This window comes from Nostoc sp., assembly GCF_036917275.1.
Classification (GTDB): Bacteria; Cyanobacteriota; Cyanobacteriia; order Cyanobacteriales; family Nostocaceae; genus Nostoc.
Genome location: NZ_JBALDF010000009.1, coordinates 1 through 115,343 on the forward strand (window position 1 = coordinate 1; position 115,343 = coordinate 115,343).

The following is a 115,343-nucleotide window of genomic DNA, read 5'->3' on the forward strand; positions in this document are numbered from 1 at the left end:
CATTGGCATTGTAGAGGGACACATTAACATTGTATCGGGATGCATTGGCATTGTAGAGGGACACATTAACATTGTATCGGGATGCATTGGCATTGTAGAGGGACACATTAACATTGTATCGGGATGCATTGGCATTGCAAGGTATTGCCAAATTTAGTTCGCTACGAATTAATGAAATGCTGTACTAAATAAATGCAAGCATTTAGGCAAAACTGGGACGGCAGAACATATTAATGTAATCATGTCTGTTTTCAGACGTTTTATTTGGGATGAGATACAGAAAATAATTCATACCCTTGATGATTGCCTGTTAGACATTAGTTGTGAGTCTGAGCAAGAAGAGAAAGAACCACAAGATTGAATTCCTATATTATTCGCGATAAATAGTCGCGAATAACATGGATTCTTTTATTTTTGCCAAATAGGGATGTTCCCGCTACTGGCGTAATTGAGGGTGCAATTCGTTACTTAATTAAAGACAGAATGGACATTATTAGCGCTCGATGGAGTCTTGAAGGTGCTGAAGCTGTTTTACGTCTTCGTTCTCTCCATGTTAGTAGTGATTGGAATGAACATTGGCGCTTTCATTTACTGCAAGAACGTCCACGTCATCATCTGGCTTTACATCAAGGTAGCATTCCTTTGCTCAAAGATGTCACTCAAGCTCGTTGTTTTACTACTCCACTACCAATAGCGTTGCTTGACTACATCTTCTTAAAAGAGCCGCACCCCAAACTTAATATCACTACAACCGCACAGTTGAGCGCAGCAGAATCACCTTACGACTATCTACTATACTTGCAACAAAACCGCCATTGTTCAGCTTTTGCAATGTGTTGTATGCTTCAGTTTGGTTAGTGGTATAAACTGCCAACAAGTAAGGGCGTTGTCCATAAGAAACAAAACCTACGTTACCTTTTACTACTTGCTGCACACTATTTACTAATTCTGGACGGTTGTAATAATCTACCAGCACTGCATAACCCTCTCCTAAGGCTTGAGGATTATAGTTAACTGTCTGCTGAGGTGGCTGTTGCTGTGCCTGAACATTTGGCGTTGTTGGTCGAGTGGTAATTATGGCAGACAAGCCAACAATATTGCTGACATATCTCGCCCAACGATTGGCATCGTCAATTTTGTTAAAGCCCCCTACTCGCGTCACAGTTTCGTTGAGATATTTGCAAGTAATGGTTTTCAGTTGAGGTGGTAAGGCACTACGTAACTGCTTTTGATTATTTGCTGTGGGACTGACTACTAATAAAAGATACTCACCCGCATTTGGTGGTTGACAAAGGGGAATGGCTTGTTGGGCAAAGACAGAACTCATGCAACCAATCAACCCTACGTAAGCGAAGGTCGTCGTAGACATCGCTAATCCTAAAACACTTGGTAAAGTCTGAAATCTATGCACAAAAGTTAGATTATGTAAATCAAGGTGTCCTACAAGATTTTATAAGAAAAAACCTGAAAACCCAGTTACTTCAGTATGGGGATGAAAGGAGTGTAAAAAAATATATTTTGTTATGTGCAAATAAAATAGGAAGTGGGGGACGAGGGGGATAAAGGAGAATTTACTCCCCCTTCTCCCTTGTATCTTTTCCATACCCGATGCCCAATGACGCCAGTTAGCTTCTTTTGTTCAAAGACGCTTCTCTACCAGAGGCTGACGCTCGATGACTCGCTACCGCTTCGCTAATGCCAACGCTAACAGCGGATAGCGTCCCTTGCGCGTCTCTAAGAGTTGCGGTAGCGAGTCCTCTCCCAAAAGCAGACGATGCCGCGCAACAAGCGTCGGGAAACTTGCCGAAGAGCGCTGGACTCACCGCAACGCACTGGCTCCCCAATGCCCAGATTAGGAAACAGTAGCAAGCGATGCCAAGGCATCGGGTATTGTTTCAGAAGGAGCCTGAAATTCTCCAGTGATGACGTACTCTAAACGCAGTTTTAACCAAGTAATAAACTGGGGATTAGTGGAAATAATTGCTACTGCTGGTTGGGGACATTTCGCCTTTAGCTCTATAAACTGCGGTGTTTCCAAGAAAGCTGGTTGCTGAACCAACCAAAAATCTATTTGTTTTTCTTGTTCGTGGTAATGACGGGTGCGCTCTTTAATAACTTCGTGTATCGGTTCTTGTTGGAGAAGAAAGCGTTGACTGGCCAAAACGTAATAGTATGTTTGCATTTTCATCCTTTAGTTACTATGTAAATAATTTAAGGGTACAGAGTGGAATGGCACTAAGAAAAGCCTCTGCCTCTGGTCAAGAAAGAGGAGGCGGAGCCTCCCAAAATAGTTTCCTAGCCTGGAGGCTAGGAACGAGGCAAAACAAGACTTTGGACTTATCTTAATGGCATTCGGTACAGAGTGTAGCACTGTACCCTTACAAACTAACTTTTTTGGAATTTCTTGAACCAAGAACTGAACGGACAAGCACTTTGCTGGTTTTCAGCATTTGTCTTGCCACCAGATGTTAGCTTTTCCAAGAACAGACTATTGTCAAAGTAGTGTTCTAAGGAAACAATCTTCAAGTCATCGCTAACTTTTGCAATGCTCATGCCGATAATTTCTATTGTCTCTCCAGTCGGTGCATGGTCTTTATATTCTCCGTTAAAATGTCCCCAATGCCGCCATTTGAATGTCACATTTGGTGGCCCTGAGAAAACTTCTACCACTTCCCAAGGAAATCCTTGGGGAAATGTTGTGTGGAAGAGTTTTCCGGATGATTCAAAGGTTTCTTCTGAAGCCTTGTAATGTTCTGAATCAGCCATAAACAAATTGTAAGTACCTTGGGCTGATACATCTGCTGCTGTGTACTCTACTCCACCATTGGTACTCACACGAAACTTGTCATTCACAATAGACAACCACTCTTGCGGGTTAGCTTTGAAGGATACCTCCATCTCAAAGGTTCGTACCAAGTTTTGCACGATCGCTTCCAGTGTACCTTCAAGGTGATTGTAGTTACTTTCTTGGGCGAGATTCTCGTTTGAACGCGAATAATCAGGCGGTGTCTGATAGCGCCACTCGACATCAGTGCTTTCCGCTATCACCTTATCTCTATCCTGTACCCAAAGCGGCAGGTTGTTAGATTGTGTTGCGCTCATAGAAGTTTTTGTTGAAGATTTGATCCCAATTTCTAGATTTCGCAGTGACAACCCCTCTTTTAAGACAGATTATAGGGGAGCAGGCAGTGGGGAGTGAGGAGTGGGGAGCAGAGGGGAAATTGTAGTAAGTGTTTCCCCTCTGCCCAATGCCCTATTCCCCATCCCTTCGGATAGCTTGTTTCATCTCACGGACTGCCCTTTCTATACCTACTAATGCTGCCCGACTGATGATGGTATGACCGATGTTAAGTTCTTCCATACCTGGAAGCGCAGCCACTGGATAGACATTCCAGTAGGTGAGTCCATGTCCAGCGTTGACTCGCAATCCAGCTTGAATCGCTTGTTCACACCCTTTAGCTAATATGGCTAATTCTCGCTGGCGATTTGTTTCATCCTTAGCCTCAGCATATTGTCCGGTGTGCAATTCAATAAACCGCGCCTGTAGCTTGACAGATGCTTCAATTTGTGCTGATTCTGCATCGATAAATAAGCTAACTGGAATGTTAGCGCTTTGCAATTTATCAACTATCTCACCTATTTTAGCAAGTTGCCCGACGATATTTAGTCCGCCTTCAGTTGTAACTTCTTCTCGCTTTTCCGGGACTAAAGTCACGTAATCTGGTTTGATATCGAGAGCGATCGCTAGCATTTCATCTGTAGCGGCCATTTCTAAATTAAGATGCGATCGCACTGTTTGCCGCAACAGTAACACATCCCTGTCTTGGATATGCCGCCGATCTTCGCGCAGATGCACCGTAATTCCATCTGCACCCGCTAATTCTGCCAGCACCGCCGCCGCTACGGGGTCTGGTTCCACCGTCCGCCGTGCTTGCCGAATGGTGGCGATGTGGTCAATGTTAACGCCAAGTGTAGCCACCCCAAATTTCTCCCAAATCCACAGTCCTCAGAACTTGATTTTACCGGAAATAGTGGGAGTTATGCTTGAGAGCCAAAGATAAATTACACACGTTAGAGACTTCCAACTCAATAGTTTTGTTACCCAAGCGATCGCCCACAAATCCCAATACTTTCTTAAAATTGGCAAGACTCACCTCAGCCTGCAACACTCCCAGCAGAAAACCCCCAAATGCTTTTGATCCTGGAGGGGTTTGTGCAACTGCTACAAGTTCAGCACTTTCTACATCTAAATCTCTGATCTCTCGTAGCAGATTTCGTGTTTCCTGTTCTTGTTCTTCTGCATCTAAATCTGGATTAGAAAGAGCGATCGTCAGTTTGACGTTAGATTGAGAACTCATTTTGTACCCTTTTCGATTTTTTAGCAGTTGAGTGTCAACTATATTTGCGTGATTTCTCTATTGACATAATAACTGCTATGTAAATTTCCTGATACTTCTCAATATTTTTACAAAAATTCATAAAATTTAGCAGGACTTACGCAGTGAAAACCTGAAACCTGGTTCGCGTAGCGTGCGCTTCGCGCATTCCCCTTAAAATGCTGGAGAATTAAAAGCCCCCTTTTTAAGGGGGTTGGGGGATTTTTTGTGCGTAAGTTTTATTTAGCTCATTTAAAACAACTCCAAATCTGTCACAGCACCAATACTGCTAGAAGATACCAATTTGGCATATTTCGCCAACACGCCTTTAGTGTAACGCGGAGCGGGAGGTTGCCAGTTGGTACGACGACGAGCCAATTCTTCTTCAGATATGTTCAACTGCAATAAACGAGCCGGTGCATCAATAGTAATACTATCGCCTTCTTCTACAAGAGCGATCGCACCTCCAACTGCGGCTTCTGGTGCAACGTGACCAACCACCATGCCGTAAGTACCGCCAGAAAAGCGCCCATCGGTAATTAATGCCACCGCATCACCCAAACCAGCACCGATAATTGCTGAGGTAGGAGCCAACATTTCTCGCATCCCAGGGCCGCCCTTAGGTCCTTCGTAGCGAATGACTAAAATATCACCAGGTTGAATTTTACCCGCCAAAATTGCATTTAAAGAGGCTTCTTCCGATTCAAACACCCGTGCAAGACCTGTAATTACTGGCTTTTTAACTCCGGTAATTTTAGCAACAGCCCCTTCCGTTGCTAGATTACCTCTGAGGATAGCTAAGTGTCCTTGGGCATACATCGGGTTATTCCAAGGACGAATTACATCTTGATTGGCGGATGGTTCTTCTGGTATATCTGCTAATATCTCTGCAATCGTTTGACCACTGATGGTAAGGCTATCACTATGTAACAAGTCATGTACAAGTAGCATCTTCATTACTTGCGGAATGCCACCAGCTTTGTGCAAATCTGTAGCTACATATTTACCACTTGGTTTCAAATCACATAAAACGGGAACACGGGCGCGGATAGTTTCAAAGTCATCCAGTGTTAACTCTACATCAGCGGCGCGGGCGATCGCTAAAAAATGCAACACGGCGTTGGTCGAACCACCCACCGCCATAATTACAGAAATGGCATTCTCTATAGATTTGCGGGTGATAATTTGGCGGGGTAAGATTTGTTTCCGAATCGCTTCAACTAACACAAACGCTGATTTTTCCGTGCTGTCGGCTTTTTCGGCATCTTCCGCCGCCATTGTGGAAGAATAAGGCAAACTCATCCCCATCGCCTCGAAAGCTGAAGACATGGTGTTAGCTGTGAACATTCCCCCACATGAACCAGCACCAGGACAAGCACGGCTTTCAACTTCTAATAGTTCTTTGTCATCAATCTTCCCAGCACTATATTGACCAACAGCTTCAAAAGAACTAACAACTGTTAAATCGCGTCCGTTGTAGTGACCGGGTTTAATCGTGCCACCATAAACGAATATTGCGGGGATATTCATCCGGGCGATCGCCAACATTGCTCCGGGCATATTTTTATCACAACCACCAATGGCCAGTACACCATCCATACTTTGTCCAGTACAGGCGGTTTCAATGGAATCGGCAATGACTTCCCGCGACACTAGGGAATATTTCATCCCTTCAGTTCCCATCGAAATCCCATCGCTAATGGTAATCGTGCCGAACACTTGCGGCATAGCTCCGGCGGTTTTTATCCCAACCTCTGCTCTGAGCGCCAGTTGATTGATCCCCATATTACAGGGAGTGATCGTACTGTAGCCATTGGCAATGCCCACAATAGCTTTATTGAAATCTTCATCTTTAAAACCAACAGCACGCAGCATAGCTCGATTAGGCGATCGCTGCACCCCTTGCGTTACAACTTGGCTTCTCAAATTCTCTGACATCTTTTTTCCTTGCGTGCCTCGTCGCTTGTATTGCGATTGTATTACCTGATTTTCTCATGTATATGTGGCGCGATCAAACAACTATAAAAGGGAGAGGTAAGTTTAGCTTGCCTCTCCCCGCGACTATTAAATTATCAGAATTCTGCCTAGTGCATTTCTTGTTAAAGGATAATGTCGCTTGCCACTAATTCTGGTGTTCCTGCTAACCTAATTTCAAAGTCAGTCAACAGATTCTGAGCAGTATTGTTTAAAGAAAGCAAGCTCTCTTTAAATAAAAACATTAGATTTCTTTAGGACTTACGCACACTCTACGAATTCTCAGCGCTCTTGGCGTCTTGGCGGTTCGATAAATTAAGCTTTTTGGCAATTTTTGCGTAAGTCCTATTCTTGTATAAATTAAAAACAAGAACCCCACTCCTAAGAGCTTGCTCTTAGGAGTGGGGTGTTAAAGACTTTTGTAAGAGTCTATTAAATTAAAGGATAAAGTCCTGTGCCACTACTAGTGGTGCATTTATAAGGCGAACCTCAAAATCAGGCGACAGCTTCCCATCAATATTACCTTGGAGAATACCTGCTGAATAACGAACCTGACCAGGTGCGGAGAATGCGGCAGCCCCAATGAAAGTGAAGGCTTGATTGCCCAGTTTAGTGGAGTCGGCGTCGATAGCAGATAGATCGATTTGGTCACCTGGCAACTTACCGTTTCCTACAAAGTCAGCGATCAGATCCCGTCCAACAACAGCACTATCTGAAACTGAGCTGAACTTGAAAACATCGTTACCTGCTCCTCCAGTGAAAATATCAGTCCCAGTACCGCCAGCAAGTGTGTCGTTACCAGCACCGCCATTGAGGATATCGTTGCCACCACCACCACTAAGGATATCGTTACCATTTTCGCCAAAGAGGGTATCTTTGCCACTACCAGCGTTAAGGATATCGTTGCCATTACCACCTTTAACGGTATTGTTGCCATTGCCGGCGTTAATGATATCGTTGCCATTGCCGGCGTTAATGATATCGTTGCCATTGCCGGCGTTAATGATATCGTTGCCATTACCAGTGTTAATGTTTTGGTTACCACCAGTAGCGTTAATGATTTTGCTACCATTAGTGACGACCTGGATCTTGTCACCACCGCTTTTTAAGATTTCGTCGATGTCAAGACCGGTGATATTATTTAAATTGATACCGTCGATAATTGCCATGATGAGCTTCTCCTAAGTTTAGAGGGGATAAAAATTACCTCGTCACTTCCCCATGAGAAAACGGCGTTGCTGATTAAGAGGATGAATTTCTTTTCCTCTAAAGGCGCAAAGGAAACAGTTTCAAACATTAAATCTTTCAATTTGACACTTCTATTCAGCAACGCCGAGAAAACAAGGTGGACAAATAACGAGTGGGAAGATATAACTGAACTACACTTGATTGGAATAGGTCTTTGCTGTTAAGTCTGAAGACTTGAGAAGATTTCAGAAGGACTGGATGTATTGACAATATTGGCATTAAGATTGTGCCAAGAGTCATGTTATATCCTTGTGCCTTATGTATTCAATGGTTCCAGTAGTAAGCTGCTAGGGAACAAGCAGATTTTCTCCTACGGAATTGCATGTGTTTTCGGACGTTTTTACTGTACATCATGAATCACAAGACTATGATATAACCCTCAAGCGTACTTTTTTCTATCTATAAGAAAGAATAATTAACTTTAATATTTTACTCTCATCAGAGTAAAATGTGAAATCCTTAGATTCAGATCGGGTTTTTTAATTTATATCTGAATAACAAGGTTGTAATAGTAAGTAGGTTGGTGGGAAAAAGCTAAACAATTTAAAGGTATGTAAACGAGCAAATAAGCTTAATTAAAGCATACTTCAGAAAATTTACAAAAATTTACATAGTTACTTTTAATAGCACCAACCTATTTACTCTGGAAGGTAGTTTGTTTTATTTATAAAAAAAGTGGCATTCATTTGTAAAGACTGAATGCCACTTTGTATTTGATCAAAATTCCTGATGATAGAGATATTTTACCCAGGTAGAGTTATGCCAGTGACAGCGATCGCACTAGCTGCAAGAGAAGTCAATGCTGTCCCAAATAACCACCAAGCAGCACTTGCAACGGTTTTTTTGGTTTCTTCAGCTTGCTTTTGGATCGCTTTCAGGCGTTTTTGTGTTTCTTGCTGGATGCGTTCGGCTCGTTGCAATACGCCATCTCGGGCCGTTTCTATTTGGTCGATAATGCGATTAGCATCCGCCTCAGAAATATCCTCACGAGAACTGATGACAGCAACTAAGGTGTCACGATCAAATTCACTGAGGCGATCGCACAACGCTTCAAATCCAGCTTGCGGATCGTCAAATACTTTAGGAAAGTCTTGCTTAATCCCTTCATAGTTGAGTTCCGAACGATCCAGCGAGTTGAGATAGTTGCGAACTTTGGCAAAAATCCCATCCAGCACTGATTGCACTTTTTCCTGGATCTGCTGGAATTGTTCGACAATCGAACTGTGAACAGACTCAATTTGCTCCACAATTCGGTTAGCTTCCTCTTCTGAGATATCTTCTCGCCCAGATAGCAGTGCCACAATTGTCGAACGGTCAAATTTGGAGGCGCGATCGCTTAAATTACCAATTCCAGCCTGGGGAGAAGACAGCAGCAATTGCAAATCGCGTTTGATTGCTTCTGGGTTGAGTTCTTCTTTGTTGGTATAGCAACAGCCAAGGTGGTTAGGACATTAACACATGATAAAACTTAGACACAAAAAGGCTTTTCACCCAGTCCCCAGTCCCCAGTCCCTAGTCCCCAGTCCCTTGCTATATCTCGAACTGCTTCTAGCTGATCGAGAGTTTGGTTTACCTGTTCTTCGCTCAAATCTTGACACTGACTGAGCAATTGTACAAAAGTATCGCGGTCAAATTGCCCGAAGCGATCACTTAAATCTTCAAACCCAGCTTTTGGATCTTCTATCAACTTGTCGAAATCCCGTTTAATACTTTCAGGGTTGAGTTCTTCTTTCCCCGTGGAACGCAGATAATCTTCGATGCGGCTAATCCTACCAAAATTTTAGGATCAGAAAAAAGAACTGATGCTTCTTCTGGAGTTAATACTTCCTGAGCTAAAGTTATCGGCGTTAATCCAAAAGGCAGCGAGTTCCATCCCCAAATAGTTAAAACATCTTGAAACATAGTATTTTCTCACTTGCATTCAATCAAATACCCATTTAGAAAATGGCTTACTCATCACTTTAATTATCAGATTGAAAATGTTGAGAATGCGTGAGGGCAAAACTTTAAAATAAAGCAGATTTCTCCTTAAGCTGTCACAGATGCATAGCTGTGTTTGCCTACCACATATTGCATTTAATCAATAAGTTTGTAACATAAATGTAGTTAAATTTATAAATAAAGTTATTATCTAAAAAAATCAAAAATCTTTGATAAATAAAATCTTTTAATATTTTTTCTATCAAAAATATATTTTATCGAGGAAATTTTTACTTTTTAGTCTTTAGATAAAATCACCTATGTCTCATGATAGAGATAAAAATTCTTCCAAGCGATTGATGAAAAGGGAACATAAACATGTATTAATAGGGTTTGTTGCCCAATGGCATTAAAAAAGTGCAAATCCTTAAAAATGGCTGATTTTTGGCTATAAAGGTGTAAGGGAATAGGGGTTGCACGGTCAATAACTAGCACGTGAAATGTAATATCCGAGTTAGTGAGTGCGTCATAGCCTCTCGGTTACACCCAGCCCTAGCAGGGGTTTGACCTTTTCTTAGTGACATTCGGGTTATTACCAGCTATAAATTTGTTTGTAAGTAAATAATTGATTTTTCCTGAGGAGAAAAAATAATGGTTGTAGGTGTACATAAACGTGGTGTAGGTGTATTTTCTAATCGTCGAGATGTTGAACATGCCCTACATGATTTGAAAAACACTGGCTTTGACATGGATAGAGTCTCTGTTATTACGCAGGATGGAGACAAAGATGATATTGCTGGCGCTGAGGTGAGCGATCGCGTCGGTGACAAATCTGACGAAGGTGCTAAAGTTGGAGCAGTTACAGGTACTGCTTTGGGCGGATTGACTGGCTTATTAGTTGGTCTTGGTACTTTGGCTATTCCTGGAGTCGGGCCAATTATGTTAGCTGGAGCTGCTGCAACCACCTTAGCTACCACCCTGACTGGAGCTGGTATTGGTGCAATAGCTGGCAGTTTGCTCGGTGCATTGGTTGGGTTAGGAATTCCTGAAGAACGAGCTAAAGTTTACGACGAACGCGTCAGACGAGGACACTATTTAGTCATCATAGATGGCACAGATACAGAAATTCTTAGAGCAGAAGCAATTCTACGTCAACAGGGTGTGGAAGAGTTTGGCATTTACGAGAATCCAGATGCTAGAAATGCAAGCACTGGTTATGTAGCTCCAACTTCTACTGCCACTGATTATGTGACTCCAACTCCGACTGCGGCTCGTAGTGGTGTAGAGAGACGAGCAATTGGAGTATTTTCTCATCGCCGAGATGCAGAAGCAGCACTTACAGATTTGCGAGATGCTGGTTTCCCAATGAGTAGAGTCTCGATCATTGCTAAGGATGCAAACGGTCAGGGGATCGCAGGTGTAGATGTAGATAGAACCGCAGGTGCAGGCAATAAAGCAGACGACGGCGCAAAAACTGGAGCAGCTACAGGCGGAGTACTAGGCGGCTTGACTGGTTTATTAGTAGGTCTTGGGACTTTAGCAATTCCAGGAGTCGGGCCTGTAATTTTGGGTGGCGCAGCAGCGACAGCTTTGGCGACAACAGTAGCTGGCGGTGCTATAGGTGCAGCAGCTGGGGGTATTGTTGGCGCACTGGTTGGCTTGGGAATTCCTGAAGACAAGGCGCGAGTTTATGGCGATCGCTTCCAAAGAGGCGATTACTTAATAATTATCGATGCTAATGAAACTGAAATCCACCAAGCTGAAGCTATTCTCAAACGTCGAGGGATCGAAGAATTTGCGATCTATGATGGCACTGATCTCGGTGAACATCGCCCAAGTTTAGATCAAGCAACCGATTATAGCACACCAGTTGCTAATAGCGATCGCACCAATTACTCAACAACTCAAACTGCGGGTCCTAGTGGTGTAGAGAGACGAGCAATTGGAGTATATTCTCATCGCCGAGATGCAGAAGCAGCACTTACAGATTTGCGAGATGCTGGTTTCCCAATGAGTAGAGTCTCGATCATTGCTAAGGATGCAAACGGTCAGGGGATCGCAGGTGTAGATGTAGATAGAACCGCAGGTGCAGGCAATAAAGCAGACGACGGCGCAAAAACTGGAGCAGCTACAGGCGGAGTACTAGGCGGCTTGACTGGTTTATTAGTAGGTCTTGGGACTTTAGCAATTCCAGGAGTCGGGCCTGTAATTTTGGGTGGCGCAGCAGCGACAGCTTTGGCGACAACAGTAGCTGGCGGTGCTATAGGTGCAGCAGCTGGGGGTATTGTTGGCGCACTGGTTGGCTTGGGAATTCCTGAAGACAAGGCGCGAGTTTATGGCGATCGCTTCCAAAGAGGCGATTACTTAATAATTATCGATGCTAATGAAACTGAAATCCACCAAGCTGAAGCTATTCTCAAACGTCGAGGGATCGAAGAATTTGCGATCTATGATGGCACTGATCTCGGTGAACATCGCCCAAGTTCAGATCGAGCAACCGATTATAGCACACCAGTTGCTAATAGCGATCGCACCAATTACTCAACAGGGTCTTATACAGGCGATCCTGCCGTAGTCATTGTTGACCGCCGTGATGAAACACTCTAAGCTAAGGTAGTTATCACTCACACTAGTTTCCCCAAAATTGCCGGAGCAAGAAGTTGAAAATTTTGCTCCTCATTTAAGTAAACTTGCTTCTCACTTCTGCCGTGAATATCAATAAACTCCACAACTTTCACTTTGCGATTCCGAATTCAATATATGCAAAAGCTAACTCCTTTTTTAATTAGTGGCCTTTTAATTTTTGGTGTTGCGGCTTGTGATAACGCTTCTAAAACAAGTGAATCTGCACCCAATAGTACGAATGAAGCTCCCCAAACGCCGAGTGTACAAACAACACAAGCTTCTCAACAAGACGCACAAAGTGATGTCCGCAGAAGACAGCTAAATGAGGATATTCGCGCCCGCGAACAGCGCAGTAATATTACTGGTGGCGATACACAACGAGCAAAAGGTGACCTTAAAAGTGAAGTTCGCTCTAAGTTAGAGGCTAATATACCCAAGAGTCAACTAACAGTTGATGCCGCAGACAATGGAACTGTCACTGTCGCCGGAACTGTGAACAATCAGCAGGAGTTAGCTAAAATTGAACCTTTAGCTAAACAAATTAAAGGTGTCAAAAGTGTAGTTGTTAAAGCAACTGTTCTCGCACCAAAAAAATAAGGTAGGTAACAACAAATCTGCGTGAGTAGGTAGGCATAAATAAATTTAGATGCCCCTGCTCATTCTTGGTGGTCAGTCATACTCAATACTGACCATTAATAATTGACAACTGACGACCTTAATAATTATATTTATTGACGCTCAGTCAGTTATATAAACTCTTGTACTTCCCGAAAATAAAAACTATGGAAACTGAACAACAACGTGAATCCATTAATGCCTCCTTATCACAAGGTACCCTAGCGCTTGAAGGTGTAGATACAACAAACTTGCCAAAGTTACCACCAGCAGCTGAACCGGAATCTCAATTGCAGCAAATTAGCAGACAAGTTTCTGAATTTTTGGAGCAATTACCCGAATACTTAAGTAGCTTTTTTCAGGACTACAAGCAGCCTCTAATAACTGTGGCTTTAATTGTAGCAGCGATTGTTACAGCCAAGATAGTACTAGCAGTCCTGAATGCAATTAATGGGACTCCACTACTATCACTACTCTTTGAGTTAGTTGGAATTAGTTACGCCACATGGTTCATTTTTCGTTATTTCTTGAAGGCTTCAACTCGGCAAGAATTAGCGGATGAAATTCAATCATTGAAAAGCCAGTTTTTAGGCGGATAAATTTCCAAACCATTAAAGTAGTACACTATGGTGCAAATTTATCTATCTTTAACAAGGGGCTTAAGCCCCTTGTCTTGTTAATTGAAATGATAACTAAAGATTTACACGAGTTATACTAGCCTCAGCACAGTATTAAGTATGGTTCGCTAATTAAATATATCCAATCTAAAGGTTCACATTCCCGACTTCTCTAAAAAGTAGAGAATTTTGTAACTATCCTATTTTACATGCAAAAGACAGTAAAGGTAGAATAATGTTCATTAGTGTCAGTGTCAACTTCAGCTTAAACCCTTGTTCTACGTAATTAATGTAAATTATCAGTATTTAACCTGACTTAAATATTAGTTTTTTTGGATACATCCAAAGATAGAGTATATAACATTATTTTTAAATTTAAATCACTTCTAAAGATAGTAGATTTTAGATGAAAAACAGCCTAATCTGGTTTTTGAAGTTATTTAATACATTCTTTAAGAGGACATAATTTATGGCTAATGAAGGTATAGATTCATCTGATAGAGCCGAAGTAAATACATACGATCGCGGCATTATCCCAGCTGAAACAGCTGCTCGAATGGAAAGAGAAGGAGATGAGTACAAAACACTCCCCACAGAAGAAAAAGAGGCAGATGCATCTACCGACGATCAAACTGATTCAGAAAGTATACGCACCACTGACGGCTATACCATAGACAAAGAAGGTTTGTCTAACAACTATGCAATTGAACCGGAAATGTACTACGAAGAACCGGGTGATGCACGCCAACAAGCAGCAGAAGATAAGGCAGCACGTATTCAAGAACTTGCAGAAATTAGTCAAGACGACGAGGAAGGCAAATTGACCGAAAAGGGTGACAAACGTGGTAGAGGTCCAGGGGTAATTTAATTAACACTATCGTTTTTGCTGTGTGTAATTACACGTAATAAAACTAAATAGGCGGTAAGTAGAGACGCAATCATTGCGTCTCTACTTTTATGGGCTAATATTTTCAGAAGTATGTTACTCGATGATCAACGGCTCAAGTTCCCGATTATGCCATTGCCTCTGATGCCATTCGGCAACCAAGGGACGGACAATGAACTTGGGATGATGTTCGCCTTTAACGTCAATGCGTAAACCTGAGTAAGGTCGTCGCTTCTGAAAACCTTGACCGTTGCGACCAATGAAGAGATGCGATCGCGCCACTAATCTATTTTCGTTCCCAAAAGTCTCCATCAAATCTGCTCCCTCAATCCGCTGGCGTCGCAAACTAAACCCGCTACCACCACAAATAATCCAGTGAATATGAGAATCAGCGTGTCCCGTATCCATTGTTTCCAGGTGTTCAAAGCAGTGCGCGTGACCGGTTAATACCAAATCAACCAAAGGACGCCCCTGATTTAGGGAACCTATTTTTTTAGCTACTGCATCCAGCACATCACGGAGGCGATCGCGAATAATCAGAGTTTGTGCTTGTTGCCACTTTGTCGCCTCAGTTACATAGGGAGGATGATGGAAATAAATTACCCTTCCTCGAACTTCAGCAGTATTCCAAGATTCAATTAATCTTTGCTTGAGCCACTCCAGTTGTTCAATATCAGTTAGTGTTGTTTTATCAGCAGCTAATTGCTTATCGATATCAACAATAATCTCTTCAATTTGTGACAGCTTGGCGTGGAAGTCGTCTAATTGGTCGGCTTCGGTGGGGTTTTCTGGACGAAGCTTGGCTGAGGTTTCAACGATTTGCAGCTTTTCTTGCTCTAAATCTTCACGACGTTTTTCTAAGACTTTGCGATCAGCGTCACCTTTTTTTGTTTTAGGTAGCGGTGGTGGATCGTTAAATGTATTAGAATCTAAGGCAAAGAAATCTATACCGCCATAGCGAAAAGTATAGTAGCGATTGGGAAGGCGGGTGAAGTGCCCAGGTTCATAGCTAAGACAACGACCTGTATCTGTCTTGGCTGTGTAATACTGATCTAAATGATGATTTAACTCTCCTGGAAGTTGAAACGCCTTAAGATAGTCCAAAAATGCCCGTGCGTAAGCGTCACCCGTTCCTGAGCCATGCAAGCCCACATCTAAGTCTAACCGCGATCGCAACAGGCCACGAATGGGTAATGTTGTTAGAGATGCCAAGCTTAATAGAATCGGCAAGTTGTAGTAATCGTGATTTCCCGGTACAGGTAGAATGGGCAGCTTAAAAATCATCTGGTCATAGGCAATCCGTCTGGGATGCTCTCCGCCCAAGAGAAACTCTCGATAAGGCTGGATGAAGTTCTGCTGGTAGTATTCACTCGACCCCACTAAATAGATCACATCCCCCATGTGCAACATAAAACGGGATTCGTTGTGATGGGGCAGCATCAGTTCAGCCACTTGTCGCTGGGGATTGTGTCCCCGGTGCTGGCCAGAACCACTATCACCTACAACTAAAAATGAGAACTCTGGATTATCTGATTGACCATCTTCCAACACCAGCCGAGTTTGGTCGATGTTCCGTTCCACAATTAACGGATCTTGCCACCGTACCCGCTGATTCATTTTACTAATTTTGTTAGCGATCGCTGGATCAGATACAAGTTTCAATGCAACCTACTCCTGAATCTTCTATTAAAGGGGACAGGGGAGCAAGCTTGTAGCAAGTCTTTCCCCATGCCTTTATTCTCCTACTGTGTCTTTCATCTCAATAATCAGGTTGGGGAGTCCCTCTAGTTTTTCAGTAGGCTCAACTTCTTCTACTAATGGCACAAAAATTCTCAAGCCTGCTGGAACACACTTAATTTCTACTGGAGTTGTGCCCACTATTTCACCATCTAGAACAACCTTTTGTGGTGGATTAGTCGTAATTTTAAATTGTTTGGCTCGCAGGAAGCCAATATCATCGCGTTCTACGGCGTTACCTGTAGAAGCCGTTTGAAATAGATGAAATGTAGCAGCGATCGCTCCTGCCTTATTAACTGAAGCTACAATCGTTAAATCTAGTAGCCCATCATCATAAACCAGACCTGCTGGACCCTGAGCTAAGACAGAAGTCGCAGGTGCAGCATTTGCTACTGTTACTGCACAGGCGCTAGTTTTAATTATTTTGTCCTCAGTTTCAATTTCAACATCAAAGTTTTTTAAGTTTCTCAGTTGCTGAATTCCAGCCAAAACGTAGGCCATCATCCCAAAACGATTCTTGGCATCTCGGTCTGCCAATTCTACAGTTTCAGCTTCAAAGCCAATACCTGCCAAGAGTACCATTGGTTGCTCGTTGCAATAGGCTACGTCTACACTGCGGGTTCCTCCCTGCAAAATTGTGTGACACGCAGATGCTATCGTGTCAGGAATTCCTAAAGCTGTGGCAAAAGCGTTTGCTGTTCCTCTGGAAATAATCCCAAATGGGATCTCAGTACCTATTAAAGCCGCTGCCGCTGCTGAGAGTGTGCCATCTCCTCCCGAAGCAATGATTGCATCTACACCCCTCGCTACCGCTGCATGGGCCAGTTCGTCAGCGTCGATTTCTTCAGTTGTGAGATAAATATCTAGGTCAATCTCTGGCTCCAATATTGTCCGAATTTCTGCCAGTTCTAAATCTGGGTCACCCTGACCCGCAACTGGATTGAAAATGAGGCAGGCGGAACGATTCATAAAATATAAAAGCTAAACTTTAGATTACTAAAATACCAAATTATTTTTAGCATTGTTGTGAAATTTCGACTTCCATCTGACGGCTGGTTTACTTTTTGTGAAAAGTTCAGAAGTATTCTCCGTTGGAACACACCAATGCTAACGCGTATTTTGGTATCTTTTATTTATACTTAAACAGTAAAAAGTTTGCCATGCGTCAATTATTACTAGTTTTGGCAAGTATTCTAACTTTCAGTAGTTTAGATACCCCCACCATAACAATAGCAGGCACAACGCCTGATTTACCAATGCGCTTAGTTCAAAAGCTTAACTGCAATAATCCTCAAACTCAAGCAGCAATTAATGAATGCACTGGGTTATCTTATCAGAATGCAGATAAAAAGCTGAATCGAGTTTATCAACAATTGCTATCTACGTTAGAAAGCTCTAGGAAACAGAAATTGATTGCTGCACAAGTAGCATGGATCAAGTTTAGAGATACCAATTGTGAGTTTGAGAGAAGCAGATATGAGGGAGGAAGTATTGCCCCAACCATTTATTTTGGTTGTCTAGAAAATTCCACCAAATTGCGTACTCAACAATTACAGGAATATCTCAAAGCCGACCCTTAATTTGATAAAAGTTGTTAATCTTTTTGAAATTTTCCGATTTTATGCATCCATTACGATGTAAAGTAAAATGCGATAAAAAAGTGTCTCTATGACCGGAACTACCGCGAAGTGGACAATAGATGAATATCACCGCATGATCGTGGCAGGTATCCTAGATGATCGGCGTATGGAACTTATTTACAGAGAATTTTAACAAGGCTTGCTCACTCTGCTTTCATCTTTAACCAACCAAATACCTGTTCTACTGTCAGTTCTAAATCAATACCATCTAGAACAGCCAAGCTATCTGCTTTGTGGCAAAATTCTGGTTGTTGATGTGGTTTAAATACGAGAACTGAGCGGTCATCGGAATCAATCAACCATCCAAGCTGACAACCATATTTTAGGTAGTGCAAGATATTACTTGTAACCCGATTGGAACTCTGATCTGGAGAGAGAATTTCAATTGTCCAGTTTGGAGCAATTAGCACATCATCTACAGGTTCTCCGTTATCGTTAAACTCAATTTGTTGCCAACGATTAACCGCCACATCTGGAACAATTGACCGACCACCAAAAGTACAACGTAACTCTGGAAAAGCATAAGCGATTTGCCTCTCCTCTGTGACTTCATTAATCCCATTAATCAACTTAGCCTGAAGTCGGGAGTGGCGGGTTTTCGGCATTGGTTTCTGGCTAATTTCACCATCAATATAAATACTTGCAGGCTTCGTTTCTGGTAACTTCAGAAACTCCTCTAGGGTTAGGGATGCGGATTTTGTAACACTCATGACTTCTGCTATTCCGAAAGTCCTGCATCTAGTTTATCAACGTTCGCTACTAGCTGAATGCAACAAGGCGATCCCTTATACATAGCACTAACTCAAAAGTACTCCACCAATAACTTCAAAGTACTGCTTTTGCAACAACTCCACAATAACTTGATGTTCGAGTTTACGAACGGTGAAACCATCCTTACTCAAATCTTTCTTGCGATTAAGGTTACGTTTATCTAGGGATTCACATCTTTTATAGTCTAGGGTAAGAGGTTGTTTGAAAAGTGGTTAACTGTGATTTTAATTGCGTTGTTACCCCCCTTAGTCCCCCCTTATAAAGGGGGGAGACAAGAAAAATCCGCTTTATAAGGGGAGGGGTAAAAAATATTTTATACATCATTATGGACTTTTCAAACATCCTCTAAGGCTTTCTTGCACCCCGGTTTAGATAAGTAACTCAATATCCTCCTCTTCCCAATCCCAAGCATCTTTTATACTAAATACTTTTGTAAGGATTCAAATTCACTTTAGCAGCCTGATTGCGCGAACAGCCCAACTAGATAGCAAAACACCTACTTTTACCCCTGTATCTTTGGGACTTATTGATTGCTCATCAGTGCGATCGCACCCGTATATGGTAATTTGGGGAAGTTCAGTTGATGAAGCAACTTGCAACCCAGGTTGCGATCGCCATCCAACAATCAGAACTTTACAAATAGCTATAAACACTCAACGCTGAATTAGAACACTGCCTTCAACAGCAGATTCAAGAGTTCGTTTTTAATGTTAGCTGACGCATTGGCATTGTCAGCTGACGCATTGGCATTGTTAGCTGACGCATTGGCATTGTCAGCAGACGCATTGGCATTGTCAGCAGACACATTGGCATTGTCAGCAGACACATTGGCATTGTCAGCAGACACATTGGTATTGTCAGCAGACGCGTTGGCATTGTCAGCAGACGCGTTGGCATTGGAGAATATTACCAAATTTAATTCGCTACAAATTTAACGAAATGCTGTACCAAGTAGTAATGTTAGAGATTCCTCAAACCAGCCTTTGGTAAAGAATTGTAATCCAAAATCCAAAATTCAAAACCCAAAATTAGTATGTGTCCCTGACTACGGTAGTCTAGATGAAAGTGAATTAATCGCTTACTGATATATTGTTATATGATTTCAGTTGTTTCTAGTCCCCCACGCACTATTCGCATTGGTTCACGCAAAAGCCAACTTGCTCTGGTTCAAACCTACTGGGTACAAGAGCAACTAGAGAATTGCTTTCCTGATATCACTTTTGAAGTCCACACCATGTCTACCCAAGGCGATAAAATCTTGGATGTAGCATTAGCTAAGATTGGTGATAAAGGACTTTTTACTAAAGAACTTGAAGTCGGAATGCTCAATCAGGAGATTGACTTTGCCGTTCATTCCCTCAAGGATCTGCCAACTCACTTACCAGAAGGCTTAACACTGGCAGCAATTACTGAACGGGAAAACCCAGCAGATGCATTAGTGGTGCATGAAAAGCACAAAGATAAACAAATCGATACTTTACCAGAAGGTGCAGTAATCGGTACATCTTCTCTACGGCGGTTAGCACAGTTACGCCACCATTTCCCCCACTTCACATTTAAAGATGTGCGGGGAAACTTGATTACACGGTTGGCAAAACTGGATGCAGGCGAATACGATGGTTTGATTTTGGCAGCAGCAGGGTTAGAGAGATTGGGAATGGGCGATCGCGTTCATCAAATTCTCCCCGCAAATATCTCCCTCCACGCTGTTGGACAAGGAGCTTTGGGGATAGAATGCCGGGCTGATGATAGTGAAGTGCTATCTCTACTCAAAGCGATCGAACATCCCCAAACACGCGATCGCTGTCTTGCCGAACGCTCTTTTCTACGCTCTTTAGAGGGCGGATGTCAAGTACCTATTGGTGTAAATACAGAAATATCTGGTGAGAATTTGACTTTAACAGGGATAGTTGCCAGTGTAGATGGTCAAAAGTTCGTAAAAGATACCGTCACAGGTATTGCCAACAATCCCGAAGGGCTAGGCATAGAACTAGCAGAACTGTTGCGTCAACAGGGAGCGCAAGAAATTTTATCAGAAATTTTTGCGGTGATTCAGCGCGGTTCCTAAGCAATTGGGCAAGCCGATGTGATTAGATAAGAATTGATCGCCGTTGCACTCTCATATGTGCCAGACGCAACATATCGCGTTGGTCGGGATCATAGAGTTAATTTGATAATCTCAGGGAAGCAAAAATTACCATGCGGATTCTATTTGTTGCAGCAGAGGCAGCACCCATTGCGAAAGTAGGAGGAATGGGTGATGTTGTCGGGGCATTACCCAAAGTCCTAAGGGAAATGGGGCATGATGTGCGGATATTCTTGCCTTACTACGGCTTCCTGCCAGACAAAATGGAAATTCCCTATGAACCAATCTGGTGGGGAGATGCGATGTTCCAGCACTTTGCAGTATACGAAAGTGTTCTGCCTGGTACTGATGTTCCCTTGTATTTATTCGGACATCCCGCCTTCATGCCCCGCCGTATTTATTCTGGAGATGATGAAGATTGGCGGTTCACTTTGTTTGCTAATGGTGCAGCCGAGTTTGCCTGGAATTACTGGAAGCCAGAAATTATCCATTGCCACGATTGGCACACAGGGATGATTCCCGTGTGGATGCACCAAGATCCTGATATCAGCACAGTGTTTACCATTCATAATCTGGCTTATCAAGGGCCGTGGCGTTGGTATTTAGAGAGAATTACTTGGTGTCCCTGGTATATGCAAGGACACAATGTAATGGCAGCGGCGGTGCAATTTGCCGATAAGGTAAATACAGTTTCGCCTACCTATGCTGAACAAATTAAGACACCTACTTACGGTGAAACATTAGAAGGTTTGCTGTCCTTCATTAGTGGGAAGTTATCTGGGATTATCAACGGTATTGATACCGAAGTTTATAATCCAGAAAATGACAAATATATTACCCAAACCTTCACTGCTGATAGTTTAGATAAACGCAAGGCCAACAAAATTGCTTTGCAAGAAGAACTAGGGTTAGAAGTCAACTCCAAAGCCTTTTTTATTGGGATTGTGACCCGATTAGTGGAACAAAAAGGCATTGATTTGATATTACAAATCCTTGAGCGCTTCCTATCTTATACAGATGCACAGTTTGTGCTGTTAGGAACAGGCGATCGCTACTATGAAACTCAGATGTGGCAATTAGCATCCCGTTTTCCCGGACGCATGGCAACTTATCTACTGTATAACGATGCCCTGTCTCGCCGCATCTACGCTGGTACTGATGCCTTCTTAATGCCTAGTCGTTTTGAACCTTGTGGTATCAGCCAAATGATGTCTTTGCGCTATGGTTCTGTACCCATTGTCCGCCGCACAGGTGGATTAGTTGACACTGTAACGCATCACGACCCCGAAAATGCCGCAGGTACAGGTTATTGCTTTGACCGCTATGAACCGTTAGACCTTTTCACCTGTATGATCAGGGCTTGGGAAGGCTTCCGTTTCAAACCGCAATGGCAAGAACTACAGAAACGGGGCATGAGTGAAAACTTTAGTTGGTATCAATCTGCCAAAGAGTACGTGAAGTTGTACAGGTCTATTTACGGTTTGCCAGAAGAAGAGGAGACACCAGAACCTGAGTTAGTTTTAAACGAAGCAGTCACTAGTAGCAAGTCCTAAACTGCCAGGGGCGTACATCTGTATGCCTCTACTCCCATCACTGATAAGTTAACGTAACGTGACTTCGACAAACCTCTCCCTGCCTTGAACTAAAGTTCAAGTCTGTCCCTCTCCGAGTCGGAGAGGGACAGGTTTTGCGTACTAAAACCAGGCAGAAGTCTTTTGATTTTACTAATTAGGCGGACACCATCTAAGGAACGTGGATTAAATAAAATGCAAAAGTTCATCCTCTATCTTGCTTCCCTCTCCTTTATAAGGAGAGGGATTGAGGGTGAGGTAAGTCGGGGACATAAATTGTATGTTATTTAATTCTTATTCCTAACCCGTCGAACTCACGTTAATCCCCTAAGAGCTTGCAAAGCTACGGTGTACACACAAGTCTTTTGACCTGCAATGGCATTGTATTGATTAACAATGCCATTGTGTTGAATAACAATGCTATTGTATTGACTGACAATGCTATTGTATTGACTAACAATGCTATTGTGTTGACTAACAATGCTATTGTATTGACTGACAATGCCATTGTATTGACTAACAATGCTATTGTATTGACTAACAATGCTATTGTGTTGACTAACAATGCCAAGGTATCGACAATTATAGCAACAGCCAAGGTGGTTAGGACATTAACAGATGATAAAACTTAGACACAAAAAGGCTTTTCACCCAGTCCCCATTCCCTAGTCCCCAGTCCCCAGTCCCTTGCTATATCTAGACTTGATAGAACTCCTAACTTCTAACTCCTAACTATTGAGTAGTCGTCGCTTTCGCCTTAATTAACCAGTCAGCATCGTGAGCGCAAATTTCCCGATCAGACGAGTCTCCTAAGCGATCCAGCGCCAATAAACAAGCATATTTCAAGTCCCAAATCGGCGTATTGAGGCAAGTTTTGAGTTCAATAATTGCTCGTGAATCACCTAATTCACCAAGAGCGATCGCACAAGCAGCACGAGATTTCTGAAACTGGGGTTCGCGATTGTACAGGTTTTCTACTAACAAATCGTAGGCGGGAGCATATTTCAGCCAGCCGAAAAGTTTCATCACATGATAATGAGCGCCATAATCGTTATATGCCTTGTCCGAATAAGTTGCTAGAAGTGCTGCTGGTGCTTCTTGTGCATAGATATCCAGTAAGGTTTTTGTTGCTAAATAACACCGTCCAAAATCGGTTTCGTAGAGTTCATTAATGACAAAATCTAGTACAGGGGTAGCGTCATACTCATGTACTAAATCAAGATCGTTGGGATGATCGTAGAGTACTTGCTCTAGATAAGGTTGAATTTCTGTAAAGGTAATTTCACCACTGGGGACGCCTGCATCCAAAAGTATCCGCAATCCTCGCAACCGAAACACCAGAGATACAGGACAACGGGCAATTTCTGGGATTGCTTTGTAGTAGTGTGAATCAATCAGGTCTTGAATGCAACCGCGCCGGGCATTGATGCTAGAACTTTGCAGCAGCGCCATCACCTCAGTGATTCGGGAGTAATCACCTGTGAACCGACAAACTGTAGCGATCGCTGCACTACGGATAGGTTCATCCTCAGCTTGGGTAAATTTCCGAACACGTTCTAGGGATGCTTGATAGTTAGCGTTAGCTAGGGTGTGAATAATCACTCGATAGATTTGACCTGGTTTATCGAGCAGTTGCGCCATTTCTTCGAGAATTTCTGGATCTTTAGTCCCGATTTCCCCGATCGCCCACACGGTATTTTCAACAGTATAAATATCATCATCTTTAAGACACTGCCGAATTACAGGTAAAGCTGATTCTGCCTGCAATCGCCCCAGACTTTCTACAGCCTTGCGTCGGACAATCCGGTGGTCTAATTCCTTGGGGTTACTGGTTTCAATTGCCCGTACCAAAGCCGCGATCGATTGCTCAGTCGGGAAGTTAATTAAATGGGAAACAGCAATATACTTATCAGAAGCGTCTTCGAGTTGTTCTAATGGTGTATCGATAATTGCGATCGCTTGTTCTTCTGTTAGCCCAAACATTTTAAAAAAACGTTTATCCATTGATTTATAAATGGCTTTTGGATAATTGCTCAAAGGTCACGTTTACTATCGTACTAGGGACTGGGGACTGGAAAATAGTGGTAAATAATGTTTATAAATTGAAATATCAAAAAATGCAGTTGCTTTTCATTGGAGTTGAGACTAAATGCGAGAGATTGGAAGATAAAGCCTACAGACTTACGGAGCAAAAAAATACACTTTATAATGATAAATGAAAATGTCATTAAAAATTAAAAGTACTCAGTTTAACATAGCTGATAACTTTATAGTTTTATTGTTCTTGTAGCCGAAAAACTTCGGAAATCAACATGGCGAATGCTCCCGAATTATCATATTTAGCTGTCAGTCTTCTATACTCATTTTTTGTAACCAACTTACCACATACTATCTCAAACTCTTCTCCAACATTCACCTTTTCAGGTACATTCACAGCAATATCATCTGGCAGAGATATCGTCTTATTTTTTTGTTCTGTTGGCTCTAACACAAGCTCTTGATTTTCTGCTGAAGCCGATACTTGTAAATCACTATTCATATACTCTTTTTGTCCGCTCCACTTTCCAGAATACTTTTCTATTTCGGACTTGGCTGATCTATTGTAAAAGCTATTTAAATGCTCGTTAATTATCGTAATTCTCTCTAAATTGCCACTCTCAGCATAGATACTAGCTACACTAGTTCGCCAATCTTGATATCGGAAAAATAACTCTGTAGCAAATTTTTTTCCAGCTTCCAGTTTTTTTGATACCCAGGCACTCTTACCCTCACCAAAGGACACTGCCCTCATCGATAAAAATGTTGGGTATATGACTCCATCAGGTTGACTACAAGTTTGCTTTTCAATCTGCCAGGTTTTTTCTGATTCCGTTCCATCAGAGTAACTGTATTTATTAGTTTGAGTAATCAATGTTTTCTCTTCATTAGCTTGAATTTTTCTGACAGATTTAAATGAATTCAGAACTTCTTTATTTAGAGAATATATCGTCCATATTCCGTGCCAAGCACTACCTTCTGTCGTGATAGCTCCAAATAAATTTTCCCAGTTTTTATCTTGTGAATTCATCGTTTTTCTGATTGATAAGTTGAAAAAAGCTTTTTAGTATTCCTATTATACGATGGCTACAGGTGTTAGATATTCCTTCGCTCTCATTGGGGGTGTGGTGGACTGCGATCGCCCTTTAGTCAAAAAATCTAACCACTCCCGCTACTCTTCTAGACCACAACAGCAACCGGGGTAGATCAGTTCATCAGCAGTAGACCTGACTTGAAGACCTCCTGGCAAAATCAGTGTCTCGGACTCAATAACTTGATACAGAACTTCGTAGGCATCGCTCTCACTGTCTAAATCGTTGTACTTTACCAGTTGGGCAAATATTAAACCAACCTCAAAATCCGTCATCTCACCATATAACTGAATGCGCGAGAATGGTTTATGATCTGCAACGAACCACGGACATAATGGCTCACCCTCATACCACGAAGCTTCTATAACAGCTTGAAGACAAGGATTGGTAATCATCACGACTTTTCCTGTTGCACTGTGCTAGACCATGCAAGCGCGATGTCTACGACGGGCGTAGCTGCGGCACTTTCATTCAAAAAAGCCTAAAAGACTTATCCTAAGTTGGATCGAAGTTTATAATTTGGTTCAACTTTTGAAGATTTCCGTCAAAAAGCTTTACCAGTGGTAACGCGATCTGAGAAGATCGGAATATATGCATTTGTCAGCTATTAGTCAGTAGCCTCTTGCCAATTGCTCGATTGTATGTAACAGCTAAGTGCTGGTTTTTAGCGAGTAACCAAATACAAACGATAATCGAACACTGACTACACATCATTATATAAACACGCATTTAGGAAACAAAAGTTATGGATGAAGCCTCAGATTTAACAACAACTGATAACCAAACTGCTCAAGATGTAGCAGAAGTGATTGCAGAACTTGAGCAGTATCGGGAACGTCTAGTTCAAGAAACTACAGAAACAGCAAAACGGGCTAAGTTGATGAGAGTAAATGTTATGGCAAAACTAGAGCCTGAGCTTGCCAAGATTGATTCTGCCCTGCAAGAACTCCGTAATCAGCAAGCAGCCCTGAGCGTCAGCAACTAGTAATCCATCTTGATAATTTAAGCTATAAGCCATATGCTCAACTCCAAAACTCAATCCGGGGAAGATTCGTTAAATCTGTCTCAGGCAGAAACTGATGCTTTATTTGCAGTGGTGAGTGAGCAATTAGGCTTAAACACCTTCAATCCTGATGACCAAGACCTACTCAAGCAGATGATTGAGAGTATGGGAGACTCACGGGGGATGGTTAGGTTGAGTTTTGCAGAGGCATTGGGTAAAATCGGTAAACCAGCGGCCCCTTTATTGATGGAAGCTGTAGCAAATCACCCAAACCCAGTTGTACGCAGAGCTAGCACCAAAACCTTGACACTAATCGCTGACCCGATCGCAATTCCAACTTTGGTCAAGGCTCTGTTAAATGATGAAGATACAGTGGTCAAAGCCTCATCGGTGGGAGCGCTAGCCAAGATAGGTAAGGCCGCTGTGCCAGCATTACTAAAAATATTAGCGTCAAGCGAGTATCCAGAAAGTGCCAAAGGATATGCAGTATGGGCGTTAGGATTTATTGGAGCAGAGGCGAAGGAATATTTATATCAAGAGATTAACTCAGACTCGCCTGAAGTTCGCGCTGCGGTGGTGGGTGCGATCGCTAAAATAGCTGAAGAAGGTACTGAAGAAGGAGCATTTAATATTTTAGTTAATGCCCTTACCGATCAATCTGCAATTGTCCGGTGTGAAGCAGCTGCTGCTTTGGGCAGCCTGACCTATCGGCCAGCGATTCCTAACCTCATTGAGTTACTGGATCATGCCGATTGGGAAACTCGAAAAGCGGTAGCCCTGGCATTGATGAAGATTGGCGATGGGGCTGCCTTAGAACCCCTGCAAGCCGCATTGACCAAGGAAGGGGAAGCGGGGGTTCAGGCAGTGTTCAAGTTGGCGATTTCTCAAATTAAGAGACAGTTAGAGGAAGATGCTTGGGAATAGAGCGATGCACATTTACTATCACTTTTATCTAGAAATCAACCCAGTATTGCAATTAGTGGTAAGACAACTTATCATCAACTGCCCTGATCAAGGCACTACAAACCAAATTTATTTATAGAGCAAAGCAATTAAATTAATCACATTGCAACTAGCACCCATTTTGGCAGAACAAAGTAACTTGCAGCGATCGCGTTGCTTCCGTCAAAACGCAACCTGTAATGTTTAACTCAACCAAAGTTGATCAGAGCAATTATGGCTGGAGTAAATTGAAAATACTATCATTAATAGTTTGAGACTTTGAAGATAGCTTTCAATTAACTTAGTCCCTCAATTGACTGAAATCCCTGTATTTTAATTAAAAACTTATTAAGTAAGTTGCCACAATAAAATCAAGCTATGTGAAGAAAAGTAAACAAAGCTAAAACCCTTTTCCTCCTGCCTTATTCCAACGATAATTATTTATGCCGACCTACTTATCTATAAATTATCTTTGTTAAAAAAAGCTGACAATTATTTGCAATTGATTACTCATCCCTTGTAAGATTTATTCTCAAGTGGCTGATTATTAATTTCAGGAACTAACAGCTATTTGCTGCAATGTTTAGAGAAAGTGGTAAGTGGAGAGTAAGTGTAGGGGTGTATTTTTTGTCGATTCACGAGCAGGCGATCTGGACAACTCCTTTGAAGTGTCAAGCTATGCCCGTGTTAATGCGGCTACTACACTGCTGACAAATTTAGAGCCGCAATTGCCAGCATCTTTTATAAAAGAAATAACTGGCGGGCGGGAATTAACTTCAAAAATATTTTTAATGTGGACTACATTGAGAATAGCTACAGCAGAGACCAAGCCACTCCTGGCGCTCCTTTTGCTGTTCTGGGGACATTTTCAATTGAATTTTGATTTTCCTGACTACGATTGATTAAGGTAGTTGTATTTAAGAGCGATCGCTACCCTCTGTTATAATTAATTACCTGATCTAATCGTGGTAAGGCACTCACTGCTGACTCTCGGACATATGGATCGACAGATTCATCATTTGTCAATGCCCTTAACACTTCCACTCCCCGGATATCACCCATCGAACCGAGTGCATTGACGATAGCTACAGCCACCGCAACATTATCCGTTGTTTTTAGAGCCTCAGTTAAAATTTCAAAGGCAGGGGAACCAATCTCACCTAGAGCCATCACAGATGCAATATAAACAACGCCATTCGGGTCATTAAGCGCTGTTTTTAATCCCTGTAAGCCCTCAGTTGGGAAGGGTACGTCTGGATGGTTGGCGGCGACCTGTGCCAGGGACTTAGCACAACTGCCGCGAATGGTTGCATTATCGCTGTTCACTAATGACTCTACTAGTGATGGTACAGCATCTATACCAATCGCACCTAGCGCCTTTACCGCAGCTCGACGGTAGGTTACATCTTCTTCATCCAAAATACTCATCAGCCGAGGAATAGTATTTTCATCACGGACATCAGCCAGTTCCCACATGGCTCGTTCCCGCAGATTGGGGTTGGGGTGTTTCAATTGTTCAAATAGAGAATCTATTGTCATAGGAGAAAACTTCGTTGTTTAAATTTCCTAAGTTCAAGATAGAGATAAATGATAAATATTAATTACAACTGAGGGACTCCAAGTCGATTACTCAACCTAATTTAGGCAAAGGAACAGACTGAGAGTCCCTAGTTCTAGAGTATAACGATCGCTCGTCTGCGTCTAGTCAATCCTATTACTATGACAGGGAGTTGATTACGTAGTCGAGGAGATTGCGGAACTCAACCAATGCTTGAGGAGAAAAATCACGAGGAGCGCAAGCGCGATCGCGAGTGTAAGTCAGCGCGGTAACATAAGGAGCAGTGGGCAGATTCAAAGAGCGATACACTTCACGAGCACCTGCAATACCCCACTCATCCAAAGGCCCAGTACCACCCACAACTAAGCTGTAGTTGATTAGGCGCAGGTAATGCTTGATGTCGCGGAGGCACTTATCTTTTTTAACTTGGGTGTCGCCAGCTTCACCGTCTTGGTTCAAGAAAGGATATTTCTTAAAGGCTGCATCATAACCCTCTTTAGCTACAGCATCGATACCAGAAGCCAGCTTTTCAGCAGCTTCTAGACGAGCGTTAGCACGTTGAATGCTACCTTGGACAGATTCTAAATCAGAGGTGCTTGGGAAACGACCTGCTGCATCAGCAGATGTAATAACTGTGGTGATAACTGATTTCATTATTTTTTATACTCCAAATGGGATTTGATCGGGTTTGAATTTCAGTTCGTTTGGCTAATAGCCGTTAGCCATGAGCTATTAGCTCAGAGCAGAAATAATGCGATCAAAGTAGCTAGCAGCTTCAGCAGCTAGAGCAGAGCAGTCGCCTTGAATTACTTCTTGCTTGCGGAATCTTTTACCAGCGTTAGCTTCAGTGTTGGTGTTGGTGATGTGAGCGACGCTGATCGCCTTCAGAAGCTGTACAGCACGTACAGAAGATCCGGTAGGGACACCCAAAGCTGTGTAGGTTTCTTTCAGCCCATTCAGAGCACGATCATCCAAAACAGAAGAATCACCAGCCAATAGCGCATAGGTTACGTAGCGCAGCATGATTTCGGCATCACGTAGGCAAGCAGCATGGCGACGAGTTGGGTACAGGTTACCACCAGCTTGAATTAAACCTTGGTTTTCACAGGCAATCCCAGCAATGGCATCAGAAACAGCACAGCTAGAGTTGCTAGCGATCGCGTTTACAGCATCAAGGCGCTTGTTGCCATCAGCAATGAAAGACTTGAGGGCTGCTAAATCAGCACCACCGATAGGAGCAGTTTTGGCGTCTGCTGTAATTACAGCTTTAGAAAAAGCATCAAGAACCATGAGTTCTCCTTAATATTCACAAATGGCGGATATTATTTCTGGCCTGTTCTCGATCAGATTAACTGCGAGTAGCCAATGAAAAACATAGGGGATCAATAGTACCCTAGTCTTTACTATGAGAGACAAAGTAATAATCTGTAATATTTACCTGTAATTCGGCTAGTCTGACATAAAAAATCAAATTTAGCCTAAATGGGCATTGGGGAGCCAGCGTCGCGGTAGCGATAGCGAGTCATCTCCCTACAGTCCTTCCCTAACGGGACGCCTTGCGGCGAAGGGGCATCCTACAGCAGGCGTTAGCCTCTCACGAATAGGAGAAAGTGAGACGCCAAGACCGCAGTGGCTCCCCAGGAGGAACTGCCGTGTATGGTTTTCCGACTTGTTCCGCGCAGCGTCTCCCTTAGGAGAGGCGACTGGCGTCATTGGACAAAAAAATAAGACTTACGCATTTTAATGAAACTCTACCATTGCGTAAGTCTTAAGGAAAAAATCTTGTTTTTTACTTGATTAAGCTTGTTTTAGGAGATGTTTGACCAAATTATCTTTCACCATCATCTGCCGTAAAACTTCTAACAAAAATTCCTGAGCCTCTTCTTGATTCAAATTCTTTACCTGGTCTTTCAAATTTTGTAAGCGAAACTGTTGCTCTAAGGTTAATTCGACTGGGAAGTCCATGAGCCATTCCTCTGATTTACTGAATCGAAGGGTATTTGTTGTTACTGCTAGTGTGAACGCATAGGTCGTCGTAAACATCGCTTTCCACTATTTTAGCACTGAGATATTAAAATTTCCATATTGTCAAGTCATAACAAATCAAGCTCATAAAAATTTACAATTAGTTAACAACACGTTTGCCTCTCGTTTTGTAGGGAGTTTATTGAAGCTGACCACTAATCGCTATAAAGTTTAGAATGTTTATATACCAACAACTCTAAAAAGAAAAAACCTGTAAAACATCATCCGCAGGAGTAATAAGTAGGAGTCAGAAGATTGATAGACGCAATGGAATTTTTTCAGCTAAGTGCTGGTAATTGGCGATCGCAACGGGCAACTCATCACCTAGCTTTCAAGCGATCAGAGACGGGAGAATCGGATATACAGGTAGAAACTCTGGATGCCAATCATCCAGAAATCATTGAACTGTGCCAGTATCATCAGATTGACCCCAGCCTATCAGTAGGGGGATCACGGGTGCGTTGGCTAGGCACAATGGCTTGGGATAGAGAGGGTGAGGAGAACCATCAGGGGAAAACCATATTTGCGATCGTGCCTGATGGGGATAACCCAAGGATTGGCAAATTACTCCGCGAAAGAGGCTATGCCGAAATTATGCCTGTAGTCGGTCTTTTTCACATGGATGATGAAGATGGACTAGTGTTGACAACCGAATACGAAACAATGAGTTCCATTGAGAGATTCTGGTTCGCCAGCCCAAATACGCGGCTGCGAACTAGTACGGTAAAACGGTTTGGCGGCTTTAGCACTGCATCGTTTTGTACTGAAACCCGCATTGAAACTTCTGTTGAGGTTTCCAACACAGAACAGGTAATAGAAAGACTTGGGGAGGATATTCTGGAAAAAAGAGAGTTTTATTCAGTTTTGGGCTGGTGAATGATTTTTAAAGGAACTGATGCTTTTACTCGTGGGCGAGATTATCTGCATCGGATACAGGGACTTGCTCTAGAACCGGGTATGGTAGATGTCTTTGATAACCTGCGCGATCGCATCCCCATTTGCACTTGGATCGGTGAGAATATTAACACCGTTAACGCTCAGATCAACACCTACCTAGAAGTTTGTCATGAGTGCTTTCACCCCCAAGAGCGTCGCCATATCCAAATTTTTGCAGTCCCCATAGCTCAATCCTTCGGCATAGACGGGCTGTGCAACATTTTCACAAACCCAATCACTATTCTGGTAGATGTCGGTCGAGTTGCACCTATAGACTGGTTTGGTGTAGTCGTCCATGAGTACGCCCATGCTCATCTAGGAGACTTTGGTCATAATCAGCAGTTTGCTAGCATCCTATCTCATTTATGTTTAGGACTGGGATTGGAACCACCCTACTGGGATGTAGGGATGGAAGCAACTTTGCGTAGCTGGCCTTACTGTAAGTCAACTATAGATCCCTTAGAATTTTGGATAGGTCACCGAAGCAGATAGGGGATATAGATGAGGGAGAATAACTAATACGATGCTCCATACCCCATTAATTTCTTTTGCTAAATGTTAAAAATTATTGCTTCGGTTCAAAAAGGTGAAACTGAATCTTCTAATCTGAAATATGTGCGTAAAATTTTTTAGTCATTTAGATAGTCATTAAGCCGCAAGCCCCACTCCCTTTATTAATTAGCTATGGCTTGAATCCAGCAGGCTAATCGTTTTTCCTACGAATACTTAAATTACCCTTAGTTAAGTTTCGTGAAATTTTATCAGAATCTCAGGTTCTGATCCAACTACTCCCTTAATATATGATTTAAAGTTGTTAACTTTAATTAAGAACATGGAGGCCTAAGAGTGGCAATTCCTCTATTAACATATGACCCTTCAAGTCAAAATCAGCGTGTAGCTGCATATGAAGTACCGGGTGATGAACAGCCCAGGATTTTTACTACAGACAATATACTGTCCCCATCAGATTTAGGTGATCTGATCGAAGCAGCATATCGTCAACTTTTCTTTTATGCCTTTGCAGCCGATCGCGAAACATTCCTAGAATCCCAACTCCGTAATGGACAAATTACAGTGCGGGACTTTATTCGTGGATTGGTGCTTTCCAATACCTTTAAGAAAAGCTTCTACGACCTCAACAATAATTATCGCTTTGTTGAGCAAGTAATCCAGCGGGTTCTAGGACGCGATCCATACAACGAGCGCGAAAAAATCGCTTGGTCAATTGTAGTTGCTACCAAGGGTATTACAGGCTTTATTGATCAAGTTCTGAATACTGAAGAGTACCTGAGCAATTTTGGATACTCTACAGTGCCCTATCAGCGGCGTCGGATACTGCCATCCCAATCTGAGGGTGAGTTGCCATTCAACATCAAGTCTCCGCGATACGAAGACTACCACCGTGCTAAACTGGGCTTCCCCCAAATCATTTGGCAGGTCGAAGTACGCAGATTCCTCCCACAAGAGCAAAAGCCCAAGGCTGGCGATCCATCTTTGTTCTTAAATATGGCACAAAGTATCAATGCAACTGGCAATGCTCCACAACGGATCTCGCCATACAACATCGATATCGAAAAGTCTGTACCTTATCGGCAACTGTCAGGAATTAAATAACGATTTTTGGTCGGTGGCTGGCTAATACATCCATTTGATAATTTGCGTGCATAAGCCTTGGGTTACGTAGGAGTTTCATTTAGATATTACTAGTGAAACAGACTCTATCCCATGTCTGATGCACGCTAGTCGTTTTTTTAGATGCATGTCTTAAAGGTTGTTTGAAAAGTGGTTAACTGTGATTTTAATTGCGTTGTTACCACCCTTAGTCCCACCGATATATTGGGGGGAAACAAGAAAAATCCGGTTCCTTCCCCGTATGTATTGGGGGGCGATCGCCTTTGAATAAAAAAAGGTTAAGATGCAATTCGTCTTTTTAGCATCTCCAAAAGTTTTGTAAAGTGGGCGGGAGGGGTAGCTGTCACCTCAATCATCTCGCCAGATAGGGGATGCTGTAATTTTAGTCGCCAAGCGTGGAGTGCTTGACCGGGCAAATTTACGCCCACTGAATGACCAGAACTATAAACTGGGTCGCCGACAATGGGATGACCCATTTTGGCGCTATGGACACGAATTTGATGGGTGCGTCCGGTTTCTAATTGAAAGTGAATTAATGTATAGTTACCGAAGCGTTCTAGTACTTGCCAATGAGTGACGGCAGATCGTCCACCTTGTTCAACAGACATAATAGCCATTTTCTTGCGGTCTTGAGGATGGCGACCAATGGGTAAGTCAATTGTGCCACTTTCAGCTTTTGGCGCACCGTAAACTACGCCCAAGTATTCTCGCCGTGCTGTTTTTGCTTTGAGTTGGGCTTGTAAGTGATGATGGGCAATTTCTGTTTTAGCGATCGCGATCGCTCCCGTTGTATCCTTATCCAATCGATGGACAATTCCTGGACGTTGGACTCCGCCAATTCCTGGTAAATTGGGACAGTGTGCCAACAGGGCATTTACTAAGGTGCCATCTGGATGACCAGGCGCAGGATGGACAACTAAGCCTGCGGGTTTGTTGAGAATAAGTAACTGGTCGTCTTCGTAGAGGATATCTAAAGGGATATCTTCTGCAAGCAGTTCTAAGGGTTGGGCTTGTGGTATTTCGAGAGTGATGCGATCGCCTACCTTGACATTGATCTTCTTGGATGTACAAACTTTATCGTTAAGTTGGACGTTACCCTGTTCAATTAACTGTTGGATGCGAGAACGGGATAAGTCTGGTAATTCTTGGCAAAGGTAACGGTCAAGGCGATCGCCTTTGGTGTTGACACAGTGGATGGTATTTCTGGAGGGAAGTAAGCTAGGTACATCATTCTCCAGTGGAGTTGACAAGCGATCGCTATTTTCTTGGATTTGTAAATTAAATTCGGTCACAATTGCTCTAGATTAATTCCCGTTCTTTAAGTAAAGCGCGGAATGCTTATAGTTGGGCGATTAGAAACTGTATCTACACGAGGCTTTACTTACCTTCCCTACGGGACGCTGCGCGAACGTAGGTTTCAAAATTTTAATTTGCCCTTACTCCGCAAAGACGAACTTTGTTTGGTGTAGCTGCGAATTCTATTCGCCCTGGCTGCTGCAAATCCAACAATAAGGCCATTTTATCAATATACACACCCATATCAAACCCCTGACTTCTCATCTCGCTTCCTTTCTGTCCTCTGCGCCTCTGCGGTTCTTATTCTAAATTTATAACTTCTTGCGGCAACTCAAATAAACCATCTTCCCCAGCTTCAAAATCAATCACTTGATACACAGCATCAATATTTAATTCACCATAAACATGAGGAAATAATTCACCTATTTCAGCAGGTTCATAGCGAATTTCAGCTTGCACTTTTTCAGAATAAATAAAAAGTAGTACCAATTCTTGTTGATTATCAAAAAATCTCTTTGCAACTTTGAGTAATTGCGTTGATTTTGAACAGTGGATAAAGCCTTCACTCTCTAGCGAATCAGCGCGATAGCTACCGATATTTTTTGCTTGTTCCCATTGTTGGTATTTGGTAATGTGTAAAATGGTGTTCATGTTGCTTGTATCATTTTACGAATATCATCTAAAGGTGATTCGGGTTCATTAGGATTATCAGGATAAAATTCTAACATTTGCAGCATTGATACTTATATAGCAGTTCTAAATGATCCGTGAGAATGAATCAAGGCTGTAATGCTTATCAAATAAAGATTTTTATCTCAATAATTTCTCTTGAAGAAGAATTTAGAAGTCAGAATTCAGGAGTCAAAATCAATCAGTCAGGGATTCAGACCGCGCAGGAATTGAAGACCACCAAATTGAAAATTTGGTGGTCTTCAACCCGATTATTCATCCGCCAGTCATACAGAATTCAGAATGAATTCTGACTCCTGACTCCTGAATTCTGTTTGATAAATGATTTCGGATTACTTTTGTGCCTGTATACCTTCGCTCCAAGGCAAATTAGAGCGGGAGCATCCCAATTTTTAAAAAATTCACTTTAGATATATAAAGCTTGAGGCAGGGATGATTTAAGTAAGTGGGCATTTAGATTATGTAACATAGTTTGATTTATCCTTGCCCACTTACTTATTGTGCAGCTAAAGATTTTGATTTTGATTTGACAAAAAGTTGAATGACAGGCGATGCCTACGGTGATCACTGAGCCTATGGTACCCCTATGGGGAAGCAAGCTACGCTCAGTGTCTCGTAGAGGAGTGCGGTAAACTACGCTCTGACAATGAGCAAGGCGCAGCAGCAGCCAGACTTAAGTTTATGTGAACTGCTGAAGAGCTTTACACCTGGGATGTATGAAATCAGAACAGCTACGCCCGGATTTCTTATAAGAGAAATCCGGGTTAATTAGCTATATTTCCGTAATATTACTAGTTTCAATTAGGATGTTTGGCGTATAAATTGCTGTTGTATTACTGTAAATACTTTTATAGAAGGAATATTTTGGTGGATAAAATACAAAAAATTATCAGTGGTAGCAATACTTATCAAATTATTAGTATTAACTATACTTACTGGAACTTAGGGACAATCTTAATAACTTTTATTCTACTGTTGACAGCTATTTTTACTAGTTCGGCAGTTGCAGCAGATAATATTATTTCTGAAAATCAAGAGGCTAAATTGAGTGTGTCTCAAAATCTCAAAGCACCTCCCATAATATTGGAACCTAATTCACAGCAAAAAAAGATCAGAGCGCGGCAAAGGTTGTTGGCATTTAAAAAAAGTAATTCTGTGACTAAATTAGAGACTGTAAGAATTAGTGATAGTTTTATTAGTAACCTTAAGTCTGAAACATTCAGCAATTCTTTTTCTAGAAAAAATTTTTGGCTTACATCTCAAACAAAGATAAAAATTAATGATAGTTTAGCAAAACAGTTATTTGCTTCTCCAATTAGTAATACTGATTTGCATTTAAAACAGCAGACTAATGTATTGAACCAGAAACAACCTCAACTTGTCGTACAAATAGACTCTTCAGAGTTTTCGGGTGATACTTTTGGTGAGACTAATAAATTACGCCAAGAACTTTTAATTGATCCCATTGGGAGGCTAGGTAAATCGCCAAAAGCTGCTCCTAGTTCAACAGCTGGTACTCCTTCTGCCTATGGTGCAAGTTTTGGCCAAGCCTATATTGGCGGTGGTTTATTTTTCCCTTTAGATGAGGATAAAGATAGGGTAGATGGTTCTTTGTCTGTTGGTTTTGGTTTGGGAGATGCAGTTAAATCTGTAGGATTGGAAGTTAATGTCAATATTACTAGTGTAGGTGGTGGTGACAGTTTTGATTTTGGTGATAGTGGCGGTGTAGGTTTTAAGCTACACAAATATTTGGGTGATGGTACAGCTGTAGCTATTGGTTGGTCAAATCCTATTAAATGGGGAGATGTTAACAAAGCTAAAGATACCATTTATGGAGTAGTTAGTAAGTCATTTCCACTGCAATCAAATAACCCTAATAACAAATTACCTTTGACTGTTTCTGTAGGACTTGGCAGTGGTGCTTTTCGTTCTAAAGGTGCAATAGCAGCAGATGAAAATCCTGTGAATATTTTTGCTGGTTTAGGTTTGAGAGTTATACCTGAAATATCTTTAGTAAGTAGCTGGACTGGAAATCGTCTCAATATGGGTGCATCTTTTGCTCCTTTCAAGAAGACACCTATAGTTATTAATACTATTTTTACGGATGTTACTAGCAATCTTAATAATGGTCTAGGTTTTTCCCTGAGTGCAGGGTACAGTTTTCAGTTTTAACTACTGAGTTATCTTGGAATTTCATTAACAATAAAAACAATGAAGAAACAAAAATTTTCTCTCATTCTTACTCTAACGTTAATCTTATTCACTTATCTAGTGGGTGGGTCTACTAGAGTAAATGCTGGTACTGCTGGTATCACGGGAACTAGTGAAGATTCTACTTCCTCATCGGGGGATAATTTTAACCCAGGATCTTCAGAGCCATTTGTTGAACCTGCACCTGGGGTTCAAGTTGAATTTAGTAGTGATGGTAGTATTAACGTAGCAACAGAAGTTCAGAATAATTTGAATGAAACTGTCATTAATATACTCAATCAAAATCCGGATGCAAATAGCCCGGCTGCTATCATTTTAGTTATCTTACTGGGTGGAGTGAATGCAGAAGCAGCAGCTAATCAGCTACAGACTTATATAGTTAGTTTAGGAGTATCATCACCATCAGTAACATCACTGGTAAATGCTTTATTAGCTCTAGCCAGAAATAAATCAGCATCTGTATTAGGCGCTCCTGTAGGACAATTACAACCAGTGCAGCTAGTTGCCAGCACTAAAGGATTAATGGCAGATTTAGTAATAGCCCAGAAGGGAGAAATACCAAATGTAGATATAAAAAAGCTAAATGATGCTATTACTGCTTACAACAAGATTGTGATGGAAAGCAGTCCTAAAGTTATCCAAAAACTTGCAAAAGATCCACAATTTTTAGAAGTTGGTAAGCTGCTCAAGCAATTAAGGGCTGTCCTAAATAAAAGTTAAAACTTAGACGTAATGAGACTAAAGTTATTAGTGGTGCAATTGACAATCCTCTGGCTTAAACCAGAGGATTGTTGTTTACCCTTCTCTCAAGATGAACCTCGTTCTGTAGATTTCCTGTTTGACACACCCAAAGGGATCAAGGCAGATAATTTTATAATTGAGGATGAAAAATTTAAACCTATCCCTTTCAAACTTTAACTGACAGTAGCACTATTTAATTTATTCTCTTTAAGATATAACCTAAAGGCGCAATGAAAAGTTTGGGTCTTTGCGTGAGATAATCATTCTATAAATTAGGCGGAATACAAACATCTGGCGCACATAAACCAGGAAATTGCAACGTCGTCACCTCAAGAGTATTCAAATCTACACGGCGGATGGCATGATTATTGGTATCGGCAATATATAAAAAAGAAGCGATCGCACTCAATCCCGAAGGTTCAAAAAAGTGGCTATTTTTACCCTTGCCATCTTGTAAGCCATTAGTACCATCTCCTAAAACTGTTTGACAATTCCCACTAGGACTGACTAATTTAATTTTGTGATTGTAGGTATCTGCTACCCACAGGTAATTCTGGACGTATTCCACCCCTAGACAGTGTTGTAAACGGACATCTTCACCGTATCCATCAACATCGCCAAAACCAAATAAACTTCCGCTACCACAAACGGTTCGGACTTGGTACGGTTCTACAATTCCAATACTACGAATTGAACTAACTTCACTGTCAGCAATATATAATTCTTGTCCATCTGTGCTGATACCGCTAGGTTGAGCAAAGGCAGATTCAGCAAGTGAACCATCAATGCAAGCTTCTGCACCAGTACCAGCATAAGTTTTAATGATGCTAGTTTCTAAATCCATTTTCCAAATCTGATGGGGTCCAGCCATTGCAATAAACAAGGTATGTCCCACTTTCACTAAATCCCAAGGTGAATTCAGCGCAGTTTCTAAACCAGCACCGCCATGAGGACGGATATTGCGGCTTTGTTCACCAGTTCCGGCTATAGTTTCGACTACTTGGCGCTTCAAGTCAACTCGCCGCAAGGCATGATTGTCTGTATCAGTAACATAAAGAATCTGATTTTCTACATCAAATGCCATTCCCTGTGGTGCAAAAAACTGCGCTTCGCTGAACGAACCATCGGTTAAGCCAGATTTTCCAATACCAAGCAAATGCAAAATTTCCCCGTCAAAGCTACTCATAATCAGGCGGTGATGTCCAGAGTCAGCAATGAATAAACCCGCTTGGGTAGCTAGAACTTTACCAGGAAAGGCTAGGGGTGTGATTAATGGTTGGCGCTGTTTTTCTAAAGTCAAGCTGATTTCTTTGAAATTAATTGTGCCTTTATCTTGGTGTTGCTGAATTAACTTTTGAATCAACTCGTCTAAAGTGGCACGATTTCCTTCACCAGAAATCTGGCCAATCACATAACCTTCTGGATCAATAATTATTAACGTAGGCCAAGCACGCACAGCATACTCTTGCCAAATCTTAAAACCTCTGTCAACTACAACTGCATGTTCAATGTCGTAGCGCAAGATAGCTTGGCGAATATTTTCTGTTTCCTTTTCGTTATCAAATTTGGCGGAGTGAACGCCGATAATGGTAAGGCTATCTTTATATTTTTGTTCTAAATATTTTAGGTTTGGCAGAATATGCAGACAATTGATGCAACAATATGTCCAAAAGTCTAAAATTACGACTCTACCCTTGAGTTGCTTAATAGACAAAGGTTTGTCTGTGTTGAGCCAAGAGTAATTTTGCGGTAATTCTGGCGCTCTAACACGGGGAATCATAAAGTATACTTTGCTTTTAGAGGATGTTTATACTAATTTAGGACTTACGCACACTGTACGAATTCTCGGCGCTCTTGGCACGGCAGTTGCTTCAAGTCGGCAGAGCCGCCCAACGCACTGCCTCGTCTTGGCGGTTCGATAAATTAAGCGAAGTTGGCAATTTTTGCGTAAGTCCTATAATTTTCTGAAATAGGCCGCTGAAAAATAATCATATATTACCGTGTGTTGCTACTAACGGCTTAGACAAAACCAAATCTAAGTTTAATTGCAGGAGAGTTAGATACAGGACTTACGCAAAATACCTCTCCAACTCCTATTTTTACCTGCCCGGTTAAAGCTAAGATAATTGCTATTTAATAAATAAAATTTTAGAAAATTTACAATTTGAAAAGACTTGATAAACTAACTACTACGAAGTTATCAGCGTGGGTGCAATTAGCCAAAACCCAAGTTGAACGAGGACAAGTTGCCGATCGCATTCCGCAATTAGCTTTGGCTGATCCTGGTTGGTTTGCAGTTTACCTCTGTTGTAAATCGGGGCAAACTATCTGCTTTGGGGATACAGCTTGTGTGTTCCCGCTAATGAGCGTTATTAAGACATTTTCTCTACTTTATCTACTAGAACATTTTGGTGCAGAAACAGTTTTTGGGTGGGTTGGGGTGGAACCATCGGATGCACCCTTCAATTCTTTAGAACAACTCATTGCCGATCACGGCCGTCCCCGCAACCCGATGATTAATAGTGGGGCAATTACCCTCGCTGATAAATTACCCGGCAAGGATGCTAGCCAACGCACTCTTTTATTTTGTGAATGGCTCAACCAATTAGCAGGTTGTCAACTCAGGTTAGATGAGGTAATGCTAGCTTCGGTGCGATTAACCCGCTCAACAGCCAATGAAGCGATCGCTAATTATCTCGCCGAAACAGGTTATTTAGAAAATCTAGAAACAGCGCTTGACACCTACGAACAAATATGCTGTATATCTGGGCGAGTGGAAGATTTAGCCCTATTAGGAAAATTCCTAGCTTGTGAAAATAGCTATTTATTAGCACAAAACCGCCGAATTGTCAATGCTGTGATGTTAACTTGTGGACTGTACGAAGCTTCTGCCGAGTTTGCAGTCAGGATTGGTCTACCGATGAAATCAGGGATTGGTGGTGGACTTGTAGCAATAATACCAGGTGAGGGTGCGATCGCTTGCTATAGTCCTGGGTTGGATAATATCGGTAATCCTGTAGCAGCGATCGCATTTATTGAGGTTTTAGCGCAAGAGTTACAGTTGAGTGTCTTTGGTTAAGCTAATCATTATTTTTTTACTTCTCTTCTGGTGTAGTTTCTGGAACTGCTGGGGTAGGTATAGCTGGCAAAGTGGGGGATGTTGGTCTTACCTCTGGCAGTGATTCTGGTGTTGGCGTAATTGTTTCTGGTGCAGGAGACTCGATAATCTCTGGCAGTGTGGGTGGCAAACTAGGAGATGGTGCAACTGTTTCTTGTGGAGTAGGCGTCTTGCCCTTCCGACGGTTAAAAAATCCCCCAAATCTCGGTTTTGTTGGCTGAGGTATAGCTTTTTCGGGTAACGGCGTTGATTCCGGTGTTGGTGTTACCTCTGGCTGTGGTTCTGGTGTTGGCGTAATTATTTCTGGTGCAGGAGACTCGATAATCTCTGGCAGCGTGGGTGGCAAACTAGGAGATGGTGCAATTGTTACTTGTGGAGTGGGCGTCTTGCGCGTCTGACGGTTAAAAAATCCCCCAAATCTGGGTTTTGTTGGCTGAGGTATAGCTTTTTCGGGTAACGGCGTTGATTCCGGTGTTGGTATTACCTCTGGCTGTGGTTCTGGTGTTGGCGTAATTATTTCTGGTAGTGTTGGGGACAAGCTGGGAGATGGTGCAGCCGTTGGAACTTCTAATTTTGGTTGTTCTGGCTGTATTTTGGATTTTTTTGGAATTTCAGTTTCAGGAATGGGCTGTTTTTCTTCCTCAGGTTGTATTTGGGGTGTTTTTTCAACAGAAGGCGTGGGTATAGGTTTAGGTACAAGTTTATAATTCTGGTCTACAACGGGGCGCACCTCATCTGCTGTGAGTTCCCCTCTCACAATTCTCGACAGGGTATCTTTACCTTTTGGCTGGTAGTCAATCAGTCTGACTGTCGTATTAAAGGCATTTTTGACAGGATTTCCCTGGTTATCGAGAAATTCCAGTTTTACCCAGTTTTTTCCTGGACGGAAGCCTTTAAGATAAACTGCTTGCCAGCGATCGAAAATAAAGCTTTCACCATTAATTGTCGAGCGGATGCGCCAATCACTGAATTCATCATTCGCGTTTTCCTTGCCGACAAGGTGCAGAGGAGCGTTAGTTAGGTAAAAGTCCAGTAAGATTGGTTCTGCTCCGTAGCTGCTTTGAGGACGACTGTAAGTTAGCAGGGGTAATTTGGGATCTGGGTTGTTGTCGTCGGTTTTGGTGAAGACGTGAAATCTTGTTTGGGCATAAGCGCCTTCATTCTTAAAGCTTTCATGCCAAGGACGGGAGGCAAAGACGCGCAGGGTATGAGTCCCTGGAGACAAGTCTGGCAAAAGCAAGGGCTGATTCAGGTCGTAAATAGGTATATAAGGTTGGTTATCTAGAATTACGTGTAGATGGGGACCTAGTTGTAATTCTGGGTCTTTAAATATTGGTAGATCCTTAACCTGAAAACTGGCTGTAATTTTATTGTCTTGAAAAACTTCATCAGGTTTTGGAGTAACAATTGTCACTTGTGGCTGATAAACTTCCAAAATTGTCCGCAGTTCTTGGATAACAGCTGGTGGGGAAACTTCCGAAAATTGCTTTGAAATTTGAGAAATCTGTGCAGGGTTTTCTTTATAGCCAGTGGATACTTCCTGGCTTTTGACTTTCTCGCCACAACTGGTCAAGCTTAATACCAGCACTAAAGTCATTACCCACCTGAAAATCGGGAACCTCTTAGGGAGGAGCTTTTCTAACACCCTTTTTTGCCACGAGTTCATGCGTTGCACCCAGTGATAATCTTCGACGATTGACCATATCAATTTTAGATTTTAGATTTTAGATTATTTTGGTTTATACCCTGTCCAAGCGTGGACGGAACAAATCCACTCATTCGCTCGGATAGCGTAGCTTTAGCGTTCACGCAGCGTCTCGTAGAGAAGCGGTAGCGTTCGCGCAGCGTAAAGCCTGCGGCATGGCAACTCTTAGAGACGCTGTTCGCGAACGCTTAGAGCGGCGTAGGAGCGTATGACTAGCTAACGCTTACCAAAATTGGAAATCCAAAATCCTCAGAGCCAAGTACCTGTAGTTCGTCCCGCTACGTTGGCAAAGCGTCTCCTAGAGAAGACAGTGGTCGGGATCAATCCAAAATCCAAAATTGATTGACAGATTATTTTGGCTCAAACTGTCCATAGGGAACTATAGCCCAAAAGGTGAAATCTGCCTCAGATCCCATAAGTTTTCCTGCATATCTCAGGAAATTTTAAAACAAGTCATATTCTTTACAGCTTATTACTTATAACAATTGAAACATGACACAAATATTCACAACTAACAGCAGCAAAAGCTGGAACATCCTCTATATACAACCAAACCATAAATTTTACGAATTGTTATTCTTTGTAAATTAAATAGATAATCTATTGACTTTTGTCCAATTAGTTTGCGGTTAAAAGCTAGATTAGGCAGGAATTTCAGCAATATTTCCACAAGTTTGAATTATTGTTAAAATATCTCTAACAAAGTACAAGTGAAGACTCTATAATTCAACGAGAAACAACTCTCCACATCGGGTCTTCATCGCGGCTTCAGTAAAATTCTGGAGTATGTGGTAATGGTTCATTTTGTGGTATCCATAAATCCTCATTCCTTATCAAGAGAGGAGGTCGAATGACAATAAGTCCTCCAGAGCGAGAGGAGAAAAAGGCAAGAGTAATCGTCGATAACGATCCGGTTCCTACCTCATTCGAGAGATGGGCACAACCTGGACACTTTGACAGATCCTTAGCCAGAGGTCCCAAAACCACCACATGGATTTGGAACCTGCACGCACTCGCCCATGATTTTGATACACATACAAGCGATTTAGAAGACATATCCCGAAAGATATTCTCAGCCCACTTCGGCCACTTAGCCGTAGTGATGGTTTGGTTGAGTGGGATGATTTTCCACGGTGCGAAGTTTTCTAACTACGAAGCTTGGTTAACCGACCCGTTAAACGTTAAGCCAAGTGCCCAGGTCGTTTGGCCCATTGTGGGACAAGACATTTTAAACGGTGATGTTGGCGGTGGTTTCCACGGTATTCAAATCACCTCCGGTTTGTTCCAAGTATGGCGTGGCTGGGGGATTACAAACTCCTTCCAGCTTTACGTAACTGCGATCGGTGGCTTGGTATTAGCAGGCTTATTCCTATTTGCTGGCTGGTTCCACTACCACAAACGCGCTCCCAAACTGGAATGGTTCCAGAATGTGGAGTCGATGCTGAATCACCACTTGCAAGTATTGCTAGGTTGTGGTTCCTTAGGATGGGCAGGTCACTTAATCCACGTGTCCGCACCGACCAACAAGCTTTTGGATGCAGGCGTTGCTCTCAAAGACATACCCTTGCCCCACGAGTTCATCTTGAACAAAGACTTGTTGACCGAACTGTACCCTAGCTTTGCTGCTGGTTTAGCACCTTTCTTCACCTTGAACTGGGGTCAGTATGCTGACTTCCTGACCTTCAAGGGCGGTCTGAACCCAGTAACAGGCGGCTTGTGGATGACTGATATTTCTCATCACCACTTAGCGATCGCAGTTCTGTTTATCGTTGCTGGTCATCAATACCGTACCAACTGGGGTATTGGTCACAGCATTAAAGAGATCCTAGAAAACCACAAAGGCCCTTTCACCGGTGAAGGTCACAAAGGTCTCTACGAAAACCTGACCACATCCTGGCACGCTCAGTTGGCTACTAACCTGGCCTTCTTGGGTTCGCTGACCATCATCATCGCGCATCACATGTACGCGATGCCCCCCTATCCATATTTGGCAACTGACTACGCCACGCAGTTGTGCATATTCACTCACCATATTTGGATCGGTGGCTTCTTGATCGTTGGTGGAGCGGCTCACGCTGCGATCTTCATGGTGCGAGATTACGATCCAGTTGTGAACCAAAACAACTTGCTGGATCGGGTAATTCGTCACCGTGACGCGATTATTTCTCACCTGAACTGGGTGTCTATTTTCCTCGGCTTCCATAGCTTTGGACTTTACATCCACAACGACACAATGCGTGCATTGGGTCGTCCTCAAGACATGTTCTCTGATACAGGAATTCAGTTGCAGCCAGTATTTGCCCAGTGGATACAAAATATCCACGCCTTGGCTCCTGGTACAACTGCACCCAATGCCCTAGAACCAGTAAGCTATGTCTTTGGCGGCGGTGTCTTGGCTGTTGGCGGTAAAGTGGCAGCTGCGCCCATTATTTTGGGTACAGCGGACTTCCTAATTCACCACATTCACGCCTTCACCATTCACGTCACCGTCCTAATTCTGCTCAAAGGTGTACTATATGCCCGTAGCTCTCGTCTGATTCCAGACAAGGCAAACTTGGGCTTCCGCTTCCCTTGCGACGGCCCTGGTCGTGGCGGTACCTGTCAAGTCTCTGGTTGGGATCACGTATTCCTTGGACTTTTCTGGATGTACAACTCCCTGTCGATTGTAATTTTCCACTTCAGCTGGAAGATGCAATCAGATGTCTGGGGAACCGTAGATGCAGATGGTACTGTGACTCACATCACTGGTGGTAACTTTGCTCAAAGCGCCATTACCATCAACGGTTGGTTACGGGACTTCTTGTGGGCACAAGCTACACAAGTCATCAATTCCTATGGCAGTGCGCTGTCTGCCTATGGTCTACTCTTCTTAGGCGCTCACTTTGTCTGGGCATTCAGCTTGATGTTCCTGTTCAGTGGTCGCGGCTACTGGCAAGAACTAATTGAGTCCATAGTTTGGGCGCATAATAAACTGAAGGTAGCACCAGCAATTCAGCCTCGCGCTCTGAGTATTATTCAGGGTCGGGCTGTAGGGGTAGCTCACTACCTCTTGGGAGGGATTGCCACGACTTGGGCATTCTTCCATGCACACATCCTTTCAGTAGGGTAGCAATCAGCAAAATTTTGGGTTTTGGATTTTAGATTCAATCCAAAATCCAAAATCTAAAATCCGAAATTGAACTGATACTTGATGGCTAAAGGTCAGAGGATTTATTAAACCTATGGCGACAAAATTTCCCAAATTTAGCCAGGATCTCGCACAGGACCCGACGACTCGTCGGATATGGTATGCGATCGCTACAGGCAACGACTTTGAAACCCATGATGGCATGACGGAAGAAAATCTTTACCAAAAGATTTTCGCAACTCACTTCGGTCACTTGGCAATCATCTTCCTGTGGGCATCCAGCCTCCTGTTCCACGTAGCCTGGCAAGGTAACTTTGAACAGTGGATTAAAGATCCCCTTCATATCCGTCCAATCGCCCACGCGATTTGGGACCCCCACTTTGGTAAACCAGCGATCGAAGCTTTTACCCAAGCTGGTGCTAGCAATCCGGTAAACATTACCTACTCTGGTCTCTACCATTGGTGGTATACGATCGGAATGCGGACAAACAGCGAACTGTACAACGGTTCAGTGTTCTTGCTGTTATTCGCGGCTGTATTCTTGTTCGCTGGTTGGCTGCACTTGCAACCCAAGTATCGTCCTAGCTTGGCATGGTTTAAGAGCGCTGAACATCGCCTAAACCACCACTTAGCAGGTTTGTTTGGTGTTAGTTCTTTGGCTTGGGCTGGTCACTTAATTCACGTTGCTGTCCCCGAAGCTCGCGGTCAGCACGTAGGTTGGGATAACTTCCTATCCACCCCACCCCACCCAGCAGGTTTGACACCATTCTTTACAGGCAACTGGGGTGTTTACTCTCAAAACCCTGACACTCCTGGACATATCTTCGGGACATCGCAAGGTGCAGGAACTGCGATTCTGAGTTTCTTGGGTGGTTTTCATCCTCAGACAGAAGCTTTGTGGCTGACTGACATAGCTCATCACCACCTAGCGATCGCAGTTCTATTCATCGTTGCCGGTCATATGTATCGGACTAACTTCGGAATTGGTCACAGCATCAAAGAAATGCTGAACTCCAAATCCGGTTTAGTACCTGGTACCAACAGTGAAGGTCAGTTTAACCTGCCTCACCAAGGGTTGTACGACACCTATAACAATTCGCTGCACTTCCAGTTGGGTATTCACCTAGCTGCTCTGGGAACCGTCACCTCTCTGGTAGCGCAGCACATGTATGCCATGCCTTCCTACGCATTTATTGCGAAGGACTACACGACTCAGGCAGCGCTATACACGCACCATCAATACATTGCTGGTTTCCTGATCCTTGGTGCTTTTGCTCACGGAGCAATATTCTGGGTACGTGATTACGACCCAGAGCAAAATAAGGGCAACGTCCTTGAGCGCGTGTTGAAGCACAAAGAAGCGATTATTTCCCACCTTAGCTGGGTATCCCTTTTCTTGGGCTTCCACACTCTTGGTCTGTACGTACACAACGATGTAGTAGTTGCTTTTGGCACTCCTGAAAAGCAAATCTTGATTGAGCCAGTATTTGCTCAATTTGTCCAAGCTGCTAACGGTAAGGTACTGTACGGTTTAGACACCTTGCTATCTAACCCAGATAGTATTGCTTACACAGCATGGCCCAACTACGCTAACGTCTGGTTACCAGGCTGGCTAGATGCGATTAATGCTGGTACTAACTCCCTGTTCTTGACTATTGGCCCTGGCGACTTCTTGGTACACCATGCGATCGCCTTAGGTCTCCACACCACCACCTTGATCTTGGTCAAAGGTGCTTTGGATGCCCGTGGTTCTAAGCTGATGCCCGATAAAAAGGACTTCGGCTATGCCTTCCCTTGCGACGGCCCCGGTCGTGGCGGTACTTGCGACATCTCAGCTTGGGATTCCTTCTACCTGGCTACATTCTGGATGCTCAATACCCTTGGTTGGGTTACGTTCTACTGGCATTGGAAGCATCTAGGTATTTGGCAAGGCAACGTGGCTCAGTTCAATGAGAACTCTACATACCTCATGGGCTGGTTCCGCGATTACCTCTGGGCTAACTCCGCTCAGTTGATTAACGGTTACAACCCCTACGGCGTGAATAACCTGTCTGTCTGGGCTTGGATGTTCCTGTTTGGACACCTAGTTTGGGCTACTGGCTTCATGTTCTTAATCTCCTGGAGAGGTTACTGGCAAGAGTTGATTGAAACCCTTGTCTGGGCACACGAACGCACTCCTCTAGCTAACCTAGTTCGCTGGAAAGACAAGCCCGTGGCTCTGTCAATTGTTCAAGCTCGTGTAGTTGGTCTAGCTCACTTCACTGTTGGCTACATCGTGACTTACGCAGCATTCTTGATTGCTTCCACTGCTGGTAAGTTCGGTTAATTCGGCTGCTAGTTTTGTAGGTAAGTAATAAAAATCCCCTGCCGAAAGGTGGGGGATTTTTTGTGAAATTAATTAAGTTTAAAATTACAGTAATAGAAGTTGAAAGTGCCATAAAAATAAATGGAAAGAAAATGCAATTCCAACAAAAATCTATTATCAAAGAAAATTGGTGGCTGATGTCATGTAGTTTTCCTAACTTAAATTGGGCAAGGTTAAGAACTTACGATGATTTATCCGCTGAAATATTAGATTGTGATGGTTCTAAATACACATTTTCTAATGAAGAAGAAGCACATTACTTCTTAATGGAGGATGAATTCACGCAATTTGAATCACTTGATCGAGAAGATGAACAAGAAATCGGTATCTCGTTATCTCTCATACATATCCCAAAAGGAAAAAACGAAAGGGAGTTAATAGAAAAAATGTATGTAAAACAAACCGAAATACGAAATGAACACTAAACTTGTTGAATCACTGTTGCAAGTTATCTTATCTCTCTCTAATGAGGAGCGATCGCTATTGGAAGAAAAACTGTTTTTTAATTCATCAGAGCCTTCAACTCGTGATCTAATGCTACTTGCCCAGACTGAAGGAGCCTTTAACTTTCTTGAAAATGAACCAGATATATACTCACTTTACGACGGAGAACCTATCTAATATCTCTCCAAAAAGGTGATATCGTCTTGGTTCCATTTCCATTTACAGACTTGAGTGGAACAAAGCTACGCCCTGGTTTAGTTTTATGGATAGACACTATAGGTAATGATGTCACTTTATGTTTTATTTAATCTCAAAATATAAGTAGTTTAAGTCTAGAAGAGTTCATTTTAGAACCTTCAGATCCATATTTTACTAGTACTGGATTACGGGTTATTTCTAAAGTTAGGGTGACTCGAATAACTACTATAGAGCGTAGACTAATCACCAGAAGGATAGGTAAATTAGGAGCAAGTCAAGTTCAGCAGTTGAATACAGTAATGCTTCAAGCTTTGAAACTGACATAATTTAAAGTCTGTTATGAAGCTATTGAAAACCGCAATCGCCTAAAATTAAACTTAATTCTGGTATTTTATGATTACGATCGCAAAGTGTGCCGTAGGCATTGGCCTTCGCAATTCGCTTTTTCGCCCATTCGCAATTACGTTTTGTAACGGGATTTAAATTAGGCGTTCAATTCGTGCTGCGATTGTAGCAGGGGAATTAAACCCCAAAACTTTGCTAAAATCATTATGTCTGGTAAAAATTTATCAGACATAAAGTGGTAGTTTTTAAGTCAGTTATATAACCAAATATTTCAGAAGTATATTCTTACGTACAGGGATACAAAGTTAATATACTCCTTTATATTCCTCTGCGTTAAAAAAATAACTTTTAAAATTAAATACTTGGACAATACCAAAACAAGTTATAACTATAAAAAACGAGATAATCTTATAACTCTTGCAAAAAGAACCAATAACGCCAGCAAAAGAAATAATTTTTGATCCCTCTTATACCCAGCAGAATGGAGCAGCATATTTAGGTGATAGCCTTAAACTTATTAAATTTATTGATGATAATAGTATTAATTTAATTATCACATCACCCCCATTTGCTCTCACCCGCAAAAAAGAATACGGTAATGAGACTGCTGAAAAATATATTGAGTGGTTTCTACCTTTTGCCTATGAATTTAAAAGAGTACTGGCAGATAATGGCTCATTCGTACTAGATTTAGGCGGTGCTTACCTTCCTGGTAATCCTGTGCGAAGTATCTACCAATACGAACTTTTAGTTAGATTATGCAAAGAAGTAGGTTTCTTTCTTGCTCAAGAATTTTACCACTATAATCCGGCTCGACTGCCAACCCCTGCTGAGTGGGTAACAATCAGGCGGATTCGTGTGAAAGATTCTGTAAATACAGTTTGGTGGTTGTCTAAAACACCTAATCCTAAAGCAGATAACAGAAAAGTTTTAAAGCCCTATAGCCAAAGTATGAAACAATTACTCAAAAATGGCTATAAAGCCAAAATACGTCCTAGTGGACATAATATTTCTGATAAATTTCAAAAGGATAACCAAGGTGCAATTCCGCCAAATTTGCTAGAAATTGCTAATACTGAATCTAATAGCGCTTATTTACAACGCTGCAAAGCAGCAGAAATTAGACCCCATCCAGCACGTTTTCCTCAAGGGTTCGCCGAGTTCTTCATCAAATTCTTAACTGATGAAGGTGATATGGTTTTAGATCCATTCGCAGGTTCTAACACAACCGGATTTGTTGCTGAAACTCTGCAACGCCGATGGATATCTTTTGAAATTAATGAAGATTATGTAACAGGAAGTCGTTATCGATTTAGCCAATAAGCAAATTAAGTAAAGAGTCAAGACTGAGGAGTTAAAATATATAATTTACAACTCTTAACTCATAACTACTCACTCAAATTTCTCCATTCACCTGCATTTGATGAACTTGATCCGCAAGCTCTTGACGACCTTGATCATCTAGTTTGTCAATTGCTAACATTCCCATAAGAATAACTTCTTTCAGGGTCAAACGTGTTGAATGTGCCTGTTTTTGCACAATCTCTTTAATAATGGGACTGACACCAATCGCTGTACTAGCTCTAGCCACGGAAGAAAAGGAAAACACTAATGATTCAGCCTAAATCTTAGCACTTCCAATGAAGTTATTTTGTATAGTTAAAACTTAATTTAAATGTGTTTAAACTCATACTTCAATCAGCAAACATAAATTTTCAATTATGTATATATATAACTACAACAGAAATACAGGTAATTTTCTACTACTGGACAATCTGCATCAAATTCTTAATCATCGCATCAAAGGGAAGAGGCAACTTTTAGATGAAAATAAATTTAACTTTTTTTATCTCAGCGTAACGTGTATAGTGTTTAACAGCGCTGTAGATGACTCCAGAATTCTCCTAAACCAATTTGAGAGTTTAACCTTTTTTTGAGCAAGTTCTCGAACTCTCAGTAGGACTAACCTTTTACTTGCTCATTAAGGGCACATCATCGTATGATAAGCTAATCGTCATTGATTTTTCCAGGCTGATTCGCTTCTAGTAAGCGGCTCTAACCCTGGTTTTATGCAACTTAAATGCTCATTACCTTATGAACATCCTTAAAAGTTAAACTTTTGCCTATTCCTCTAGAATTTCCACTAGGTCTTCAATCGTCACATCAAAGATGTGAGCCAATCTGTGGATAGCAGTAAAGTCAACTGTTGTCATTCCTGAACAACGGGTATAACTTCTAACTATGCTGTTAATTACCCCGTAACGGTCAGAAACTTCTTTTAGTATCCATCCTTTCTCTTCTACTAATTCTCGAATATTTAATAATCTCATATTTGATAACTGATGCATTTGCACCGCTCAATTTCCTATGAGAAATTAAAAAGCGTAGACGAGAAGCGCTTTGTCATCAGACATCGCCTAGCAGTTTAGCAAACTATCTGCGATCGCCACAATTTCCAAAGATATGGAAACCTGAAATCAAATGGTTATTTCCTATGGTAGCAACATCAAAAGCAAAAAACTCTGTCCTGAGATAATCAAAAATTATCCAATAATGACCGAGTTTACATCGACTTGCAATATTTGTGACCACTGGTTATAAAAAATGGTCGGCTTGTGAAAATAGTGCTTTCAGGAGAAGTATCCTCAAAAATAAGATTTGTATACCACCGAAAAAACCGTACTTTAAAGAGATCGTGAATTGTCTAATATAATCTCGTTAATAGGCTTTACAGAACTATACAGTGTAAATAAGAATAATACTTAACCGAAGTAAAATTTTCCTGAATACAGGCAACTAATGCTGTCATAGGGAAAAGCAGTGAGTAGAGGAGAGACAAAGCGATGAGGGACCCTTATCTGTTGGCAATAGGCTTGTTAACAGGATTAGCAATACCAGCATCGGCTCTTCCACATTTGTCGATTGTCCTGCCAGAAAATTCTGGATTCCTGTGGGATTTGAAACAAGGCTCGCAGACAATAGTAAGTAGACAAATCATCCCCAGTGTTGATCTCCCCTTACCAGAACTCAGTGGCCAAACGTTCCAACCCCTAAAAAGTTCGCAGCCAACAGCAGGTGAGAAAAATATCAAGGGCTTTGATCTCTCCTTACCAGAACTGAGTAGTCAGGGATTACCAGTCCCAACAGAATCATTAGTCAACCCCAGCGCCCAAGCAACTGGTATTTCATTGACATCTGGTAATCAACTTTACTACCAAAGATTGGCGGCTCTGAAAACAGGTCAGATTTATACACGCGTAAATAGTGATAATTTGCAATCATTGTGGGAGTCGATTAAGAAGCGTCAACTAACTTATGATGACTGGAAAAGTTTACTAGCTTTAGAAGCTAGAGCGATCGCTCAAGGCCAAGGTGCAAATCATCTAAGTATCTTAGTGGGTGATTCTTTGAGCATGTGGTTTCCTAGAGAAAAACTACCTGCTGGGAAATTGTGGCTGAATCAAGGCATATCTGGAGATACTTCCAGTGGCGTTTTAAAAAGATTGGGGGCATTTTCCGCAACCCGGCCAGATGTGATTTACGTCATGGCTGGGATTAACGACTTACGAAAAGGCGCTAGTGATGACACAATTTTGCGTAATTATCGCCGGATTATCCGTCGTTTACGGCAGACTCACCCAAAAGCTCAAATCATTGTCCAATCAATTTTGCCTACTCGCCTAGCAAAACTTTCCAATAGCCGCATTCGTCACATTAATATACAACTAACCCAGATTGCCAAACAAGAAGGCGCTAATTATCTAAATATTTATAGCTGGTTTACGGATATGGAAGGCAATTTGCGCCCAGAGTTGACTACAGATGGGTTGCACCTGTCTCAAGAGGGTTATGATGTGTGGCGCTCGGCACTACAGCAGATAGAATACAAGCTCACTCAGCGCCAAAATTGAGCGATGTCTACGACGGGCTGCGCCTACGCAATTTTAGATTTTTTATGGAAGTTACCGACAACGACGCCATTACCATCCGTTCTCTAATTGAACACCAATTAGCAGCCTTTAAAAAGGATGATGCCCAAGGCGCTTTTGCCTTCGCCAGTCCGGCAATTCAAGCGCAATTTGGAACTCCAGAAAATTTTATGCAGATGGTGAAGATAAGCTACCCAGCAGTATACCGTCCTCGCTCTGTCTTTTTTGAGAAGATAACAACCATTCAGGGAAACATAACTCAACCAGTGCTGCTACTTGCTCCTGATGGAGTTCCCTTGAGGGCTTTATATTTAATGGAAAAACAGGCAGATAATATCTGGAAGATTAACGGTTGCTTTCTAGTTTCTCTAGAAAGTAAAGAAGTATAAATTCTATCTCTATAGAACTAAAATCTTATAATTTAACACTCAAGACTTCCCGATTCAAAACCTGATTCAACTTACCACTGCGATAACCTTCTAAATCCAGGGTTACGTAGATAAATCCAAAATCCTGAAATGCCGAAACTACTTTCTGTAAATCGTTAGTCAACACAAACTCTTTAATTTGTTCTGCTGGTAATTCAATCCGTGCTGTATCCCCTTCCGATCGCACGCGCAAATTCTGCCAACCTAGCTTTCGCAGGAAAATTTCTGCTCTACCAACTCGTTGTAACTTAGCTACAGTAATCTCTTCACCATAAGGAAAGCGAGAACTGAGGCACGGTTGAGCGGGTTTTTCCCACCAAGGTAAACCGAGTTGTTGCGAAAGTTGCCGAACTTCAACTTTGGTAACACCCACTTCTGCTAAAGGCGATCGCGCCCCTCTTTCTTTTGCCGCCTGAATTCCTGGGCGATAATCATGCAAATCATCGGCATTTACCCCATCCACTACATAGGGATAACCCAACTCTAAAGCTAAAGGTTTGAGAGTGTCGTGCAACTCACTTTTGCAAAAATAACAGCGGTTGACGGGGTTAGAAGTGTAATTGGGATTTTCCATCTCGTGAGTCTGGACAATTTTATGAGGAATCCCAATAGTTGCAGCTTGAATTTTGGCATCTTCCAACTCTTCTGGCAACAGTGAAGGAGAAACAGCCGTGACAGCCAAAGCGCGATCGCCCAGCGCATCATAAGCAATTTTGGCAACCAAAGTGCTATCAACGCCCCCTGAGTAAGCAATCAACGCCTGCTCCATTTCTATAAATAAGGCTCTTAATTGCTCAAATTTTTCTGTCAGCATCATTTCCCAATCCTGCCGAAACCCTATAGCACCCAACAAATTCCATTCTAGGCACAAATTCCGATGATGTGGAATTTTGCAGAGTAGCTAAACACAGATAATTATCGGACTTACCCATCATACATATGTACTATACATTTGGGTTATCTTATCCATAAGTTCAGGGAATAATATGTTTTTTACGAGACTAGAAGCGAACGACTACATAAATATAGCCGCGATTTTAATTGCTAAATATATTTATTAAGATGTTTTCTACTCTATTTGCCCATCAACCTCGGTTGATGCTTTGCTGTACTTAGCCACCAGACTGGCTAAAAGTGGTAAATCAATCGGTTTAGAAATATAGTCATTTACTCCAGCTGCTAGACAAGTTTCGCGATCGCCTTTCATCGCCATTGCTGTTTGAACAATTATCGGAATCGTCCGATATTGGAGATTTTCTCGCAGTTGCTGTACCAAGTTAAGACCATTTGCATCTGCTAGACAAACATCCATTAAAATCACCGCTGGGTCTAAGTGTGTTAGAGCTTCCCACATCTGGGCAGCATTCTTAACCCAAGTCACCTGATATCCCAATTGATCTAGATAAATTTGGATCAAATCAGCGTTGGGTAAGTCATCTTCTACCAGCAAAATGTCTACTGAGGAACTAGGGGTGAAAAACAAAGGAGATGAGGAGTATTTTGCTGCCCCTGCTCCCTCTACTCCCTCATCTCCTCCCACTCCCGCCTCTTGCTCAAGGGGAAGTATCAGGGTAAAACGGGAGCCGCGATCTACTTCAGATTCCACTTTTACGGAACCACCATGAATTTCGGCGAGTTTACGAGTCACTGCTAAACCCAAACCTGTACCTTCAACACCATCGACAGCCTTGGCAATTTGGAAATAGGGTTCAAACAGTTGAGCCTGGTCTTGTTGGGAAATGCCAGTGCCAGTATCCCAAATTGTAAAATGCACAAATACACCTTTGGGAGCAACTTGTAAGCCAACACTTCCTTTACTAGTAAACTTTAAGGCGTTAAAGAGTAAATTCAACAGCATTTGCTTGAGCCGTAAGGAGTCAGCTACTAAGGTTGTAATATCAGGTTCAAGTTCTAGGCACAGTCTCAAACCCTTATTAGCGGCTTTCTCTTTCACCATTGCCAAAACATTGATACACAGCAGTGGTACATCTACTGTTTCCCACTGCACCTCCATCTGATTTGCTTCAATTTTAGACAGATCCAAAATATCATTAATCAGAGCTAGCAAGTGCTTGCCGCTAGACTGAATGATATTTAAATACTCTTGCTGACGTTCTATGGTTGGTTGATACCCTTGGGCTAAAAGCAGGTGGGTAAACCCAATAATAGAACCAAGCGGTGTGCGAATTTCGTGGCTGGTGTTTGCCAGAAACTGATTTTTGAGTTGATTGGTGCGCTCCAATTCTTGATTAAAGTTACTGAACTGTTGATACCGTTGCTGCCAAGATAGAATGTGTCTAAGTTGTACCAAGGCTGTAGTACAATGCTTGGCAGACCTTGCCATCAATTGTGATCTGAGTTTAGCTTGTAATTCTATGAGCGACTCACGATCAGAGCTTAGGGGCACTGCGGCGATAATTAGCCAGCCTATAAGGTTGTCAGAATCATCAGCTAACCGCCAAGCGCTCGGTGGTTGTTGATTCTCAAGCTGCTGCAAATCTTCGAGTTCTATAACCTCTTGCAACCTCAACGGCAGCTTTTTTTCTGCTGTTAGCACTTCTGGAAATGGAGGTTGCGAGTTTGGGGATGGAGAACAAGAAATATAGCAAACTGTGGCAACAGTTTCTTGTCCTTGAAATAGAGCAATGCCTACGGCACAATGCGTAAAAGCCACATTACTGCTGTCCAGAGCAATGTTAATCTCTTGAACCACAGTTTGAAAAATTTCTGCTTCTGCGGCTCCTGCCGATCGGACAGTGTTACAAGCAGAAAGCAGGCAATCATTAAGGCAACTTTGCAACTGGTTCAAGCTGCTCTCCAGCCACAACTTGGCGCAAAGTTGCTGAATTATTGTCAAAGGTTTTGGCCTTGCATCTATCTGTGAGTTCTGGTCTGGTAAGCTTGAATACTGCTGCATGGTCAACTAGACCGCTGAACAAATTTAGCTTCACATAAAAATCCGAACAGGATTTTCTGTATATTAGCGGACAATTCTTTATTTATTTATAAACCGTAACTTATGTTGTTATCAACCATAACTTATGATGTCGAACGATGTCGAATTTAGCAGCTAGATCAAAAAAATTATTATATGAATCACTCACTTAAAATTTTTTAAAGCAATTTAAAGCTTATGGATACACAATTCGCCCAACTAATCGTTAATGGTATTGCAGTAGGGAGCATTATTGCTCTAGCCGCAGTTGGACTCACTCTTACCTACGGAATTTTACGGTTATCTAACTTTGCTCATGGTGACTTTCTCACTTTGGGAGCCTATTTAACTTGGTTGATAAACACTATTGGAGTCAATATTTGGCTGTCGATGATCCTGGCGGCGGCGGGAACTGTAGCAGCAATGCTGTTATCGGAAAAGTTACTCTGGTCAAAGATGCGCTCTATCCGTGCTACTTCCACTACGCTGATTATTATTTCTATCGGGCTTGCCTTATTTCTTCGCAATGGCATTATTTTTATTTGGGGTGGCAAGAACCAAAATTATGATTTACCTGTTACTCCAGCTTTAGATATTTTGGGTTTAAAGATACCGCAAAATCAATTATTGGTATTGGGGTTGGCGGTGATAGCAATTTTGGCGCTGCATTACCTGCTGCAAAATACCAAAATTGGTAAGGCGATGCGAGCAGTTGCCGACGATCTGGACTTAGCCAGGGTTTCAGGTATCAATGTTGACCGAGTAATTTTCTGGACTTGGCTAATTGCCGGCACTCTAACCTCATTAGGTGGCAGTATGTATGGGTTAATTACAGCCGTACGCCCGAATATGGGATGGTTTTTAATTTTACCGTTATTTGCCTCAGTGATTCTTGGTGGGATTGGCAACCCTTACGGTGCGATCGCAGCAGCTTTTATCATTGGTATCGTCCAAGAAGTTAGCACCCCTTGGCTGGGTTCACAGTACAAACAAGGTGTAGCCCTGTTGATCATGATTTTGGTGCTGCTCATTCGTCCCAAAGGTTTATTCAAAGGAACGATTTGAGCAGCACCACTCCACTTCTAACTATTGAATAATGTGGAAATAGTAGGCTGCTACCAAGAAATTGATAGCTAACAATAATAGTGCCCAGCCTGTGCGAAAGGCGTAGGGAGGTTTAGCTCCACTGTCGGCAACTGGGGAATTCTTAGCTTTAGCAGTCATAATGCGGTTCTCCTAATATCAGGACTTTTTAAGAAATACCAAACTGGTGTACCAAATATCCAAATTCTTTAAGAATATTTGTGTGAAGTTGGGAATTGGGCATGGGAAGACGCAGAGGGGTAGGGCGCAGGGGCCAAGGGGGAGAATTAAAATTACCTCCTTTTCCCTCTGCTCACTGCTCCCCGCCTCTCTCCTCCTACTCCCCACTCCCTACTCCCTCCTCTCCAGCATGATAGGAACTGCGAACCAGAGGCCCAGAACGAACGTGGTTGAATCCCATTTCCCATGCTAATCTGCCGAGTTGATCAAATTCCTCTGGAGTCCAATATTTTTGGACTGGCAGATGTTCAAGAGTTGGACGCATATACTGCCCAATAGTCAAGCGATCGCACCCCACAGCCCTTAGATCAGCCATTGCTTCGACGACTTCATCGGTAGTTTCTCCGTGTCCCAGCATCAAACCTGATTTGGTGGGAATTGTCGGATCAATTTCTTTGACCACAGCCAGTACCAAAAGCGAGCGATCGTACTTGGCTCCCCGGCGCACTGGCCCAGTTAACCGTCGCACTGTCTCGATATTGTGATTGAAACAAGCTGGTTTGGCTTTTACAATCATGGCTATCCGCTGGCGTTGACCTGACTCTCCAACACCAGCACCACCCCAAAAATCTGGGGTCAGCACTTCAATTTGAGTCTCTCGATTCAACTCGCGGATAGTGGTGATCGTCTTCACAAAGTGGACTGCGCCCTGATCGGGCAAGTCATCACGCGCTACAGAAGTCAGCACCACATAACGCAATCCCAAAAGCTGCACCGCCTGTGCTACCTTTTGGGGTTCCTCTAAATCAACAGGCATTGGTGCATGACCTTTATCCACTTGACAGAAAGCACAAGAGCGTGTGCAAGTAGGCCCCATTAGTAAGAAAGTTGCAGTTTTTTGGGCATAGCACTCTCCCCGGTTGGGACAGCGTCCTTCTTCACAAATCGTGTGAATTTGGCGCTGCTTGATAATGCGTTGTACGGTAGAGATTTCACTGGCTTTGCCAATCGGACGACGTAACCAGCTAGGCATTGCCGTAATTTCAGACTTTAGTTCGGCTTGTTGTGACGAAATCATAGACATCCAAGCAAGATGCGGATATACAGTAGTGGTCTGTCAATTAACAAATTGATAGATAAGAATAGACGCAAGGAGCAGGAGACGCGAGAATGCTCTTAACGAAGTCACCGTGTCTCCATGTCCTCATGTCCCTTATGCCCTAGATCAAAGCTAAAGCCTTAAATATCACCATGACACAAATTGAAAAGAGCGCAAGCAAAAGTTTTGCAAAACACTTCTAGCAATGTCATTTATACCGAAATATACTATCCCCCAATTCATAGAAATTTTGTATATAGTGGGAGAATTCTCAAGGACAATCGGCAAGGCCGCTATTTACACTTAAAGTTTCTGTTAGAGCAAACAGTCGTGGCAAGCAACAAGATTTTAGTTATCGATGACACTACAGTTGTCAGGGTAAAAGTACGAGAAATGTTGCCTCCGGGCAATTTTGAGGTACTGGAAGCAAAAGACGGTTTGGAAGGACTAAATTTCATCCTTCAGGAAAAACTCAGCCTGATTATGCTGGATTTCCTGTTGCCTAAAATGAGTGGCTGGGAGGTTTTCCAGAAAGTTCAAGCCGATCCGGAGTTAAGGAAAATTCCTTTGGTAATCATGTCTGGTCGCAAGGAAGAGGTGACCGAGAAAATCACAGAACCTTTTGAATATTTTGAATTTCTAGGCAAGCCTTTTGATCAGAAGCAACTAATTAGTGCGATTAAGTTAGCTATGACCAAGGCGAAACAGCCACGCCCAGAACTAGTCGCAGTAGCAGCAGAAGTAGCTGTAAAAAATGGCACAAAAATAACTTCTGGTGTCACCAATGGTACGGTAGCAGCCCCTAGCGTCGTAAATACTGCGATGCCTACGGCGGCAAGCAACGCAACTCCTAGCACTGGAGGAGTCTCTGACACAGAAATTAATGCGTTGAACGAGAAAATTATCAAAATGCAAGCAGAAATTGATGGTTTGAAGAAACAGCTAACTCAGGTTGTGACTTTTATTAAACAAAAAATCAAGTAGCATTTGTGCTCATTATTATTATCACAGCTAAAATACTCCGTCTCTAATAACGGTGTCCCATTAAAAGCGGATAAAAATGGTTAGTTCAAAAACACTTATCTTGATAAATCATGGTTGACAACAGAATTCAAAAACAGAGAAAAATAACTAGTACACTGTGGCAGAAGTTTGACTACCTTTAACAAGGGATTTTGCCCCATGTTAAGCTCCAAGTATTATTAATTGAGATAGTAGGTGGATTTTTGCCATGTTGTACTAGCAATTATCTGCGCCTCTATAAATTTTGAATTTTGAATTCCCCGTTTATGCAGCGTCTTCGCAGGAGAAGAGGTTGACAGTTTAGCGAAGCAGTTATAAATCCACTAAACCTGCCGCAGTTTGCTCTTAAGCTAACGAGAACGGCAGGCTTTTTTGTTGTTTAGTCTTTCGCATCCAAAATTTGGATCAAAACTTGATAACTAGTCCACAGATTGAAAGCAGCAAGAGCAAATCTTTACCAGATAAATTTAGTAGTTAATAGTTCATTTCACTCCCGCCTTGGTCGCATAGGGCAACTTAGTGTGAGAATGTTGCTCTTATCAGAGTTTTTGGGAACTATAGGATTGTCAGACTAGAAATTTATCAATCAGTATGCTAATAAAATAGAGGTAACTTAGCTGCGATCGCAGGGTGAATAGTGAACAAGTAACAAGGAGTTAAATTAATTTCAATACATGAATTATAAGAGAGTTATAAACATGCCGAATGTACCAGAAGATAGTTTAATTTTAGTCGTAGATGATACTACTACTAATTTAAAAATGGTCTTTGAGATATTGACTAATGTAGGCTTTGAAGTTGCTACAGAGATGGATGGTAAAAGAGCACTTAAACAGGCTGAATCTATCCTACCTGATTTGATTTTATTAGATGTGATGATGCCGGGAATAGATGGATTTGAAACCTGTAAAAAGTTGAAACAAAATTCAGCAACTTGTGATATTCCAGTAATTTTTATGACAGCCAATTCTGATACAGATAGTAAGGTAACGGGTCTAAGTATCGGGGCAGTTGATTACATTACAAAACCCTTTCATGAAGAAGAGTTATTAGCTAGAATTAAAACCCATCTTCAATTACGAAATCTCACAAAAACTTTAGAAAAACGAGTTGCAGAAAGGACAGCAGCGTTGTCTAGGGCATTAAAAGACTTACAAGAGTCTCAACTTCAGCTTGTACAGACGGAAAAAATGTCTGCCCTTGGTCAATTAGTAGCAGGAGTTGCTCATGAAATTAATAATCCCGTTGGTTTCATTCATGGCAATCTCAGACACGCTTCAGTATATTTCCAAGACATGATTAACCTCATTGATCTCTATCAGCTGCACTATCCAAATCCGGTTCCAGAAATTCAAGAGGAAATTGCAACGATAGATTTGAAGTACATGCTTTCTGATCTACCTAATTTAATTTCCTCAATGAAAGAGGGTGTTCAGCGTATTCGCAACATTAGTACTAGTCTGAGAACCTTTTCTCGAGCAGATAGCGATCGCAAAGTTTCTTGCAACATTCATGATGGCATAGACAGCACAATCATGATTCTCAAATACCGCTTAAAAGCATCTGAGAATCGACCCGATATTCAAGTAATTAGAGATTACAATAATTTGCCAGAATTAAAATGCTTTCTCGGACAACTAAATCAGGTATTTATGAATTTATTAGCTAATGCTATTGATGCTTTAGAGGAGTCTAATGTAGGACGCACCTATATTGAAATTGAAGCAAATCCCAACCAAGTTTTGATTCAGACTACCCTCAATGAAAACAAAAATCATATTTTGATTCGCATTAAAGATAATGGCATGGGAATGTCTGCTGATGTCCAGCAAAAAATCTTTGACCATTTATTCACCACCAAGCCTGTGGGTCAAGGTACAGGATTAGGATTATCAATTGCCCGTCAAATTGTTGTCGAAAAACATGGAGGAACTCTAGAGGTAAATTCAACAATAGGACAAGGTTCAGAGTTTATTATCAAGCTTCCCATTTAAGAATCATAGCAAATCACGTTCATTAATATAATAGGTAAATTTATGTTCAAAGCAGTAGTAGGTCACAGTAACGATCCAGATTCTCTATCAGCAGTTGAAGAAGTTCTTCAGCAATGTACCAATTCTCTTGCAGGAGATATACCAAAAGCTGGGATTATTTTTGCTGCAATTGACTTTGAACATTCCCTCATTTTGCAGCAAATTCATCAGGCTTTTCCGGGGATTGAGTTGATTGGTAGAACAACAGATAAAGAAATTTATTCCGTCTTAGAGTTTTAGCAGGACTCAATCACTTTAATGTTATTTTGCTCAGACGAAGTTGAAATTCATGCAGAAGTTGGCCGCAAAGTTTCAGGTGATCAAGTTACTGTAACTAAACAAGCTGTGGAGCAAGCTAAAGCAAATTAAATGCTCATTACCTTATGAGGTCATAGTGACTGAATAGTTAGTAATTCGTAATTAATTACGGTTTCAGATTTGCTAAGTTTATTTAGGTAAAACAGGGATGTTTTATCCTTATTGCTCCCAGCGGATTTATCCATCAGGATAAACGCACGTGATTTCTGAAATGCTTACCGGAGAAAAATTTTGATTAAAAAATAGTCTTTGATGCTCAAGATTGGAACTCTTGCAGAAAAATGATTTTTCTACTTTAGATGCATTTGCCCTAGATTGTTTGGTTAGTTTCGTTTACCGTTACTAATTTTCCGGTGCTTTTTTTCTGGTTGAAGATATTCAATATTCATTAGTTTCGTTATTTTAAAATCTTAGCAAATTTGCTATTTTATAAGCAGGGTCAAGCATTGAAACTTCATCCCTTTTTTAGCTTTTTTACCAACTTTTCCCAAATAATATGAATTCCACCTAAAACATGAATACTCATCAAAATAACAAATAAAATATAAAAGGAAGTCGCAATAATCAGAGTTAATAAAAAGTCTAAATTAATATATTTTAAAATTAAAAATACAACTAGCATTAAAGTGCCGATTATAACTGGACGGCGAATAATTCGCCAAAAATTTAATGGAAATAAGAGAGTATAGGTAAAGTAAACATACTGGCTAAAGCCAAGAACAGTCATTACCAATGTCATTATAGCTGCACCTAGTAAATGATATTGCGGAACTAATGCCACACCTACCAAGCTTGCTAATATAGTTGTAATAAACACTTCACGCAGGTTCACTATCTCAAAATGGTTGGCTACAAGTAGATTGCACAGTGTGCGTATGAAGGGTAATAAAAGCAGTGATATAGCAGTTATATTCAGAGCTAAACTTCCTTGAGCAAAACTAGGGGTATAGATAAAAACCAGTAAATCTTTACCAAAAAATAACAATCCAAGGAATAAGGGTAATCCCATAGCTAGTATAATTTCAATAAAGCTTTCAGTGATCTGCTGCTGCTTTTCCTGTCCTTGATCTGCTGCTTTTGAGAGTGTCGGGAACATGCCTACACTGATACTGTTGGCAACAATCCAAAAGGGTTGTAGGACTTGTCCTATTCCACCAAAAAGACCAACTAAAAATTCATTTCCTAATAATGAAAGAATCAAGATTTGCATTCTGCTACTGACTACAGCCATTGCTTCAATAGCAACAAATGTCCGTACATTTTTAATTGTATCCCATACAAAAATTTTATCAATCTGCCATTGGATTTTGACTGACTGTGTGATAAAAATCCATTCAATTACCAAAATTAGTGTTTCTGAAAAAAATAGAATTGCCCCCACAGATTCAATTCCATATTTCAGTTGCATCGCCCAAATCATTATGATTACGCGTCCAATGTACACTGGCACTGTAGCGATGGCAATCAGATGCATCTTTTCTTGAGCTTGAAAAATTGCCTCAGTGATATTAGAAAGTGCAAAAGGAATGATCGTTAAGCCCATGATGTAGCAAATAGTCGAGGTTTTAGAACTATAGGGAAGTAAAAACACTACAATCACTAAAGCCCCATAACTGAAAAAACTAAATATTAATTGCAACCAGCTACCGCTTATTAAACAAACAGATGTTTTTTCTGGTTCACGGGCTATTTCTCTGGTAAACAATACTTTTAGTCCTTGTGAAGCAATGCCCATAAACATATAGTAGAAGCTATACGCTAGTAGATACTGCCCTAAAGCCTCAACTCCTAAAGTCTTAGCAATAGCAGCGGTTAATACAAAGGCTGTAATGCTTTGTGCTAACCGATTGACCATCATTGAGAGGGAATTACTTATAGCAGTAAACATTTGGATCAGATACGAACGTGTGTTCTATGAAGTTAATTTGCTGAAATTAAGAGTTATATATAATACTCGTTTACTGGCTCGAAATATTCCGTAAGGCACTGTTCTGTTGCCCCCAGAATAGCTGTCGAAACAATAATACCTCGCAATGCGTAGTTTACCGCCGTAGGCATCGCACTTATATAACGGTATGCAGTTGAGTGAGATACAAAAACTTTGCTGAAATGATTTGACAGCAAGGGTTTTGGTGTTATTATCCAATCGATAACCGCTACAAGACTCACATTCTTACCTCGTTGTTGAGGACGTGTTCCATAAGCTCTTTGTCCTAATAATACCCGTCCAAATTGACGAGTCATTCCTAAATTGACTACAGCTTCATCACAAATACCAAATTCTCTACTTGTAGGGTGGTTATTTGTTTCCTGTAATCTCTTCGTAAGTTTTGAACTCGCTCTGTCTGCCTTTGAGTGGCATGGAATATTTTTTTCGGGTTAATCCCAAAGGTTTTAGTACACGACTAATAGTGGAGCTACTCACCTCAGCCAGGGTCTGTTTTCTTGAATACTATTTCTCCCAAAACTATCAAGCATAAAAGTATTCTGTTTTTTAGAGTATCCCAAGGGATAAAAACTCCTGTTACAGCTAATTGATTAAGTTGATTCAAGGTATGCTGACGTTGATATCTGTCTAATAAATTAGCATTCGCCGTTCCAGATACAATATAATGCTTTTCTTTTTTTATAAAGCTAGCAATCTGCTCATGATCTTAAGGCTCACAAATAATGAATACAAAAGAAGGAACTATTTTTTTCTACTTACGCAGATATTCAAGAGTAATATTTACAGCATATCTACCAGTATAAATAATATACTTAGCACCTAAGATAATAATATTAATCTGGGACGTGTAATATAAACAACTGGTTTATACAATAAACAAGCAAGAAGTATTAATCCATGAGCAAAAGTAGTGATTTGATAATATTGAAATAGTCATAGCGTTTTTGACCTTCTCGATAAATACCTTGGACAGCTAGTGATTCCTATTTGAATCCCAACTTCAGCATGTTTAGCTAGACTAATTTAGTCTTGCTTAGAAGTTGTTTGTTTATTTACGCATAATTACTGATTAACAAAACTTGCACATATATAGTATAAAAAAATGCATCAAAAGTTTAATTATCGTTACAAAAATTTACATATAGTGTTTCCCGATCCAGTGAGGTACAGATAGAGAATAGCTTAATCGTATTTCCTTCAGTAGAAATAAAAGCATACTCACTTGACCTACGCCAGAAAATTGTTGAGACATACGCTGAAGGGAAGATTTCTCAAAGGCTGCTAGCCAAGCAATTTTGAGTCGCCTTAAGTTTTATTGAAAAATTACTCAAACAACATCGACAGACGGGAAGTATCGTAACTAGCGCTCTTTTATGTCTCTGGCAAGAGAAAAAAGATGCTGACCTTGAATCTTGTTCAAAGCCTTGTTTTATCAACCAAAAAAAATCTTTGCTCGTAACCAAGCATGGAAAAAATAAGGCTTATAATATTCTCTAACAAGAGTAATAAAACAGCGCTAAAGCGTGTCATCAATTACTTAAACGGAAATCAGAACTGCTAAAGAAGAATAGACAACAAAAAAGCGATGACGCGCCGATACGCGTTTGCGTGATGACCAGTGGGAGAGAATCAAAGACCTGCTACCTGGGTGAGAGGGCGATGTTGGGAGTTACCGCTAGAGACAATCGATTGTTTATCGAAGCAGTGTTATATCGTTACCGAGCAGGTATCCCCTGGCATGACTTGCTCTTTCCCGATTCGGGTATTTTCGGGTGTGAATCACCCATTTCAGTCAATTAATATTTAATTTATTAAGATGTTAGTGAATGTCTGACAATGTGCTAAGTTTATTTTATAAGTAAAAAAGACGACCATATAAGAGGATGTTTGAAAAGTCCTCTTGTTGGTATCAAAAGTTCTAGTTCTCTCTAAATCTCCCTTAAAAAGGGGAACTTTGATTCCGGTTCCCCCCTTTTTAAGGGGGGGGTTATAGGGGATCTTAAAGTGCCTAAAGTTACAGCAAAACACTTTTCAAACAACCTCTAACAATCTGAATCACATCAGGATTTGGACTGTGGAAGTACTAAACAAGTAATGATGTATTGTAGTAATGAATGAAATACTAAATGGCACCAATGTGATTCTCTAATGACGTAAGAATTGGACAGGGTTATTCGGACTAATCGGGACACAGATTGTCTCAATGTTGTATTATTAAATGGCCCAATGTAGCTCTTTTTTCTCACTGTTCGATGCCGCTTGCTCAGTAACACTGCCGCATACACAGGACAAAAATCGATGTAAGATCGCACGCTGGCGATAGACCGTATTGTAAGGTATTCCATAACTGATGGGCAGAGGCTTGGTCTCGCGCCAAAATACCAATAATTTCGCGCGTGTCTGCATTAAGCGCTAACTAAACCCATTGCTTGTTACTCAAATTGTCCACAAATGACCGCAATTCATCGTATTAAATCATTAAACCCCCCTTTTTTTTTGGATGCCACTTGTACGCTTCGGGGCATTAACGCATATTTCTCATTCACGTAGTTTTCTGCCCTGGCTCAGAAACCTGCGTGGCACGAGCGATTCTTGCAAGTGAGATGCGTGAGAGCAGCAGTTGGTCAATCAATTCTCGTGTCCCCAAGTCAATCACTTTCTTTGGCGAATGCTCAACGAATTGCCGTCCGCATTCACGACACTTGAATCGTTGTTTCCGGTTGTGGATGCGACCATTTTTAAGCGTTTTACAAGAAGCACAGTTTGGGCAGACAGGCATGGGTAAAGAGTAATAGCAATCACCTCTACTCTATCTATCATTACATCTTAATCACTACCCAAAAAATTAGCAATGGTAAATGAAACTAACCAAATAATAGTCAGCGTTGTGATTCCTACACGCAATAGACCACAAATTGTTGCAAAGAGTGTCATGACTGCATTAACTCAAACGCTGGAATCAATTGAAGTGATTGTGATCATAGATGGTCCCGATCAGGAAACAGTCAATGGACTATCTCAGATAGCTGATCCAAGATTGAGAGTAATAGAACTACCAAAAAATGTTGGACCATCAGGGGCTAGAAATACTGGTGTGAGAGAGGCTAAAGGCACTTGGATAGCCTTTTTAGATGACGATGATGAATGGCTTCCAGAAAAATTGGAGCGTCAACTTGAAGTAGCAAATAATTCCCATTATGATTTTCCAGTTGTCGCCAGTCGTTTCATTTCTCATACTCATAAAGGTAAGTTTATTTGTCCGAGAAGGCTACCTAACCTCTCAGAACATTTAAGTGAATATCTTTTTGCGCGTAACTCATTTTTTAAAGGAGAGGGCTGCATACAAACCTCAACTCTTTTCGTGAAAAAAGAGTTAATGCAAAAAATGCCTCTAGAAGAAAAATTTTACAGACATGAGGATTGGGAGTGGTTGCTTCGGGTTAGTGCTATCGAAGGTGTAGGAATAGAGTTTGTACCTGAGCCTATGTCAATCTGGCATTCAGAAATGGGAATCAAGCGCTTAAGCAACATCAAGGACTGGCAATATTCCTTGGATTGGATTCGTTACAACCGCAATTTAGTAACACCAAAGGCTTATTCAGGCTTCATTGCAACAATTATCGCTCCCTCTGCCTCCTTTGTAGGTGATTGGAAAGCCTTTTTTCCTTTGTTGGGGGAAGCTATACGATGGGGCAAGCTCCGACCGATTGACATATACTTGTACTTAACTATGTGGCTATTCCCTCAGCAGTTACGGCAGCAAGTTCGCTCTATTTTAGCCAAGAAAACAACTTAGGTGTTTTTCTACTCCAGGAATATGAATTAACGAAAATTGCTCGTTTCAAGCTTTTCTCAATATTAAGTTAAAAGATATAACAAACGCCTGTCTGCTAATTAGCAAACAGGCGTGTCCTGTAGTACAAAGTTCTATTGAGTGAGACTCGGTTAAATCTTAGTAGTAGAATCAACTGAGGGTTGAGACTGACTAACCGAATCTAACTTTGGTAAAAGCAGTAGATTTTGTGCTTTCAGATTACTGTTGATTGTTGCTTGCAATATTGGGGTATGGGAGATGGAATTGTTAGCCAATGTAAACAGTGGATTGGACAAAATTCCTGCTATGGTAGTGGCAATTAAAGTTACCACCAACCCGACTTGCAAAGGTCTTAGCCCAGGCAAATCCCAACGCACTTGTGGATAATTCTTCACCGCGTCGGACATTTCATGGGGTTCTTTGACTACCATCATCTTAACTACGCGAATGTAGTAGTAGATGGAGACGACGCTGGTAACTAAGCCTAGTAAGACTAACCAATAAAGTCCTGCTTGCCAACCAGCCCAGAATAAGTAAATCTTGCCGAAAAACCCAGCCAATGGTGGAATACCACCCAAGGAAAGCAGGGCGATACTCAACCCCAATGTTAGGAGTGGGTCTTTTTGGTATAAACCAGAGTATTCGGCAATCTGGTCGGTTCCTGTCCGTAGTGAGAACAGAATGATGCAGGTAAAGCCGCATAGGTTCATGAACAGGTAAACCAGTAGGTAAAATATCATACTGGCATACCCTGCTTGTGTACTAGCAATCAAGCCAATCATCACAAACCCAGCTTGGGCAATGGATGAATAAGCTAGCATCCGTTTCATGCTTGTTTGAGCTAGGGCAACTACGTTACCCAAGATCATGCTGAGAACGGCCAGAGCAGTGAAGACAAACCTCCACTCGTCAGCAACAAGGGGGAAGGCTGTTGTCAATAAGCGGATAGCTAAGGCAAACCCAGCTGCTTTGGAACCAACTGATAAAAAGGCGATTACTGGAGTGGGAGCGCCTTCGTAAACGTCTGGTGTCCACTGGTGGAAGGGTGCAGCAGAGATTTTGAAGCCAATACCTGCGATCGCAAAAACCAGGGCAATCACTAAAGCTAAAGATTGACCGGCTTTAGCTGTGGCAATACCATTAGCGATCGCACTCAGTTCCGTTTGTCCTCCAGATAATCCATACAGCAGTGATACGCCATACAAAAATATTGCCGTACTGGAAGCTCCTATTAACAAGTATTTCAGCGCCGCTTCATTGGAGCGAGGGTCACGCTTAGTATAACCTGTCAATAAATAAGAGGAGATACTCAGGGTTTCTAGGGAGATGAAAATCATCACCAACTCACTAGCCCCGGATAAAAACATCCCTCCTAGAGTAGCGCTCAACAAAATAGCGATGAATTCTGCTAAAGCAGCGCCACTCTGTTCAATGTAACTGATTGACATCAGTATAGTGGTAGCGGCAGACAAAGCAATGATGCCGCGAAAGACGATACTGAGGTCATCACCAATGAAAGCACCAGTAAAGGAGATGGGATTTGGCGCATCCCATTGGAAGTATAGGGCGATGATCGAAGTCAGCAAACCTGCGATCGCTAGATATCCAATCCAGCGTGCGGATGTACGCCCCAAAATCAAATCAACAATCAAAACCCCCAAGAGGGTGAGAATAACAATCCCCTCTGGTAAAATCGTTCCAGCGTTTAGCTGGGATGCAATATTAGCAAAATCCATGAGATGTATAGGTTTTGGGGATTAGACATTAAGGCTAACTCTGTTCACTCTAGCAAGTTTTCTAATCCCCGGACTAGCTCTTTTAACAAGAGCTTAACAGCTTGGATGCAGATGGCGATTGCCTACGCCACGCATAAAAAGCTGATTAAAATTAATCAGGGCACAGCATTGCTGTGCCCCTACAGTATTCAGAACTCCTAACTCTATTAAAAATCGACAGATGGCAGTTTGCCTTGTAGCGACTGAAATTTAGCTTGAACACAGTTTGCACAATTGCAACCAAGTTGATCAATAATCGGATTGGATGTTTGAGTCAGCTTTGGTGGCGCTAAATCAGGAATTTGTAGTGTAGATGCTACCGTAATAATTTGTGTAGCATATACAGATTTCAGGCTGGATGCGTATGCTGGATTGACTACCAGCAGCATGAATGCCATAAGGGCAGGACAGGCAAGTAAAATCAGTTTGACTATTTTCATAATTCTCACAAAGATACTTTTGCTGATACAGGATAACTAATAAATTACCGGGGTTCAACTTGAAGTAGTGAGTATTGCTTAACTACGCCCAAATCCTTTACCCCGCAAAACCTTTGACCAAACAACTAATTCGCCCTTCTCACCACCTGCGGCCAGTAACTTGCCTTGGGGATGCCAAGCCAGGCTAGAAAAGCCTCCTGAGACACCTGTAATAATTTGGGATACTTCCTTGGCTTGGTTCCACAAACACAACCAGCCGTCAGCAGCAGCAGAAGCGAGAAGGAAGCTTTTGGGTGCAAAGGCGATCGCATTGATCACATCCACATGATTTGTTAAGACTCGCGCTTCCCAACCTAAATTATCATCCTCTTGCTTTTCCCACACCACAATACCTTCAACGCTAGAAGATGCCAATATCGGCGCACCCACTTTGGTTGTAGCTTCTGACCATGCCAATTGGCGAATTTTACCAGGGAAGCCACGCATCACCCAAGGGTCAGGGTTGTTCCATTCCAAAACGGTGACACTACGATCCATGTTGCCAGAAGCCAGGAATTTGCCATCGGGCGACCAAGCCATCGCTAGACTAACACTAGTCGTATCCAGGCTGTATGGTTCTTCATCCCAGTTTTGACTATACCAAATCTTGACTCCCTTATAACCACTAATGGCTAAGTATTGTCCGTCAATGCGCCAATCTATACCCAATACTGAAGAGTTGTCGAAATTCAGCGTCACGACAATTTCATCAGTATCTGCATCCCAGACTTGAACGTAACGCCCTAAACTAAAAGCCAGTTGGTTACTGGTGTAATTCCAAGCTAGCTTGTCAACCCATGCAGGAGCATTTTCCAAGGTGGCGATTAATTCAGTGTCGCGCCAAATTTTAACCTGTCCATCTTGTCCACTAACAGCTAAAAATTTTCCATCTGGCGAAAAGGCAAGACAGTCTACCGATTTACCGTTACCAGTTTGTAAACTTGTGAGTTCGCCATCATTCCACAGAACTACTTCCCCAGCGGCGGAAGTTGCTGCTAAAGTTTTACCTTGTGGCGACCAAGCGATCGCAGTTACATAATCTGAAAGTGTCCCCGAATAGTGTTGTTCAAATTCCTTAGATTTGGTTGTGGAGTTCATATTTATTGGGTACTGGGTACTGGTGACTAGGGACTGGGGAGTAATGGCTAGGGACTAGAGACTGACTGGATTCTTCCCAATCCCCAGTACCCAATCCCCAATCCCTATTTAAACTAGACAGGCGAGAAAATCTTGCTTAAGTTGGGCTGCATCAAGGTTGCGGCCGATGAAGACTAGTTCGTTTTTAGGGGTTTCGCTTGGTTTCCAGGGGCGATCGGGTTTTCCATCAAATATCATATGCACTCCTTGAAATACAAATCGATTATCTTCTCCAGCAATATTTAAAATGCCTTTCATCCGAAAGATATCTGGGCCTTGGGTACGCAGTAACTCGGAAATCCAAGCGTTTAATTTTTCTCCATCAACTGCGCCTGCTTCTACTAAAGCCACAGAAAAAACAGTTTCATCGTGTACATGAGCATCTTCACCTAAGAAATCTGGATCAATTTCTAGTGCTCGGTCTAAATCAAAGGCTTTTACACCTAATAAAGCATCCATTCCTAGTTCAGAATTTTGGGTACGGTAGATTTTTGCGATCGCATTCATCGCCCGAATCCGTTTTTCTAATTCGTCCAACTCTTCTGGCGCTACCAAATCTGTTTTATTAAGTAAAATTACATCGGCAAAAGCAATCTGTTCTTGTGCTTCGTCTGCATCCCAGTGCTGCGAGATATGCTTGGCATCTACGACTGTTACCACTGCATCTAAAGACAGTTGGGTTTGCAAATCTTCATCCACAAAAAATGTCTGAATCACTGGTGCTGGATCGGCTAATCCAGTTGTTTCAATTACTAAATGGTCAAATTTATCGCGGCGCTTCATCAAATTGCCAATGATCCGAATTAAATCGCCGCGCACTGTACAACAGATACAACCATTGTTCATTTCAAATATTTCTTCATCTGCATCGATAATCAATTGATTATCAATACCCACTTCCCCAAATTCATTGACAATCACAGCAACTTTTTTGCCATGTTCATAGGTGAGGATGTGATTGAGTAGAGTCGTTTTACCTGCTCCCAAATAGCCTGTAAGAACAGTAACGGGAACTGAATTGTTGATTACGTCAGCCACCATACTCGAAATTCCCCTTGTCTCACCTTGTGGATAATCATTATCACATATCATAAATCTTTTTAGATTTTTGTGCTAACTTGCTGTTATTTTGGGTGTCAGCAAAATCATCACATAATTTAATCTAAAAACATTTTATTTTTATGCATCTCTAATAAGTAATAAATATTCACAAGTTGGCGTAGCTTGGTAGAAATATTGAATATAAGCCGCTGAGACCTGAACTGTTCTTGGCTTTGATATAGTCTATCTATTAGCGATTTTCATTGTTTTATTCGGGTTACTTTTCTGCAATAACAAGCATTTCGTAATCTTCAGGGGTTAGTTTATTATTACGGCTGAAAGCCCCTAAATGGCAGCCAAAAATTTCTGTTTTGGTAAAACCAATCGATTTAAGCAGCCACTTAATTTCCGGGGGAGTATAATATCTTTCATTACATTTCAAAACTCTTTTACTACCCGAATCATCAATTGTTTCATAAACGGAATGATCGCGGAAAGTCATCAAATCAAAAGAGCTTTCTAGGCTTTTGGTTTCACCAGGATTGGAGTTAAGAAAATTCTTAACAGAATGAAACAGAGGAAATAAACCATTATAGGTAGTCAATATCAGTTTACCTGGAGATTTTAAGGACGCATAAATATTTTTTAAAATACCAAAATTCATTTCATCTGTTTCCATTAAAGGAAAAGCTCCCTCACAAAGCATAATTGAAAGATAAAATTGTGTTTCAAAATAAAAATTTCGGGCATCTTTTTTGATAAAATCAATTTTTAGTTTTTCTTCAGCAGCAGTTTTTATAGCTTTTTTGAGCATAGATTCTGATAAATCGATCCCTGTAACACTGTAACCACGCCTGGCCAACTCTAGTGAATGTCTTCCGGTTCCACAGCCAACATCAAGGATTAACTTATTTTTATCATAATCAAGTTCTTTTTCAATAAAATCAACTTCACCCAAGGTTCCAGAGGTATACCCTTCCTGATCATAATTATCTGCATAATTATCAAATAATTCTTCATACCACTGTTTCATTATCTTCTTACCGGATTTAATTAATACTCTTTTTATAGCAGGTTTAGCATTTTTTTTTGCTTGCAAAAACTTACTTGCAGTAGCTTGAACTAATCTTAAATCTTAATCTCGCACCAAGGTGCAAAATGATTCTTTGCGTCTTGGTGTGAAGATTTAATTTTCTGGGGATAACAAAAAATCTTGAACTGCTTCTAAAACAACTGTTGGGTATTCTTCATGTAGTCCCAGAGAACCAGGAATGACAACGCTTCTTACTTTTGGTAAGGCTGCCAAAGCGTTCATTTCTTCTCGTGATTTAGGGGGACTGGATTCTCCAATTACTACCATGAGAGGTACGGTTAAAGACTGTACAAGTTCCAAAAAATCAGATTGTTCGTGTACAGCATCAAGATTACCAGTTACAAAGGCAGCAGATGCAAATCGCGCTCCTGGTTGTTGAGTCGTGTGCCATTTCTTCTCAATGAAACTGGGTGTAATTTTCGCCGCGTCAGTAAACACATGACGGCGGTACATAAAACTTAAGAAAGATTGAGTAGTGTTGAGTTTGTAGAGAGCTTGACCAAGTATAGGCGATCGCACCAATCCTCTCACCATACCAGCTATTTGCTGACTTGCCCCCATTGTCGGCAAAGGCCCACGCCAGGTAGGAGCTAACAATAAAATTTTTGAGAAAGTAGCAGGCTGTTTCACAGCTAATTGTAAAACGTAACTAGCAGCATGACCAGCCGCCACCACAGTAATGGGATTATTAAAAACAGCTTTGACAAAATCTTCTAGAAATTGCTGATATATTTCCGGTCGGTAATTCAAACTAGGGCGAGAAGATTGTCCAAATCCAGGCCAGTCTACGGCTACAACTTGAAAATTGGGAGCTAGTAACCTGGCTAGTTCGCCCATTTCCAAGCGCGTCGAAACAGTGCTGAAAGATGGTAGTAGCAAGAGCGGTGAACCTTTACCGAGGGTTTCATAAACAACGCGCAATTGCTGATTTTCCCAATTCCAGAGATATTCTTGAACTACTCCACCAAAGCCAATAGCAGCAGAGGTAGATAATAAATTTGTTGACATTAGACTAAATTTTGGTAGTTGTACCTTATTTGTCATTAGTCATTTGTCCTTTGCTAATGACCAATGACTAATGACTTGACCTCTTGCAAAAATCCTTGAATCACCCCTCCCCGTATGTGTTGGGGAGGGGGCAATATTTCAAGTTTCCCTCCAATATATCGGGCGGATTAAGGGGGGTCTATTGGACTTATGCAAGAGGTCTACTAATGATTAATGACCAATTTTAGATTCCAATGCTTTTTTTTGCATGGTTTTAAAAATGTTGTAAAACCCATTAGCACGGGAAGGTGTCAGGCTAACATTTAAACCTGTTTCTTGAATAAAATCTGGAGTAAGTTGGACAATCTCACTTGGCGTTAGTCCATCCAATCCTTCAACCAGAAGCCCTACTAATCCTTTGGTTAACTGGGAATCGGAATCGCCCTGAAACACAACTTTCCCATCATTCAAAGCTGCTATGATATAAACTTGAGACACGCAACCAGGAACTTTATTTTCGGGTAATTTTTCAGCTTCTGGAAACTCATTGAGCTTCTGAGCATACCAGATTAACTGTTCATAGCGTCGCTTCGGTTCGGAAGCGCGTTGAAAGCGCTGGACAATTTTAGCGAGCGCAGGTGGCAAAGAATCTAGAGTTGAGGACATAACAGAAGCTGCAAATGATCGGTATCACTTTGAGTGTAAATTATCTTTCGAGCGATGCCTACGACGGGCTGCGCCTACGCGCTGACCGTTCACTTGGCAGTGTGAAGCTAGCTATTACTGACTATAACTCGTAAAATCCAGATAATTACTGCGATCGCATTCACTTCGGTCAGGTTTTTGAATGCACTTAATCACAAAAACTTAATTTTTTTATAAGCAGGTTTTGACAGTAACTCTATAGAAGTTACTGTTGTATCAGTATAGACTTATTGCTATTACGTAAGTATGAGAAATAAGTGAAATTTATGTGTCGTTTGATTTTACTATGCGATGCCTACGGCGGTAAACTACATGCTTACAAAATTAGCTGCAAGTAGCTTTTAACTAAGCAGCTAGGTAATAATCAATAATTAAAAATTAAAAATCAAAAAAAATTCTGATTTTTAATTTTTAATTTCTCTCCCTTAGGGATTAATTTGTAGTTTGTGCAGCTAGCATCTGCTTCAGCTTTTCTAATTCTGAAGCCCAACGAGGATCTGGACGAATAGCGTCTGAATCTGTAGTTGTGGTGGTACTTTCACGAGAAGCTCCGCCACCGCCGCCACGACGAGGCTTCTTAGAACCTTTCTCACGACGGCTACCTTCTCTACCTTCTCTATTAACGCTAGGAATGGGGGTACTCGTAGTAGGAAGAGTAACTGCTTTAGGAGCTTGCTCCTCGCCCTCCTCACCCTTTGTCCGAGGTAATGCCTTCTCTAACTTAATGGGAGTGTCTTTGAACATCTGACCATTATACTTTTCGATGATTTCGTCAGCTTGCTCGTCGTTGTTGACGGTAAGAAAACCGAAACCACGGCATTTGCCAGTTTTGCGGTCTTTAATTAATTTAGTAGTTACAGCATCACCTTCTGCTGCAAAAACTGCTTGCAGATCTTGACGATCTATTTCTTCTTTAGGCAAATTACCTATATATAGGCGAACGGGCATGAACTATACCTCCAGAGTTAAATGAACATGGCAAGGCGAGAAAACAATCACTTGGCTTTGGCTTTTAAATAGATGCTATTGACAAAGACTGCCATCAACCAATTTTTTTGCTCGAAACTGTCAACCTATACAATACAGTTTTTCGTCGGGATCAAGCTTGTTTAATCCAAAGGCTCAAACTATTGTGAGCTAATAACACCTTAATTCTAAGAATTGTAAATTTAATAGCCTAGTGCCTGCTAAAGTACACGCTTTCTTCCATGCCTTTTTTGCAGAATCAAATACCATCCCTTACATTACCACGGTATTTTCTACGTAGCTAGTTTAGCGCATACTTTTGCGACGTTAGTATTATTGCATCGTAACATAACATAAAACCCATTTTTTTATTCAAGGGAGAATATTTTGAAACAAAAACCAGCCAGTGGCTGGTTAATTTCCTGCTGTGTTGGGAGGATAAAAAGGTATAGAGTGGGGAAAAAGCAACCGACATAACTAAGCTGTAATGCTGAGTTATGTCGGTTGCTATTGTTTGTGTAAATAAATGTAACACTTTTTCGGAAAACCTGCAATTTTTGTTTACATTTCGGTTTGTCCTTCGTCAGTTGTTTATTTTCTTCTGACCATTGACTAACCACTGAGAAATCTGACCATTGACTAACCACTGAGAAAAACGTATGCGCCCCAAGCCTGTGCTGCAACAGCCAAAAAAATAGACCAAATGGGATGAGGGCTATGAATGGTCTTACCACTTTGAGTTTCCAGGGTTTGGATATCGATCCAAGGTGTTGCTCCTCGTCGGAACCAACCTGTGACGATAATTTGCCGACCGATCAGATCCTGGTGATTGACTGACTGTCCTAGCCAAGAAACGTGGTGTAACTTCACTAAACCTGCACTGGATTGGAGGATTAAATCTTGCGCTAGGGAGTTGCTGGTGCCTTGACGACCTAATAGTTTACCCACAATCCGCACGCTGATACTGTCAATCGGTAGGGCACAAGGGTCAGCTAAGAGGTTAGGTAGGCAGTCAGTTTGCACAGTGGCAGGTTTAATATCGGGGAAAAAAGAATTAATCCGCATCACCGTACCGATGCTAAAGCCAATTAGAAGGCAGCCTGTAATGAAAGACCAATCTTCATATATCCACTTTAGATTTAAAAACTTGAGTGCGAATGCTAGTTGCCACGTTAGCCAGACCAAAGCTGCAAACACAACCCCTAGAGGAATTCCTAACCAGGGAGCGATTTGTAATAAGAAAGACTGACGCTTAACCTTTGATGGTTCACTAGGAAAATGTAGTTCGGTGTCTAGATGCCAGTGACGGGCTATTTTGCAGAGGCGTTCGATGCGATCGCCCATCAGCGGATGGCTATTGTTAATTGTAAACCATTGGCGATAGGGATTGGCAGTATCCCACTTCAAAAAGGATTCAAAAGATAGATTGCTGGCAATAGTGCCTAAAGACAGGCTTTGTTGGTGACTTACTGGTGTCAAGAGATTTAAGCTTTCTAGTTGCCAACTGGTGTGTTCTTGTTTTTCAATATCAGCTGCAATTCCAATGGCAATTTTGAGTAAAGCGCGAATCAGGGCATTGGGATTACCAGTAATTTCAGCGGCGACGCGATCGCTATAATAGAGCCGCAACCGCGACAACCACAATGCAGTTCCAGTCAGCAAACACCAAACTCCATAAATCAGACTAGCCAGAATTGTCATCGGCCAGCGCCAAATCCCTGATATTTTGTCTCCCCACTGCGACATTTGCTGATATAGCTTATGAGTTGGTAGTGTCACCAGCAGCAACAAAGACATCACAGCAAAATCCCAGTGAGCAATATGCCCTAGCTGCGTGGCGTAGATAGTGGCAATTTCATCATCTGCCAGTTGCTCTAATAGCCCTTGACTCACAACAATCCTGGCATTACGTGGTAAACTACCGTATGTGAGGATAATTGGTGCAGCCATTGGTAAAATCCGCAGTTTGGGTAAGGGCCAGTGCCGCTGTTGGCAACAACGTTGTAGCACCCGAACGGCTTCGCGGCTATGGGCATTCAATACATCCTTGGAAAATTCTCGTTGACCATACAAGTTCGCCAGTAGCAGATCCAGCAACCAAGGTGATACTGCGATCAAAATCACCAATACTACTAGCAACAATTGGGTAGGGTCACGGTATAAAAGTTGTACAGGCTCCACATAGGGCAGTTTGACTAAAGTCAGGTTGATGAATCCCAGTGCTAACTTGAGGATTTCTCGCATCACCCAAAATAGGGCGATGAATGTTCCTGCTGCTAGCAACCGCAAGGGAATTAATTTCGGTTTACGTAGAGGTTGCCATGCTCTGGCGCGTTGAGCTTGCCGCCAATAAATAACGCCGAATAATTTGGCTTGGGTGCGGGTAACGGAACCCATGAAACCGTTTAGGGGTGCAGTTGGTGGAGGTAGTGGTGTCGCTACTGTAGCTTTGAGTCTACCTAGTGGCACCATCGGGGGGGTATCGTCGCTCTTGGCTTCGATTACTTGATCTTCTGGCTTTTCCTCTAATGTAAAAGTTACCGGGGGAGTAACTGGAGGAGAATCTGGGGTTGAATTCTCAAAGGCAACAAATCCAGTTTCGACATTTTTTGATTCTTGATCAGGTTTTTTACGTTTTGTCAGGTGTTCGAGAGCGCGTGTTGCCCACTCTTGAACTTGCGGATTGTTACTCTCAATGAGATTCTGGGAAATAGCGATCGCTTTGGAAACTTCGCCACAGCGAGCATAAGCCATCACTAAACCAACCTGGGCTTGTAAGCTAGCAGTAGCATGATTTTGGCTGCTAGCAATAGGTTCTAGTTGAGCGATCGCTGTTTGGTAATTTCCTTGCTTGAGGGCAACTAAACCAGCCTCCAAAGACGATTTGGCATGTGAAGGCATACAAATTCTGGCACTCCAATCTCTTCTAGGTGATCCACGTTTGTGCAAAAGCGCGAACCTCGGATGCCGTGGAACTCAACCGCGCCCAAGTTTTGCTTGTCAACCAATTTTGGATTTTGGATTTTGGATTTTGGATTAACCCCGACCACAAGGTTACAAGGCTTGAGGATTTTAAATTGAGGATTTTGGATTTGTTCCGCCCACTAGGGGGAGCCACTGCGGTGGACGGGTTCCCCGGCATAAAGCAAGTGGCATCGAGATATGAACCAAAAAATCTAAAATCTAAAATCTAAAATTCGTAGTCAAGTGAATGATCAAGATTGAATAAAGGCATCAGTCATGAGAATTCAGTTGGGTCTTCTGTAATAGGACTTACGCAAAAATTACCAAAAAGCTTAATTTATCGAACCGCCAAGACGCCAAGAGCGCCGAGAATTCGTAGAGTGTGCGTAAGTCCTATGTAAGACTAATTCTGAATTCTGGATTCTGAATTCTGTATTCTTCTTCATTCCTCCACTGGTTGTTGACTAGAAAATACTGGGGCAATCGCGCTTAATTTTAACTCTGGATGGTCGCCCAATAACTGTTGGCAATTCCATTCATTGCGGAATAGCAACACTGGGCGTCCCATACTGTCTTTAACTGTAGTGGTATTGAATATCCGTCCCACTTTTTCTAATGCTTCCCAACCACCCTCAACCCAACGGGCGACACTGTAGGGCAATACCTCTAGTAAGGTTTCTACACCATACTCGTTTTGTAAGCGAAACTGTACCACCTCGAATTGCAACTGACCCACCGCCGCCAAAATTGGATCGCGCTTGGCTTCATCAGTTGAATACATAATCTGCACAGCACCTTCTTCTCGCAATTCCGCAACGCCTTTTTGGAATTGTTTAGACTTCGAGGGGTTGGGATTCCTGAGAGTCGCAAACAGTTCCGGCGAGAAATACGGAATCCCCTCATATTCGAGCTTTTGTCCCGTGTAAATTGTATCCCCGATCGCAAAAACACCGGGATTGTTCAAACCGATCACATCGCCAGGATAAGCCACATCAATCGATTCCCGCTCTTGGGCAAAAAGTTTTTGCGGGCGAGACAGACGGATGAGTTTACCAATGCGGGCGTGATTCACCATCATATCTTTTTCAAACTTACCAGTGCATACCCGGATAAATGCGACGCGATCGCGGTGCTTCGGGTCCATATTCGCTTGTAGTTTGAAGACAAATCCCGAAAACTCCGGGTATGTAGGGAGAACTTCGCCAACACTGCTGTAGTGAGAACCGGGTTTGAGGGCATAGTCGAGGAAGTACTTGAGGAATAATTCTACCCCGAAGTTAGTCATGGCGCTACCAAAGAACACTGGCGTCATTTTGCCTTGGTGTACCAACTGCAAATCTAGCTCTGGGCCAACACCTTCTAACAGTTCTAAATCATTTTTCAGTTGGTAGTAGAGGTCTTGTTCTAGCTGCTCTTCTATTCTCGGATCACCTAATTCCACTATTGTATCAAGGGCTTCTCGGCTGCCGTGGGCGCTGCGTTCAAACAGGTGAATTTGTTGCATGTGTCGGTCAAAAACACCTTTAAAGCGATCGCCCATACCAATTGGCCAGTTTACCGCATAGGTTTGCAATCCCAGTTCTTGCTCAATTTCATCCAACAGTTCTAGAGGTTCCCTTCCTGGGCGATCGAGCTTGTTGACAAATGTAAAGATCGGGATACCCCGCAACTTACAAACTTCAAACAATTTGCGGGTTTGGGGTTCCAAACCTTTTGCTGCATCAATCAGCATCACTGCATTATCGGCAGCGGCGAGGGTGCGATAAGTATCTTCACTGAAGTCTTGGTGTCCAGGGGTGTCTAATAAATTTATTTGACAATTCTGGTATTCAAATTGCAACACTGTGGAGGTAATGGAAATACCCCGTTGTTGTTCCATCGCCATCCAGTCAGAGGTCGCCTTACGCTGTGCCCGTCGCGCTTTGACCGCGCCAGCTTCGTGAATTGCACCTCCGTACAGGAGTAGCTTTTCTGTTAGTGTAGTTTTACCTGCATCCGGGTGAGATATAATCGCAAAGTTGCGGCGAAGTTCAACCGCTTGAAGAAGTTCAGACTGAAGTTCAATTGACATAATTGTATTTGTTTGTAACTTAACTTAATTTTTTTCGACTCTGGCAAGTCTTTTAATCTTAAGACAACGATGCTCGTGATAGGGTCGTAATATAATCAACAAGCTAACTAAATAGGAGAAAGGAATGTACGACACAGACAAGCGAAAGCTTCTATCTGCCTTGTCTCATGGAGCGATTTTTTTCAGCACAACGGTGATATCTGTAGGTATACCTATTGCCATACTGCTCGTATCTGATGATCCTGTTGTTAAAGAAAACGCCAAAGAATCCATCAATTTCCATTTTAATGTCTGGCTTTATGGAGGAATTCTGGGAGCGCTGTTTTTTCTATTCGGTTGGTTAGTGTTACCTCTATTATTGCTGGGGCCACTAGCCGGTCTGGGATATCTATTGCATTGGGGATTAACAATTTGGGCGCTCGTCGGAGTTTTCAGCAATCCTGATATACCCTTCCGTTATCCCTACATTTTCCGATTTATTTAGCAGAAATTAATATTGGGCATTGGTAATTGTGAGTTATTTTCCATTAAGCTGTTGTGGCTTGAGTTTGCACAAACGCGATCGCCAAGATTTTTACCAACAGAGGGTATTACCATTTTGAATGCGTGAATGCGTGAATTGCTTACTATGTTGTTTTTTTTCTAGTCCGTCGGATAAATGCAAGCAAGCTGTAAAATACAAAATTGCCCTACAGTTTGATTAAGAGTAGGGCAAAGGACAGTTAAGCACTGTTTGTAGTCTGTCTGACGGCAGGAAAGTTTTAGCCTGCTTTTGTGACGCTTTATTTTGTGTCCATTTGCGTTGTTTTTCATCATAAAATTTTATGTTTCCTATACATCGCCCCCGTCGTCTGCGTACCCATCCCCAACTGCGCCGGATGGTTCGTGAAACTGTTTTGACAACAAGCGATTTAATTTACCCACTATTTGCTGTACCAGGTGAGGGAATCGCTAATGAGGTGAAATCGATGCCCGGAGTCTACCAACTTTCGGTAGATAAAATTGTCGAAGAAGCAAAAGAAGTTTACGACTTAGGAATTCCTTCGATTATTCTATTTGGTATTCCAGCTGATAAAGATGTGGATGCCACTGGCGCTTGGCATGATTGTGGTATTGTCCAAAAAGCAGCGACGGCAGTAAAAGCAGCAGTGCCAGATTTGATTGTAATTGCTGATACTTGTTTGTGTGAGTACACCAGTCACGGTCATTGTGGTTATTTACAAACTGGTGATTTAACAGGACGAGTTTTAAATGATCCAACTCTGGAATTGTTGAAAAAAACAGCAGTCTCTCAAGCGAAAGCTGGTGCCGATATCATTGCGCCTTCTGGAATGATGGATGGCTTTGTGCAGGCAATTCGTCAGGGTTTGGATGAAGCCGGATTTCAAGATACGCCGATTTTGTCTTATGCTGCTAAGTATGCTTCGGGTTATTATGGCCCGTTTCGGGATGCAGCAGACTCGACACCGCAATTTGGGGACAGAAGAACTTATCAAATGGACCCAGGTAACGCGCGTGAAGCAATTAAAGAGATTGAATTGGATATCGCTGAAGGTGCTGATATGCTCATGGTTAAGCCAGCTTTGGCATACATGGACATTATCTGGCGGGTGAAGGAAGCGAGTAACTTACCAGTTGCGGCTTACAATGTTTCTGGTGAGTATGCGATGGTGAAAGCTGCGGCTCTCAATGGTTGGATTGATGAAGAGCGGGTGGTTATGGAAACTTTAACTGGATTTAAACGGGCTGGTGCAGATTTGATTTTGACTTATCATGCCAAAGATGCGGCGCGATGGTTAAAGTAGGCTAGGCATATTGAATACTAATTTAGAGGGAAATCTCACACAGAGGCGTAAAGATGCAAAGTTGTGTTTTGGTGTCTGGGTGTGAGATTTTTTGTTTATGGCTATTGCGATGCTTGCGGTTTTTGCTAGCCTACGCAACTTTGGAGAGTATATCGTCAAAAAGCTTTCGAGTGGGTGTTATGGGGACAGCGATCGCAAGCGTTGTTTTCAATTGTTCTACAGCAGGCATATTTAAATTATTGCTACAACAAATTTTTGTCTCTGGTGTAACTTCAGTTAAGTTGGTATCTTTCAAATGAAATTTTATTAATACATTTTATAGATTTTTTTACGTGTTATTACATAAAAAAATCAGCCGCATTTCCCAGAGGATAAGGCGATCGCTCATAAAACCTCTAAAATCTAAATTAAATAGCTTTGATATAGTTATGGCAATTACTCGCTCTATGCTTGGGGCAGCTCGTTTAAAAAACCAATCTCTAACTAGTGCGATCGCTCACCGTATTTGCGACAGCAGCACGATAAAATTCTAAAACCATAATCATGCTAAAAGGTCTAAATGGCAGAAACACTATTCTTCAACGCCTTACGGGAAGCCATTGATGAAGAAATGGCGCGTGACTCCAGCGTATTTGTTCTCGGTGAAGATGTCGGACACTACGGCGGTTCCTATAAAGTTACCAAAGACCTGTACCAAAAATATGGCGAACTCCGCATTCTAGACACGCCTATTGCTGAAAACAGCTTTACTGGTATGGCAGTGGGAGCAGCGATGACTGGGTTGCGTCCCATAATCGAAGGTATGAATATGGGCTTTTTACTACTCGCCTTCAACCAAATATCCAATAATGCTGGGATGCTGCGCTATACTTCTGGCGGTAACTTTAAAATTCCGATGGTAATTCGTGGCCCTGGAGGTGTGGGAAGACAGCTAGGAGCAGAACATTCCCAGCGATTAGAAACTTACTTCCAAGCTGTGCCAGGGTTGAAGATTGTTGCCTGCTCCACACCGAGAAACGCCAAAGGACTACTAAAATCTGCTATCCGCGATGATAACCCTGTGTTGTTCTTTGAACACGTTCTGCTTTACAACCTGAAAGAAGATTTACCAGAAGAAGAATACCTACTCCCCTTAGATAAAGCAGAAATTGTGCGTCAAGGGAAAGACGTAACAATTATTACTTACTCGCGGATGCGCCATCATGTGCTGCAAGCCGTAAAAACTCTTGAGAAACAAGGATACGATCCAGAAGTTATCGATTTAATATCCCTCAAACCATTAGATTTTGATACCATTGGTGCATCAATACGTAAAACCCATAAAGTCATTGTTGTGGAAGAATCGATGCGAACTGCGGGTATTGGAGCAGAAGTCATCGCTTCAATAAACGATCGCTTATTTGATGAATTGGATGCGCCAGTACTACGACTTTCTTCCCAAGATATCCCCACACCTTACAACGGCAATCTGGAACGACTAACAATCATCCAACCAGAGCAAATAGTAGAAGCTGTGGAAAAAATGGTGGCGTTGCGAGTTTAGGGACTGGGGACTGGGGACTGGGGACTGGGGACTGGGGAAAAGTTTTCCAATACCCAATGCCCAATCCCCGATCCCCAATGCCCAATGCCCAATGCCCTAACTCTACAAAAGAACGCTATTATAGCGTTTGTCAGATGCGAGTTATGGTATGCAAAGACAGCGATCGCTATTAATTTTAATTTTAGTCCTGATAATCGCCGCGATTACGGTGATTGCCACAATTCCGATACCCCTTGGACTGGACTTGCGCGGAGGCTCACAGCTAACAATTCAGGTGAAACCATCACCGGAAATTCCCAAAATCACCGAACGAGAATTGGAAGGTGTGAAGAAAGTTGTCGAAGGTCGGATTAATGGTCTGGGTGTTTCTGAGCCAGTCATCCAAACAGTCAGTTCAGATAAAATATTGGTACAATTGCCAGGGGTCAACGATCCAGAGCAAGCCGAACGGGTGCTAGGGGGGACGGCGCAGTTAGAATTTCGTAGCCAAAAGCCGAATACAGAAACCCAACTGTTTGCTTTCCAAGCATCTAGATCCGAATTGAAAGTCAAGCAAGAAGAATTAAGAAAGAGTACTGACAAAGCAGCAATTGCTAAGAATCAAGAAGATTTACAAAAAAATAATCAAGCGATCGCCCAATTGTTTGAAAGCACTAATCCACCGCTAATTGGCAAATACCTCAAGGATGCCTATGGTGAACCTACTCAAGGTAACAACTGGCATGTTGGCATTCGCTTCGACCAAAAGGGTGGTGAACTGTTTGCCAATTTGACGAAAAATCTTGCCGGTACTGGGCGTAGTATTGGTGTTTTTCTAGACAATGAACTGATCAGCGCTCCTACCGTGGGTATAGAATTTGCCGCCGCAGGTATTAGTGGTGGCTCTGCTGTAATTACAGGACGTTTTACCGCACAACAAGCCAATGATTTAGGCGTGCAACTACGCGGTGGGGCATTACCCGTACCAGTAGAAATAGTTGAAAACCGTACCGTCGGAGCAACATTAGGTAAAGATAGTATTCAACGCAGTATTTACGCTGGTATTGGCGGATTGCTGTTAGTATTGATTTTCATGTTAGTTTACTACCGACTACCAGGGTTAATTGCCGACTTTTCTTTGATTATCTATGCGCTATTGACCTATACCACCTTCGCTTTGCTAGGCATTACATTAACTCTCCCCGGTATTGCTGGGTTTATCCTCAGTATCGGCATGGCAGTTGATGCTAACGTATTGATTTTTGAGCGCACTCGTGAAGAACTACGTGCTGGTAAAACTTTATATCGTTCTGTAGAGTCAGGATTCTACCGAGCTTGGTCTAGCATTTTAGATAGTCATGTCACATCATTAATTTCTTGTGCAGCCCTGTTTTGGTTAGGAGCAGGTTTAGTAAAAGGCTTTGCTTTGACATTGGCGCTAGGGTTAGGGGTGAATTTGTTTACTGCCATTACTTGTAGTCGCACACTGCTGTTCTTAACATTGGGATTTCCCAAGTTGCGTAAGCCAGAGTTATTTTGTCCCAATCTCTCAACGTCAATTAAGTCTGGTGCGGAGGTAGGTTCATGAAATTTAGTGTCGTAAAACAGCGGAGACTTTGGTGGGCAATTTCTGCCATCCTGATGATCATTAGCATCGTGGCGATGCTGATTTCTTGGCAACAACTAGGGGCACCGCTACGTCCCAGTTTAGATTTTGTTGGTGGTACGCGACTACAATTTGAACGCGATTGTACACAACCAGACAAATGTACTCAACCGATTAATATCTCTGATGTCAGAGAAGTAGTTGACGCCGAGAAGCTGAATAATAGTAGCATCCAAGTTGTTGGTAAAAATCAACAGGGAATATCCATTCGCACAAAGACATTAGATGTCGAGCAACGCACCCAGTTGCAAACAGCTTTGAGTGAAAAAATTGGAGCCTTTAACCCCAAAGCCACTCAAATTGATACTGTTGGCCCAACACTTGGCCGTCAGTTATTTACCCAAGGGTTATTAGCTCTGGTTGTCTCCTTTGCTGGGATCGTTATTTATTTGAGTGTGCGGTTCCAGGTGGACTATGCCGTAATCGCAATTATTGCCTTGTTCCATGATGTTTTGATTACGCTGGGTGCTTTCTCCATCTTGGGATTAGTAGCAGGTATTGAAGTTGATAGCCTTTTCGTCGTTGCTATTTTGACTATTACTGGTTTCTCGGTGACAGATACCGTGGTCATCTACGATCGCATCCGGGAAATACTAAATCTACATCCTAACGATCACATTGACAAAGTTGTTGATGATGCAATCAATCAAACTTTAACGCGATCAATTAATACCACGTTCACCGTTTTGCTAACATTGTTTTCCCTATTCCTATTTGGCGGCGAAACCCTGAGAAACTTCGCCCTTGCCTTAATTATTGGATTCACAATGGGTGCATATTCAAGTATTTTCATTGCCGGTTCTCTCCTCGCTTGGTGGCGAGAGCGCAGGAGTCAATACCAGCTGGTGGAGAACGCAGAGCCAATTGATACATCTGCCAGTTCTCAGGATAGTTAAACTTGTGTGCATTTCACAATTGGATTAAAGCATTTTGAATTGCTCATCTATGCTTTGCAATTTTATTCACCTATGGATCAACCTGAAGAACCATTAAATACTGACCCAGAATTTGAGAATGACGCATCCTTTATTCAACAAGTACAAAGGCTACACAAACTCACAGTATATGGAAGATGGCTGTTTGTCGGTTGTTTGTGGCTTACCATTGCGCCTGTTAGCTTGTGGAATCTACGTGCAGAAATTTCTCTGTGGGAACAATATTTTACCTGGGTAGCGGTGCGATATGGACTTTTCTACCATCCACTGTCTACCTTCGGTTTAGCCTTTTGTATTGGGATGACTGCTGCTGTTTTAGTTTGGCAAAGTCGAAATATCTTACTCGGACTACCACAGCAGGAAAAACAACGTTTAGAAAAACAAGTTTATCGGATACGTCAGCAGGGGCCTACTCATCCTCTGTGGAAGTGGGTTTGTAATTAATTTTTCTTTCTCGTTGGATATACATATACACGTACAGCAATTTCTCACAAAATATGACTTAACTATACAAAGATACTGCCAAAAGTGGATGCCATATGAACGAGTCTCAGATTCAATTTAGCGATCGCAAGTCTGAAATTGACCTTCACCAACTGCAAGAACTGTTAAACGTTTCAGCTTTCTGGGCAAAGGGCCGCAGTATTGAAGATTTAGGTATAGCTATTGCTAATAGTGAGCCAGTGATTTCCGTCTGCGTTGGCGATCGACTAATTGGCTTTGCTAGAGCAACATCTGATGGCATATATCGTGCCACGATTTGGGATGTTGTGATTCATCCAGAGTATCAAAGTAATGGGTTGGGAAGCAATTTAGTAAAAACAGTTTTGAGTCATCCCCGCATCAGGTGGGTTGAGCGTGTTTATGTGATGACTACTCAGCAGCAAGGGTTTTACGAAAAGATTGGTTTCCAGCCCAACACAACCACTACGATGGTGCTATACAACCTAGCTAACCTTGCTTTCCTTCCTGCTACAGAAGATCAGCTTCAGGAATCACTAGGGGGATAGAGATTTGTAGTCTGGTAACCTGCCCAGATGGTTCCTTAACAATGGTCGAGGGCAGGATTTCTAACTTTCCTCCCATAACTTCCACTAAAGTCTGATTGATTAATAGCCTCATTCCAGGGGAAAGAGCAGCGTTATTTTGGTTAATCTGGGTTGGCTGCTCTTCAGATTTGATCAAATCAATCGGCTCGCTCCAGGGTATGGCATGGGTTGGTATATCCAGCCAAATGTTAACAAAATTACTTGTAGGCAGAGTGCTGCTGGAAATACAAATGCTGCCTTCCTGCATCTGAGTAATCGCAATGTCTATTAAACTTATCAATATTTGGCGGAGCCAGAGGTAATCTGCCAAAACATAAATTTCTGGGTTGGCGGGTAACAATTGCAAGGGAAAATTGCGATTTGCCGCCAGCATATAAGTTAAGTTATGAACCTCTTCCAAAATTTGGGCTAATGGTCTGGGGTGAATATCTAATTTATTGCTACCATGTTCAGTTCTAGCAACGTTGAGGATTTCATCCATCAGCTTGAGTAGCTTCAGCGTTCGCTCGTGAGCTTGGGCGATAAATTCTCGCTCTTCAGCGGCGTCTTCACACAAATCCGACAAAATTAACTGATGCAAGCCAATCAGACCATTAAGGGGCGATCGCAATTCATGGGTAGTCCGCGCCAAAAAACCAGCTTTAAACTGGCCCATTTCCCTTGCCATTTGGTATGCCAGCTGCGTTTGCTGTAGCTGTTGCGATACTGGTGGCATATCCTCTTGCTCTAATGGTGCTGGTGGGGATGAGCTAAATGAAACCTTTGACGATGCCTGCTTTAGGCGTAGCCATCGCGCAAATAACCTATTAAAACTTATACCTAGTGCTAGTCCTGCTCCTAGATATATCCAGTTGCTCCAATTCATAATTTAGCAATTATTAAGTTATTAATTAACCACAACAGGGCAAACTAAAGTTCCAGATATAGCAACAGCCAAGGTGGTTAGGACATTAACAGATGATAAAACTTTGACACAAAAACGCTTTTCACCCAGTCCCTAGTCCCCAGTCCCCAGTCCCTTGCTATATCTCTGTTGTTCAAATCAAGAAAACAATATTATAGCTACCTATATCTGGTTATCAGTTGAAATCTCTAACTTTATCGCACCTTGCCGCAAAATTTGCCAATTGATCCCTGTCCATTTAGCAACGGTGGAAGGTACACCCACTCCTAGTATTTCACCCTGGTATTCTGTCGTTGCTATCAGAACCTGGGGAAACTGAACCTCAATTTCTGCCATCGTTTGCAAAGGTGGCTGACCGGAAAAATTAGCGCTAGTGGTGGCAAGAGGGCCTGTTTGCGCCAAAATAGTTTGGGCGATCGCACTGTTTGGGACTCGGATGCCAATTGTTGTCGGGTCGATGGGGTTCATAACTTTTGGCAGGTGATCACTTGCTGGTAAGACTAATGTCAGCCCTCCTGGCCAATATCTGCCTGCTATTTCTTGCCAAACTTTATACTCGTTTTCATTACCTTTAACATACAGCCACAAATCTTCAGCACTAGCAGCCATCAAAATCAAAGGTTTGTCTTGACTGCGTTGCTTCGCCACAAAAATTAATCCTGCTTTTTCTGGTATCGCTGCAAGTGCAGGAACAGTATCCGTAGGAAAGCTCACCAAAAGACCAGCGCGTGCGCCAGCTATTAAGTTTGTTAGAGAAACTTGTGTCATGTTTACAAAGTTAGCAGTGAGGAATTTTATAACTTATAACTCATTACTCCTAACTTTTATAAGCAAGGGCAAAGCGTTCAATTCCAGCTAAATCAGCGTGAATTTGAATTTTATAATAGCTACCTTGATTTTGCAAAAGTTCTCGGACTGCATCCGCCTGTCCTGCCATCATTTCAATTAACCACACGCCACCAGGTTGCAAATAGCTGGGAGAAATTTCTATCAAATGGCGAATGCAATCTAAGCCATCAGTACCACCATCCAAAGCTAGATGTGGTTCATGGTTAACTACTTCTGGTTGCAAAGTCGGTAAGGTACTGGTGGGTATGTAAGGGGGATTAGATACCATACCACTGAACTGACCTTTGAGAAATGCCAGTGGTTCCCACCAGGAACCTTGATAAAATTTAATCCGGTCAGCAAAACCCAAATTATAGGCGTTGGCTTGAGCGATCGCCAGAGCTTCTAAACTGTAATCAACAGCATGAATTGTTGCTTTTGGCAAGACATCTGCTAATCCTACGGCGATCGCTCCACTCCCAGTCCCCAAATCCGCCCAATGTCCTGACACACCGCTAGCAGCTGCTACTAAATCAATTAAGCACTCTGTTTCTGGTCTGGGAATTAATACCGCACTCGACACCGCGATTTGAAAGTGACGCCAAGGTGTAACTCCAGCAATATACTGCACTGGTAAGCGGTCATTTAATCGCTTTTGCCATAACTGGTCTAGCTCTTCTAAAGGCAACTGCATCTGAATTTGCGGCCAGTTTTTAAAAGACTCCAAACGCAGCGCCAAGCGGTCTAACCCAGCTACCTCCTGTAGCAGCCAATCTACTTCCATTGGTGGCACATCAGTGGCTCGTGCTGCTTGTTGAGCAGTATTGCGCCACTGCCAAAGTTGTAAACCAGATATCAGATGTTTCTCCCCCATGCCTCAACCTTGGAGTGCATATCCGTTATTTTTTTGGAGCGGGCGCAGCAGTTCTGGCAGCTGGTGATTGATTCGGGGCAAGCGATCGAATAAAATTGATCGACTCTCTTGATGGATACAGAAGAATTTTATTTATACCAGGATCGTTGCTGCTATTGAGAGCCTCCATAACACCGTACAAATCCACCACCTGAATCTCAGTGTTGTTTGCTTCCTTTGGCACGGCTTTTTTGAATTGGTCTAACAGAGCCACTGCTTGCTCTTTCTCAAAAAAGAATGGGATTAATCGCTCATTGCCTTTGGGGACGGGAATGGTCAAATAGCTATTATCTTTCTTAAATTTGGGTACAAATAAGGGAATACCATTGAATTGCTGCCCTTTTTTCCCATTTTGATTCAGCATACTAGTTGCTGATGCTATTTGTTCTTGCGTCGGTACTAAAGTATAAATTGTAGAGTCTGATTTCTTTTTGCTTTCTTGGAGTATTTTATAGTAGTCTGCCAAGGACAAAGGTCTCACCTGTAGCGTGCTTGCCAACTGGGGGTTTTCTTTTTTGAGCCGATTGTCAAGGAATTTTTGAGCATCTTGCTTGCTAATAAAAAATCCCACTTGAGAGACAGGCTTGGATGCGTTGTTTCTCGAAAGAACTACGAATTCGCCTTTAGGATTGGTGAGCGTGAATATTGGTACTTCTTGGAGCGTTTTCACTACCTGATCTTGTGGCAACGCCGTCGCCTCTAGATTGCCTATTCCTGGTAGATTGCCTATTCCTGAAAGTCCCGCTAAAAATACACTGCCAGCTATACCCAATGTTGCGCCCAAGCGAATAAATGATTTCATGACTGCTCCTCGCATCAATAATCCAATTAAATGAAACAAATGGTTGGATTTGCACAGCACCAACTAGCTTTAGTTATATAGCAATCTATTTCAGTTGTGAAAGATTCATTGTGCGTGTTGAGGTTAAGTATTAACCATCAACTGTCTAAATCCAATATTCCACAACTATTTAGGGTTGCTATAGTATAGTATTGTTTTCCCAAATTGACTCTGCTAAAGTTGTGTTTTTCTCGATTTCGCTTTGCTATTGCTCACGAAATGCTGTAGATGCATATTATATGTATGTCTTTTCAAATAGTGAAAAGTCTCTCTGTCTCTCGACCTTGGAGATGATAAATGCCACTTTATCGGCTTTTTCTAATATCGGGTGACGCTATTAGTTAATCAATCGTTCCATCTGCGCTTGCTTTAATATTTTCTCAAATCTATACAAAGCTCAGTGTCTAAAACATCTTACTGCTTAAAAATGAAATTTGCCTGTTAGGCTTTTAATAGCAGACCCAACATCATAACAGCCTGATTGATATTCTGCCTAAAAATGTAGAATTTAATTGCACATCTTAGCAAGAAAACTCTAGTTAATCCACCCTAACTGTTAACTATATTAATTAAATCGGGATGACAGGATTTGAACCTGCGGCATCCTGCTCCCAAAGCAGGCGCGCTACCAAGCTGCGCTACATCCCGGTTAGACTTATCTACTTTTTGGGGTTTAGTTTTAACTTCCCACCAAAGCGATCGCGCTTTACCAAAAGTATTAATTTAATTATATCAGATAACACGCCTCACGTCTAATATCTTTTATTTTCTGTAAAGACGCTCAAGATTACATCCTTACACTGATAAAGGTTTTTTGCCGACTTAGTTTTACAAGATATATACTTGCGCCTTCGTCGGCTGAAAAAAAGCAAAACCACATCAAAATAATAGAGTTTCACTATACCTGATTTTCTTGGGCAAATCTGGTTTTATTTTGATTGAGCGCTAGTGAGGATACCAGAACATGCCTTTAATACCTTCTGGATCAGCCATAAACCCCATAGTTCGGTAGAAATCTACAACATGGGGGTCGGCGAAGAGAGTGACATTACTAATTTCTTCACTCCTAAGTTTTTTGAGAACATATTTCATCAATGCCTTGCCCAGTCCTTGACTTTGAAAGTCTGGGTGAACCACCACATCCCAAATAGTGGCATTAAACGCGTGATCTGAGGTAGCGCGGGCAAAACCAATGAGCCGCTTTTGGTTTCCTCTCACCTGCCACATTGAGGCGACAAGAAAACTATGCTCAATAGCTTTTTTCACTTTTCTTAGAGGACGACGCGACCAACCAACTGCATCACAGAGTTCTTCTAGCTCATACAGGTCAATATCTCGCTCCGTGCTGAAGACGATGCGAGCCTCCTTTAAAGAAGCTTCGCTAATGCTGCTGGGGTTGGAGTTGCCCGCAGCATCCACTGTATGTTCTTCAAAGGGGTTTGTCCTACTTGTCGCTACAGATTCAGGAGTACTAAACCAAGTTTTCCAAAAACCCATGCCAACGTGGTTCGGGTAGTATAACTGAATTGGTTTCCACTCTCAGGAGTGTTGATTCACATTTAACATGGCTACCCCCATTTACTACCCCTTACACTCAAAGTTTTTCGGTTGTTTTCGGGATTTGCAATGGTAACAGCCAGTTAGAGCGTGTTTCACACCAATCATTTTCAACTTTAGCATTTTGTTGTAGAGGCTAGGAGAAATTCACCAAAAGGTAAGGATATAACCAATTAAAAATTCACTCATTCAAAAACTAAAAACCTAATCATGGCAATTGCTCGTATAGAGCTTAAATGCACGTTAGCTTAGGAGTGAATTGTATACAAGAGATTGAGTATTTAGGAAAATTCTTCCTTAATCCCTAGTCCCCAGCCCCCAACATCCAGCCCCTAGTCCCCAGGTGACGAAAGCAAGCGAGTCTTACCCTTAACAATGGCTTCTGGTTTAAAATCTTCGACACTGGAACTCCTAAAGCGCTTTAACCGAGCGTTTCCCCAGTTTTATGAGCAATTCGTCAGCAGTGAGATTCAACTGCAAAATTTGCGCCTAGCCTACCGTCTCTATAAAACTAGACGCGCTGTTATTGAGCTGAAACCGGAAGGTAGCAAAAGTGCCCTGCATTTCGCTTACCGCAACCAGTCTTTTCTCCTCAGCGATATTTTTGGTGTGCTAGCAGCTTATGGGTTGACTATCCACGGTCTGAGTCTATACGGTCAGATCCGTCCGCCAATGTTAGTTTTTATCAAACTGTTGGTGTCTCGTGGTAGTAAAGCCTTGACCGAGAAAACCGCAGAAAACGTCTGTCGTGCCATTCGCGAGGCTTTGGGAGGTCGGTTTGAAGTAGAAGAGATGCTGGCAGTGGAATTCAATCTTGACACTGGCTTAGAGCAGGTACAAACTGAGTTCTATGTCGATCCGGTCTTTCATCTTCCTGCCCTAGTGATTGAAGCCGATAATCAACCAGGATTATTCTACAAAGTGATGTACGCCATCTGGCAGGAAGACCTGCTGGTAGTCAATGCCAATTTATTGGTTTGGCGTGGACGTACACGCCTAATTCTTTACTTGTTAGGACCGAATGAAAGCCTCATTCCTGAATATCTCGGTCACAAAATTGCTGAAGGGGTGCGACAGAGGTTGCTGGGTAAATGAAAAAAGTTATGAATTATGAGTTATGAGTTAAAAATTAACAACTCCTCACTCTTAACTCTTAACTTTTAACTCTTCGCATTCCGTATTTAGTCGCACCCGCCCTTAGGGGTACGATATAAGTATGGCAACTATCGAAATCTTGGGCGTTCCACACGCATACGAGCTAACGGCTCCCACTTCCTGCCCCCATGCTTTAGTATTTATCCACGGTTGGCTCAATAGCCGTGGGTATTGGCAACCTGTGATTTCCCGCCTATCAGATGATTTGCAGTGCCTGTCCTATGATTTGCGGGGTTTCGGTGAATCCCAGTCCCAGGTAAAAACCGATTTTAGTCGGGCACAAACGTCTCTGAGCCTGATGCCCATCTCCAGTAGTGCAGTTAGCTCACCAATCGATTCTCTTTACACTCCTGTTGCCTATGCTCAGGATTTAGCAATTCTCTTGAAACAGCTGAATATTACCAGTGCTTGGCTAATTGGTCACTCCTTGGGAGGTACGATCGCTCTCTGGGGAGCAGATCAAATACCTGAATGTGTTAAGGGAGTCATCTGTATCAACGCTGGTGGTGGTATTTACCTCAAAGAAGCTTTTGAGCAGTTTCGCTCGGCGGGTCAGAAATTTTTGCAAGTCCGCCCGCGCTGGTTGTCCCAAGTGCCTTTGATTGATTTGCTCTTTACCAGAGCCACTGTGGCTCGTCCTTTGGAGCGCTATTGGGCACGTCAGCGGCTGATTGATTTCGTCGTGGCTGACCCAGAAGCATCTCTGGGAAGTCTGTTAGACTCCACAACGGAAGAAGAAATCAATCGTTTACCTGAGCTAGTATCCCAATTGAAGCAGCCAGTTTATTTTTTGGCTGGTGCCGAAGACAAGGTTATGGAACCCAAGTATGTGCGCCATTTAGCTAGCTTTCACAGACTGTTCCAATATTGTGGTGACAATGTTCTGGAAATTCCTGATTGCGGACACCTAGCTATGTTGGAACAGCCGGATGCAGTCGCTGATCACATCCGGTCGATTGTCAATAGTCAATAGTCAATAGGTATTGGGCATTGGTTATTTCTTCCCCTGCTCCTGTGCCCCTTACGACTTCGGGTGATACAACTTCATCACTTGGGTAAGCGCTAACCTAGACTCAACGCTTAGTGTGAAGGGAGATGTATGACCACAGGATAGATGGTCAGCGGCGGCACAGCCGATCATGGCGGCGTTATCGGTACAGAATTTCAAAGGTGGGAATAGGACGCGTAGGTTATGTTCAACGGCGGCGGCTTGGAGATTTTTCCTCAACCCGCTATTAGCTGCTACACCGCCACCAACAGCAATTGTGTCTAGACCATAGTCCAGGGCACAGGCGATCGCTCTTTTGGTTAGCGATCGCGCTACGGTTTCCTGAAAACTAGCCGCTACATCTGCCACTGGTACTTGTCCACCATCTTTTTCTAACTGCTGTACTAAACGCAATACAGCCGTTTTTAACCCACTAAAACTCGTATCGTAACGATGAAATCCCCCACCAGGTAAAGAAACTTTTCCTTCTGGTAGGCTAAAGGCTTGGGAATTCCCCTGTTGTGCCAACTTGTCAATCACTGGACCACCCGGATAACCCAGCTTTAACAATCGTGCCACCTTATCAAAGGCTTCACCCGCAGCATCATCACGGGTTTGTCCCAGTGTTTCGTACCTACCACAACCTTTGACATAAATCAAGCTTGTATGTCCGCCAGAAACTAATAAACTCAAGAAAGGGGGATTTAAACTTGATTCGCTCAAATAAGTTGCGTAAATGTGACCTTCGAGGTGATGAACTCCCAAAAATGGTTTGTTGTGTACCATCGCCAGGGTTTTGGCAGCAGTTAACCCCACCAACAGCGCTCCTACCAATCCTGGGGCAGAAGTGGCAGCAATTGCGTCAATTTTCTCCCAGTCTAGTTGGGCTTGCTCTAAGGCTTGTGCGATCGCAACATTTATTGTTTCCAAGTGCTGGCGAGATGCTACTTCCGGTACTACCCCGCCATACTGCTGATGGACTAAAATTTGCGAGGCTACAATACTACTGCAAACTTTACGATTGTTAACAATTGCGACGGCAGTTTCATCACAGCTGGTTTCTATTGCTAAAACGGTTGCCATTGAAAGTGTTGAGTCCTAAGTCTTGAGTAGTAGAGACAAAATCTTGCTTCTTTACTACCCTACAACAACAATTTTTATCCTTGGCACTGGTGACTCAGCACTCAGCACTCCATTTTGGTTGAGAAGCTTTAACTTTTATTTACTTAAACTTTACTCGGTTACCACCCAAGAGTATGATGACTTCCTAGTTATGGAAATAAACAACTGTACAAGCCGCTTCGTTTTGTACATAAAACTTTTTGTTTTGTAGTAAAAGGAAACAACTCCATGCGACGATTGTTTGCTTTGATTTTAGCGATTTGTCTTTGGTTCAATTTTGCCTCCCCAGCAAAAGCTTTAGGGGCTAATTTGACACCGTGCAGGGACAATCCCGCTTTTCAACAGCTAGCAGCTAATGCTCGTAATACCACAGGTGACCCGGAATCAGGGATAAAGCGATTTGAGCGTTATTCTCAAGAACTGTGTGGTCCTGAGGGTTACCCCCACTTGATTGTTGATGGTCGTCTAGATCATGCTGGTGACTTCCTAATTCCCAGCATTCTCTTTCTATATATTGCTGGTTGGATTGGTTGGGTAGGTCGTGCCTACCTACAAGCGATCAAGAAAGAAGGCAACAACGTGGAATTGAAAGAAGTAATCATTGAAGTACCTTTGGCACTGCCAATTATGCTCTCAGGCTTTACTTGGCCCGTAGCAGCGATAAAAGAATTTCTGTCTGGCGAATTAGTAGCTAAAGATACAGAAATCCCCATTTCGCCACGCTAACCCTTGCTGCCACTTTTGATTTATTTAGGAGAATGATTCATGCAACAGAATTATTTCGTGAAATATCTATCCTTGGGACCAGTTTTACTTTTTGTGAATTTGATTTTTACAGCCGTTTTGTTGATTTTATTTAACAACTGGTTTCCTGACCTACTTTTCCACCCACTACCATAAGTTGAAGACAAGATTAAAAAATTTTGTTAGCTGTTAGTTGACAATTAACTAATAATTAGTAACTACTAACTATTAACAAAATAGTTCTATGAAACTCGTAAGCTGATCCCAGCATCACGAGTTTCATACTTTTGAAAGCAGCTAAATTAATTTTTCTAAACTTCCCTATCAAAAAGCATCTTTAGCCTCAATTATTATTAATATAAAAATGCCACCATTTTAATTTAGAGGCGAACATAAAAATATGGCACAAGCAGTAGATGCATCAAAGAATCTTCCCAGCGATCCCAGAAATCGGGAAGTTGTTTTTCCCGCATTAGGCGATCCACAGTTAGGCAACCTAGAAACCCCTGTTAATGCTTCTCCCTTGAGCAAGTGGTTCATTAATAACCTACCTGCCTATCGTCAAGGTATTAGCCCTGGTAGACGTGCAGTAGAAGTTGGCATGGCTCATGGTTACTGGATATTTGGCCCCTTTGCCAAATTGGGCCCACTGCGGGACACATCTGATGCTAACTTAGCTGGATTATTAGCAGCCATAGGGTTGGTTGTTGTCCTCACCGGTTCTCTATCCCTATATGCGAATAGCAGTCCGCCCAAAGCACTTCCTAGTGTTACCGTACCCAAACCTCCGACAGATGCTTTTAACTCTAAAGAAAGCTGGAACGACTTCGCCTTTTCTTTCTTGATTGGTGGTATTGGTGGTGCAGTAGTTGCTTACTTTTTGACTAGCAATCTAGCATCAATTCAAAGTTTGTTTGGTTAATTTAGAAATTAGAAGTTAGGGGTTAGAAGTTAGGAGTTAAAATTCCTAACTTTTTACTCCTAACTTATTTAAACAAAACCGCTTCAATATCATTTAAAGCAGTTTCAAAATCGTCATTAACGATTTGAATATCAAATTCGTCTACGGCTTGAATTTCTACTTGGGCGCGGAGTAGACGACGGGCGATCGCTTCTTCAGAATCTTGGGCGCGATCGCGTATTCGTTTCTCCAATTCATCAAAGGAAGGCGGTAAAATAAAAATGCTGAAGGCACTGGGGAAGGAAGCACGAATTTGTCTTGCCCCTTCTAACTCAATTTCCAGCACCACCAACTTACCGGAATTAATTTGGTTAAGCACAGATTCGCGCAAAGTACCGTAATAGTTACCAGCAAATTCTGCCCATTCCAAAAATTCCCCTTCCGCCACCAATTGTTCAAACTGATTACGGCTGATAAAGTAATAATTTTTGCCATCGATTTCCCCTCGACGGGGAGAACGAGTCGTCACCGATACAGAATAATATAGTTCTGGATGACGTTGTAGGAGCGATCGCATTAAAGTACCTTTACCGACCCCACTGGGGCCAGTTAAAACAATCAACCTGCCTAAATGTAAGCATTCTTCGGTAGTAGCATTACTGTGGATGGGTAAAACTGGTATCATCCCTTCAACCTGTGAATCAATCAATAGATATTATTCATTAGTCTTGTGTTCCTGGCCAAGTCCGTTATTGACTAATGAATTTCTAGCATGAGTGAGAGAAAACTTATATAATTCACATGGTACTGCCGATATAATGCAAAGAAGAGTGGGAATAACCCACTGCTAATTAATTATCTACAGTCTGATGATCGCGGGAAATCACAAAACGATTCGCTACCGTTTCCGGCTGAATCGCTGACAGAATTATGTGACTGGAATCGGTAATAATTACAGCTCTAGTTCGACGACCGTAAGTTGCATCAATCAGTTGACCTCTGTCCCGTGCATCGGTAATAATCCGTTTAATTGGAGCAGACTCTGGACTGACAATGGCAACTACTCGGTTGGCAGACACGATGTTACCAAAGCCGATGTTGATTAACTGAATCTCCATAAAAAAACTGACGCCAAACGTGGTGTGAGAAGCTTGAAATAAACTTATTCCCATGTTATCGCCAAAAAACGGGAGTTACAACGCTCAAATTCAAGCCAGCATTCATTTCTAAATAATGTCTACTTTTTTTAGCTATTTATCAGCTGTATTTACTGAATATCTTCCTAAAGACACATGTGTAATTCCACTGATACAAGCTATCTAGGTCAATCAATTTTGGATTTTAGATTTTAGATTTTACATTCACCCCAGCAATCATGTCAAAAAAGGGACTAGTACAGGGTGGCGTCAGTTTGTCTACCTTTAACAAGGGGCTAGGGCGTGCAAGAGCAATTTCTTAGTAATGGCTCTTAAAACTCTTATAAATGAAGCGTTTGAGCTTGTTCATCAAAACTTTTCTTACTTTTTTTTCTTACTTATGCACTTGATCAATAAATAAATGCTGGCAAATAATCCACATTTAGAATTTGCTCAATGCTGTAAGGACAAGTTTGCGGAAAACAATTCAATCCACTTTTCTTTTTTGCTTGTCGGAGCGCATCAATGTAAACTTCTTCAAGCACTGTGAGCAGATAGTTGTAGATATTTTTAGATTTAGTTAATTTTCTGAGTTCCACCCGAAAATTATCAATTTCAACTTCCCAATGATTTTTACATTCAGGAAGACTCCAATGTTGATACAAAAGCAGATGTTTGAGAAGTTGCAGTAAATAACTTTCGAGCTTGTGTTTCTGTTCATTACCCAACTTTTCAATCTCCTCAATCAAATGATCCCAATCAAGATGCTCTAAATTTCGTTCTTGCAATTGTTTCAACGTAGTTTCTAACCACAAGTGATAATCCTGTTCATAGAGAATTTGAGTGAGTATTTTAGACATTATTTAATGTTCTCCTAATTTACAAAGATTTTGAATTAGGTTTTATTGACGTACACTTCCAGCTTGACAATCGCGTAACCAAGTATTAACCGCTTGGGCAACAGTACCGTTACTACTATCGCGTGGCGGAGATAGTGGCTGCTGTGCTGAATAGGAACCAGTTTGAGAAAACATCATCACTAGACGCCAACCAGTTTTAGTTTTAGTCAACAACAGCCAGTGGAATTCCTGCAATTCTACCGCTTTCTTTCCTATGTACTGTCGCTCTAAGGTAGTAAAGAAAACTTGCTCAACTCCTGATGCAGCAGTTTTCGCATCTGCACTATATTCTTCAAGGTTAAGGGGCAGAGGAGTAAACTCAGGTCTTCCTGCCACTAGCATATAACTGTAAACATCACTGCTTCTACTGAGGCGGCGGGCACGTTGACTAACGCGATTGGTATAACTAGGTAAATCTTGCAGTAGCTGTATAGTTAATGTTTCTAAATTTTGCTCAGAACACAAAGACTTAACCGCAGCGTTGACATTTTCTTTTTCTGCTAGCGCAGAGGGTTTAGGGGTGAGGTTTATCGAGAACGCTGGGTAAGCAAGGCTATTTGATCCTAAAACCCAGAAGCCACAAGCTAAAAACCAACTATAATTTTTCTTTTTGAGCGCTACACCCTGCACCCTATCCCCCGGTTTCTCACTGACTTTTAGCTTCATGCCACCGTGGTTAACTCCTCAGAAATCCTCTTCCAGGCTAACTCCGGCTCAGTAGCAGTAGTAATGGGACGCCCAATCACTAAATAATCTGCACCAGCAATGATTGCTTGTGCTGGGGTGAGCGATCGCTTTTGATCACCAATATCAGCCCACGTTGGTCTAATCCCCGGACAAACTAGCAAAAAGTCATCTCCACAAGTTTGCCGTAGTTGTGCCACTTCTTGGGGCGAACAAACTACCCCATCCAAACCAGATTCTTGAGCCAGCAGGGCCATTTCTAGAGCATATTCTGGCAATTCCAGAGGTATTTTTAAATCAAACGCCAACTGCCTAGCAGAAATGCTCGTTAGCAAAGTAATAGCAATTAACTTTGGTGGTTGTACACCTGCTTTTGCAGCCCCTTCCTGTGCCGCCTCAGTTGCGGCTTTCAGGGCATCTCTACCAGCAGTAGCATGAATTGTCAGTAAATCCACCCCGTATCTAGCTGCACTCCGGCAAGCACCAGCAACGGTATTGGGGATATCATCAAACTTTAAATCCAAGAAAATGCGCTTTTGGCGGGACTTTAGTTCTTCTAGGATTTTCGGGCCAGTGCTGGTAAACAACTCTAAACCGACTTTCCAGAAATTAACTTGCGGAAGTTGATCTATAAGAGCGATCGCACTTTCTTCATCTGGCACATCTAAAGGCACAATAATTCTTCGTTCTGCGTTCATCTCTGGTTTACCATTCCCCATTTAGGGCACTAAGCGCACAAACTTATTTTTCCCAACTTGTAAAACCTTACCTTGTAACTCAGCCGGATCAGCAAAAGTAGTATCAACATCAGTAATGCGATCGCCATCTAAGCGCACGCCACCTTCTTGAATTTTCCGCTTTCCTTCACCTGTACTTTTGCATAAGCCAGTGACATTGAGAATATACGCTAACTTAGTAGGAAACTGTTGCACGTCAACTAGAGAAAATTCTGGAACTGCACCATCCTTGCCGCCGCTTTGGGCTGCTTCTTTTGCCTCTTGGGCTGCTGCTTCGCCGTGGTACTGTTTGACAACTTCCCATGCTAGAAGTGTTTGGCGATCGCGGGGATTTTCTGGCAGATTATCCAAAGGTAAATCCGTCAACAGTTCAAAATACTGCTCCAGCAGATGATCTGGAACTCCTTGTAACTTCTGATACTTTTGTCCCGGATGTTCCGATAAGCCGATATAATTACCTAAAGACTTGGACATTTTTTGCACCCCATCCGTGCCAATCAAAATTGGCAGCAGCATCCCAAACTGGGGCTTTTGACCAAAATGGCGCTGCAAATCTCTGCCTACAGCAATGTTAAATTTCTGATCAGTCCCTCCCAATTCCACATCTGCCTCAACGGCAACGGAATCAAAACCTTGCATTAACGGGTATAGGAACTCATGGATAAAAATCGGATTCTCTTTTCTATAGCGATCGGCAAATCCTTCCTTCGCCAACATCTGCCCCACCGTCATCGTGGAGAGTAACTCCAAAATTTTCTCTAAGTTTAGCCCAGAGAGCCATTCGGAGTTATAACGCACCTCTAACCTTCCTGGTGTGTCAAAATCCAAGATAGGACGTACTTGGTCAAGATAAGTCTGAGCATTGTGCGCTACATCTGCTTCTGTAAGCTGACGGCGGACTTCAGATTTCCCAGTCGGATCACCAATGCGTGCTGTAAAATCGCCAATAATCAGAACTGCTATATGGCCTGCATCTTGAAACGCTCGCAGTTTCCGTACTGGTATGCTATGACCGAGATGAATATCAGTACCCGTAGGGTCAATCCCCAATTTGATTCTCAAAGGTTGGTTTGTAGTTACCAAGCGCTTTTCTAGATCACTGTTAACATCAACTGGTTGTGGGAAAACTTCTACTACACCACGACGCAGCCAAGCCAAATCTTGCGTCATACTAGAAAATTCATTATTAGCTATGTTTTGTACATTAGAAGTTAAGTTGGTTATAAACACTTGCAATTTATCCGCTTTCTCATCTGCCAAACTACTATAATTGCAAAAAATTAACCGCCTTGCTTCGTCCAATCAATTACAGTTAACTTTACAAGTGAGGAAGTGAAATCGCCGTGTCGTCTTCTAGGACTTTTGAAGATAAACAGCCACAACGTCGGGCTTCATCAGGTTTTGAGTTTTTGAAAGGAGTCGGTCAGGTAACTGGCGGTACTCTCCTCTCAATCACCATGCTGGCAAGTTCCATTGTAGCCGGAGGACTGGTTGGTTTAGCCATTAGTTTCCGTAATTTGCCAGATGTGAGACAGCTTCGTAACTTCTTTCCCTCAGAAACAACTTACATTTATGACGTTAAGGGTAAACTTTTAACGAGTATCCACGGGGAAGCCAACCGGGAAGTCGTACCCTTGGATAGAATTTCCCCGAATTTAAAACGGGCGGTATTAGCAAGTGAAGATAGCCACTTCTACGATCACCACGGTATTAACCCCACTGGTGTTGGCCGGGCTGTAGTAGTTAACGCTGTGGCAGGTGGAGTCCGAGAAGGTGGCTCTACTGTTACTATGCAATTGGTAAAAAACCTGTTTTTGTCTCACAAGCGTGCCTTTACCCGGAAGTTAGCGGAGGGGGTGCTGGCAATCCGGTTAGAGCAAATTCTCACCAAAGACCAAATTTTAGAAATGTACCTCAATCAAGTTTATTGGGGTCATAACAATTATGGTGTACAAACGGCAGCCCGCAGTTACTTTAATAAGTCAGCAGAATATTTAACCTTGGGTGAGTCAGCAATGATGGCGGGTTTGATCCAAGCACCAGAAGAATTCAGCCCGTTTGTGAGCATGAAATTGGCAAAACAGAAACAAAAAGAAGTGCTAGGACGGATGCTGGAATTAAACTGGATCAACCAGTCAGAGTACGACAATGCACTCAAGCAAGAAATCAAACTTGGTAAAATCAAATCCTTTCAAGGTAGTGCGCTACCTTATGTAACCAATACTGTAGCGCAGGAATTGGCTAAAAAGTTTGGGCGTGAGACACTACTCAAAGGCGGGATGCGGGTGCAAACTACGGTTGACGCCAATTTCCAAATGATGGCAGAGGAAACCATTACCAAGTGGCATAAAACACTTTTAGAGCAGGGATTATCTAAGAATCAAATGGCTCTGGTGGCAATTGATCCACGCACACATTTTATCAAAGCCCTGGTGGGCGGTATAGATCCTAAGACCAGTGAATTCAATCGTGCAACTCAAGCTCAACGCCAGCCCGGATCTTCTTTTAAACCGTTTGTATATTATACTGCTTTCGCTACTGGTAAGTATGGGCCAGACTCAACGGTGGTAGATGCTCCAGTCAGCTATCGAGATGGTAACGGTTGGTACTTTCCCAGAAATTATGATGGCAGTTTTAGAGGAGCGATGCCAATCCGCACAGCTATAGCTCAGTCACGCAACATTCCTGTAATCAAGGTTGGTAAGGCTGTGGGGATGAATAGAGTGATCGAAACTTGCCGTACCTTGGGCATTATGAGTCCGATGGAACCTGTTAGCTCCTTACCTCTTGGTGCAATTGGTGTCACACCTTTGGAAATGGCTAGTGCCTATGCTACCTTTGCTAATTATGGCTGGCAGTCACCACCAACTGTAATTGCCCGTGTCACCGATAGTAGTGGTAACGTCTTGCTAGACAATACTCCCAAGCCTCAGTTAGTTCTCGATCCTTGGGCATCAGCGGCAATTATTGATGTGATGCGATCGGTAATTACTGAAGGTACTGGTAAAGGTGCTGCTATAGGCCGCCCAGCCGCAGGGAAGACGGGAACAACATCATCAGAAAAAGATATTTGGTTTGTTGGTACTGTGCCACAGTTAACAACTGCTGTCTGGGTAGGGAGAGACGACAACAAACAATTAGCTGACCATGCAACAGGTGGTGTTATGGTCGCTCCCATCTGGAAAGATTTTATGCAGAAGGCACTTAAGAATGTACCAGTAGAAAACTTTAAGTCAACTTCTCAGTTTTCTCGCCCCAAGTCACAATAATTTGAGATTTTAGGTCTCGCCTTTGGTACGCTGACAGCGCAACTTAGATTTTGGTGAAGCAGTGCGTTCTTGGGGGTCTCCCCCATGAGCGACTGCTGTTAGCGAGTCTTCTCCCAAGGGGAGACGCCAAGGGCGAACGAGCATCACCCGAAGGGATTGGCAATTAATCCAAAATCTAAAATCTAAAATTGACTAAACCTGTTTTTCTAGCTCGGCTTTCATCCGTTCTAAAGTGAGGTTCATTTGGTCAAACATTTGTTGCGGAGTGACACCAAACTGACCTAATTGGGTTTTCATCTGCTCTACTGTCATTTGTGCCATAAAATCTTCTGATAGCTCGAAGCGCTTCATAAAGATGCGATACCGATCCATCATGGCTTCCATTTGCTCAATAAACACCTTTTTGCCCTCGCGGTCAAATTTGCCGTAGCCGTTACCAAGCTTGATCAGCGCTTGATAATTGTCAAACAGCTGTTTTGCTTCTTGCTGAACTATCTCGGAATCGAAGAATCCCATATTGCTTATATTAAACTGAGCGCCCAGACCCAGTAGCTTAATAGTTTTACTTCTATTTATCATTTTAGTCTAGAGGAGTAATTTAATAACGAAGCTTCGGTTTTAGCACGGTTTTTTACCGAAATTTCAACACTTGACTTGAGAAGCTTTCCACTGTGTAAACCGACTTAATAAAGTCGCAATACTCATAGCTTTTTTATTCAAAGACTAAATTGTGCGTGGGACTGAAGGGCAAGGCACGGTAGTTGACTAAAATAAATTTATATGATCACTGGTAAGTAAAAATTTGGCAATATAGCTACGATGATTATTACCAGAGTTGTATTTCTTCTCTTCTCTACAAAAGGCTCCGCCCTAAGTAAGCGAACGCAAGAGCGTCTCTAAGAGTTGCTATGCCGCAGGCTTTACGAAACGCTACGCAAACAATTTTGAATTTTGAATGGCTTATGGTTATCTTGTTGTAGAAACTGTGGTAATGGTAGATTTATTATAAATATGTTGACTAAGCGCAAAAGCCGAAGCGTTGCCGCTGTTTTAGCTTTTTCTGGCACGCTGACAATTTCAGGATTGCATAAATTTTATTTGGGACAGCCTCTGTGGGGTGTTTTGTATGTTTTGCTTTCCTGGACGCCTATCCCCAAGGTAGCTAGTGCCATTGAGGGAGTTTGGTATTTAGCCCAAGACGAAGAAGCTTTTGATCGTAATTTTAATCTAGGCAAGTCAGCGGCAAGGAACTTACAGGGAGTGAGTAATCAGGTAGGAGCGATCGCTGACGCAATGCGTGAATTAGATGCTCTGCGCCAGGATGGACTGATTTCAGAGTATGAGTTTGAGCAAAAGCGCCGCCAATTGCTAGACCAGATTTCTTAAGGTAAGCGACAATCATGAATAACTGGCTACCTTTAAACTCAAGGTTGCAAAAACTCCGGGCCAAGCTCCTCAACGATCCTTACTATCGTTTACAATCTGGGGAAGAAATTCAGATAGCGGCAAAATTAGGTATTCGCATTGATGCTAATCAAGCGACTGTAGATGATTGGTTACGTTTACCAGGTTTGTCAATTCACCAAGCGCGATCGCTTGTAGAACTTTCGCGTTCGGGTGTTAAATTTTACTGTATTGAAGACATCGCTGCGGCTTTGGCTATACCAGCGCCGCGGCTAGAGCCATTAAAGCCTCTGCTGAATTTTATTTATTATGACCACGAATCTTTAGAAAATCCGACCCATTTAGTCAATCCGAATACAGCAACAGTTGAAAAGTTAGCACAAATTCCATTTATAGATTTGTCTTTAGCACAAGCAGTAGTTCAAAATCGGCAATCAGTTGGGCTTTACCGTAACCTAGCTGATTTCCAGCGGCGGTTGGAGTTACCTGGTGATGCGATCGCCCAGATAATGTATTATTTAAGGTTTTAAGTTCAATACGGTTCAGTTAAGGCTATACCTCTTTATCAAAGTCAATTTTTTTTAATGAACCGCAGAGGCGCAGAGAACACAGAGAGAAGGGAGAAATGCTTAACTGAACTGTATTGGTTTTAAATTAAAAGTTAGAAGTCTTAAAATAACTCCTAACTTTAGCAATTTTGAATTTTAGATTGAAAGAAAAATCCAAAATTGATTAAATAAACCCAATGCGATCAAGAGGCCAAAAGCGAAATGTTGCTCGACCAATGATATTTTTTCTAGGTAAAAAGCCCCAATAGCGAGAGTCATTGCTATCGTTGCGGTTATCGCCCATAACAAAAAACTCATCTTCTGGAACTTTCACTGGTCGATATGGTTGATTTGGGGGTTCAGCGATGTAGTTTTCTGTCAAGGGTTGACCGTTAAGATAGACTTTGCCAGAAGCAACACTAATAACCTCACCAGGCTTGCCAATAACCCGTTTGATGAAAGCTTGGTCTTTGGGATATCCTCGACGTTGTAGTTCTGCGGGTGGCTGAAAAACAATAATATCCCCAGTTATAGGAGGATGAAAATGGTAAGAGATTTTTTCAACTACCAAGCGATCGCCAGTATGTAAGGTAGGCAACATCGAATCAGAAGGTATAAAGCGGGGTTCGGCGATAAAAGTCCGGATCAGGAATGCCAAACACAATGCGATCGCAATTAAAATCAGATTTTCTTGCCAACTACGCCATACTTTTAACGACGCACGCTCTTGTTTTGCATCACTTTCGTGAGGAATCATAAAAGTTTCTAGCCAGTTTCAGAAGTGGGACAAATACCTTGATTATTTTGACTCAAAAGGTATACTAGTAAACAAGCTGGGTACTGCATAAACCCATACAGATATTAAATAATACAGTTATCACATTTACCAAAGACAAGCAAAAGTACTGTAAATAAAGCATGACCTGTCTAAGGCAATATAAGTTAACGATTAGGATTACTAGATAGATAATTAAAAATCCTAATTCTAATTGCTGCAATTATAAGGCAAGTTATTAGATAATTTTCAGTTTTGCTTTCTCCTACTAAAAAAGTTAGTTACCGATTGGTAGAGCGATACAGCCAGTCGGTTTTTTCTTTGAGCAGAAAATTGGTCGTTGGATCGCAAAGCAGTCTACCACATGTCTGACAATATCTGCTTTCCTTTACCGAAAAAAGGCACAGGGCAGTCTTACTAGAGGCTGAGTTAAAAGAAAATGTATTTTGATGTGTATTCTTAAGTTATATTACATAAACTTATAAATTCAAATGTACTTTTAAATACAAAGGTTTAATTCTACTAAGTGTTAATAGTAAAAAATATTACACATAATATTGGATTTAATGGTTCTATAGATAGATGCCATACTATTAACGTAAGTTGCTAGTTAGTGCCTCGGATAGTATTAACATCTGACAAAAATATTTATTTTTAGTATTTAAAAATACTAACTTTTTCGATTACGTACTTAAAAATATGCGTTTTTTGATAACTAGCAACTTGGGTTATTACGATTCTAACGATTTGCCTATTATATATGCGATTATTTTCCGTAATTACACGGTAACAGTGCCTATGAAATTGTACTATATAATTAAGATATAAATTTTCTTAATTATGTAGAAAAATATTAACAGACTAAAGTATGAGCATCAAAAATAGAACTAAACTGCCGATAAAATTATTTTTGCCGAATGAGTCAAAAGTATCTAAATTAACGAATAAGTGCCCTTTGACAATGAGAAACTATATTCAATCAATTTTCGTCAGTCTATTTCAGAGAAAGTACAAGGTAACATTCTGTCAGTTGGAAATTTAACTTTTTCTTAAAATTCTTAAAAAGGAAGCAATCACAACAGGCAGTAGAATACATCTTATCAAGAATAGAACTAATAGTTTACTAGACTCTTGTTTTAAAGATACCTCGTCCCTTGTAAGTAGTTTTGGATGTTAATCAAATAATTCATTAAGTTGTAAATTATACAACTTTACTGTCAGAAGTCTGATGATAAAAACTTCAACCTGCAAAAAGTAAGTGCAAATTGTAGGTGCGAAAGTTTAGCTCATCTTATTTGTAAAGCTATAAAACTTGAAAGGATAATGCTACCTTACCCGTGAACTGAAAGGTAGTAACTAATTCAGAACTCTATTAAAAGGATTTTGGGGTGTGATTAATTGTCTAATTGTGCTCCTTCTTAGAGCTAGCAGTAAGAATGTGGAAGTGCAGACCTTGCCTTTCGTAAATGGGTTGATATTAGATAGTACCAAGTATTGTATAAGCGTTCGTCCAAATCTAGAGCATCTAGATTTCAGTTAAAGCGGTATAGTCTGTCTTCTCGATTCTAAATTTCCGTTAGTCCTAATTCCAATTTTCAGGATTACCAGAAAGTAACTGGTATCTAAAAAAATATGCTATGACGTACCGTCATAACCGAGGTTGATGGTTCGATTTTTGAAGGAGCTATGAGGTGGAAAACAATAAATCGTTTTTGTGGCCAGAAGGAATATTAATTGCGTTGCTTGCCTTAGGTGGTGTTTTTAGCGTTGCTTTCATGATGCTTCTAAGGCCAAATGCTTCGGAGGCTCAAAGTAGACAAAGTATAAATGTAAAGGATGTATCTGCAAACGTAGGAACTCAGCAGCGCATTGAGAAATTAAAGGCGGCGATGCTTACAAGTTGGCAGCAAGAAGCACAAACAAAAGGACTATCCTACGCTATACCACCACGTTTTCAAGGGGCAATAATTGCAGCCGCAAAACTCACTCAGGGTGAAAAAGTGATTGCTCTCACCTTTGATGATGGACCTTGGCCTCAGAGCACAGAGCAAGTGCTAAATATTCTAAAATCAAATAATATCAAAGGGACGTTTTTTGTCGTTGGACAGAACCTAAAAAATTATCCAGAAATAGGAAAGCAAATTGTTGCTCAAGGTCACGTCATTGCCAACCATACTTGGCATCATTGGTATCACTTCTTTAATCAACAAGCAGCAGCTTATGAAATTGATCGCACAACAGACTTAATTTATCAAATTACAGGTGCTAAAACAAATCTGTTCCGACCGCCTGGTGGCATCATGCACAATGGATTAGCTGCTTATGCTAAAGGACAGAAGTATGCTGTAGTGATGTGGTCAGCTGACTCTACAGACTACAAATTACCAGCTGTACCAAAGTTGATCAATAACGTGATTAAAGATTCCAAACCTGGTGGTATTGTGCTAATGCACGATGGTGGTGGCAACCGTTCTAGAACTATACAAGCTTTACCAGAAATTATTGGCCACTTTAGAAAGCAAGGCTATCGCTTTGTTACTATTCCAGAACTTTTAGAAATGGAAGATGCAGACCAAAAGTTACTTACTAACAAAAAGTAATAATTCTTAATTAAAAATAATTGATTAATAGTAATTAGCTAAAAAATAAAATTATGTTTTTTGGTTAAAATGAATTATTTGTAACTGGAGTTTAGACTAGTTACTAATGCAAAACTAAAGAACAAATCAACTTAAACTGTTATTTGAATAATCTTGGTTATTTAGATGATGGTTTAACTTAGCGATGGAGAGGCATGAATAATAAAGTCAGCTTATCTATAGTAGTCCTAAATGAGTTGTAAAACACCTCTCCCTTGTCTATCCTTTTTCACTTACTCTGTTTTTTAATAGGATTGAGCGATCGCTCCCAGCGACTAAAGGCTTGGGAAAAAAGCAGCGTCAGAAATAAATAAACCAAGGCAACAGTGGCGTAAATCTCAAACGAGCGATAACTTTCTGCTACAATCAGTTGCCCCTTGCGGAACAACTCTTCAAAGCCGATGACAGCAACTAAACTAGTGTCTTTAAGCAGACTAATGAACTGATTGCCAAGGGGTGGCAGCATCCGCCGCAGGGCTTGAGGAAAGATCACATAGCGCATCGTTTGCACTGAACTCAAGCCCAGTGATTGGGAGGCTTCTGCTTGCCCCGGCTCAATTGATTGGATACCTGCGCGGACAATTTCCGCAATGTAGGCAGCGCTATTGAGACTTAATGCAATCACCGCTGCCACAAGACGATTTAAATTGAAGGTGAAACCAAAAGTTTGGGCTAAAGCAGGCAACCCAAAGTAAATCATAAAAATCTGCACCAGCAACGGCGTTCCCCTGAAAAAATCCACATATGCTCCGGCACAAAAACGCAAAGGCAAAGCAGGAGAAAGGCGAACAATTCCAATCAGTGAACCACCGAGTATTCCCAGCAATACTGAAAGTGTTGTGAGTTCAAGAGTCACCAAAGCCCCACCCAGCAGAACGGGTAGTGACTTGAAAATAATACTTAGTGAGGTAAATAGCTCAGATACACCTTTTTTGCTAGTCTGATTTTCAATAGGCGATTTTTCTGGGAGTTGTGGCGGCTGAATACCAAACCACTTTTGGTAAATTTGGGCGTAAGTGCCATTTTTCAGCACCGTTGCCAGACCTTGGTTAATCAGGTCTAGGTTGGGCGATCCTTTGGGTGTGGGAAAACCATAAAATTCTTCTGTAAGCAGACTGCTAACTACTTTGAGTCGGTTCAAGTTGCCACTCTTTATGCCGTATAAGATAACGACTTGATCGTTAAGAACGGCATCGACATTACCGTTGATTAATGCCTGAAGAGTTAAGGGTGAATCATTAAAAGTACGAATTTCAGATCCTGGAAGATTTTTAGCTTTGAGTGCGCCGGTGGTTCCAATTTGCACACCAATAATCTTGTTTTTAAGACTATCGAAATTGGTAATATTTTGATTGTCTGTGCGGGTGGCGATCGCTAAACCAGATTTGAAGTAAGGACGCGAGAAGGAAATTGTCTTTGCTCTTTGGGCAGTAATCGTCATCGCTGCAACTGCCGCATCTACAGTTTGCGTCTGCAATGCGGGAATCATACCAGCAAAGGGCATATTTTGGTACTTAACTTGAAAGCCAGCAGATTGTGCGATCGCATTCATCAAGTCAACGTCAAAACCCTGCAACTCATTAGTTCCAGATTGAAACTCGAAAGGTGGAAACGTAGGTTCTACTGCTACCGTCAGTGTTTTACCAGCAGTGGAACCGTTCGTGAAACTACAACCTGAAAGCAGAAATAGACAGCTTAAGCCAAGAATTAGCCAACGGATAACAGTCAATCGAGCCATATTTTTTAGATTTTTCTTATCTCTCCATTTCCTTCAAAGGATAATTGCTTATTCCTTCAGGTGATGAATTTCGAGACAACAAATCGTATACAAAAAACTCGGTAAAAGAAACCTAGTTTTTGATTAGTTAAGCATAATTCCTGCGATCGCAGTCAAATTTTATCAACTATTTTTAACCTGTTACACATGAGGGAGAGGCAATAAATGTCCAACTTGCCATATATGTTCCCGCGAACTTACTCAAATAATCAGTTGAGCTATCCTGAACAAACCAGTCAGGAATCACTTTTTGCTGTGCAATTTTTTCTTCCAAGCCAATCTGTAAGGACAGATTTTCGTAAACAATGTTTGCCTTCGCAGTTTCCAGCATTTTTTCTACTAACTTGTATAGCCATTCCGCTCGAACAAACAGATTATGATCTGGATGGTTGCCATAATTAAGTCCCACAATTATCACTACGTATCCTTTGTGGCTTATTATCTTATCCAGACAAAATTGAATAATTTCCTGCTCATCTTTGTGTTGTTGGCTTTCCTTATCAACGGTATGATATATCATCCCGCATAGCACCACTGCATCAAACTTTTTATTTTCTGTAGCAAGTTGACGCAGAAATACCCATAAGTCTTCGCACAAAAAGGTTCTGTTTGGGTATAAGTTTAAACAGTATTTAATAGCATATTCACTGTGATCTACGCCAACGTAATCGCATTGAGAAGGTAGATATTTGAGCAAAGCCCCATTCCCACAGCCCAGATCCAACAAAGAGAATGACCTTTCTTTAAAAACATCCTCTAAAAAATCAATGAAGAGTGTATAGCGGGTAGCATTTTCTGGCTGTTCAAAGTAGGAAAAATAGTCTGATTGAAAACGTTCTTCTTCAGACATTTTGCGCTCAGGGTAATTATCTTCCATATTGTATGGATGTCAAATGAATGGTGTGAAGAGCAGAAACTTGTAAACTACCTTCTCGCTAAGGTTTTAGTGGTGGGTAAATTTCTCGCCTGCTTGACTATTTTACAAGTAATTCTACTTATTTAACGGTTGGGCACATCAGATTTTTGGCATTTTTGGCGGCATTAACAGCTACTTAACGCACTCAATGCCAATTATAGGCGCATAGTCAAGGAAATTTTACCAAAACTATTGACCGTCCAAAGTTCAGTTGTGAATCAGTTGGTGAATATTCTCCCTAAAAAAGGGAGAATATTTTTTTCTACGCTCTTTTTAAAGAGTAAATTCAGGCGACTACTTTGGGCATCCAAAGGGTTTTCGCACAGTACCTGTTTATTCAGGTTCTCCGACAGGAGAATGGCTTAAGGCAGAGGATGAGAGTGGTTACAGCTACTAATGAGTAGTTACTAAACTGAACTCAGTTGTTTTTTCAGGATTAGCTTCTAGACTATCAGCTTCAGAAGGTGGAACCAATTGCCAGAATTTCGGTAAGAATTCTTGCCAGTTTTGCAGAATTTTCTTCGCCTTTGGTGAACCAGTGCGTTCTGCATGAGTTTGGATTAACTCTTGCAGTTGTTTTGCACCTGCTTCTGTAATCACTCGCTGAATTTTGACAATTTCCGGGTTGACTAACTCACCAAATGAGTCGTCTTCATCCAAGAAGTATGCCAGTCCACCAGTCATTCCAGCTGCGACATTACGTCCTACTTTACCGAGGACGACAATCACACCACCAGTCATATATTCGCAGCAGTGATCCCCAGCGCCTTCAATCACTGCTATGGCTTTGGAGTTTCTTACAGCAAAACGCTCCCCTGCTAAACCGTTGGCAAATAACATGCCACCAGTAGCACCATAGAGGCAAGTATTGCCAACTATCACGTTTTGTGATGCGTTATAGGTAGCATCACTTGGAGGTTTGATGATGATTTCACCACCATGCATCCCTTTACCTACGTAGTCGTTTGCTTCTCCTTCCAGGCTCAGAATTATACCGGGAAGGTTGAACGCACCAAAGCTTTGCCCAACACTACCTGTAAAGTTGAGATTAATTTGTCCTTCAAAGCCACTGTCACCGTATTGAGAAGCGATCGCTCCCGCTAATCTTGTGCCTACTGTTCTGTCAGTATTCACAATCGGGTAAGTCTTGGTAACAGTAGACTGGTTGCGAATGGCAGCTTGAATGTCAGAATCAGCAAGCAAGTGGTCATCCAAAACTACGCCGTTGCTGTGGACTTCTTCATGCACCAACCAACTACGATTTTCTCTAGTATCTGGCAACTGAAGTAAACAGTCTAAGTTCAGCGATCGCGTTTTGCTGAGTTTTGCCTCTTGGCGCAGTTTCAACAAATCTGCACGTCCAATGATTTCTGATAATGAACGATAACCTAGTCGTGCTAGCAGACTACGCACTTCTTCGGCGATGAAGTAAAAGAAGTTGACAACCTGTTCCGGTATTCCCGTAAACCGCTTGCGTAGTTCTTCTTTCTGAGTAGTAACACCTACAGGGCAGGTGTTCAAGTGGCAAATTCGTGCCATAATACAGCCTTCGGCAATCATGGCGATGGAGCCGAAACCGAATTCTTCACCGCCCATCAATGCACCTATTACCACATCCCAGCCACTCTTAAGACCGCCATCCACGCGCAAAATCACGCGATCGCGCAGGCCATTTTCCATCAAGACGCGATGCACTTCACTTAAACCCAATTCCCACGGCGAACCAGCATGTTTAATCGAACTTAGTGGCGATGCACCTGTACCACCATCATGACCAGAAATCTGGATGATATCAGCGTTTGCCTTGGCTACACCAGCAGCGATCGTCCCAATACCAACTTCTGCAACTAGCTTCACCGATACTTTTGCTTTCGGATTAATTTGGTGTAGATCAAAAATCAGTTGTGCTAAGTCTTCAATCGAGTAGATATCGTGGTGCGGTGGTGGTGAAATCAGCGTCACACCTGGCTTGGAACGCCTTAACATCGCAATGTATTCGCTCACCTTGGGGCCTGGGAGTTGTCCACCTTCTCCAGGCTTGGCACCTTGGGCGATTTTGATTTCAATTTGTTTGGCGCTGCTTAAATACGC

Annotated in this window: 105 protein-coding genes, 1 tRNA gene and 5 pseudogenes (1 of these 111 running past the window's edge); 48 read left to right on the plus strand and 63 right to left on the minus strand. The window is 42.0% G+C overall.

Annotation, left to right across the window (positions count from 1 at the left end):
• Positions 1–435: 435 nt before the first annotated feature.
• Positions 436–699, plus strand: a pseudogene (locus V7K35_RS03445) (ISKra4 family transposase); the annotation flags it as partial.
• A 46-nt stretch (positions 700–745) separates the two neighbouring features.
• Here V7K35_RS03445 and V7K35_RS03450 read toward each other — a convergent pair.
• The 9 genes and pseudogenes from V7K35_RS03450 to V7K35_RS03490 form a co-directional block, all read right to left on the minus strand.
• On the minus strand, positions 746–1,369 hold the full coding sequence (locus V7K35_RS03450) for a hypothetical protein (RefSeq protein ID WP_334796676.1): 624 nt from the start codon (positions 1,367–1,369) through the stop codon (positions 746–748).
• A gap of 483 nt (positions 1,370–1,852) precedes the next feature.
• On the minus strand, positions 1,853–2,182 hold the full coding sequence (locus V7K35_RS03455; RefSeq protein ID WP_335076424.1) for an MgPME-cyclase complex family protein: 330 nt from the start codon (positions 2,180–2,182) through the stop codon (positions 1,853–1,855).
• 203 nt (positions 2,183–2,385) lie between these two features.
• A complete protein-coding gene (locus V7K35_RS03460; protein ID WP_335076426.1) occupies positions 2,386–3,102 on the minus strand; it encodes a SnoaL-like polyketide cyclase in 717 nt (238 codons plus the stop codon).
• 151 nt (positions 3,103–3,253) lie between these two features.
• Complete coding sequence (locus V7K35_RS03465; RefSeq protein ID WP_335076429.1) at positions 3,254–3,979, minus strand: pyridoxine 5'-phosphate synthase; 726 nt, start codon at positions 3,977–3,979, stop codon at positions 3,254–3,256.
• Positions 3,980–4,019: 40 nt separating this feature from the next.
• Positions 4,020–4,358, minus strand: a complete 339-nt coding sequence (locus V7K35_RS03470; protein ID WP_335076431.1) for a hypothetical protein — start codon at positions 4,356–4,358, stop codon at positions 4,020–4,022.
• 270 nt (positions 4,359–4,628) lie between these two features.
• Positions 4,629–6,314, minus strand: coding sequence for a dihydroxy-acid dehydratase (ilvD, locus tag V7K35_RS03475; protein ID WP_335076433.1), 1,686 nt, complete (start codon positions 6,312–6,314; stop codon positions 4,629–4,631).
• A 473-nt stretch (positions 6,315–6,787) separates the two neighbouring features.
• Positions 6,788–7,519, minus strand: a complete 732-nt coding sequence (locus tag V7K35_RS03480; RefSeq protein WP_335076435.1) for a calcium-binding protein — start codon at positions 7,517–7,519, stop codon at positions 6,788–6,790.
• Between the two features lie 822 nt (positions 7,520–8,341).
• Positions 8,342–9,357 (minus strand): annotated as a pseudogene (locus V7K35_RS03485) (MFS transporter); the annotation flags it as partial.
• Positions 9,282–9,500, minus strand: a complete 219-nt coding sequence (locus V7K35_RS03490) for a hypothetical protein (RefSeq protein WP_335076437.1) — start codon at positions 9,498–9,500, stop codon at positions 9,282–9,284. The pseudogene V7K35_RS03485 and the gene V7K35_RS03490, both read right to left, overlap by 76 nt.
• 669 nt (positions 9,501–10,169) lie before the next feature.
• Here V7K35_RS03490 and V7K35_RS03495 point away from each other — a divergent pair.
• The 4 genes from V7K35_RS03495 to V7K35_RS03510 all read left to right on the plus strand — a co-directional run bounded on the left by V7K35_RS03495 (position 10,170) and on the right by V7K35_RS03510 (position 14,243).
• Positions 10,170–12,125 (plus strand): hypothetical protein, encoded by a 1,956-nt coding sequence (locus V7K35_RS03495; protein WP_335076439.1) that lies wholly within the window; start codon positions 10,170–10,172, stop codon positions 12,123–12,125.
• A 153-nt stretch (positions 12,126–12,278) separates the two neighbouring features.
• A complete protein-coding gene (locus V7K35_RS03500; protein WP_335076440.1) occupies positions 12,279–12,740 on the plus strand; it encodes a BON domain-containing protein in 462 nt (153 codons plus the stop codon).
• 185 nt (positions 12,741–12,925) lie between these two features.
• Positions 12,926–13,357, plus strand: a complete 432-nt coding sequence (locus tag V7K35_RS03505; protein ID WP_335076442.1) for a CAAD domain-containing protein — start codon at positions 12,926–12,928, stop codon at positions 13,355–13,357.
• Between the two features lie 487 nt (positions 13,358–13,844).
• Positions 13,845–14,243, plus strand: coding sequence for a hypothetical protein (locus V7K35_RS03510; RefSeq protein WP_335076444.1), 399 nt, complete (start codon positions 13,845–13,847; stop codon positions 14,241–14,243).
• A gap of 114 nt (positions 14,244–14,357) precedes the next feature.
• On the opposite strand, the gene V7K35_RS03515 is transcribed toward V7K35_RS03510, so the two are convergent.
• Positions 14,358–15,923: a metallophosphoesterase family protein gene (locus V7K35_RS03515; protein WP_335076446.1), complete on the minus strand. Its 1,566-nt coding sequence runs from the start codon at positions 15,921–15,923 to the stop codon at positions 14,358–14,360.
• Between the two features lie 72 nt (positions 15,924–15,995).
• Positions 15,996–16,967: a YegS/Rv2252/BmrU family lipid kinase gene (locus tag V7K35_RS03520; RefSeq protein ID WP_335076448.1), complete on the minus strand. Its 972-nt coding sequence runs from the start codon at positions 16,965–16,967 to the stop codon at positions 15,996–15,998.
• Between the two features lie 191 nt (positions 16,968–17,158).
• On the opposite strand from V7K35_RS03520, the gene V7K35_RS03525 reads away from it, so the two are divergent.
• The gene (locus V7K35_RS03525) at positions 17,159–17,578 is read left to right on the plus strand and encodes a lysozyme inhibitor LprI family protein (protein ID WP_335076450.1); all 420 of its coding nucleotides are present in this window, start codon (positions 17,159–17,161) and stop codon (positions 17,576–17,578) included.
• Between the two features lie 203 nt (positions 17,579–17,781).
• Here V7K35_RS03525 and V7K35_RS03530 read toward each other — a convergent pair whose 3' ends face one another.
• Both V7K35_RS03530 and V7K35_RS03535 read right to left on the minus strand, forming a co-directional pair.
• Positions 17,782–18,348, minus strand: coding sequence for a Uma2 family endonuclease (locus tag V7K35_RS03530; protein WP_335076452.1), 567 nt, complete (start codon positions 18,346–18,348; stop codon positions 17,782–17,784).
• A 507-nt stretch (positions 18,349–18,855) separates the two neighbouring features.
• A complete protein-coding gene (locus V7K35_RS03535) occupies positions 18,856–19,062 on the minus strand; it encodes a hypothetical protein (RefSeq protein WP_335076454.1) in 207 nt (68 codons plus the stop codon).
• Between the two features lie 54 nt (positions 19,063–19,116).
• Between V7K35_RS03535 and V7K35_RS03540 the strand changes: the two genes are divergently transcribed.
• From V7K35_RS03540 to glgA, 3 genes are all read left to right on the plus strand, one after another.
• Positions 19,117–19,344 (plus strand): hypothetical protein, encoded by a 228-nt coding sequence (locus tag V7K35_RS03540; protein ID WP_335076456.1) that lies wholly within the window; start codon positions 19,117–19,119, stop codon positions 19,342–19,344.
• Positions 19,345–19,505: 161 nt separating this feature from the next.
• Positions 19,506–20,477, plus strand: a complete 972-nt coding sequence (gene hemC, locus V7K35_RS03545) for a hydroxymethylbilane synthase (RefSeq protein WP_335076458.1) — start codon at positions 19,506–19,508, stop codon at positions 20,475–20,477.
• A gap of 131 nt (positions 20,478–20,608) precedes the next feature.
• A complete protein-coding gene (glgA, locus tag V7K35_RS03550) occupies positions 20,609–22,048 on the plus strand; it encodes a glycogen synthase GlgA (protein ID WP_335076460.1) in 1,440 nt (479 codons plus the stop codon).
• Positions 22,049–22,409: 361 nt separating this feature from the next.
• Here glgA and V7K35_RS03555 read toward each other — a convergent pair whose 3' ends face one another.
• The 4 genes from V7K35_RS03555 to V7K35_RS03570 form a co-directional block, all read right to left on the minus strand.
• The gene (locus V7K35_RS03555) at positions 22,410–22,664 is read right to left on the minus strand and encodes a hypothetical protein (RefSeq protein ID WP_335076462.1); all 255 of its coding nucleotides are present in this window, start codon (positions 22,662–22,664) and stop codon (positions 22,410–22,412) included.
• Positions 22,665–22,798: 134 nt separating this feature from the next.
• Positions 22,799–24,070 (minus strand): HEAT repeat domain-containing protein, encoded by a 1,272-nt coding sequence (locus V7K35_RS03560; protein ID WP_335076464.1) that lies wholly within the window; start codon positions 24,068–24,070, stop codon positions 22,799–22,801.
• Positions 24,071–24,341: 271 nt separating this feature from the next.
• Positions 24,342–25,133, minus strand: coding sequence for a DUF3598 family protein (locus tag V7K35_RS03565; RefSeq protein WP_335076466.1), 792 nt, complete (start codon positions 25,131–25,133; stop codon positions 24,342–24,344).
• A gap of 141 nt (positions 25,134–25,274) precedes the next feature.
• On the minus strand, positions 25,275–25,589 hold the full coding sequence (locus tag V7K35_RS03570; RefSeq protein WP_335076468.1) for a hypothetical protein: 315 nt from the start codon (positions 25,587–25,589) through the stop codon (positions 25,275–25,277).
• A gap of 350 nt (positions 25,590–25,939) precedes the next feature.
• Between V7K35_RS03570 and V7K35_RS03575 the strand changes: the two genes are divergently transcribed.
• The 3 genes from V7K35_RS03575 to V7K35_RS03585 all read left to right on the plus strand — a co-directional run bounded on the left by V7K35_RS03575 (position 25,940) and on the right by V7K35_RS03585 (position 28,041).
• Positions 25,940–26,179: a hypothetical protein gene (locus V7K35_RS03575; protein WP_335076470.1), complete on the plus strand. Its 240-nt coding sequence runs from the start codon at positions 25,940–25,942 to the stop codon at positions 26,177–26,179.
• Between the two features lie 33 nt (positions 26,180–26,212).
• Positions 26,213–27,121: a HEAT repeat domain-containing protein gene (locus V7K35_RS03580; RefSeq protein ID WP_335076471.1), complete on the plus strand. Its 909-nt coding sequence runs from the start codon at positions 26,213–26,215 to the stop codon at positions 27,119–27,121.
• A 617-nt stretch (positions 27,122–27,738) separates the two neighbouring features.
• Positions 27,739–28,041: a hypothetical protein gene (locus tag V7K35_RS03585; protein WP_335076473.1), complete on the plus strand. Its 303-nt coding sequence runs from the start codon at positions 27,739–27,741 to the stop codon at positions 28,039–28,041.
• A 28-nt stretch (positions 28,042–28,069) separates the two neighbouring features.
• Here V7K35_RS03585 and V7K35_RS03590 read toward each other — a convergent pair whose 3' ends face one another.
• From V7K35_RS03590 to V7K35_RS03605, 4 genes are all read right to left on the minus strand, one after another.
• Positions 28,070–28,678: a HEAT repeat domain-containing protein gene (locus V7K35_RS03590; RefSeq protein WP_334795384.1), complete on the minus strand. Its 609-nt coding sequence runs from the start codon at positions 28,676–28,678 to the stop codon at positions 28,070–28,072.
• Between the two features lie 178 nt (positions 28,679–28,856).
• Entirely contained in the window at positions 28,857–29,351 is a 495-nt protein-coding gene (locus V7K35_RS03595; RefSeq protein WP_298919631.1) for a bleomycin hydrolase, read from the minus strand.
• A gap of 78 nt (positions 29,352–29,429) precedes the next feature.
• Complete coding sequence (locus V7K35_RS03600; protein WP_273763924.1) at positions 29,430–29,987, minus strand: bleomycin hydrolase; 558 nt, start codon at positions 29,985–29,987, stop codon at positions 29,430–29,432.
• Positions 29,988–30,494: 507 nt separating this feature from the next.
• On the minus strand, positions 30,495–30,740 hold the full coding sequence (locus V7K35_RS03605; RefSeq protein WP_335076475.1) for an NblA/ycf18 family protein: 246 nt from the start codon (positions 30,738–30,740) through the stop codon (positions 30,495–30,497).
• Between the two features lie 240 nt (positions 30,741–30,980).
• On the opposite strand from V7K35_RS03605, the gene V7K35_RS03610 reads away from it, so the two are divergent.
• The 3 genes from V7K35_RS03610 (at position 30,981) to V7K35_RS03620 (ending at position 33,272) form a co-directional block, all read left to right on the plus strand.
• Complete coding sequence (locus V7K35_RS03610) at positions 30,981–31,598, plus strand: phycobiliprotein lyase (RefSeq protein WP_298919775.1); 618 nt, start codon at positions 30,981–30,983, stop codon at positions 31,596–31,598.
• The gene (locus V7K35_RS03615; protein ID WP_335076477.1) at positions 31,599–32,150 is read left to right on the plus strand and encodes a hypothetical protein; all 552 of its coding nucleotides are present in this window, start codon (positions 31,599–31,601) and stop codon (positions 32,148–32,150) included.
• Between the two features lie 354 nt (positions 32,151–32,504).
• Positions 32,505–33,272 (plus strand): phycobilisome rod-core linker polypeptide, encoded by a 768-nt coding sequence (locus tag V7K35_RS03620; RefSeq protein WP_335076478.1) that lies wholly within the window; start codon positions 32,505–32,507, stop codon positions 33,270–33,272.
• A 296-nt stretch (positions 33,273–33,568) separates the two neighbouring features.
• Here the strand turns inward: V7K35_RS03620 and V7K35_RS03625 are convergent, their stop codons facing one another.
• From V7K35_RS03625 to V7K35_RS29595, 3 genes are all read right to left on the minus strand, one after another.
• Complete coding sequence (locus tag V7K35_RS03625; protein WP_335076718.1) at positions 33,569–34,486, minus strand: RluA family pseudouridine synthase; 918 nt, start codon at positions 34,484–34,486, stop codon at positions 33,569–33,571.
• A 400-nt stretch (positions 34,487–34,886) separates the two neighbouring features.
• Positions 34,887–35,237, minus strand: a complete 351-nt coding sequence (locus V7K35_RS03630) for a DUF952 domain-containing protein (protein WP_335076480.1) — start codon at positions 35,235–35,237, stop codon at positions 34,887–34,889.
• The gene (locus tag V7K35_RS29595) at positions 35,234–35,323 is read right to left on the minus strand and encodes a KGK domain-containing protein (RefSeq protein WP_442939679.1); all 90 of its coding nucleotides are present in this window, start codon (positions 35,321–35,323) and stop codon (positions 35,234–35,236) included. The genes V7K35_RS03630 and V7K35_RS29595 overlap by 4 nt, the downstream gene beginning before the upstream one ends.
• Before the next feature lie 1,084 nt (positions 35,324–36,407).
• On the opposite strand from V7K35_RS29595, the gene V7K35_RS03635 reads away from it, so the two are divergent.
• The 3 genes from V7K35_RS03635 to V7K35_RS03645 are packed head-to-tail and all read left to right on the plus strand — an operon-like array spanning position 36,408 to position 38,405.
• Positions 36,408–37,448 carry a hypothetical protein gene (locus tag V7K35_RS03635; protein WP_335076482.1) on the plus strand — a complete coding sequence of 347 codons (1,041 nt, stop codon included), beginning with the start codon at positions 36,408–36,410 and terminating at the stop codon, positions 37,446–37,448.
• 39 nt (positions 37,449–37,487) lie between these two features.
• Positions 37,488–38,207 (plus strand): hypothetical protein, encoded by a 720-nt coding sequence (locus V7K35_RS03640; protein WP_335076484.1) that lies wholly within the window; start codon positions 37,488–37,490, stop codon positions 38,205–38,207.
• A 12-nt stretch (positions 38,208–38,219) separates the two neighbouring features.
• Positions 38,220–38,405 carry a hypothetical protein gene (locus tag V7K35_RS03645; RefSeq protein WP_335076486.1) on the plus strand — a complete coding sequence of 62 codons (186 nt, stop codon included), beginning with the start codon at positions 38,220–38,222 and terminating at the stop codon, positions 38,403–38,405.
• Between the two features lie 88 nt (positions 38,406–38,493).
• Here V7K35_RS03645 and V7K35_RS03650 read toward each other — a convergent pair whose 3' ends face one another.
• Entirely contained in the window at positions 38,494–40,008 is a 1,515-nt protein-coding gene (locus tag V7K35_RS03650; RefSeq protein ID WP_335076488.1) for a thioredoxin-like domain-containing protein, read from the minus strand.
• A gap of 384 nt (positions 40,009–40,392) precedes the next feature.
• Here V7K35_RS03650 and glsA point away from each other — a divergent pair, with 384 nt between their 5' ends.
• Positions 40,393–41,307: a glutaminase A gene (glsA, locus tag V7K35_RS03655; protein ID WP_335076490.1), complete on the plus strand. Its 915-nt coding sequence runs from the start codon at positions 40,393–40,395 to the stop codon at positions 41,305–41,307.
• Positions 41,308–41,323: 16 nt separating this feature from the next.
• Here glsA and V7K35_RS03660 read toward each other — a convergent pair whose 3' ends face one another.
• Positions 41,324–43,012, minus strand: coding sequence for a hypothetical protein (locus V7K35_RS03660; RefSeq protein ID WP_335076720.1), 1,689 nt, complete (start codon positions 43,010–43,012; stop codon positions 41,324–41,326).
• Between the two features lie 889 nt (positions 43,013–43,901).
• On the opposite strand from V7K35_RS03660, the gene psaA reads away from it, so the two are divergent.
• The 5 genes from psaA (at position 43,902) to V7K35_RS03685 (ending at position 50,853) form a co-directional block, all read left to right on the plus strand.
• A complete protein-coding gene (psaA, locus tag V7K35_RS03665; protein ID WP_334795373.1) occupies positions 43,902–46,160 on the plus strand; it encodes a photosystem I core protein PsaA in 2,259 nt (752 codons plus the stop codon).
• Positions 46,161–46,272: 112 nt separating this feature from the next.
• Entirely contained in the window at positions 46,273–48,504 is a 2,232-nt protein-coding gene (psaB, locus tag V7K35_RS03670; RefSeq protein WP_334795372.1) for a photosystem I core protein PsaB, read from the plus strand.
• Positions 48,505–48,566: 62 nt separating this feature from the next.
• Complete coding sequence (locus tag V7K35_RS03675) at positions 48,567–48,968, plus strand: hypothetical protein (protein ID WP_335076492.1); 402 nt, start codon at positions 48,567–48,569, stop codon at positions 48,966–48,968.
• Positions 48,958–49,164 (plus strand): hypothetical protein, encoded by a 207-nt coding sequence (locus V7K35_RS03680; RefSeq protein WP_335076494.1) that lies wholly within the window; start codon positions 48,958–48,960, stop codon positions 49,162–49,164. The genes V7K35_RS03675 and V7K35_RS03680 overlap by 11 nt, the downstream gene beginning before the upstream one ends.
• A 783-nt stretch (positions 49,165–49,947) precedes the next feature.
• On the plus strand, positions 49,948–50,853 hold the full coding sequence (locus V7K35_RS03685) for a DNA-methyltransferase (protein ID WP_335076496.1): 906 nt from the start codon (positions 49,948–49,950) through the stop codon (positions 50,851–50,853).
• A 73-nt stretch (positions 50,854–50,926) separates the two neighbouring features.
• Here the strand turns inward: V7K35_RS03685 and V7K35_RS03690 are convergent, their stop codons facing one another.
• Together V7K35_RS03690 and V7K35_RS03695 are read right to left on the minus strand one after the other, a co-directional pair.
• Positions 50,927–51,139 (minus strand): hypothetical protein, encoded by a 213-nt coding sequence (locus tag V7K35_RS03690; RefSeq protein ID WP_190728355.1) that lies wholly within the window; start codon positions 51,137–51,139, stop codon positions 50,927–50,929.
• A 514-nt stretch (positions 51,140–51,653) separates the two neighbouring features.
• Positions 51,654–51,860 carry a helix-turn-helix domain-containing protein gene (locus V7K35_RS03695; protein ID WP_335076498.1) on the minus strand — a complete coding sequence of 69 codons (207 nt, stop codon included), beginning with the start codon at positions 51,858–51,860 and terminating at the stop codon, positions 51,654–51,656.
• A gap of 513 nt (positions 51,861–52,373) precedes the next feature.
• Between V7K35_RS03695 and V7K35_RS03700 the strand changes: the two genes are divergently transcribed.
• Both V7K35_RS03700 and V7K35_RS03705 read left to right on the plus strand, forming a co-directional pair.
• Entirely contained in the window at positions 52,374–53,441 is a 1,068-nt protein-coding gene (locus V7K35_RS03700) for an SGNH/GDSL hydrolase family protein (protein WP_335076500.1), read from the plus strand.
• A gap of 44 nt (positions 53,442–53,485) precedes the next feature.
• On the plus strand, positions 53,486–53,848 hold the full coding sequence (locus tag V7K35_RS03705; protein ID WP_335076502.1) for a DUF4864 domain-containing protein: 363 nt from the start codon (positions 53,486–53,488) through the stop codon (positions 53,846–53,848).
• 25 nt (positions 53,849–53,873) lie between these two features.
• Here the strand turns inward: V7K35_RS03705 and larE are convergent, their stop codons facing one another.
• On the minus strand, positions 53,874–54,701 hold the full coding sequence (gene larE, locus V7K35_RS03710) for an ATP-dependent sacrificial sulfur transferase LarE (RefSeq protein WP_335076722.1): 828 nt from the start codon (positions 54,699–54,701) through the stop codon (positions 53,874–53,876).
• Positions 54,702–54,956: 255 nt separating this feature from the next.
• Positions 54,957–56,804, minus strand: coding sequence for a hybrid histidine kinase/response regulator HrmK (gene hrmK / locus V7K35_RS03715; RefSeq protein WP_335076504.1), 1,848 nt, complete (start codon positions 56,802–56,804; stop codon positions 54,957–54,959).
• A gap of 216 nt (positions 56,805–57,020) precedes the next feature.
• On the opposite strand from hrmK, the gene V7K35_RS03720 reads away from it, so the two are divergent.
• Positions 57,021–57,887 carry a branched-chain amino acid ABC transporter permease gene (locus V7K35_RS03720; RefSeq protein WP_335076506.1) on the plus strand — a complete coding sequence of 289 codons (867 nt, stop codon included), beginning with the start codon at positions 57,021–57,023 and terminating at the stop codon, positions 57,885–57,887.
• Between the two features lie 21 nt (positions 57,888–57,908).
• Here V7K35_RS03720 and V7K35_RS03725 read toward each other — a convergent pair whose 3' ends face one another.
• Entirely contained in the window at positions 57,909–58,046 is a 138-nt protein-coding gene (locus tag V7K35_RS03725; protein WP_104907558.1) for a photosystem I protein PsaX, read from the minus strand.
• A gap of 196 nt (positions 58,047–58,242) precedes the next feature.
• The gene (gene lipA, locus V7K35_RS03730; protein ID WP_335076508.1) at positions 58,243–59,163 is read right to left on the minus strand and encodes a lipoyl synthase; all 921 of its coding nucleotides are present in this window, start codon (positions 59,161–59,163) and stop codon (positions 58,243–58,245) included.
• Positions 59,164–59,514: 351 nt separating this feature from the next.
• On the opposite strand from lipA, the gene V7K35_RS03735 reads away from it, so the two are divergent.
• The 3 genes and pseudogenes from V7K35_RS03735 to V7K35_RS03745 form a co-directional block, all read left to right on the plus strand.
• On the plus strand, positions 59,515–60,168 hold the full coding sequence (locus V7K35_RS03735) for a response regulator (protein WP_335076510.1): 654 nt from the start codon (positions 59,515–59,517) through the stop codon (positions 60,166–60,168).
• Between the two features lie 737 nt (positions 60,169–60,905).
• The gene (locus tag V7K35_RS03740; protein WP_335076512.1) at positions 60,906–62,201 is read left to right on the plus strand and encodes a hybrid sensor histidine kinase/response regulator; all 1,296 of its coding nucleotides are present in this window, start codon (positions 60,906–60,908) and stop codon (positions 62,199–62,201) included.
• A gap of 42 nt (positions 62,202–62,243) precedes the next feature.
• Positions 62,244–62,603, plus strand: a pseudogene (locus V7K35_RS03745) (FIST N-terminal domain-containing protein); the annotation flags it as partial.
• A 409-nt stretch (positions 62,604–63,012) separates the two neighbouring features.
• Here the strand turns inward: V7K35_RS03745 and V7K35_RS03750 are convergent.
• Together V7K35_RS03750 and V7K35_RS03755 are read right to left on the minus strand one after the other, a co-directional pair.
• Positions 63,013–64,446, minus strand: a complete 1,434-nt coding sequence (locus V7K35_RS03750; protein WP_335076514.1) for an oligosaccharide flippase family protein — start codon at positions 64,444–64,446, stop codon at positions 63,013–63,015.
• 53 nt (positions 64,447–64,499) lie between these two features.
• A complete protein-coding gene (locus tag V7K35_RS03755; protein WP_335076516.1) occupies positions 64,500–64,802 on the minus strand; it encodes a hypothetical protein in 303 nt (100 codons plus the stop codon).
• 1,289 nt (positions 64,803–66,091) lie between these two features.
• Here V7K35_RS03755 and V7K35_RS03760 point away from each other — a divergent pair.
• Positions 66,092–66,252 (plus strand): annotated as a pseudogene (locus V7K35_RS03760) (transposase); the annotation flags it as partial.
• A 376-nt stretch (positions 66,253–66,628) separates the two neighbouring features.
• Here the strand turns inward: V7K35_RS03760 and V7K35_RS03765 are convergent.
• A pseudogene (locus V7K35_RS03765) lies at positions 66,629–67,285 on the minus strand (IS1 family transposase).
• A 72-nt stretch (positions 67,286–67,357) separates the two neighbouring features.
• Here V7K35_RS03765 and V7K35_RS03770 point away from each other — a divergent pair.
• Positions 67,358–68,302: a glycosyltransferase family 2 protein gene (locus tag V7K35_RS03770; RefSeq protein ID WP_334959439.1), complete on the plus strand. Its 945-nt coding sequence runs from the start codon at positions 67,358–67,360 to the stop codon at positions 68,300–68,302.
• A gap of 149 nt (positions 68,303–68,451) precedes the next feature.
• On the opposite strand, the gene V7K35_RS03775 is transcribed toward V7K35_RS03770, so the two are convergent.
• The 10 genes from V7K35_RS03775 to prfC form a co-directional block, all read right to left on the minus strand.
• Positions 68,452–70,056 carry an NAD(P)H-quinone oxidoreductase subunit N gene (locus tag V7K35_RS03775; RefSeq protein ID WP_335076518.1) on the minus strand — a complete coding sequence of 535 codons (1,605 nt, stop codon included), beginning with the start codon at positions 70,054–70,056 and terminating at the stop codon, positions 68,452–68,454.
• 206 nt (positions 70,057–70,262) lie between these two features.
• Entirely contained in the window at positions 70,263–70,535 is a 273-nt protein-coding gene (locus tag V7K35_RS03780; RefSeq protein WP_335076520.1) for a hypothetical protein, read from the minus strand.
• Between the two features lie 78 nt (positions 70,536–70,613).
• Positions 70,614–71,672 (minus strand): WD40 repeat domain-containing protein, encoded by a 1,059-nt coding sequence (locus V7K35_RS03785; protein ID WP_335076522.1) that lies wholly within the window; start codon positions 71,670–71,672, stop codon positions 70,614–70,616.
• A 108-nt stretch (positions 71,673–71,780) separates the two neighbouring features.
• A complete protein-coding gene (locus V7K35_RS03790; protein WP_335076524.1) occupies positions 71,781–72,752 on the minus strand; it encodes a CobW family GTP-binding protein in 972 nt (323 codons plus the stop codon).
• 277 nt (positions 72,753–73,029) lie between these two features.
• Positions 73,030–73,851 carry a class I SAM-dependent methyltransferase gene (locus tag V7K35_RS03795; protein WP_335076526.1) on the minus strand — a complete coding sequence of 274 codons (822 nt, stop codon included), beginning with the start codon at positions 73,849–73,851 and terminating at the stop codon, positions 73,030–73,032.
• 87 nt (positions 73,852–73,938) lie between these two features.
• Entirely contained in the window at positions 73,939–74,853 is a 915-nt protein-coding gene (locus V7K35_RS03800) for an alpha/beta fold hydrolase (RefSeq protein ID WP_335076528.1), read from the minus strand.
• 210 nt (positions 74,854–75,063) lie between these two features.
• Complete coding sequence (locus V7K35_RS03805) at positions 75,064–75,498, minus strand: SufE family protein (RefSeq protein WP_334795353.1); 435 nt, start codon at positions 75,496–75,498, stop codon at positions 75,064–75,066.
• A gap of 471 nt (positions 75,499–75,969) precedes the next feature.
• A complete protein-coding gene (locus tag V7K35_RS03810; protein ID WP_298918886.1) occupies positions 75,970–76,485 on the minus strand; it encodes an RNA recognition motif domain-containing protein in 516 nt (171 codons plus the stop codon).
• Positions 76,486–77,142: 657 nt separating this feature from the next.
• Positions 77,143–79,404 carry a M48 family metalloprotease gene (locus V7K35_RS03815; protein WP_335076530.1) on the minus strand — a complete coding sequence of 754 codons (2,262 nt, stop codon included), beginning with the start codon at positions 79,402–79,404 and terminating at the stop codon, positions 77,143–77,145.
• A 505-nt stretch (positions 79,405–79,909) separates the two neighbouring features.
• Positions 79,910–81,538, minus strand: a complete 1,629-nt coding sequence (gene prfC / locus V7K35_RS03820; RefSeq protein ID WP_334795350.1) for a peptide chain release factor 3 — start codon at positions 81,536–81,538, stop codon at positions 79,910–79,912.
• Between the two features lie 124 nt (positions 81,539–81,662).
• Here prfC and V7K35_RS03825 point away from each other — a divergent pair, with 124 nt between their 5' ends.
• The 7 genes from V7K35_RS03825 to V7K35_RS03855 all read left to right on the plus strand — a co-directional run bounded on the left by V7K35_RS03825 (position 81,663) and on the right by V7K35_RS03855 (position 88,476).
• Complete coding sequence (locus tag V7K35_RS03825; protein WP_334795349.1) at positions 81,663–82,022, plus strand: DUF4870 domain-containing protein; 360 nt, start codon at positions 81,663–81,665, stop codon at positions 82,020–82,022.
• A gap of 340 nt (positions 82,023–82,362) precedes the next feature.
• On the plus strand, positions 82,363–83,343 hold the full coding sequence (gene hemB, locus V7K35_RS03830; RefSeq protein WP_335076532.1) for a porphobilinogen synthase: 981 nt from the start codon (positions 82,363–82,365) through the stop codon (positions 83,341–83,343).
• Between the two features lie 559 nt (positions 83,344–83,902).
• Positions 83,903–84,886, plus strand: a complete 984-nt coding sequence (locus V7K35_RS03835; protein WP_334798206.1) for an alpha-ketoacid dehydrogenase subunit beta — start codon at positions 83,903–83,905, stop codon at positions 84,884–84,886.
• A gap of 148 nt (positions 84,887–85,034) precedes the next feature.
• On the plus strand, positions 85,035–86,453 hold the full coding sequence (gene secD / locus V7K35_RS03840; protein ID WP_335076724.1) for a protein translocase subunit SecD: 1,419 nt from the start codon (positions 85,035–85,037) through the stop codon (positions 86,451–86,453).
• Entirely contained in the window at positions 86,450–87,427 is a 978-nt protein-coding gene (secF, locus tag V7K35_RS03845) for a protein translocase subunit SecF (protein ID WP_334798207.1), read from the plus strand. Before secD ends, secF begins: the two co-directional genes overlap by 4 nt.
• Before the next feature lie 72 nt (positions 87,428–87,499).
• Entirely contained in the window at positions 87,500–87,910 is a 411-nt protein-coding gene (locus V7K35_RS03850) for a hypothetical protein (protein WP_335076726.1), read from the plus strand.
• Between the two features lie 95 nt (positions 87,911–88,005).
• Positions 88,006–88,476 carry a GNAT family N-acetyltransferase gene (locus tag V7K35_RS03855; RefSeq protein WP_334798209.1) on the plus strand — a complete coding sequence of 157 codons (471 nt, stop codon included), beginning with the start codon at positions 88,006–88,008 and terminating at the stop codon, positions 88,474–88,476.
• Here the strand turns inward: V7K35_RS03855 and V7K35_RS03860 are convergent.
• The 6 genes from V7K35_RS03860 to V7K35_RS03885 all read right to left on the minus strand — a co-directional run bounded on the left by V7K35_RS03860 (position 88,439) and on the right by V7K35_RS03885 (position 93,498).
• Positions 88,439–89,380: a sensor histidine kinase gene (locus V7K35_RS03860; protein ID WP_335076534.1), complete on the minus strand. Its 942-nt coding sequence runs from the start codon at positions 89,378–89,380 to the stop codon at positions 88,439–88,441. The two genes, V7K35_RS03855 and V7K35_RS03860, sit on opposite strands and share 38 nt — an antisense overlap.
• 201 nt (positions 89,381–89,581) lie before the next feature.
• Positions 89,582–90,187 (minus strand): L-threonylcarbamoyladenylate synthase, encoded by a 606-nt coding sequence (locus V7K35_RS03865; protein ID WP_335076536.1) that lies wholly within the window; start codon positions 90,185–90,187, stop codon positions 89,582–89,584.
• 49 nt (positions 90,188–90,236) lie between these two features.
• Positions 90,237–91,121, minus strand: a complete 885-nt coding sequence (prmC, locus tag V7K35_RS03870; RefSeq protein ID WP_335076538.1) for a peptide chain release factor N(5)-glutamine methyltransferase — start codon at positions 91,119–91,121, stop codon at positions 90,237–90,239.
• 25 nt (positions 91,122–91,146) lie between these two features.
• Complete coding sequence (locus tag V7K35_RS03875; RefSeq protein ID WP_335076542.1) at positions 91,147–91,962, minus strand: Tic22 family protein; 816 nt, start codon at positions 91,960–91,962, stop codon at positions 91,147–91,149.
• Positions 91,963–92,575: 613 nt separating this feature from the next.
• Positions 92,576–92,649: transfer RNA gene (locus tag V7K35_RS03880), tRNA-Pro, on the minus strand.
• A 297-nt stretch (positions 92,650–92,946) separates the two neighbouring features.
• Positions 92,947–93,498, minus strand: a complete 552-nt coding sequence (locus V7K35_RS03885; RefSeq protein WP_273763853.1) for a GNAT family N-acetyltransferase — start codon at positions 93,496–93,498, stop codon at positions 92,947–92,949.
• A 435-nt stretch (positions 93,499–93,933) separates the two neighbouring features.
• Here V7K35_RS03885 and V7K35_RS03890 point away from each other — a divergent pair, with 435 nt between their 5' ends.
• The gene (locus V7K35_RS03890; RefSeq protein WP_012410214.1) at positions 93,934–94,653 is read left to right on the plus strand and encodes a hypothetical protein; all 720 of its coding nucleotides are present in this window, start codon (positions 93,934–93,936) and stop codon (positions 94,651–94,653) included.
• A gap of 121 nt (positions 94,654–94,774) precedes the next feature.
• Positions 94,775–95,686, plus strand: a complete 912-nt coding sequence (locus V7K35_RS03895) for an alpha/beta fold hydrolase (protein WP_334798219.1) — start codon at positions 94,775–94,777, stop codon at positions 95,684–95,686.
• Between the two features lie 48 nt (positions 95,687–95,734).
• On the opposite strand, the gene tsaD is transcribed toward V7K35_RS03895, so the two are convergent.
• On the minus strand, positions 95,735–96,784 hold the full coding sequence (tsaD, locus tag V7K35_RS03900) for a tRNA (adenosine(37)-N6)-threonylcarbamoyltransferase complex transferase subunit TsaD (protein ID WP_335076544.1): 1,050 nt from the start codon (positions 96,782–96,784) through the stop codon (positions 95,735–95,737).
• 267 nt (positions 96,785–97,051) lie between these two features.
• On the opposite strand from tsaD, the gene V7K35_RS03905 reads away from it, so the two are divergent.
• From V7K35_RS03905 to V7K35_RS03915, 3 genes are all read left to right on the plus strand, one after another.
• On the plus strand, positions 97,052–97,549 hold the full coding sequence (locus V7K35_RS03905) for a Photosystem I reaction center subunit III (protein ID WP_335076546.1): 498 nt from the start codon (positions 97,052–97,054) through the stop codon (positions 97,547–97,549).
• 39 nt (positions 97,550–97,588) lie between these two features.
• Positions 97,589–97,723, plus strand: coding sequence for a Photosystem I reaction center subunit IX (locus tag V7K35_RS03910; protein WP_334724076.1), 135 nt, complete (start codon positions 97,589–97,591; stop codon positions 97,721–97,723).
• Between the two features lie 244 nt (positions 97,724–97,967).
• Entirely contained in the window at positions 97,968–98,489 is a 522-nt protein-coding gene (locus V7K35_RS03915; protein ID WP_334798224.1) for a photosystem I reaction center protein subunit XI, read from the plus strand.
• Positions 98,490–98,553: 64 nt separating this feature from the next.
• Here V7K35_RS03915 and gmk read toward each other — a convergent pair whose 3' ends face one another.
• The 6 genes from gmk to tyrS all read right to left on the minus strand — a co-directional run bounded on the left by gmk (position 98,554) and on the right by tyrS (position 103,094).
• Positions 98,554–99,153: a guanylate kinase gene (gmk, locus tag V7K35_RS03920; RefSeq protein ID WP_335076728.1), complete on the minus strand. Its 600-nt coding sequence runs from the start codon at positions 99,151–99,153 to the stop codon at positions 98,554–98,556.
• 166 nt (positions 99,154–99,319) lie between these two features.
• A complete protein-coding gene (gene remA / locus V7K35_RS03925) occupies positions 99,320–99,586 on the minus strand; it encodes an extracellular matrix/biofilm regulator RemA (protein ID WP_273769630.1) in 267 nt (88 codons plus the stop codon).
• Positions 99,587–100,014: 428 nt separating this feature from the next.
• The gene (locus tag V7K35_RS03930; RefSeq protein ID WP_334798227.1) at positions 100,015–100,464 is read right to left on the minus strand and encodes a DUF29 domain-containing protein; all 450 of its coding nucleotides are present in this window, start codon (positions 100,462–100,464) and stop codon (positions 100,015–100,017) included.
• A gap of 42 nt (positions 100,465–100,506) precedes the next feature.
• Positions 100,507–101,169 (minus strand): hypothetical protein, encoded by a 663-nt coding sequence (locus tag V7K35_RS03935; protein ID WP_335076548.1) that lies wholly within the window; start codon positions 101,167–101,169, stop codon positions 100,507–100,509.
• Positions 101,166–101,885 carry an orotidine-5'-phosphate decarboxylase gene (gene pyrF / locus V7K35_RS03940; RefSeq protein ID WP_335076550.1) on the minus strand — a complete coding sequence of 240 codons (720 nt, stop codon included), beginning with the start codon at positions 101,883–101,885 and terminating at the stop codon, positions 101,166–101,168. The genes V7K35_RS03935 and pyrF overlap by 4 nt, the downstream gene beginning before the upstream one ends.
• A gap of 21 nt (positions 101,886–101,906) precedes the next feature.
• The gene (gene tyrS, locus V7K35_RS03945) at positions 101,907–103,094 is read right to left on the minus strand and encodes a tyrosine--tRNA ligase (protein WP_335076552.1); all 1,188 of its coding nucleotides are present in this window, start codon (positions 103,092–103,094) and stop codon (positions 101,907–101,909) included.
• 173 nt (positions 103,095–103,267) lie between these two features.
• On the opposite strand from tyrS, the gene V7K35_RS03950 reads away from it, so the two are divergent.
• On the plus strand, positions 103,268–105,193 hold the full coding sequence (locus tag V7K35_RS03950) for a transglycosylase domain-containing protein (protein ID WP_335076554.1): 1,926 nt from the start codon (positions 103,268–103,270) through the stop codon (positions 105,191–105,193).
• 192 nt (positions 105,194–105,385) lie between these two features.
• On the opposite strand, the gene V7K35_RS03955 is transcribed toward V7K35_RS03950, so the two are convergent.
• The gene (locus V7K35_RS03955; RefSeq protein WP_334873995.1) at positions 105,386–105,709 is read right to left on the minus strand and encodes a DUF1825 family protein; all 324 of its coding nucleotides are present in this window, start codon (positions 105,707–105,709) and stop codon (positions 105,386–105,388) included.
• 495 nt (positions 105,710–106,204) lie between these two features.
• Here V7K35_RS03955 and V7K35_RS03960 point away from each other — a divergent pair, with 495 nt between their 5' ends.
• Entirely contained in the window at positions 106,205–106,579 is a 375-nt protein-coding gene (locus tag V7K35_RS03960; protein ID WP_273763836.1) for an NINE protein, read from the plus strand.
• A gap of 14 nt (positions 106,580–106,593) precedes the next feature.
• Entirely contained in the window at positions 106,594–107,127 is a 534-nt protein-coding gene (locus tag V7K35_RS03965) for a ComEA family DNA-binding protein (RefSeq protein ID WP_335076556.1), read from the plus strand.
• 202 nt (positions 107,128–107,329) lie between these two features.
• Here the strand turns inward: V7K35_RS03965 and lepB are convergent, their stop codons facing one another.
• Entirely contained in the window at positions 107,330–107,902 is a 573-nt protein-coding gene (gene lepB, locus V7K35_RS03970) for a signal peptidase I (RefSeq protein WP_334798237.1), read from the minus strand.
• Positions 107,903–109,611: 1,709 nt separating this feature from the next.
• Between lepB and V7K35_RS03975 the strand changes: the two genes are divergently transcribed.
• Positions 109,612–110,520 carry a polysaccharide deacetylase family protein gene (locus tag V7K35_RS03975; RefSeq protein ID WP_335076558.1) on the plus strand — a complete coding sequence of 303 codons (909 nt, stop codon included), beginning with the start codon at positions 109,612–109,614 and terminating at the stop codon, positions 110,518–110,520.
• Positions 110,521–110,788: 268 nt separating this feature from the next.
• Here the strand turns inward: V7K35_RS03975 and V7K35_RS03980 are convergent, their stop codons facing one another.
• The 3 genes from V7K35_RS03980 to gltB form a co-directional block, all read right to left on the minus strand.
• Complete coding sequence (locus V7K35_RS03980; protein ID WP_335076560.1) at positions 110,789–112,297, minus strand: ABC transporter permease subunit; 1,509 nt, start codon at positions 112,295–112,297, stop codon at positions 110,789–110,791.
• A 172-nt stretch (positions 112,298–112,469) separates the two neighbouring features.
• Positions 112,470–113,213 carry a class I SAM-dependent methyltransferase gene (locus V7K35_RS03985; RefSeq protein WP_335076562.1) on the minus strand — a complete coding sequence of 248 codons (744 nt, stop codon included), beginning with the start codon at positions 113,211–113,213 and terminating at the stop codon, positions 112,470–112,472.
• 432 nt (positions 113,214–113,645) lie between these two features.
• Positions 113,646–115,343: the final stretch of a glutamate synthase large subunit gene (gene gltB, locus V7K35_RS03990; protein ID WP_335076564.1), read on the minus strand. 3,042 nt of this gene lie beyond the right edge of the window; the window shows 1,698 of its 4,740 coding nt (coding positions 3,043–4,740); the start codon falls outside the window, past its right edge; it ends in the stop codon at positions 113,646–113,648.

Excerpts from the sequence above, each read along its gene's own strand:
- V7K35_RS03450 (WP_334796676.1), bottom strand. The coding sequence starts at position 1,369 with ATGTCTACGACGACCTTCGCTTACGTAGGGTTGATTGGTTGCATGAGT.
- V7K35_RS03455 (WP_335076424.1), bottom strand. The coding sequence starts at position 2,182 with ATGCAAACATACTATTACGTTTTGGCCAGTCAACGCTTTCTTCTCCAA.
- V7K35_RS03460 (WP_335076426.1), bottom strand. The coding sequence starts at position 3,102 with ATGAGCGCAACACAATCTAACAACCTGCCGCTTTGGGTACAGGATAGA.
- V7K35_RS03470 (WP_335076431.1), bottom strand. The coding sequence starts at position 4,358 with ATGAGTTCTCAATCTAACGTCAAACTGACGATCGCTCTTTCTAATCCA.
- ilvD (WP_335076433.1), bottom strand. The coding sequence starts at position 6,314 with ATGTCAGAGAATTTGAGAAGCCAAGTTGTAACGCAAGGGGTGCAGCGA.
- V7K35_RS03480 (WP_335076435.1), bottom strand. The coding sequence starts at position 7,519 with ATGGCAATTATCGACGGTATCAATTTAAATAATATCACCGGTCTTGAC.
- V7K35_RS03490 (WP_335076437.1), bottom strand. The coding sequence starts at position 9,500 with ATGTTTCAAGATGTTTTAACTATTTGGGGATGGAACTCGCTGCCTTTT.
- V7K35_RS03495 (WP_335076439.1), top strand. The coding sequence starts at position 10,170 with ATGGTTGTAGGTGTACATAAACGTGGTGTAGGTGTATTTTCTAATCGT.
- V7K35_RS03500 (WP_335076440.1), top strand. The coding sequence starts at position 12,279 with ATGCAAAAGCTAACTCCTTTTTTAATTAGTGGCCTTTTAATTTTTGGT.
- V7K35_RS03505 (WP_335076442.1), top strand. The coding sequence starts at position 12,926 with ATGGAAACTGAACAACAACGTGAATCCATTAATGCCTCCTTATCACAA.
- V7K35_RS03510 (WP_335076444.1), top strand. The coding sequence starts at position 13,845 with ATGGCTAATGAAGGTATAGATTCATCTGATAGAGCCGAAGTAAATACA.
- V7K35_RS03520 (WP_335076448.1), bottom strand. The coding sequence starts at position 16,967 with ATGAATCGTTCCGCCTGCCTCATTTTCAATCCAGTTGCGGGTCAGGGT.
- V7K35_RS03525 (WP_335076450.1), top strand. The coding sequence starts at position 17,159 with ATGCGTCAATTATTACTAGTTTTGGCAAGTATTCTAACTTTCAGTAGT.
- V7K35_RS03530 (WP_335076452.1), bottom strand. The coding sequence starts at position 18,348 with ATGAGTGTTACAAAATCCGCATCCCTAACCCTAGAGGAGTTTCTGAAG.
- V7K35_RS03540 (WP_335076456.1), top strand. The coding sequence starts at position 19,117 with ATGTTAGCTGACGCATTGGCATTGTCAGCTGACGCATTGGCATTGTTA.
- hemC (WP_335076458.1), top strand. The coding sequence starts at position 19,506 with ATGATTTCAGTTGTTTCTAGTCCCCCACGCACTATTCGCATTGGTTCA.
- glgA (WP_335076460.1), top strand. The coding sequence starts at position 20,609 with ATGCGGATTCTATTTGTTGCAGCAGAGGCAGCACCCATTGCGAAAGTA.
- V7K35_RS03560 (WP_335076464.1), bottom strand. The coding sequence starts at position 24,070 with ATGGATAAACGTTTTTTTAAAATGTTTGGGCTAACAGAAGAACAAGCG.
- V7K35_RS03565 (WP_335076466.1), bottom strand. The coding sequence starts at position 25,133 with ATGAATTCACAAGATAAAAACTGGGAAAATTTATTTGGAGCTATCACG.
- V7K35_RS03570 (WP_335076468.1), bottom strand. The coding sequence starts at position 25,589 with ATGATTACCAATCCTTGTCTTCAAGCTGTTATAGAAGCTTCGTGGTAT.
- V7K35_RS03575 (WP_335076470.1), top strand. The coding sequence starts at position 25,940 with ATGGATGAAGCCTCAGATTTAACAACAACTGATAACCAAACTGCTCAA.
- V7K35_RS03580 (WP_335076471.1), top strand. The coding sequence starts at position 26,213 with ATGCTCAACTCCAAAACTCAATCCGGGGAAGATTCGTTAAATCTGTCT.
- V7K35_RS03590 (WP_334795384.1), bottom strand. The coding sequence starts at position 28,678 with ATGACAATAGATTCTCTATTTGAACAATTGAAACACCCCAACCCCAAT.
- V7K35_RS03595 (WP_298919631.1), bottom strand. The coding sequence starts at position 29,351 with ATGAAATCAGTTATCACCACAGTTATTACATCTGCTGATGCAGCAGGT.
- V7K35_RS03600 (WP_273763924.1), bottom strand. The coding sequence starts at position 29,987 with ATGGTTCTTGATGCTTTTTCTAAAGCTGTAATTACAGCAGACGCCAAA.
- V7K35_RS03605 (WP_335076475.1), bottom strand. The coding sequence starts at position 30,740 with ATGTTTACGACGACCTATGCGTTCACACTAGCAGTAACAACAAATACC.
- V7K35_RS03615 (WP_335076477.1), top strand. The coding sequence starts at position 31,599 with ATGATTTTTAAAGGAACTGATGCTTTTACTCGTGGGCGAGATTATCTG.
- V7K35_RS03630 (WP_335076480.1), bottom strand. The coding sequence starts at position 35,237 with ATGAACACCATTTTACACATTACCAAATACCAACAATGGGAACAAGCA.
- V7K35_RS29595 (WP_442939679.1), bottom strand. The coding sequence starts at position 35,323 with ATGCTGCAAATGTTAGAATTTTATCCTGATAATCCTAATGAACCCGAA.
- V7K35_RS03640 (WP_335076484.1), top strand. The coding sequence starts at position 37,488 with ATGAAGAAACAAAAATTTTCTCTCATTCTTACTCTAACGTTAATCTTA.
- V7K35_RS03645 (WP_335076486.1), top strand. The coding sequence starts at position 38,220 with ATGAGACTAAAGTTATTAGTGGTGCAATTGACAATCCTCTGGCTTAAA.
- V7K35_RS03650 (WP_335076488.1), bottom strand. The coding sequence starts at position 40,008 with ATGATTCCCCGTGTTAGAGCGCCAGAATTACCGCAAAATTACTCTTGG.
- V7K35_RS03660 (WP_335076720.1), bottom strand. The coding sequence starts at position 43,012 with ATGAACTCGTGGCAAAAAAGGGTGTTAGAAAAGCTCCTCCCTAAGAGG.
- psaA (WP_334795373.1), top strand. The coding sequence starts at position 43,902 with ATGACAATAAGTCCTCCAGAGCGAGAGGAGAAAAAGGCAAGAGTAATC.
- psaB (WP_334795372.1), top strand. The coding sequence starts at position 46,273 with ATGGCGACAAAATTTCCCAAATTTAGCCAGGATCTCGCACAGGACCCG.
- V7K35_RS03680 (WP_335076494.1), top strand. The coding sequence starts at position 48,958 with ATGAACACTAAACTTGTTGAATCACTGTTGCAAGTTATCTTATCTCTC.
- V7K35_RS03695 (WP_335076498.1), bottom strand. The coding sequence starts at position 51,860 with ATGAGATTATTAAATATTCGAGAATTAGTAGAAGAGAAAGGATGGATA.
- V7K35_RS03700 (WP_335076500.1), top strand. The coding sequence starts at position 52,374 with ATGAGGGACCCTTATCTGTTGGCAATAGGCTTGTTAACAGGATTAGCA.
- V7K35_RS03705 (WP_335076502.1), top strand. The coding sequence starts at position 53,486 with ATGGAAGTTACCGACAACGACGCCATTACCATCCGTTCTCTAATTGAA.
- larE (WP_335076722.1), bottom strand. The coding sequence starts at position 54,701 with ATGCTGACAGAAAAATTTGAGCAATTAAGAGCCTTATTTATAGAAATG.
- hrmK (WP_335076504.1), bottom strand. The coding sequence starts at position 56,804 with ATGCAGCAGTATTCAAGCTTACCAGACCAGAACTCACAGATAGATGCA.
- V7K35_RS03720 (WP_335076506.1), top strand. The coding sequence starts at position 57,021 with ATGGATACACAATTCGCCCAACTAATCGTTAATGGTATTGCAGTAGGG.
- V7K35_RS03725 (WP_104907558.1), bottom strand. The coding sequence starts at position 58,046 with ATGACTGCTAAAGCTAAGAATTCCCCAGTTGCCGACAGTGGAGCTAAA.
- lipA (WP_335076508.1), bottom strand. The coding sequence starts at position 59,163 with ATGATTTCGTCACAACAAGCCGAACTAAAGTCTGAAATTACGGCAATG.
- V7K35_RS03740 (WP_335076512.1), top strand. The coding sequence starts at position 60,906 with ATGCCGAATGTACCAGAAGATAGTTTAATTTTAGTCGTAGATGATACT.
- V7K35_RS03750 (WP_335076514.1), bottom strand. The coding sequence starts at position 64,446 with ATGTTTACTGCTATAAGTAATTCCCTCTCAATGATGGTCAATCGGTTA.
- V7K35_RS03755 (WP_335076516.1), bottom strand. The coding sequence starts at position 64,802 with ATGACTCGTCAATTTGGACGGGTATTATTAGGACAAAGAGCTTATGGA.
- V7K35_RS03770 (WP_334959439.1), top strand. The coding sequence starts at position 67,358 with ATGGTAAATGAAACTAACCAAATAATAGTCAGCGTTGTGATTCCTACA.
- V7K35_RS03775 (WP_335076518.1), bottom strand. The coding sequence starts at position 70,056 with ATGGATTTTGCTAATATTGCATCCCAGCTAAACGCTGGAACGATTTTA.
- V7K35_RS03780 (WP_335076520.1), bottom strand. The coding sequence starts at position 70,535 with ATGAAAATAGTCAAACTGATTTTACTTGCCTGTCCTGCCCTTATGGCA.
- V7K35_RS03785 (WP_335076522.1), bottom strand. The coding sequence starts at position 71,672 with ATGAACTCCACAACCAAATCTAAGGAATTTGAACAACACTATTCGGGG.
- V7K35_RS03790 (WP_335076524.1), bottom strand. The coding sequence starts at position 72,752 with ATGGTGGCTGACGTAATCAACAATTCAGTTCCCGTTACTGTTCTTACA.
- V7K35_RS03800 (WP_335076528.1), bottom strand. The coding sequence starts at position 74,853 with ATGTCAACAAATTTATTATCTACCTCTGCTGCTATTGGCTTTGGTGGA.
- V7K35_RS03805 (WP_334795353.1), bottom strand. The coding sequence starts at position 75,498 with ATGTCCTCAACTCTAGATTCTTTGCCACCTGCGCTCGCTAAAATTGTC.
- V7K35_RS03810 (WP_298918886.1), bottom strand. The coding sequence starts at position 76,485 with ATGCCCGTTCGCCTATATATAGGTAATTTGCCTAAAGAAGAAATAGAT.
- V7K35_RS03815 (WP_335076530.1), bottom strand. The coding sequence starts at position 79,404 with ATGCCTTCACATGCCAAATCGTCTTTGGAGGCTGGTTTAGTTGCCCTC.
- prfC (WP_334795350.1), bottom strand. The coding sequence starts at position 81,538 with ATGTCAATTGAACTTCAGTCTGAACTTCTTCAAGCGGTTGAACTTCGC.
- V7K35_RS03825 (WP_334795349.1), top strand. The coding sequence starts at position 81,663 with ATGTACGACACAGACAAGCGAAAGCTTCTATCTGCCTTGTCTCATGGA.
- hemB (WP_335076532.1), top strand. The coding sequence starts at position 82,363 with ATGTTTCCTATACATCGCCCCCGTCGTCTGCGTACCCATCCCCAACTG.
- V7K35_RS03835 (WP_334798206.1), top strand. The coding sequence starts at position 83,903 with ATGGCAGAAACACTATTCTTCAACGCCTTACGGGAAGCCATTGATGAA.
- secD (WP_335076724.1), top strand. The coding sequence starts at position 85,035 with ATGCAAAGACAGCGATCGCTATTAATTTTAATTTTAGTCCTGATAATC.
- secF (WP_334798207.1), top strand. The coding sequence starts at position 86,450 with ATGAAATTTAGTGTCGTAAAACAGCGGAGACTTTGGTGGGCAATTTCT.
- V7K35_RS03850 (WP_335076726.1), top strand. The coding sequence starts at position 87,500 with ATGGATCAACCTGAAGAACCATTAAATACTGACCCAGAATTTGAGAAT.
- V7K35_RS03855 (WP_334798209.1), top strand. The coding sequence starts at position 88,006 with ATGAACGAGTCTCAGATTCAATTTAGCGATCGCAAGTCTGAAATTGAC.
- V7K35_RS03860 (WP_335076534.1), bottom strand. The coding sequence starts at position 89,380 with ATGAATTGGAGCAACTGGATATATCTAGGAGCAGGACTAGCACTAGGT.
- V7K35_RS03865 (WP_335076536.1), bottom strand. The coding sequence starts at position 90,187 with ATGACACAAGTTTCTCTAACAAACTTAATAGCTGGCGCACGCGCTGGT.
- prmC (WP_335076538.1), bottom strand. The coding sequence starts at position 91,121 with ATGGGGGAGAAACATCTGATATCTGGTTTACAACTTTGGCAGTGGCGC.
- V7K35_RS03875 (WP_335076542.1), bottom strand. The coding sequence starts at position 91,962 with ATGAAATCATTTATTCGCTTGGGCGCAACATTGGGTATAGCTGGCAGT.
- V7K35_RS03885 (WP_273763853.1), bottom strand. The coding sequence starts at position 93,498 with ATGGGTTTTTGGAAAACTTGGTTTAGTACTCCTGAATCTGTAGCGACA.
- V7K35_RS03890 (WP_012410214.1), top strand. The coding sequence starts at position 93,934 with ATGGCTTCTGGTTTAAAATCTTCGACACTGGAACTCCTAAAGCGCTTT.
- V7K35_RS03895 (WP_334798219.1), top strand. The coding sequence starts at position 94,775 with ATGGCAACTATCGAAATCTTGGGCGTTCCACACGCATACGAGCTAACG.
- tsaD (WP_335076544.1), bottom strand. The coding sequence starts at position 96,784 with ATGGCAACCGTTTTAGCAATAGAAACCAGCTGTGATGAAACTGCCGTC.
- V7K35_RS03905 (WP_335076546.1), top strand. The coding sequence starts at position 97,052 with ATGCGACGATTGTTTGCTTTGATTTTAGCGATTTGTCTTTGGTTCAAT.
- V7K35_RS03910 (WP_334724076.1), top strand. The coding sequence starts at position 97,589 with ATGCAACAGAATTATTTCGTGAAATATCTATCCTTGGGACCAGTTTTA.
- V7K35_RS03915 (WP_334798224.1), top strand. The coding sequence starts at position 97,968 with ATGGCACAAGCAGTAGATGCATCAAAGAATCTTCCCAGCGATCCCAGA.
- gmk (WP_335076728.1), bottom strand. The coding sequence starts at position 99,153 with ATGATACCAGTTTTACCCATCCACAGTAATGCTACTACCGAAGAATGC.
- remA (WP_273769630.1), bottom strand. The coding sequence starts at position 99,586 with ATGGAGATTCAGTTAATCAACATCGGCTTTGGTAACATCGTGTCTGCC.
- V7K35_RS03930 (WP_334798227.1), bottom strand. The coding sequence starts at position 100,464 with ATGTCTAAAATACTCACTCAAATTCTCTATGAACAGGATTATCACTTG.
- V7K35_RS03935 (WP_335076548.1), bottom strand. The coding sequence starts at position 101,169 with ATGAAGCTAAAAGTCAGTGAGAAACCGGGGGATAGGGTGCAGGGTGTA.
- pyrF (WP_335076550.1), bottom strand. The coding sequence starts at position 101,885 with ATGAACGCAGAACGAAGAATTATTGTGCCTTTAGATGTGCCAGATGAA.
- tyrS (WP_335076552.1), bottom strand. The coding sequence starts at position 103,094 with ATGACGCAAGATTTGGCTTGGCTGCGTCGTGGTGTAGTAGAAGTTTTC.
- V7K35_RS03955 (WP_334873995.1), bottom strand. The coding sequence starts at position 105,709 with ATGGGATTCTTCGATTCCGAGATAGTTCAGCAAGAAGCAAAACAGCTG.
- V7K35_RS03960 (WP_273763836.1), top strand. The coding sequence starts at position 106,205 with ATGTTGACTAAGCGCAAAAGCCGAAGCGTTGCCGCTGTTTTAGCTTTT.
- V7K35_RS03965 (WP_335076556.1), top strand. The coding sequence starts at position 106,594 with ATGAATAACTGGCTACCTTTAAACTCAAGGTTGCAAAAACTCCGGGCC.
- lepB (WP_334798237.1), bottom strand. The coding sequence starts at position 107,902 with ATGATTCCTCACGAAAGTGATGCAAAACAAGAGCGTGCGTCGTTAAAA.
- V7K35_RS03980 (WP_335076560.1), bottom strand. The coding sequence starts at position 112,297 with ATGGCTCGATTGACTGTTATCCGTTGGCTAATTCTTGGCTTAAGCTGT.
- V7K35_RS03985 (WP_335076562.1), bottom strand. The coding sequence starts at position 113,213 with ATGGAAGATAATTACCCTGAGCGCAAAATGTCTGAAGAAGAACGTTTT.